The 114,215-nt window shown below is 66.8% G+C and carries 105 protein-coding genes (2 of these 105 cut by a window edge); 79 read left to right on the top strand and 26 right to left on the bottom strand.

Translation table 11 applies throughout. The features are described 5' to 3' along the window. The 3 genes from ABD115_RS11865 to ABD115_RS11855 form a co-directional block, all read left to right on the top strand. Positions 1 to 639, top strand: the 3' portion of a protein-coding gene (locus ABD115_RS11865) for an alpha/beta fold hydrolase (protein WP_343961060.1). 93 nt of this gene lie to the left of the window's left edge; 639 of the gene's 732 nt are visible here — the last part of the coding sequence; the start codon falls outside the window, past its left edge; its stop codon occupies positions 637 to 639. A gap of 110 nt (positions 640 to 749) precedes the next feature. Further along, a complete protein-coding gene (locus tag ABD115_RS11860) occupies positions 750 to 1,184 on the top strand; it encodes a hypothetical protein (protein ID WP_343961058.1) in 435 nt (144 codons plus the stop codon). Beyond that, positions 1,181 to 1,357, top strand: a complete 177-nt coding sequence (locus ABD115_RS11855; RefSeq protein ID WP_343961056.1) for a hypothetical protein — start codon at positions 1,181 to 1,183, stop codon at positions 1,355 to 1,357. Before ABD115_RS11860 ends, ABD115_RS11855 begins: the two co-directional genes overlap by 4 nt. Before the next feature lie 84 nt (positions 1,358 to 1,441). Here ABD115_RS11855 and ABD115_RS11850 read toward each other — a convergent pair whose 3' ends face one another. The 3 genes from ABD115_RS11850 to ABD115_RS11840 form a co-directional block, all read right to left on the bottom strand. Then, complete coding sequence (locus ABD115_RS11850; protein ID WP_343961054.1) at positions 1,442 to 2,341, bottom strand: bile acid:sodium symporter family protein; 900 nt, start codon at positions 2,339 to 2,341, stop codon at positions 1,442 to 1,444. Positions 2,342 to 2,428: 87 nt separating this feature from the next. Further along, the gene (locus ABD115_RS11845) at positions 2,429 to 4,084 is read right to left on the bottom strand and encodes an ABC-F family ATP-binding cassette domain-containing protein (protein WP_343961052.1); all 1,656 of its coding nucleotides are present in this window, start codon (positions 4,082 to 4,084) and stop codon (positions 2,429 to 2,431) included. 356 nt (positions 4,085 to 4,440) lie between these two features. Then, a complete protein-coding gene (locus tag ABD115_RS11840) occupies positions 4,441 to 5,958 on the bottom strand; it encodes a carboxylesterase/lipase family protein (protein WP_343961049.1) in 1,518 nt (505 codons plus the stop codon). 222 nt (positions 5,959 to 6,180) lie between these two features. Between ABD115_RS11840 and ABD115_RS11835 the strand changes: the two genes are divergently transcribed. Together ABD115_RS11835 and ABD115_RS11830 are read left to right on the top strand one after the other, a co-directional pair. After that, a complete protein-coding gene (locus tag ABD115_RS11835; RefSeq protein ID WP_343961047.1) occupies positions 6,181 to 6,786 on the top strand; it encodes an NADPH-dependent FMN reductase in 606 nt (201 codons plus the stop codon). Positions 6,787 to 6,861: 75 nt separating this feature from the next. Then, a complete protein-coding gene (locus ABD115_RS11830; protein WP_343961045.1) occupies positions 6,862 to 7,815 on the top strand; it encodes a carbohydrate kinase family protein in 954 nt (317 codons plus the stop codon). Positions 7,816 to 7,985: 170 nt separating this feature from the next. On the opposite strand, the gene ABD115_RS11825 is transcribed toward ABD115_RS11830, so the two are convergent. Beyond that, entirely contained in the window at positions 7,986 to 9,809 is a 1,824-nt protein-coding gene (locus ABD115_RS11825) for a putative Ig domain-containing protein (RefSeq protein ID WP_343961043.1), read from the bottom strand. Positions 9,810 to 10,081: 272 nt separating this feature from the next. On the opposite strand from ABD115_RS11825, the gene ABD115_RS11820 reads away from it, so the two are divergent. From ABD115_RS11820 to ABD115_RS11785, 8 genes are all read left to right on the top strand, one after another. Further along, positions 10,082 to 10,753 carry a response regulator transcription factor gene (locus ABD115_RS11820; RefSeq protein ID WP_343961042.1) on the top strand — a complete coding sequence of 224 codons (672 nt, stop codon included), beginning with the start codon at positions 10,082 to 10,084 and terminating at the stop codon, positions 10,751 to 10,753. Between the two features lie 3 nt (positions 10,754 to 10,756). After that, positions 10,757 to 12,166: a sensor histidine kinase gene (locus ABD115_RS11815; protein WP_343961040.1), complete on the top strand. Its 1,410-nt coding sequence runs from the start codon at positions 10,757 to 10,759 to the stop codon at positions 12,164 to 12,166. Then, positions 12,159 to 13,181 carry a TAXI family TRAP transporter solute-binding subunit gene (locus ABD115_RS11810; protein ID WP_343961393.1) on the top strand — a complete coding sequence of 341 codons (1,023 nt, stop codon included), beginning with the start codon at positions 12,159 to 12,161 and terminating at the stop codon, positions 13,179 to 13,181. Before ABD115_RS11815 ends, ABD115_RS11810 begins: the two co-directional genes overlap by 8 nt. Positions 13,182 to 13,393: 212 nt before the next feature. Continuing rightward, on the top strand, positions 13,394 to 14,140 hold the full coding sequence (locus ABD115_RS11805) for an amino acid ABC transporter ATP-binding protein (protein ID WP_382388888.1): 747 nt from the start codon (positions 13,394 to 13,396) through the stop codon (positions 14,138 to 14,140). A 53-nt stretch (positions 14,141 to 14,193) separates the two neighbouring features. Continuing rightward, the gene (locus tag ABD115_RS11800) at positions 14,194 to 15,108 is read left to right on the top strand and encodes a glutamate ABC transporter substrate-binding protein (protein ID WP_343961038.1); all 915 of its coding nucleotides are present in this window, start codon (positions 14,194 to 14,196) and stop codon (positions 15,106 to 15,108) included. 74 nt (positions 15,109 to 15,182) lie between these two features. After that, entirely contained in the window at positions 15,183 to 15,839 is a 657-nt protein-coding gene (locus ABD115_RS11795; RefSeq protein ID WP_343961036.1) for an amino acid ABC transporter permease, read from the top strand. Next, entirely contained in the window at positions 15,836 to 16,762 is a 927-nt protein-coding gene (locus tag ABD115_RS11790) for an amino acid ABC transporter permease (protein WP_343961035.1), read from the top strand. Before ABD115_RS11795 ends, ABD115_RS11790 begins: the two co-directional genes overlap by 4 nt. 108 nt (positions 16,763 to 16,870) lie before the next feature. Further along, positions 16,871 to 17,644 carry a TSUP family transporter gene (locus ABD115_RS11785; RefSeq protein ID WP_382388971.1) on the top strand — a complete coding sequence of 258 codons (774 nt, stop codon included), beginning with the start codon at positions 16,871 to 16,873 and terminating at the stop codon, positions 17,642 to 17,644. Here ABD115_RS11785 and ABD115_RS11780 read toward each other — a convergent pair. The 3 genes from ABD115_RS11780 to soxR all read right to left on the bottom strand — a co-directional run bounded on the left by ABD115_RS11780 (position 17,641) and on the right by soxR (position 20,777). Continuing rightward, the gene (locus ABD115_RS11780) at positions 17,641 to 18,681 is read right to left on the bottom strand and encodes a hemolysin family protein (RefSeq protein WP_343961032.1); all 1,041 of its coding nucleotides are present in this window, start codon (positions 18,679 to 18,681) and stop codon (positions 17,641 to 17,643) included. The two genes, ABD115_RS11785 and ABD115_RS11780, sit on opposite strands and share 4 nt — an antisense overlap. Beyond that, positions 18,678 to 20,048, bottom strand: coding sequence for a hemolysin family protein (locus ABD115_RS11775; RefSeq protein ID WP_343961030.1), 1,371 nt, complete (start codon positions 20,046 to 20,048; stop codon positions 18,678 to 18,680). The genes ABD115_RS11780 and ABD115_RS11775 overlap by 4 nt, the downstream gene beginning before the upstream one ends. Positions 20,049 to 20,324: 276 nt before the next feature. Then, positions 20,325 to 20,777 carry a redox-sensitive transcriptional activator SoxR gene (soxR, locus tag ABD115_RS11770; protein WP_343961028.1) on the bottom strand — a complete coding sequence of 151 codons (453 nt, stop codon included), beginning with the start codon at positions 20,775 to 20,777 and terminating at the stop codon, positions 20,325 to 20,327. Between the two features lie 113 nt (positions 20,778 to 20,890). On the opposite strand from soxR, the gene fdxA reads away from it, so the two are divergent. From fdxA to ABD115_RS11720, 10 genes are all read left to right on the top strand, one after another. Continuing rightward, a complete protein-coding gene (gene fdxA / locus ABD115_RS11765) occupies positions 20,891 to 21,220 on the top strand; it encodes a ferredoxin (RefSeq protein WP_343961026.1) in 330 nt (109 codons plus the stop codon). Then, positions 21,217 to 22,596, top strand: a complete 1,380-nt coding sequence (locus ABD115_RS11760) for an FAD-dependent oxidoreductase (RefSeq protein WP_343961024.1) — start codon at positions 21,217 to 21,219, stop codon at positions 22,594 to 22,596. Before fdxA ends, ABD115_RS11760 begins: the two co-directional genes overlap by 4 nt. Continuing rightward, positions 22,593 to 23,123, top strand: coding sequence for a flavin reductase family protein (locus ABD115_RS11755; protein WP_343961022.1), 531 nt, complete (start codon positions 22,593 to 22,595; stop codon positions 23,121 to 23,123). The genes ABD115_RS11760 and ABD115_RS11755 overlap by 4 nt, the downstream gene beginning before the upstream one ends. Positions 23,124 to 23,190: 67 nt before the next feature. After that, positions 23,191 to 23,790, top strand: a complete 600-nt coding sequence (locus ABD115_RS11750) for a superoxide dismutase (protein ID WP_343961020.1) — start codon at positions 23,191 to 23,193, stop codon at positions 23,788 to 23,790. Positions 23,791 to 23,887: 97 nt separating this feature from the next. Further along, the gene (locus ABD115_RS11745; RefSeq protein ID WP_343961019.1) at positions 23,888 to 24,679 is read left to right on the top strand and encodes an SDR family NAD(P)-dependent oxidoreductase; all 792 of its coding nucleotides are present in this window, start codon (positions 23,888 to 23,890) and stop codon (positions 24,677 to 24,679) included. A gap of 142 nt (positions 24,680 to 24,821) precedes the next feature. Then, a complete protein-coding gene (locus ABD115_RS11740) occupies positions 24,822 to 25,496 on the top strand; it encodes a M15 family metallopeptidase (RefSeq protein ID WP_343961017.1) in 675 nt (224 codons plus the stop codon). After that, positions 25,493 to 26,695 (top strand): alanine racemase, encoded by a 1,203-nt coding sequence (gene alr, locus ABD115_RS11735; protein WP_343961015.1) that lies wholly within the window; start codon positions 25,493 to 25,495, stop codon positions 26,693 to 26,695. The genes ABD115_RS11740 and alr overlap by 4 nt, the downstream gene beginning before the upstream one ends. Then, positions 26,692 to 27,666, top strand: coding sequence for a D-alanine--D-alanine ligase family protein (locus tag ABD115_RS11730; protein WP_343961013.1), 975 nt, complete (start codon positions 26,692 to 26,694; stop codon positions 27,664 to 27,666). Before alr ends, ABD115_RS11730 begins: the two co-directional genes overlap by 4 nt. Positions 27,667 to 27,674: 8 nt before the next feature. After that, on the top strand, positions 27,675 to 28,361 hold the full coding sequence (locus ABD115_RS11725; RefSeq protein WP_343961011.1) for a response regulator: 687 nt from the start codon (positions 27,675 to 27,677) through the stop codon (positions 28,359 to 28,361). Further along, positions 28,361 to 29,743, top strand: a complete 1,383-nt coding sequence (locus ABD115_RS11720; RefSeq protein ID WP_343961009.1) for an ATP-binding protein — start codon at positions 28,361 to 28,363, stop codon at positions 29,741 to 29,743. Before ABD115_RS11725 ends, ABD115_RS11720 begins: the two co-directional genes overlap by 1 nt. Positions 29,744 to 29,812: 69 nt before the next feature. Here the strand turns inward: ABD115_RS11720 and ABD115_RS11715 are convergent, their stop codons facing one another. Beyond that, positions 29,813 to 30,592, bottom strand: a complete 780-nt coding sequence (locus tag ABD115_RS11715) for a helix-turn-helix transcriptional regulator (RefSeq protein ID WP_343961007.1) — start codon at positions 30,590 to 30,592, stop codon at positions 29,813 to 29,815. Positions 30,593 to 30,693: 101 nt separating this feature from the next. Here ABD115_RS11715 and ABD115_RS11710 point away from each other — a divergent pair, with 101 nt between their 5' ends. The 7 genes from ABD115_RS11710 to ABD115_RS11680 are packed head-to-tail and all read left to right on the top strand — an operon-like array spanning position 30,694 to position 39,908. Then, on the top strand, positions 30,694 to 31,743 hold the full coding sequence (locus tag ABD115_RS11710) for a FecCD family ABC transporter permease (RefSeq protein WP_343961005.1): 1,050 nt from the start codon (positions 30,694 to 30,696) through the stop codon (positions 31,741 to 31,743). Beyond that, positions 31,740 to 32,810, top strand: a complete 1,071-nt coding sequence (locus ABD115_RS11705; RefSeq protein ID WP_343961003.1) for a FecCD family ABC transporter permease — start codon at positions 31,740 to 31,742, stop codon at positions 32,808 to 32,810. The genes ABD115_RS11710 and ABD115_RS11705 overlap by 4 nt, the downstream gene beginning before the upstream one ends. Next, positions 32,807 to 33,685, top strand: a complete 879-nt coding sequence (locus ABD115_RS11700; RefSeq protein ID WP_343961001.1) for an ABC transporter ATP-binding protein — start codon at positions 32,807 to 32,809, stop codon at positions 33,683 to 33,685. The genes ABD115_RS11705 and ABD115_RS11700 overlap by 4 nt, the downstream gene beginning before the upstream one ends. Beyond that, positions 33,682 to 34,683 carry an ABC transporter substrate-binding protein gene (locus ABD115_RS11695; protein WP_343960999.1) on the top strand — a complete coding sequence of 334 codons (1,002 nt, stop codon included), beginning with the start codon at positions 33,682 to 33,684 and terminating at the stop codon, positions 34,681 to 34,683. Before ABD115_RS11700 ends, ABD115_RS11695 begins: the two co-directional genes overlap by 4 nt. Before the next feature lie 13 nt (positions 34,684 to 34,696). Further along, positions 34,697 to 36,493: an SIP domain-containing protein gene (locus ABD115_RS11690; protein WP_343960997.1), complete on the top strand. Its 1,797-nt coding sequence runs from the start codon at positions 34,697 to 34,699 to the stop codon at positions 36,491 to 36,493. Continuing rightward, positions 36,490 to 38,181: an ABC transporter transmembrane domain-containing protein gene (locus ABD115_RS11685; protein ID WP_343960995.1), complete on the top strand. Its 1,692-nt coding sequence runs from the start codon at positions 36,490 to 36,492 to the stop codon at positions 38,179 to 38,181. The genes ABD115_RS11690 and ABD115_RS11685 overlap by 4 nt, the downstream gene beginning before the upstream one ends. Beyond that, on the top strand, positions 38,178 to 39,908 hold the full coding sequence (locus ABD115_RS11680) for an ABC transporter ATP-binding protein (RefSeq protein ID WP_343960993.1): 1,731 nt from the start codon (positions 38,178 to 38,180) through the stop codon (positions 39,906 to 39,908). Before ABD115_RS11685 ends, ABD115_RS11680 begins: the two co-directional genes overlap by 4 nt. 136 nt (positions 39,909 to 40,044) lie before the next feature. Here ABD115_RS11680 and ABD115_RS11675 read toward each other — a convergent pair whose 3' ends face one another. Further along, a complete protein-coding gene (locus ABD115_RS11675) occupies positions 40,045 to 41,217 on the bottom strand; it encodes an acetyl-CoA C-acyltransferase (protein WP_343960990.1) in 1,173 nt (390 codons plus the stop codon). Positions 41,218 to 41,301: 84 nt separating this feature from the next. After that, entirely contained in the window at positions 41,302 to 42,177 is an 876-nt protein-coding gene (locus ABD115_RS11670) for a thioesterase family protein (RefSeq protein ID WP_343960988.1), read from the bottom strand. A 57-nt stretch (positions 42,178 to 42,234) separates the two neighbouring features. On the opposite strand from ABD115_RS11670, the gene ABD115_RS11665 reads away from it, so the two are divergent. The 4 genes from ABD115_RS11665 to ABD115_RS11650 all read left to right on the top strand — a co-directional run bounded on the left by ABD115_RS11665 (position 42,235) and on the right by ABD115_RS11650 (position 45,357). Continuing rightward, positions 42,235 to 42,765, top strand: coding sequence for a winged helix-turn-helix transcriptional regulator (locus tag ABD115_RS11665; protein ID WP_343960986.1), 531 nt, complete (start codon positions 42,235 to 42,237; stop codon positions 42,763 to 42,765). Between the two features lie 151 nt (positions 42,766 to 42,916). Further along, entirely contained in the window at positions 42,917 to 43,405 is a 489-nt protein-coding gene (locus ABD115_RS11660) for a hypothetical protein (protein ID WP_343960984.1), read from the top strand. Between the two features lie 153 nt (positions 43,406 to 43,558). Further along, positions 43,559 to 44,518, top strand: a complete 960-nt coding sequence (locus tag ABD115_RS11655; RefSeq protein ID WP_343960982.1) for a cytochrome c oxidase assembly protein — start codon at positions 43,559 to 43,561, stop codon at positions 44,516 to 44,518. Beyond that, a complete protein-coding gene (locus tag ABD115_RS11650) occupies positions 44,515 to 45,357 on the top strand; it encodes a DsbA family protein (RefSeq protein ID WP_343960981.1) in 843 nt (280 codons plus the stop codon). Before ABD115_RS11655 ends, ABD115_RS11650 begins: the two co-directional genes overlap by 4 nt. Before the next feature lie 173 nt (positions 45,358 to 45,530). Here the strand turns inward: ABD115_RS11650 and ABD115_RS11645 are convergent, their stop codons facing one another. Further along, a complete protein-coding gene (locus ABD115_RS11645) occupies positions 45,531 to 46,469 on the bottom strand; it encodes an ABC transporter ATP-binding protein (RefSeq protein WP_343960979.1) in 939 nt (312 codons plus the stop codon). Between the two features lie 56 nt (positions 46,470 to 46,525). Beyond that, positions 46,526 to 47,563, bottom strand: coding sequence for an ABC transporter ATP-binding protein (locus ABD115_RS11640; protein ID WP_343960977.1), 1,038 nt, complete (start codon positions 47,561 to 47,563; stop codon positions 46,526 to 46,528). A 115-nt stretch (positions 47,564 to 47,678) separates the two neighbouring features. Between ABD115_RS11640 and ABD115_RS11635 the strand changes: the two genes are divergently transcribed. The 17 genes from ABD115_RS11635 to ABD115_RS11555 all read left to right on the top strand — a co-directional run bounded on the left by ABD115_RS11635 (position 47,679) and on the right by ABD115_RS11555 (position 65,123). Further along, entirely contained in the window at positions 47,679 to 48,143 is a 465-nt protein-coding gene (locus tag ABD115_RS11635) for an Lrp/AsnC family transcriptional regulator (protein ID WP_343960975.1), read from the top strand. Positions 48,144 to 48,157: 14 nt separating this feature from the next. Further along, a complete protein-coding gene (gene nikB / locus ABD115_RS11630; protein WP_343960973.1) occupies positions 48,158 to 49,102 on the top strand; it encodes a nickel ABC transporter permease in 945 nt (314 codons plus the stop codon). Positions 49,103 to 49,113: 11 nt separating this feature from the next. Continuing rightward, positions 49,114 to 50,028 (top strand): ABC transporter permease, encoded by a 915-nt coding sequence (locus ABD115_RS11625; RefSeq protein ID WP_343960972.1) that lies wholly within the window; start codon positions 49,114 to 49,116, stop codon positions 50,026 to 50,028. Positions 50,029 to 50,059: 31 nt separating this feature from the next. After that, a complete protein-coding gene (locus ABD115_RS11620; protein WP_343960969.1) occupies positions 50,060 to 51,688 on the top strand; it encodes a thiamine pyrophosphate-dependent enzyme in 1,629 nt (542 codons plus the stop codon). A gap of 22 nt (positions 51,689 to 51,710) precedes the next feature. Next, positions 51,711 to 52,685 carry a hydroxyacid dehydrogenase gene (locus ABD115_RS11615; RefSeq protein WP_343960967.1) on the top strand — a complete coding sequence of 325 codons (975 nt, stop codon included), beginning with the start codon at positions 51,711 to 51,713 and terminating at the stop codon, positions 52,683 to 52,685. Between the two features lie 42 nt (positions 52,686 to 52,727). Continuing rightward, complete coding sequence (locus tag ABD115_RS11610; RefSeq protein ID WP_343960964.1) at positions 52,728 to 54,173, top strand: aldehyde dehydrogenase family protein; 1,446 nt, start codon at positions 52,728 to 52,730, stop codon at positions 54,171 to 54,173. A gap of 192 nt (positions 54,174 to 54,365) precedes the next feature. After that, positions 54,366 to 55,367 carry a dipeptidase gene (locus tag ABD115_RS11605; RefSeq protein WP_343960962.1) on the top strand — a complete coding sequence of 334 codons (1,002 nt, stop codon included), beginning with the start codon at positions 54,366 to 54,368 and terminating at the stop codon, positions 55,365 to 55,367. A gap of 63 nt (positions 55,368 to 55,430) precedes the next feature. Beyond that, entirely contained in the window at positions 55,431 to 57,044 is a 1,614-nt protein-coding gene (locus ABD115_RS11600; protein ID WP_343960960.1) for an ABC transporter substrate-binding protein, read from the top strand. Further along, complete coding sequence (locus tag ABD115_RS11595; protein WP_343960958.1) at positions 57,041 to 57,898, top strand: tetratricopeptide repeat protein; 858 nt, start codon at positions 57,041 to 57,043, stop codon at positions 57,896 to 57,898. Before ABD115_RS11600 ends, ABD115_RS11595 begins: the two co-directional genes overlap by 4 nt. 24 nt (positions 57,899 to 57,922) lie before the next feature. Beyond that, the gene (locus tag ABD115_RS11590; RefSeq protein WP_343960956.1) at positions 57,923 to 58,165 is read left to right on the top strand and encodes a tautomerase family protein; all 243 of its coding nucleotides are present in this window, start codon (positions 57,923 to 57,925) and stop codon (positions 58,163 to 58,165) included. After that, the gene (locus tag ABD115_RS11585; RefSeq protein ID WP_343960954.1) at positions 58,162 to 59,127 is read left to right on the top strand and encodes a D-2-hydroxyacid dehydrogenase; all 966 of its coding nucleotides are present in this window, start codon (positions 58,162 to 58,164) and stop codon (positions 59,125 to 59,127) included. The genes ABD115_RS11590 and ABD115_RS11585 overlap by 4 nt, the downstream gene beginning before the upstream one ends. Before the next feature lie 188 nt (positions 59,128 to 59,315). Continuing rightward, complete coding sequence (gene lhgO / locus ABD115_RS11580; RefSeq protein ID WP_343960952.1) at positions 59,316 to 60,539, top strand: L-2-hydroxyglutarate oxidase; 1,224 nt, start codon at positions 59,316 to 59,318, stop codon at positions 60,537 to 60,539. Between the two features lie 54 nt (positions 60,540 to 60,593). Further along, positions 60,594 to 61,292, top strand: coding sequence for a GntR family transcriptional regulator (locus ABD115_RS11575; RefSeq protein ID WP_343960950.1), 699 nt, complete (start codon positions 60,594 to 60,596; stop codon positions 61,290 to 61,292). Positions 61,293 to 61,420: 128 nt separating this feature from the next. Further along, on the top strand, positions 61,421 to 62,428 hold the full coding sequence (locus ABD115_RS11570; RefSeq protein ID WP_343960948.1) for a DctP family TRAP transporter solute-binding subunit: 1,008 nt from the start codon (positions 61,421 to 61,423) through the stop codon (positions 62,426 to 62,428). Positions 62,429 to 62,442: 14 nt separating this feature from the next. Continuing rightward, the gene (locus ABD115_RS11565; RefSeq protein WP_343960946.1) at positions 62,443 to 62,988 is read left to right on the top strand and encodes a TRAP transporter small permease; all 546 of its coding nucleotides are present in this window, start codon (positions 62,443 to 62,445) and stop codon (positions 62,986 to 62,988) included. Beyond that, positions 62,985 to 64,259 (top strand): TRAP transporter large permease, encoded by a 1,275-nt coding sequence (locus ABD115_RS11560; protein ID WP_343960944.1) that lies wholly within the window; start codon positions 62,985 to 62,987, stop codon positions 64,257 to 64,259. Before ABD115_RS11565 ends, ABD115_RS11560 begins: the two co-directional genes overlap by 4 nt. Positions 64,260 to 64,295: 36 nt before the next feature. Then, positions 64,296 to 65,123, top strand: a complete 828-nt coding sequence (locus tag ABD115_RS11555) for a nitrilase-related carbon-nitrogen hydrolase (protein ID WP_343960942.1) — start codon at positions 64,296 to 64,298, stop codon at positions 65,121 to 65,123. Positions 65,124 to 65,150: 27 nt separating this feature from the next. Here ABD115_RS11555 and ABD115_RS11550 read toward each other — a convergent pair whose 3' ends face one another. Next, positions 65,151 to 66,362, bottom strand: a complete 1,212-nt coding sequence (locus ABD115_RS11550) for an MFS transporter (protein ID WP_343960940.1) — start codon at positions 66,360 to 66,362, stop codon at positions 65,151 to 65,153. A gap of 92 nt (positions 66,363 to 66,454) precedes the next feature. Between ABD115_RS11550 and ribB the strand changes: the two genes are divergently transcribed. Beyond that, on the top strand, positions 66,455 to 67,084 hold the full coding sequence (gene ribB, locus ABD115_RS11545) for a 3,4-dihydroxy-2-butanone-4-phosphate synthase (RefSeq protein WP_343960938.1): 630 nt from the start codon (positions 66,455 to 66,457) through the stop codon (positions 67,082 to 67,084). Here ribB and ABD115_RS11540 read toward each other — a convergent pair. Beyond that, the gene (locus ABD115_RS11540) at positions 67,072 to 67,797 is read right to left on the bottom strand and encodes a siderophore-interacting protein (RefSeq protein ID WP_343960936.1); all 726 of its coding nucleotides are present in this window, start codon (positions 67,795 to 67,797) and stop codon (positions 67,072 to 67,074) included. The genes ribB and ABD115_RS11540 overlap by 13 nt on opposite strands. 89 nt (positions 67,798 to 67,886) lie before the next feature. Between ABD115_RS11540 and ABD115_RS11535 the strand changes: the two genes are divergently transcribed. The 8 genes from ABD115_RS11535 to ABD115_RS11500 all read left to right on the top strand — a co-directional run bounded on the left by ABD115_RS11535 (position 67,887) and on the right by ABD115_RS11500 (position 80,027). Beyond that, positions 67,887 to 68,465, top strand: a complete 579-nt coding sequence (locus ABD115_RS11535; RefSeq protein ID WP_343960934.1) for a TetR/AcrR family transcriptional regulator — start codon at positions 67,887 to 67,889, stop codon at positions 68,463 to 68,465. A 41-nt stretch (positions 68,466 to 68,506) separates the two neighbouring features. Further along, positions 68,507 to 69,352, top strand: a complete 846-nt coding sequence (locus tag ABD115_RS11530) for a helix-turn-helix transcriptional regulator (protein WP_343960932.1) — start codon at positions 68,507 to 68,509, stop codon at positions 69,350 to 69,352. Between the two features lie 150 nt (positions 69,353 to 69,502). Further along, on the top strand, positions 69,503 to 70,561 hold the full coding sequence (locus ABD115_RS11525; protein ID WP_343960929.1) for an ABC transporter substrate-binding protein: 1,059 nt from the start codon (positions 69,503 to 69,505) through the stop codon (positions 70,559 to 70,561). Continuing rightward, complete coding sequence (locus ABD115_RS11520; protein ID WP_343960927.1) at positions 70,558 to 71,565, top strand: FecCD family ABC transporter permease; 1,008 nt, start codon at positions 70,558 to 70,560, stop codon at positions 71,563 to 71,565. Before ABD115_RS11525 ends, ABD115_RS11520 begins: the two co-directional genes overlap by 4 nt. Beyond that, positions 71,562 to 72,668 (top strand): FecCD family ABC transporter permease, encoded by a 1,107-nt coding sequence (locus ABD115_RS11515; protein WP_343960925.1) that lies wholly within the window; start codon positions 71,562 to 71,564, stop codon positions 72,666 to 72,668. The genes ABD115_RS11520 and ABD115_RS11515 overlap by 4 nt, the downstream gene beginning before the upstream one ends. 11 nt (positions 72,669 to 72,679) lie before the next feature. Then, positions 72,680 to 73,468 carry an ABC transporter ATP-binding protein gene (locus tag ABD115_RS11510; protein WP_343960923.1) on the top strand — a complete coding sequence of 263 codons (789 nt, stop codon included), beginning with the start codon at positions 72,680 to 72,682 and terminating at the stop codon, positions 73,466 to 73,468. Positions 73,469 to 73,524: 56 nt separating this feature from the next. After that, the gene (locus ABD115_RS11505) at positions 73,525 to 73,758 is read left to right on the top strand and encodes an arsenate-mycothiol transferase ArsC (protein ID WP_382388862.1); all 234 of its coding nucleotides are present in this window, start codon (positions 73,525 to 73,527) and stop codon (positions 73,756 to 73,758) included. 158 nt (positions 73,759 to 73,916) lie between these two features. After that, positions 73,917 to 80,027 carry a CshA/CshB family fibrillar adhesin-related protein gene (locus ABD115_RS11500; protein WP_343960921.1) on the top strand — a complete coding sequence of 2,037 codons (6,111 nt, stop codon included), beginning with the start codon at positions 73,917 to 73,919 and terminating at the stop codon, positions 80,025 to 80,027. Positions 80,028 to 80,060: 33 nt separating this feature from the next. On the opposite strand, the gene ABD115_RS11495 is transcribed toward ABD115_RS11500, so the two are convergent. After that, positions 80,061 to 81,539, bottom strand: a complete 1,479-nt coding sequence (locus ABD115_RS11495; RefSeq protein WP_343960919.1) for an MFS transporter — start codon at positions 81,537 to 81,539, stop codon at positions 80,061 to 80,063. 99 nt (positions 81,540 to 81,638) lie between these two features. Here ABD115_RS11495 and ABD115_RS11490 point away from each other — a divergent pair, with 99 nt between their 5' ends. The 9 genes from ABD115_RS11490 (at position 81,639) to ABD115_RS11450 (ending at position 91,162) form a co-directional block, all read left to right on the top strand. After that, positions 81,639 to 82,322 carry a TetR/AcrR family transcriptional regulator gene (locus ABD115_RS11490; protein ID WP_343960917.1) on the top strand — a complete coding sequence of 228 codons (684 nt, stop codon included), beginning with the start codon at positions 81,639 to 81,641 and terminating at the stop codon, positions 82,320 to 82,322. 203 nt (positions 82,323 to 82,525) lie between these two features. Then, positions 82,526 to 84,013 (top strand): FGGY-family carbohydrate kinase, encoded by a 1,488-nt coding sequence (locus tag ABD115_RS11485; RefSeq protein WP_343960915.1) that lies wholly within the window; start codon positions 82,526 to 82,528, stop codon positions 84,011 to 84,013. Positions 84,014 to 84,091: 78 nt separating this feature from the next. After that, positions 84,092 to 85,723, top strand: a complete 1,632-nt coding sequence (locus ABD115_RS11480; protein WP_343960913.1) for a fucose isomerase — start codon at positions 84,092 to 84,094, stop codon at positions 85,721 to 85,723. Between the two features lie 211 nt (positions 85,724 to 85,934). Beyond that, on the top strand, positions 85,935 to 87,098 hold the full coding sequence (locus ABD115_RS11475) for a thiamine pyrophosphate-dependent enzyme (protein WP_343960911.1): 1,164 nt from the start codon (positions 85,935 to 85,937) through the stop codon (positions 87,096 to 87,098). After that, a complete protein-coding gene (locus ABD115_RS11470) occupies positions 87,095 to 88,087 on the top strand; it encodes an alpha-ketoacid dehydrogenase subunit beta (RefSeq protein ID WP_343960909.1) in 993 nt (330 codons plus the stop codon). Before ABD115_RS11475 ends, ABD115_RS11470 begins: the two co-directional genes overlap by 4 nt. 27 nt (positions 88,088 to 88,114) lie before the next feature. Then, positions 88,115 to 89,536 (top strand): dihydrolipoamide acetyltransferase family protein, encoded by a 1,422-nt coding sequence (locus tag ABD115_RS11465; protein ID WP_343960907.1) that lies wholly within the window; start codon positions 88,115 to 88,117, stop codon positions 89,534 to 89,536. 73 nt (positions 89,537 to 89,609) lie between these two features. Next, complete coding sequence (locus ABD115_RS11460) at positions 89,610 to 90,365, top strand: enoyl-CoA hydratase/isomerase family protein (protein WP_343960904.1); 756 nt, start codon at positions 89,610 to 89,612, stop codon at positions 90,363 to 90,365. Positions 90,366 to 90,491: 126 nt separating this feature from the next. Further along, on the top strand, positions 90,492 to 90,758 hold the full coding sequence (locus ABD115_RS11455) for a hypothetical protein (protein ID WP_382388852.1): 267 nt from the start codon (positions 90,492 to 90,494) through the stop codon (positions 90,756 to 90,758). After that, positions 90,755 to 91,162 carry a VOC family protein gene (locus ABD115_RS11450; protein ID WP_382388850.1) on the top strand — a complete coding sequence of 136 codons (408 nt, stop codon included), beginning with the start codon at positions 90,755 to 90,757 and terminating at the stop codon, positions 91,160 to 91,162. The genes ABD115_RS11455 and ABD115_RS11450 overlap by 4 nt, the downstream gene beginning before the upstream one ends. A 44-nt stretch (positions 91,163 to 91,206) precedes the next feature. On the opposite strand, the gene ABD115_RS11445 is transcribed toward ABD115_RS11450, so the two are convergent. The 4 genes from ABD115_RS11445 to ABD115_RS11430 all read right to left on the bottom strand — a co-directional run bounded on the left by ABD115_RS11445 (position 91,207) and on the right by ABD115_RS11430 (position 94,539). Beyond that, positions 91,207 to 91,746: a YaeQ family protein gene (locus ABD115_RS11445; protein ID WP_343960903.1), complete on the bottom strand. Its 540-nt coding sequence runs from the start codon at positions 91,744 to 91,746 to the stop codon at positions 91,207 to 91,209. Between the two features lie 99 nt (positions 91,747 to 91,845). Further along, on the bottom strand, positions 91,846 to 92,586 hold the full coding sequence (locus ABD115_RS11440; protein ID WP_343960901.1) for an HAD family hydrolase: 741 nt from the start codon (positions 92,584 to 92,586) through the stop codon (positions 91,846 to 91,848). A gap of 46 nt (positions 92,587 to 92,632) precedes the next feature. Next, positions 92,633 to 93,622, bottom strand: coding sequence for a dihydrodipicolinate synthase family protein (locus ABD115_RS11435; protein ID WP_343961385.1), 990 nt, complete (start codon positions 93,620 to 93,622; stop codon positions 92,633 to 92,635). Continuing rightward, positions 93,622 to 94,539 carry a DMT family transporter gene (locus ABD115_RS11430; protein ID WP_343960900.1) on the bottom strand — a complete coding sequence of 306 codons (918 nt, stop codon included), beginning with the start codon at positions 94,537 to 94,539 and terminating at the stop codon, positions 93,622 to 93,624. The genes ABD115_RS11435 and ABD115_RS11430 overlap by 1 nt, the downstream gene beginning before the upstream one ends. Between ABD115_RS11430 and ABD115_RS11425 the strand changes: the two genes are divergently transcribed. Next, positions 94,538 to 95,950 (top strand): aminotransferase-like domain-containing protein, encoded by a 1,413-nt coding sequence (locus ABD115_RS11425; RefSeq protein ID WP_343960899.1) that lies wholly within the window; start codon positions 94,538 to 94,540, stop codon positions 95,948 to 95,950. The genes ABD115_RS11430 and ABD115_RS11425 overlap by 2 nt on opposite strands. Positions 95,951 to 96,037: 87 nt before the next feature. Here ABD115_RS11425 and ABD115_RS11420 read toward each other — a convergent pair whose 3' ends face one another. Next, positions 96,038 to 96,571, bottom strand: a complete 534-nt coding sequence (locus ABD115_RS11420) for a GNAT family N-acetyltransferase (protein WP_343960898.1) — start codon at positions 96,569 to 96,571, stop codon at positions 96,038 to 96,040. Positions 96,572 to 96,607: 36 nt separating this feature from the next. On the opposite strand from ABD115_RS11420, the gene ABD115_RS11415 reads away from it, so the two are divergent. Next, on the top strand, positions 96,608 to 97,219 hold the full coding sequence (locus ABD115_RS11415; protein ID WP_343960897.1) for a TetR/AcrR family transcriptional regulator: 612 nt from the start codon (positions 96,608 to 96,610) through the stop codon (positions 97,217 to 97,219). Between the two features lie 169 nt (positions 97,220 to 97,388). Here the strand turns inward: ABD115_RS11415 and ABD115_RS11410 are convergent, their stop codons facing one another. Next, entirely contained in the window at positions 97,389 to 99,617 is a 2,229-nt protein-coding gene (locus ABD115_RS11410; RefSeq protein WP_343960896.1) for an MMPL family transporter, read from the bottom strand. 103 nt (positions 99,618 to 99,720) lie between these two features. Between ABD115_RS11410 and ABD115_RS11405 the strand changes: the two genes are divergently transcribed. Continuing rightward, the gene (locus ABD115_RS11405; protein WP_343960895.1) at positions 99,721 to 100,305 is read left to right on the top strand and encodes a MarR family winged helix-turn-helix transcriptional regulator; all 585 of its coding nucleotides are present in this window, start codon (positions 99,721 to 99,723) and stop codon (positions 100,303 to 100,305) included. Here ABD115_RS11405 and ABD115_RS11400 read toward each other — a convergent pair. The 4 genes from ABD115_RS11400 to ABD115_RS11385 are packed head-to-tail and all read right to left on the bottom strand — an operon-like array spanning position 100,276 to position 105,941. Further along, positions 100,276 to 102,237: a heavy metal translocating P-type ATPase gene (locus ABD115_RS11400; RefSeq protein ID WP_343960894.1), complete on the bottom strand. Its 1,962-nt coding sequence runs from the start codon at positions 102,235 to 102,237 to the stop codon at positions 100,276 to 100,278. The two genes, ABD115_RS11405 and ABD115_RS11400, sit on opposite strands and share 30 nt — an antisense overlap. Then, complete coding sequence (gene cmtR / locus ABD115_RS11395; protein ID WP_343960893.1) at positions 102,234 to 102,704, bottom strand: Cd(II)/Pb(II)-sensing metalloregulatory transcriptional regulator CmtR; 471 nt, start codon at positions 102,702 to 102,704, stop codon at positions 102,234 to 102,236. The genes ABD115_RS11400 and cmtR overlap by 4 nt, the downstream gene beginning before the upstream one ends. A 49-nt stretch (positions 102,705 to 102,753) precedes the next feature. Next, a complete protein-coding gene (locus ABD115_RS11390) occupies positions 102,754 to 104,724 on the bottom strand; it encodes an ATP-binding cassette domain-containing protein (protein WP_343960892.1) in 1,971 nt (656 codons plus the stop codon). Beyond that, positions 104,721 to 105,941, bottom strand: coding sequence for an ABC transporter permease (locus ABD115_RS11385; protein WP_343960890.1), 1,221 nt, complete (start codon positions 105,939 to 105,941; stop codon positions 104,721 to 104,723). The genes ABD115_RS11390 and ABD115_RS11385 overlap by 4 nt, the downstream gene beginning before the upstream one ends. 117 nt (positions 105,942 to 106,058) lie before the next feature. Here ABD115_RS11385 and ABD115_RS11380 point away from each other — a divergent pair, with 117 nt between their 5' ends. Continuing rightward, positions 106,059 to 106,685: a TetR/AcrR family transcriptional regulator gene (locus ABD115_RS11380; protein WP_343960888.1), complete on the top strand. Its 627-nt coding sequence runs from the start codon at positions 106,059 to 106,061 to the stop codon at positions 106,683 to 106,685. 105 nt (positions 106,686 to 106,790) lie between these two features. Here the strand turns inward: ABD115_RS11380 and ABD115_RS11375 are convergent, their stop codons facing one another. After that, positions 106,791 to 108,281, bottom strand: coding sequence for a long-chain-fatty-acid--CoA ligase (locus ABD115_RS11375; RefSeq protein WP_343960887.1), 1,491 nt, complete (start codon positions 108,279 to 108,281; stop codon positions 106,791 to 106,793). A gap of 128 nt (positions 108,282 to 108,409) precedes the next feature. On the opposite strand from ABD115_RS11375, the gene ABD115_RS11370 reads away from it, so the two are divergent. From ABD115_RS11370 to ABD115_RS11345, 6 genes are all read left to right on the top strand, one after another. Continuing rightward, on the top strand, positions 108,410 to 109,306 hold the full coding sequence (locus ABD115_RS11370) for a carbonic anhydrase (protein WP_343960885.1): 897 nt from the start codon (positions 108,410 to 108,412) through the stop codon (positions 109,304 to 109,306). 216 nt (positions 109,307 to 109,522) lie between these two features. Further along, positions 109,523 to 111,502: an RCC1 domain-containing protein gene (locus ABD115_RS11365; RefSeq protein WP_343960884.1), complete on the top strand. Its 1,980-nt coding sequence runs from the start codon at positions 109,523 to 109,525 to the stop codon at positions 111,500 to 111,502. A gap of 108 nt (positions 111,503 to 111,610) precedes the next feature. Further along, positions 111,611 to 111,799 (top strand): DUF4177 domain-containing protein, encoded by a 189-nt coding sequence (locus ABD115_RS11360; RefSeq protein ID WP_343960883.1) that lies wholly within the window; start codon positions 111,611 to 111,613, stop codon positions 111,797 to 111,799. Beyond that, on the top strand, positions 111,796 to 112,311 hold the full coding sequence (locus tag ABD115_RS11355; protein WP_343960882.1) for a DUF2165 family protein: 516 nt from the start codon (positions 111,796 to 111,798) through the stop codon (positions 112,309 to 112,311). The genes ABD115_RS11360 and ABD115_RS11355 overlap by 4 nt, the downstream gene beginning before the upstream one ends. A 24-nt stretch (positions 112,312 to 112,335) precedes the next feature. Then, entirely contained in the window at positions 112,336 to 113,700 is a 1,365-nt protein-coding gene (locus ABD115_RS11350) for an LssY C-terminal domain-containing protein (RefSeq protein ID WP_343960881.1), read from the top strand. A gap of 80 nt (positions 113,701 to 113,780) precedes the next feature. Further along, positions 113,781 to 114,215, top strand: partial view of a GNAT family N-acetyltransferase gene (locus ABD115_RS11345; RefSeq protein WP_343960880.1) — the 5' portion only. The gene runs 264 nt beyond the window's last position; only the first 435 of its 699 coding nucleotides appear in the window; its start codon is at positions 113,781 to 113,783; its stop codon lies off the right edge, out of view.

Raw genomic sequence — 114,215 nt, 5'->3', positions numbered from 1 at the left:
CTTGCGAACGCGAACACCGTCGCAGTGACACTGCCCGGCCTCGACCCAGACGACGACGCCCGTACGACCAAGAACATCGGGGACCAGGCCGCCGCGATCCTGCGCCTCATTGCTGAGCACGGAAACCAGCCGACCGTGCTCGTCGCGCACAGCGGGGCAAACGCGCCCGTATCCGTGGTGCTCGATCGCCACCCCGAACTTGTCGGCCGCGTGGTGTGGGTCGACTCGGGCCCCGTCTTGCCCGGGAGCGCTTTCGCCCCCGACTTCCCGGAGGAATCACCTGAACTTCCGTTGCCTGACTTCGAGACGCTCGGGCAGCAGGCGAGTCTCGCGGGTCTCAGTGATCAGGCGCTTGAGCGGTTTCGCCTTCGAGCGGTGCCGCAGCCGGGGCCGGCGCTGCGGCAAGCCGTCGAGCTTACGAACGATGGGCGACGTCGCGTGCCGACCACGTTCGTGTGCTGCTCGATCTCTGCCAAGCAGGTGAGGGAGCTCGCGCAAGCGCGGCATCCGATGTTCGCCGAGGTTGCGACACTGACCGACGTCGCTTGGGTTGATCTGCCGACCGGGCACTGGCCGATGTGGAGCACCCCGCGGGAGCTCGCCGACGTCATTGCGGGTGCTGCGCGCCGCGCGGTTTGACACGCATGGCGAAGCTGAATGGCACATCAGATCTGTCGAGGAAAGGCTGTTAGTATTTCCCGAAGGCAGGGCTGACCCTACCCGCTGCAGCAGTTCGACCAGGAGAGTCAATGGCTATCGCGAACACCGAAACCGCACCCGCGAGCGTGGAAGCGGTAGCGACCCCTGAGGTGAAACGATCCGCGGCCGACCGGTTCATGCGTCGCCTGCTGCGCGTTGAGGGGGCGAAGAAGACGCCCTTCATCAACCGCGACGCGCACCGCAACTTCCGGGTCGCGCTCATCATTTCCGGTGTCCGCTGCCTGATTACGTACCTGCTGATCCCGATCCTCGTGCCGATCCTCGGTGTCGCCGGCGTGCTCGCCGCCCCGATCGGCATCGCGCTGTGTGTTGTCGCCGCCGTGAACGGCGTGGTGAGCGTTCGCCGATTCTGGATCAGTGACCACCGCGGCAAGTGGATGTACACCTGGTTTATCGTCATCGTGTTCGTGATTCTCACGATCGCGATGGTGTCCGACATTGCACGGATTGTGAGCCCCGCATGAGCCTGAACGAGCAGACCCAGGGCGAGCAGCTCGCCGATGCTTCGGTCGAAGAAGACGTCACGGTCGACGACAACCCAGAGAACGTTCCCGCGAATGCGTGGATCACGATGGGGCTCTTCGCTGTCTTTGTGATTGCCTTCGGCACCTGCGCGTCGACCTTCATGTTCAACTAGCGCCCTGACCGAGGCTGAGCGCCCTGGCTGAGGCTGAGCGCCCTGGCCGAGGCTGAGCGCTCTGTAGCGAGCTGCGCGAACCAGCTACGCGGCGGCGTGCCTCGCCGCGAGGTCTTCGGCTGCGTCTGACTTTCTGTAGGCAGCTCGCAGGCCAAAGCCGAAGGCGAGCGCGATGAAGAACATGAGCACGCCGTAGACGGCTGCCGGGAGCGAGAGCTCCATGTTGCCGAGCACCGTCTGCGCGATCACGATCGCGAGGGTGGCGTTGTGGATGCCGATCTCGAACGAGCTCGCGGTCGCCTGCCTGCGGCCGACCTTGAACAGTCGCGGCACGAAGAACCCGACGCCCAGGCTCAGCAGGCAGAACAGCACGGTGATGAGCGCGAGCTGGCCGAGGTTCTCGAGCAGCATGTCGAGGTTTGAGACGATCGCGCCCGCGATCACGACGATGAGAATCACGACCGAGGCGATGCGCACGGGCTTATCCATGCGGTCTGCGAAGTTCGGCCACTGCCACCTGAAGAACATGCCGAGGGCGACGGGCAGCAGCACGATCGCGAAGACCTCGATCGTCTTCGAGAGCTGCAGGCCAAGGGTGTCATTGCCCGGCATGAAGTAGGCGATCGCGAGATTCGTGATGAGTGGGAGGGTGAACACGGCGATCACCGAGTTCAGCGCGGTGAGCGAGATGTTTAGCGCCACGTCGCCGCGGAACAGGTGGCTGTAGAGGTTCGCCGTGGTCCCGCCGGGTGAGGCCGAGAGCATCATCATGCCGACCGCGAGCACGGGGGAGAGGTTAAACGCGAGCACGAGCCCGAAGCACAGCGCCGGCAGAATGAGGAGCTGGCAGACGAGCGCGATAAACACCGCCCTCGGATGCTTCGCGACGCGGGTGAAGTCTCCGACGCGCAGGCTTAAGCCGAGCCCCAGCATGATGATGCCGAGAGCTACAGGTAATCCAATGGTGGTCAACGCTGATCCCATAGCCACAGTATGGGGCACGCCGCGCGAAAAGTCCCGCATCTCGGCTGGGCTGCGTGGCGCGCCGCGCAGCCCAGCCGTCGGGAGAGGCTAGGCCCGGGCGGGGCTCAGCTCGAGCCGCGGCCAGTCGGCCGTGTCCCTGAGCAGCTGCCGGTCGTGCGAGGAAACGACGACCGCGGCCTGTGTCGCCCCCAGCGCCTCCGTGAGCTCCTCAACCAGCGCGATCGATAGGTGGTTTGTTGGCTCGTCGAGCAGCAGCACGTGGGGCAGGCTCGCGAACACAAGCGCGAGGTCGAGCCTGCGACGCTGACCCATCGACAGCTCGCCCACCCGTTTCCCGCTCTCCTCTGGTCGCAGCAGCCCAAGCTGCGAGAGCCCGATCGCGTGCGACTCCCGGAGCTCGCCGCGAGCGATCGCGCGCTCGAGCCGATCCGCATAGATATCAGCTGCGCGCACCTCGAGCGGCAGGCTCGACTCCTGGCGAAGAAACCCGATCCGCGTGCCCTGCGACGAGCTGACGGTACCGGCATCGGGGGCGAGCTCGCCCGCGGCGACGGCCAGCAACGTCGACTTCCCAGCCCCGTTTGGCCCCGTGACGACGAGCCTGCCGCGGTGCCCGACAGCGAACGACGCCGGGCCCGCGAGGCGCCCGGCCACGCCGACCCCGTTGACGTTCAGCAGCTCGGCGCCGGTGCGCGTTGAAACTTCGGGAAACCGAAACTGTTGCGGCGGGGGCGGCACGGTTACGGCGTGCGCGTCGAGCGCTTCCTGCCTGCGATGCACGCTCTGCACGAGGCCGCCGGCGCGGGTCGCACGCCCGTGCTTGTTCGAGCCCTTCTCCGGGCGCCACCCAGACACCAGCCGGTTTTGCGCGCTGCTTAGGCTGTCTTGCAGGCGGGCGCGCTCAGCCTGCTGGGCGTCGTACTCCTGCTCCCAGCGCTCGCGTTCGGCGACCCGCCCGAGCTGATAGCTCGTAAACCCGCCACCGTAGACCCTCGGGCGGCCGTCGGGCGTCGGGTCGAGGTCAAGGATGGTGTCGGCGACGTCGACGAGCAGCGCGCGGTCGTGGCTCACGAGCACGACGCCGCCCACCCGGTCGCGCAGCCGCGCGGTGAGAAAGTCGAGCCCGCTGCGATCCAAGTGGTTCGTTGGCTCGTCGAGCAACAGGAAGTCGTCAGAGGCACCGAGCAGGCATGCGAGGCGCACGCGGTAGCGCTGACCGACAGAGAGCGTGTCGAGCGGTGTCGCCATATCGGTTGTCGCGTCGAGCGCCTCAAGGGCGACCGTGACCCGGCGCTCCGCGCCCCACGCGTCGAGCGACTCCGCACGCTCCAGGGCGGCGGCGTAGCCGGTTTCTGCGCGCGCCTGATCGGCGGCGCTGGTGCCCTCGCCGAGCGCGCTCGCCGCAGCATCGAGTGCGTCAAGGGCGGCGAGCGGGGCTGCGATCGCAACCGCCACCGCGTCGCCGACGGTGTGGCCAGGGGGCGCGTCCATCTCCTGTTCGGCGATACCGAGGGTGCCGATGCGGTGTACGCTGCCGGCGTCGGGCGGAATACGGCCCGCGAGGGCGTGGAGAAGCGTGGTTTTTCCGCGACCGTTCTCGCCGACGATGCCGACCCTTGAAGCCGGGGTCACAACGAGGTCGACGTCATTGAGCACGCGCCCGGCTCCACGCAACACGGTGAGTCCTGAGGCGGCGAGCTGGGCGCGATGGTGCGCCGGAAGAGGGGAGGTTGGGCTATGCATCGTGTTCCTTCATACGGTGCACCGATGGCCGGCCGCCGGCTTCCGACGCGGGGCGGCGGGCGAGCGGTCGGGCGAGCAGAGTGCACGACTAACAGCGACCCGAAGGGCGAATGCCTGGTGGGTCAAGTACGGGTAGGCCGCGCTCGGAGTGACTCAACGAGGGCGGCGCTATTCGTCGCTATTAGATGAAGAAGTAGTGCAAATACATGTCTCTAGGGTAGCGCACGGGCGCCACCCCTTGCGCATTCTCCGAGACGGGTGCTTATTCCGGAAGATAGACGGGTGGTCTCGGAGGGAAGGCGAGGGTTGAGCAGCGCCAGCGCCAGCGCCAGCGCCCGCGCCCGCGCCCGGCGGGCCTACCCGAGCGCGTCGATCACGGCCGCCCGGCGCTGCGGCACCGTCGCAGACGACTCGGCGAGCACGCGCGTCGTGCGCTCGGCCCCGTAGGCCGGCCACCCCGGGTCTCCGTCGCGAATAAACGACACCCACGCGGCGTGCATCTCGCGCCCCAGCGCAGCGGGGGCGGCGTCGCCGTTGAGTCGCAGCGCGTCGGGGTCGTCGAGCAGGTCGAACGCGAACGCGATGTCGAGCGCGTGGGCGGCGCGCAGGTCGCGCACCGGGCTCTCCCAGGCGAATTCGTAGACGAAGGTGGGTGCTTTTCGAGCGCGCGCGAGGCGGGATGCGGGCGCCCGCAGCAGCCGGTCGGTAACGATCTGGCCGAGCTGTTCGCCGGGGGAGGCTCCGGGAAACGCCTCGCGCACGGCCCGCGCGGCCCGGCCGGGCACCTTCATGACGAGCCGCGCGAGCCACCCCTTCACCGCGGTGATGCCGCTGAGGGCCTCGGGAGTGAACCACAGGCGGTACTCGTCAGTGTTGGTGCCGATGAGCACGGGAACCCCCGCGTCGACGAGCGCCTCGGCGGGGGATGCGGGCAGCGAGCCTGGGTCGACCGCGAGGGTGTAGCCCGGGGCGCCGTTGAGCGGCGACGAGCCCGCCGCGATCTCGGTGCGAGCCCGGAGAATCTCGGAGGGCTCCGTCGCGGCAAACGCGGCCTGCGTGGCGGGGATGCCGAGGCGCTTGGCGATCGCGTCGGAGGCGCGGCGGGCCTTGGCCTGGTCGACCGCGTCGAGCGGGCCAGACTGAATGATCGCCCCCGCAACAAGCGCGCGGGAAGCCGGGCGGGCAAGGATCGCCGCAACGAGCGCCCCACCGGCAGACTCGCCCATGATCGTGATGCGCGAGGGGTCACCGCCGAAGGCCCTGGCCTCGCGGTGCACCCACTCGAGCGCGAGCTGTGCGTCGCGCAGCCCGAGGTTGAGCGGGGCCCCGTCGAGCACGCTGAAGCCCTCAGCACCGAGCCGATAATTCGCAGACACGAAGACGATGCCGTCGCGGGCGAACGTGCTCCCGTCGTAGCCCGACTGCGCGGCAGCGCCGCGCTCGAGCCCGCCGCCGTGCAGCCAGAGCACGACCGGGGCGTCTGCCGCGTCTGCCGGCGCCCACACATTGACGGTGAGAATATCGCTGCCCTCGATCGCCGGTACCTTGATGAGTTCGCCGAGGTCGCCGCGGTACGGCGACTGCGGGGCGGTCGGGCCGAACTCTGCGGCGTCGAGCGTGGTGACCCACGCAGCCGCCGGCTCCGGCGCCGCGAAGCGCAGGCTGCCGAACGGCGGTTTCGCGTAGGGAATGCCGAGGTAGCGGTGCACGCCGTCAGCCGCGCGGCCGCGAACCTCGCCGCGCGAGGTTGTCGCGACGGGGAGGGACCGGGCGTCGTCTGAGGCCTGCGCTGCGGTGGCGTCGCTGTGCGTCGGCGCGTGCGGATCCGCGACTGGCGTCTGTGGTGCGCGCTCTGGCGCCTGGGCGTCTTCCATGAGGCCTCCTCGGTTCGTCTAAGAATATGTCTTTTTAGTAGGCGCGGGCTAGCCCGACCCGAGGGGCGCAGGGCCGGCGGTCACACGGGTGTTCCTGGTGCGCAAAAACGAACCAATGTGGCGCGGGAATGGAACCCGGCGTGCCGCGTTGTCTCCTGCTGGGGGTCGCTCGCGCGGCCCCCAGATGTTCGCCAAGGTGCCCGTCGAAAGGACACGTTTCACATGACCTCCACCCCCTCGCAGCCGCTCATCAAGATCATTGTCGGCAGTGTGCGCCCCGTGCGCGTTGGTGATCAGATCGCTGCGGCGCTTGCCCCCGCGCTCGCTGAGGCGGCAGGGGCGCGCGTCGAGATCGTCGACCTCGCCGAGCTCGGGTTGCCGCTGCTCGACGAGCCGCTGATGCCTGCGATGGGCAACTACACGCACGCTCACACGAAGGCCTGGAGCGAGATCGTCTCGACGAGCGACGCCGTAGTCTTTCTCACGCCGCAGTACAACGGCGGCTACCCTGCCTCGCTGAAGAACGCGATCGACTTCCTGTTCCACGAGTGGAAGGCGAAGCCGACGTTCATCGTGAGCTACGGCGGGCACGGCGGCGGCGCGGGCGGCGCCCAGCTGCGGAGCGTGCTTGAGTTCATCGGCCTCGACATCGTCGCTGACAACGTCGCGCTCACGCTGCCGCGCGAATCGTACGGCAGTGACTGGCGGCTCGTCGATGCCGCCCCGATTATCGAGGCGAATCGCGAGGCGATCGGCGTCGCGGGCGAGGCGCTCGGCATGAAGCTGCGTGAGCGGGCGGAGCTCGACGCGGTAGCGACCGCGCAGTAGCGCGGCGCCGCGTCAGGTACGTTGGGAGCGGGGTACGCGGGAGTATCGATGCCGCGCGCGGCGGAACGGACGGACATGTCAGAGCAGCACACGGAGCCCTCGGCGGGGCACATCGGTGAGCGCGTGCTCGTGGTCGGCGAGGCCCTCATTGATGTCGTGGTGCACCCCGACGGCAGCCGAGAGGGTGTCGCTGGCGGCAGCCCGGCAAATGTCGCCCTCGGCCTGGCTCGTCTCGGAGCGCGCCCAGACTTTCTCAGCCACATTGGCCAAGACGCCGACGGCGAGCACATTCTGACGCGGCTTCGGGCCTCCGGGGTACGCGTGCTGCCCGAGACCGTCGGCGCAGCGCGCACGCCGACAGCGGAGGTGACGCTCGACTCCGGGGGCCACGCGAGCTACCGATTCGAGGTCTCGTGGGAGCTCCCCGAGACGGCGAACATCGACCTCGGTGCGGCGCTGCACGTCGGATCGTACAGCGCGTTCATGGAGCCGGGGGCCGCGCGCGTCAGCGAACTCGCCCTCCGCGCGCACGCTTTCGGGGTGCCGGTGTCGTTCGACCCGAACATTCGACCGGCGCTCATCGGGGCCCGCGCAGACGTGCGTGCCCGCTTCGAGCGGATAGCTCGGGTGAGCACCGTGGTGAAGCTCTCTGACGAAGACGCGCGCTGGCTGTTCCCAGGTGAGACCCTTGAGGCGACGATCGCCCGCGTGAGCGCACTCGGCCCCGCGCTCGTCGCGGTGACGCGGGGCGGCGACGGGGCGCTGCTGGCGTCGCGGGCCGAGACGGTGCCTGTCGAGCCGCCAGCGGTAAACGTCGTCGACACGATCGGGGCCGGCGACAGCTTTATGGCGGCGCTCGTGGCGGAGTCGCTGGCCCGCTACGGTATGTCGGCTACCGAACTTGCGGGCCTCGGAGCTGGGGGCCTGACTGCGCTTGGCGAGGTGTGCGTTGCGGCCGCGGCGATCACGGTTGGGCGAAGGGGGGCCGAGCTCCCGACACGCGCGGAGCTACGGGCAGGCGCCGAGTAGCTTGCGGCGGCGCGGCGCGGCGGGCGAGAGCCCGCGTGCTCCAACGCAACGGTCAACTACTCGCTCGGAGGCGAGGCTCGGCACCGTGCTGCTCGCCCCCGACCTGAGCCGCTCACTCACCTCGCTGATGTCGACGACCCGTAGCCCCGCCGGCGAGCTTGTCGAACGGCTCACCGAGCACTTCTGGTGCGCCTGATGGCCAGGGCCGCGCCGCCCGCGGCGAGCAGCCCGGCCGCCGCCAGGCCGAGGAGCGCCGGCCCGCCGGCTCCGGTCGCCCCGAGGGGGTCGCCGCCCTTGTCATTGACCGGGTTGCTCGTGTCACCTGGGGTCAGGCCCCCGCCCGGGCCGACGGTCGACTCGCCGACGACGAGCTCATAGCTGCGTGTATCTTCGCCGAACATGTCGGTCACGCGCACCGTGAAATCGAACGTGCCCGTGGCGGTCGGCGTGCCGCTGAGCGCGCCGGTTGCGGCGTCGAGCGAGAGCCCAGCTGGCAGGCCGGAGCGCTCGGCCTCGTCGAGCACCGACCAGGCAAGGTCTTCACCTCCCGTTGCGGTGATGAGGGTGCTCGGGTACTCGGCGCCAACGGTGCCCTCGGCGAGTGGCCCCTCAAAGGTGATCTTCGGCAGCGGCGACGCGATGACGGCGGCGGCGCTTACGCCCCGGTCGCCCCAGAAATCGTCGACCCAGCGCACCCGGTACTGCTGCGCGAGGGCCTCGCGGGTGACCTCGACGTCGAGCTGTTCGTGGTGTGCGCCGGCAATGTCGACCCAGGTTTCTCCATCGGCAGACGATTGCCAGGTGACCCCGCCGCCCCTGTTGGGCTTGATGCCGATTGCCTCGGTCTCGAACCGCACTGTTCCGCCGAGCTCTGTCACCGCGGCGTCGCTTGGGTCTGTGACGCTTGGCGTGTTCACGATGGTAACGGTGCTGCCCTTCGTCGAATTGCTCCAGCCGCCGTTCGCCGACAGCAGCTCGCCCGTGACCGGGTTGCTGGCCAGCGAGAATGGCGCGGTTGGAGTCTCACGGAAACTCTCGGAACGCTGCCCGGTGCCGAAGTCGGCCGCCATGAGGTAGTTCCAGTACGGCACATTGCCAAACGAGCGATTGAGTCGGTCGACGCCAACGGTGTCGTGCATCGGGTTGCCGACCTTGACCGCCCCCACTGTCTCGCCGGTTGACGGGACGAACTGCCCGAGGGTCGAGCCCGAGGAATCGGAGAAATACACGAGGTCTTCGGAGCTGTCGACGTACATCGACGTCACAGAGTTCACCCCCGGCACCACGGCCCGACTGATCTCGGTGAAATCGCTGGCCGACAGCGTGAAGATGAGGTTGTCGACGCTGAAGAGCAGCTGCGTCTCGTTCTCGCGCAGCAGCAGGCTGCGGGCGTTCTTCAACCCTGGGTTTGCTTTCGCGAGCAGCTCGCCCGTCTCGGTGCTGTAGCGCGCCATTTCTCCCATCAGGTCGAGCACATAGATCTCGTCACCGGAGGCGGTGAGCTCGAGATCTTCGATGCTGCCATTGGGCAGGGGAATAACCTTGAGCAGCGAGTTCGTCGTGAGGTCGACGACGCCAAGCCCGGTCGAATTGAACCGCTCGAGAACCGCGAAGTATGCGCGAGTGCCGTCGTCGCTCACGCGCACGTAGTCACCTCCGCGGCCTGGGAAGTCGATGCGGTGCGTTACCGTTCGGGTGGCCATGTCGATGATCGTCACCTCGTTGAGTTCTGCGGAGGTTACGATGCCGCGGCGACCATCGGGAGTCGCCATGAACGAGGAGGGGCGCGACTCGTCGGCGATGTGAATCTCGGTTTGCAGGTCGGCCGTGAAGCTCGTGGTGCCGGCCGAGCGCGCGGCCTCGGCCCCGTCGATGTCGGCGGGCGGGGCGAGGGCTGCGGCCGGGGCTGCGAGTGCGCCTGTCACCGCTGCGGCGGCAAAGAGGCCGAGCGCTCCGGTGACGGCGCGGCGGCGGTGGCGAGGGGTGGGCGGCATGGTTGCTCCAGTCGTGAGTGGGCGCGGCAGCGGGTGGCTGCACGATGATGCTATGCGCACGAATGGCGATATAAGTAGCACCAGGGCGAGCAAAGGCAGTCGCATGAGTAGTGCAATAGAGGAACTGAGTATTGGCGGGAAATTGCACTGCACTTTGCTGTGTTTTTCACAGCGCGAGTCCGGTGGTGAAATCGCGGCGGTGAATACCCGTTACCCTGGGAACGGGGTTTAGAGACCAGAGCCGTTTGACCACCACCCCAGAAAGCCCGTGCATGAAGATTCTGATCGTTGAGGATGACGCCCGCGTTGCGGAGGCGCTCGGCGCGTATCTGCGGCAGGCCGGCTACACCACTCACCGTGCGGGTGACGGAGCCTCTGGCATCGCGGCGGTAGGGCAAGACACCGAGGCGGTGATTCTCGACCTCGGGCTCCCCGATATGGACGGGCTCGATGTCTGCCGCCGCATTCGCGGGGTGAGCAGCGTGCCCATCATCATCGCCACCGCGCGCAGCAACGTCGAGTCACGCATCAAGGGGCTGCATGCTGGCGCCGACGATTTCGTTGTCAAGCCATACGACGTGCGCGAGCTCATCGCTCGAATCGAAGCGGTGACCAGGCGAGCACGCACGACCGGCCCGTCGCCAGATGAGAGCTCAAACGTCGAGCTCGACGGTGCGTATATTGACTTTGCGAATCGGCTCGTGCTCGCCGATGGCGCACCGATCGATCTCACCCCCAAGGAGTTCGATATTCTCGCGGTGCTCGCGCGCTACCCGGGAGTTGTGACTCCGCGCGACCGCATTATCCGCGAGGTCTGGGGCACGGACTGGACGGGGTTCAGCCGCTCGCTCGAAGTGCACGTCGCCTCGATCCGCCGCAAACTCAACCGGCCGCAGCTCATCGCGACCGTTCGCGGCGTCGGCTACCGCCTCACGGTCGGGTAACCGGTGCGCAGCCGACTCATTGTGGTCTTCCTCGTGCCGATGACCATTATTTTGCTCGCACTCGGCGGAGCCTACGGGTGGAGCGTCGCACGCAGCATTCAGCAGCAGGTCTCGTCGCAGCTGCTCAGCGACCTCAGCTATTTCACGACGGGTGCCAACCAGGCGCTCCGCGCGGGTGACCCCGCAATGATTGAGAGCGAGCTGCGACGCTACGGCAAGCTCTACGACGCGCAGGTCGTCGTCTACGACCGCTCGGGCACGACCTGGGCCGCGAGCACGCAGCGGCCGCGCACCGACGACGCAACCGCCGGCCAGGTTGGCCTCGCGCTGTCGGGGCGGCGCGGCGAACCGGTCGGCGAGGTGCTGCCGTGGGCGGCAGGCGAAACGATCATCGTCGAGCCGGTGTTCGATGAGGGAGGGGTGATTGGCGCCGTGCGGCTATCAGCGAGCACCGATGGGCCGCGCCGCGCGATCCTCACCCAGTGGGCGGCGCTCACCGCGGTGAGCCTGCTCATCATCGCGGGGCTCATGTGGGCGGTCTTTCGGCTCGCGAGCTGGGTGCTGAGGCCCTTGCTGCGACTCGACACCGCGATGGCGGCGATCGAGCACGGCGAGATGGGTGCGCGCATCGACGACGACACTGGGCCGCCCGAGGTGCGCCGCATGGTGCGCATGTTCAACCAGATGGCGGAAGAAATCGAGCGCGTCATGACGCGGCAGCAGGAGTTCGTGATGAACGCCTCACACGAGCTGCGCAACCCGCTCGGGGCGCTCCTGCTGCGCGTCGAGTACCTCGCGACGGGGCTCGACGAGGGGTGGGTTGACGACATTGAGAACGCGCGCGAGGAGGGCAGGCGCATGACGCGGATCCTCGACACCCTGCTCAACGTTGCGCGTGACGGAAAATCCGACTCCGCCTTCGTTGCCGTCGACCTTGCGGCGCTCGTCGCCGAGCGCGCGAACGCCTGGCAGGAACGCGCGGCCGACATGTGGGTCGTGTTTCACACGCACCGCGACCCTGATGCCTTCAGCGTCACCGACCGCATGGCGGTCGAGACCGCCCTCGACGCGATTATCGACAACGCCCTGAAGTTTGCGCCGCGCGGCAGCGTCATCGACCTTGCCGTCGCCGCGGGGGCGGCCGAGCACGTCATCACCGTGCGCGACCGCGGGCGCGGGCTTGAGCCCGAGCAGCTCGAGCAGGCCACGGGCCGCTTCTGGCGCAGCCCGCAAGACCAGAACGTGCCGGGCTCCGGGCTCGGGCTCGCGATCGCCTCCGACCTGCTCGAGGCGCTTGGCGGCCGGCTCGAGCTGAGCTCGCCAGCTGGCGGCGGGCTGCAGGTCGCGCTCGCGTTGCCGGTCTCTGAGGCCGCGCTCGAATCGAGCCAACAGGAGGGTGACCGTGATGCGTAGGGTGTGGCAGCGCAGGGCCGGGGCGGCGTCGCTTGGCGGGGCGGCGTCGCTGGCCCGCGGGGCGCGCGGGCGGTGGCGGGTCGCCACACTGCTGCTCGCAACGGCGCTCGGCGCGGTTTCGCTGGCGGGCTGCAGCGTTGGGGCCCGCGACACGGGCACGCACGTGGTCGCCGGCGGCGCCTCGACGGGCATCTATTACTCCTACGGTGGCGCGATCGCCGATCAGCTCGCCCAGGAAGGGTTCGATATCACGGTCGCCGCGACCGGCGGCTCGGTCGATAACCTCTTTCGCGTGGGGCGAGGTGAGGCCACGCTCGGGTTCGCGCAGGCCGATGCGGCCGCCGACGCAATCGCCGGTGTCGGGGCCTTCGACGAGCCGCTGCCCGTGGAGGGCGTCGCGCGAGTCTACGACGAATACGTGCAGGTTGTTGTGCCCGCCGACTCGCCGGCCGTCGAGATCCCCGACCTTGCCGGGCTGCGGGTGTCGGTCGGCGAGCTGCACTCAGGCGTGACGGTGATCGCAGACCGGGTGCTCCGGGCCGCCGGGGTCGCAGAGGGCGACTTTGTGAGCGCCCGGCTCGGAATCGACGATTCCGTCGATGCGCTCGCCCGCGGCGAGATCGACGCCTTCTTTTGGGTCGGTGGCATTCCGACGCCCGGCATCGACGCGCTCTCCGAAACCACTCCGGTGAAGATTCTGCCGATCAGCCCCGAGACGGTCGAAAAGGTGAACTCGGGCCACGCCGGCGTCTACCGGCTCGCAGACTTTCCGCTTGGAATCTACGGCACCGACGTCGCCGTCGAGACAATGACGGTGCCGAACTATCTCATCACCTCGGCCGACGCCGACCCGCGCATCGTGTTCGAGATGACCCGGGCGCTGTTCGAATCGCGCACCGAGATCGCAGACACCGTGCCGGCAGCGGCGCTCCTCGACCGACGCCAGGCGATCTTTACCGGGCCCGTTCCGCTCCACGAGGGAGCGGCGAACTACTACGTTCGTAGCCGCAAATAGCGGGCGTAGCTCGCCGAGAAACCTCAAGACAACCTCAAGGCGAGTCTCAAGAAAGTCTCAATCTCAGTGACTTTGGCATTCCGTGCTTACTATCGTATTGCTGATCGGTTCGAGGGCGAGCACATGCAGCGCTCCTCGCACCAGGCAACCCAAGCAGTGTGCCGACGCAGCGCAGCCCGCGCTCGCGGTCAGGATCCAAAGGTGGAACAAAGATGAGTGCGAGCGAACCGCTGGTCGTCGTCGAGAACGTGCAGAAGCACTACGGTGATTTTCAGGCGCTAACCGACGTGAACCTCACGGTCGACCGAGGCGAGGTCGTCGTGGTGATCGGCCCGTCGGGCTCGGGCAAGTCGACGCTGTGCCGCTCGATCAACCGGCTCGAGACGATCACGAGCGGCTCCATTCGCATCGACGGCAAGGAGCTGCCGGCCGAGGGTCGTGGGCTCGCCAAGCTGCGCGCCGAGGTCGGCATGGTGTTTCAGTCGTTCAACCTCTTCGCGCACCTGACGATTCTCGAGAACGTTACCCTCGGTCCCATCAAGGTGCTCGGCAAGTCGAAGGCCGAGGCCAACAAAGAGGCAATGGAATTGCTCACCCGCGTTGGTGTCGACAAGCAGGCGAGCAAGCTGCCAGCCCAGCTTTCGGGCGGGCAGCAGCAGCGCGTTGCCATCGCGCGTGCCCTCGCGATGCACCCGAAGGTGATGCTGTTCGATGAGCCGACCAGCGCGCTCGACCCCGAGATGATCAACGAGGTGCTCGACGTCATGGTCGGCCTCGCGAAAGAGGGCATGACCATGATCGTCGTGACCCACGAGATGGGCTTCGCCCGCAAGGCGGCCGATCGCGTCGTGTTTATGGCCGATGGCCGCATCATCGAGTCGGCAACCCCAGACGAGTTCTTCACTAACCCAGAGAGTGACCGGGCGAAAGACTTCCTGTCCAAGCTCATCACGAACTAACCCGAGGGGTCGCCCAACCCGGCGACCCTGAACCCAACCGAAAGGAACGCATCGTGCGATTCAAGAAAGCTTTTGCGACAGCAGGTCTCGTCGCGGCGGCGGCGCTCGTGCTCACCGGCTGCAACAGCGGCAGCCCCGCAGCTCCCGAGACCGAGGGCGGTACCACCGCTCCCGCCGAGTCGAGCAACCCCTGGACTGTCGAGGAGGGCTTCTCGCTCGAGGGGAGCCCCACCTTCGACAAGATCCAGGAGCGCGGCAAGGTCGTCATCGGCGTCAAGGAAGATCAGCCAGGCCTCGGGTACTTCGACAACGTGACGCAGGAGCGCAGCGGCTTCGACGTCGATATTGCCCGTTGGATCGCGGCCTCGATCGGCTTCGACGAAGACCAGATCGAGTACAAGGCGATCGCCTCGGCAAACCGCGAGCAGGCGATCGTGAACGGTGACGTCGACTACTACGTCGGCACCTACTCGATCAACGACAAGCGCAAGCAGGAGATCGACTTCGCTGGCCCCTACTTCATCACCGGCCAGGGCCTGCTCGTTCGCTCGGACGACACCGATTACCAGAAGCTCGAAGATCTGAACGGCAAGACCGTCTGCTCGGCAACCGGTTCGACCCCGATTCAGAACATCAAGGAGAACTTCCCTGAGATCAAGCCGCAGGAGTTCGACCTGTACTCGGCGTGCGTCGAGAACCTCGTGAACGGCCAGGTCGACGCGGTCACCACCGACCAGGCGATCCTCATCGGCTACGCCGCGCAGCAGCCCGGCGAGCTGAAGGTCACGAGCGGCCCGGTCTTCACCGAGGAGCAGTACGGCGTCGGCCTCACCAAGGGCGATGACGCACTCCGCGCGCACATCAACGAGATGTTCACCTCGGGCGGCGACGTCTGGTCGAAGATCTTCGACAACAACCTCGGCGAGTCGGGCATCAAGGTCGACCAGCCCAAGGTTGACGCGTACTAGGTCACGCTTCACAAGTAGTAGCGCCCGGGAGCGGAACACCGCTCCCGGGCACCCTCTTCACAGAAGGAAGACGAATGGACGTCATCTTCGGGAACCTGGATCTCTGGGGGACCGCGATCGGGAACACGCTGCTCGTGTTCTTTGCCGGCGGGGCGATTGCGCTCGTGCTCGGCCTGATCGTCGGTGCCATGCGAGTGTCACCAGTTCCGATTGCCCGCGGTGTCGGTTCCGTGTATGTGAACCTCATCCGGAACACGCCGCTGACGCTCGTGTTCTTCTTCTTTGTGCTCGGCTACCCGGCGCTCGGGCTCGGCCGCGCAAACCTCACCGTGCTCGGCATCGCGGCGATCGGCGTGTACACCGCCACCTACGTCGCTGAGGTGCTCCGCGCTGGCATCAACACGGTTCCGGTCGGCCAGGCCGAGGCAGCGCGCGCGATCGGCCTCCCGTTCGGAGTGGTCATGACGAGCGTGATCTTGCCGCAGGCGTTCCGCTCGGTCGTGCCGCCAATGATGAGCGTGTTCATCGCGCTGCTCAAGAACACCACCGTCGCCGCTGGCTTCTCGATCGCCGAGCTCGCCCAGCTGCGCGCCGCGATCAACGACTCGGGAGACCGCCCGGGTAGCCCGATGGAGGTGCTCCTGTGGGTCGCTGCCGTGTTCGTCGCGATGGTGATGGTGCTGAGCCTCATACAAAACCGGCTTGAGAAGAAATGGAGGATCGCGCGATGACCGCCTCAGTGCTCTACGACGTTCCCGGCCCGAAGGCGATTCGCCGAAACCGCATGCTCGCGGTCGCCACCGTGATTGTGGTCGCGGCTATCATTGCCTTCTTCATGTACCGGTTCTACCTGACGGGGCAGTTCACCGCTCAGAAGTGGGGCCTGTTCACCTACTCGACCATCTGGGAACAGATTCTTACCGCGCTCGGCAAGACGCTCGCGGCGTTCGGAGCTGCGGCGGTCGGCAGCCTGATTCTCGGCTTCGTGCTCGCAATTGGCCGGCTCTCCGACCACAAGTGGGTGCGGGTTCCCGTCACCGCCCTCACTGAGATCTTCCGCGCGGTTCCCGTGCTCATCATGATGATGCTGCTCTACTACGGCCTTCCCTCAGTCGGAGTGAAGATGGATCCGTACTGGGCCGTGGTCATCGCCCTCATCGTCTACAACGGTTCTGTGCTCGCCGAGGTGCTTCGCGCCGGAATCGAATCGCTGCCCCGCGGGCAGAAAGAGGCCGGCTTCGCGATCGGCCTGCGCAAGAGCGGCGTGATGCGCCTGATCTTGCTGCCGCAGGCGGTTCGGGCCATGCTCCCCGTGATCATCTCGCAGCTCGTCGTGACGATGAAAGACACCGCGCTCGGCTTCATCATCACCTACCCCGAGCTGCTCTACCTCGCGAAGCAGTTCAGCTCCAACGTACAGTTCGGTCGGCCGCTGCTCCAGTCGGCATTCGTGATCGGTGGCATCTACATCGTCATGTGCTTCATTCTCTCTGGCATCGCGCACTACCTCGAGCGGCGCCTGCGTAGCGGGCGACAGGGCAGGGGCGGCGTCGATGACTCGACCTCGACGGTGCCGGTGCAACCAGACGACCCTCGCATGCACGAGGGCGGCACCGTCACCGAGGTACTCTCGGTGCAACGCGGGCGCAGATAGCGAAGACGGGCTCCGCGCTGCGGGGCCCGTTTCGCGCTGCCCGCAACTACACACCAGCACGCTGAGAGGTCCAACCGCATGAGCCAGATGGCGCAGTCACTCACGCTGATGCCCGAGGGGCTCGACTGGGTCGGGCTGGTGCTCCTGCTCCTTGCAGCGTTCGCCGCGGGCTGGGTGGACGCGGTCGTCGGAGGCGGCGGGCTGATCCAGCTCCCGGCACTGCTCCTCGTGCCGGGCATCGCGCCGGTGCAGGCGCTCGCGACGAACAAGCTCGCGTCGGTGTTCGGCACCGCAGCGAGCAGTGTGAGCTACTACCGCAGCGTGCGGCCCAGCCTGAAGACAGCGCTGCCGATGGCGGCGATCGCGCTGCTCGCTGCGGTCGGCGGGGCCTCGCTCGCGGCGTTTCTGCCCGCAGAGGTGTTCACCCCGATCATCATGATCGCGCTCGTGGCCGTCGCGCTCATCACCATCTTCAAGCCCGCACTCGGAGCCGTCACGAAGCTCAAGCACTCGGGCGCGAAGCACGTCGTACTCGCCGGGGCAGCGGGCGCCGCGATCGGCTTCTACGACGGGCTCATCGGCCCCGGCACCGGCACCTTTCTCGTGATCGCGCTCGTCGCGCTCCTCGGCTACGACTTTCTGATGGCGAGCGCGCAGGCCAAGATCGTGAACTTCGCCACGAACCTTGGCGCGTTGCTGCTGTTCATCCCCCTCGGCGTCGTGCTCTGGCCACTGGGCCTCCTCATGGCGGCGGCGAACGTCGCGGGCAGCGTGCTCGGCTCGAAGATGGCGATCGCTCGCGGCGCGAAGTTCGTGCGCGTGCTCTTTCTCATCATCGTCGCAGCCCTCGTCGTGAAGCTCGGCTTCGACCTTTGGGGCTAGCGCTGAGCCGCGTCCTGCACCTCGCCGATGAGCTCCTCGACGATGTCTTCGAGGAAGAGGATGCCCGTCGGGGTTCCGTTCTCATCGGTCACCCGCGCGAGGTGGCTACCGTCTGAGCGCAAACGCGCGAGGGCCTCCTCGAGCTCAGCAGCCGCCGCAACGTCTGCGAGGTCGCGGAACCGAGCGGCAGGGATCGGGGCGTCGCGCTGTTCCGCTGAGCTCAGATCGAGCACGTCCTTGAGGTGCACGTAGCGGGTCGGTGCGCCGCTCGGGGAAGCGACGACGAAGCGCGAGAACCCGTGCTTCGCGACCGCGAGCTGCACGTTGCGGGGCGTCGCCTCTGCCGGCAACACGACGAGCTGCTCGAACGGGAGCGCGACGTCTGCGACGGTCTTCTCCGTGAACTCGAAGGCCGCCGTCACGGTGCCTGAGGCGTCGACGAGGGTGCCCTCGAGCGTTGACTGCTCGACGATGTTTGCGACCTCGTCGAGCGTGAAGGCGCTCGTCGCTTCGTCCTTCGGCGTCACTCGGAACAAGCGGAGGATGCCGTTCGCCACCCAGTTCAGGCTGCGAATGAGCGGCCCGACGATGCGCGAGACGAATACGAGCGGGGGAGCAAGGATGAGCGCCGCCCGATCGGGCACCGAGAACGCCATGTTCTTCGGAATCATCTCGCCGAACACGACGTGGAGGAACGTGACGAGCGCGAGCGCGACGCCGAACGCGACGCCGGTGACCATGCCGGGCGTTAGCCCGGTCCACGCAAGCGGCACCTCGAGCAGGTGCTTGATCGAGGGCTCGGAGACGTTCAAGATGAGCAGCGAACACACGGTGATGCCGAGCTGGCTCGTCGCCAGCATGAGCGTCGCGTGCTCCATCGCCCACAGCGTGGTCTTCGCGGCGCGGCTGCCCGCGGCGGCGCGCGGCTCGATCTGCGAGCGGCGGGCCGAGATCACGGCGAACTCGGCGCCAACGAAGAACGCGTTCACCGCGAGCAGCACGAAGAGCCAGATCAGGCCTGGAATGTACTCGCTCATCGTGTGTGCTCCGTCGTGGTCATGCGGGTGGTTGTGATTTCTGGGTGTGGATCGCCGTCAGCTGCCGCCAGCGGAACGTAGCGGAGGCGGTCGAGCCTCGCGCCGCTCATCGCCTCAACGACGAGCGTGCCGCCTGTGATGTCGACGGATTCGCCGACCTCGGGGATGCGCTCGAGCGCGGTGAGGAAGAACCCGGCAACGGTGTCGTACTCGTCGTCTTCGGGAACGCGGATCTCGGCGCGTGCCCAGAGCTCGTCGGGGCGCAGTGCCGCGTTGAATACGACGGTGTTTCCGTCGCGAACGACGTCGTCGTTGAGCAGGTCAGGGTTGTCGTGCTCGTCGAGGAGTTCTCCGAGCAGTTCTTCGATGAGGTCCTCGAGCGTGACGATGCCTGCGGTGCCGCCGTGCTCGTCGACGACGACGGCGATCTGGTAGCCGCGGCCGCGCAGCATGCCGAGCAGAGTATCTGCACCCGCGGTCTCTGGAACCCGCAAGAGCTCCGAGGTTATCGAGGTGATCGGCGCCGTGGCGCGGCGCTCGTCTGCGACCGCGAAGGCGGCCTTCACGTGGGCGATTCCGATGACGTCGTCTATGTCTTCGCCGTACACGGGAAAGCGTGAGTGCCCGGTCTCGAGTGCGGTGTCCACGACGTCTTGCACGGTGGCGGTGCTCGGGAGAGCTTCAACGCGCACGCGCGGGGTCATCACCGCGTCGGCGGTGCGGGCCGAGAACGTGAGGGTGCGGTGCAGCATGTCGGCGTCGCCGGCGTCGAGCAGCCCCTCGGTTGCCGAGCGGCGGATGAGGTAGCCGAGCTCTTCGGCGCTGCGGGCCGCCGACAGCTCCTCCTTGGGCTCGATGCCGAACGAACGGATGACGCGGTTCGCGGTGCCGTTGAAGAACAGGATCACGGGCTTCAGGAGGAACGTGAACGCGAGCTGGAACGGGACGACGATCTTTGCGGTCGCGAGCGGCACGGCCAGCGCGAAGTTCTTCGGCACGAGCTCGCCGATGATCATCGAGAACAGCGTGGCAAGCACGATGGCGACGACGGCGCCGATGCCGGGGATCAGTGCTGAAGGGATGCCGATGCTGCCGAGCGGATCGCGCAGCAGCGAGCTGATCGCCGGTTCGAACGTGAAGCCCGCGAGCAGCGTGGTGAGGGTGATGCCGAGCTGTGCGCTGGAGAGGTGCGTCGAGGTGACCCGCAGCGCGGAGATCGTGAATTTCAGGCCCTTCTCACCCTGCGCCTGGCGCCGCTCGAGATCGCTGCGGTTGAGGTTCACGAGGGCAAACTCCGAAGCGACGAAGAAGCCGGTGCCGATGGTGAGGAGCACGCCGATGGCAATTCCCCAGAGTTCGGAACTCAATGCTCACCCCGCAGTCGAGTCGCGCTATGCGGCCGGGTCGAGGTGAGCCTGGGTCTATGACAATCATCCATACATCGATCATAGGAAACGCGGAGGCCGTCGAAACTGAGATTTTGCCTCGAACCCCAGAACCGCACAGGCATGCGCCCAGCGGGCCCACAGTGTCGCTTCTCCCTCTGAAATCTGCACAGGATAGGCCGATGAGGCACACCAGCTCCATTGGGAGGGCCGATCGCCTATCGAGCGCAGCGGGCAGCCCGCCCCGCGGGCCGAGTCTCACACGGGGATGCGAATCGCGCCGGCGCCCGTGTCGCCAAGCTCGTCGTCGGGGTTGAGTAGCGAGCACGCCTTCATCGACAGGCAGCCGCAGCCGATGCACCCCGTGAGCTCCTTCTCGAGCTGCTCGATGCCCCGGCGGCGCCGCTCGAGCACCTTCTTCCACTCGCGCGAGGCCCGCTGCCAGTCTTCGTGGCTCGGCGGGCTCGACAGCGGCACGTTCTTGAACGCGTCTTTCACGTCTTCGAGGGGGATGCCGAGGCGCTTCGCGACGGAGATGAGGGCGACTCGTCGCAGCATGTAGCGGGGGAAGCGGCGCTGGTTGCCCGCGGTGCGCTGCGACGCGATGAGTTCGAGCCGTTCGTAGTAGTGCAGCGCCGAGACCGGCACGCCGGTGCGGCGGCTCATCTCGCCGATGCTCAGGAGTTCTTCGGGGGAGTGGGCGGGTTCCATGTTCGCCTCCAGCGTGCGGCCAGGTCGGCCGCTTGACCTCAACCATACTTGAGGTTTTAGCATAGCTCATGGGCCTCGGAATCGGGGCCGAATGTGTGACGAGGGGGATAGCCGTGACGTATGTCATCGCGCTGCCGTGCGTGGATCTGAAAGACCGAGCGTGTGTCGACGAGTGTCCCGTCGACTGCATTTACGAGGGCGACCGGATGCTCTACATCCACCCCGACGAGTGCGTCGACTGCGGCGCGTGCGAACCCGTGTGCCCGGTCGAGGCCATCTACTACGAAGACGACCTGCCAGGCGAGTGGCAGGAGTACTACGGCGCAAACGTCGAGTTCTTTGACGCCGTCGGCGCCCCGGGCGGCGCGGCCCGCACCGGCCCCATTCCCGGGGACCACCCATTCATCGCAGCCCTACCACCACAGGAGAGTGCACTGGCATGACATCGAACCGTACCGTCGCGATCATCGGAGCGGGGCCCGCTGGCATCTACGCCGCAGACATCCTCCAAAGCCGCGACGAACACGTACGCATCGACCTGTTCGAGAAGCTCCCCGCCCCGTATGGGCTCGTGCGCTACGGCGTCTCGCCCGACCACCCGCGCATCAAGAAGATTCAAGACGCGCTGCACGACGTGCTCGAAAACCCGCGGATCCGCCTCGTCTGCAACGTCGAGATCGGTGACGTCGAGACTGGCGCCGACGTGTCGATCGACGAGCTGCGTCAGGCCTACGACGCCGTCGTCATCGCCACCGGCGCCGACCGTGACGTCGACCTCAACATCCCTGGCGCAGACCTGCCCGGCTCGTTCGGCGGCGCAGACTTCGTCGCCTGGTACGACGGCCACCCCGATGCGGCAACGGAGTGGCCGCTCACCGCTGAATCGGTCGCGGTGATCGGTGCGGGCAACGTCGCGCTCGACGTCGCCCGCATGCTCATCACGCACCCCCGACAGCTCGAGCAGACAGACATTCCGGACCACGTCGAGGCCGGCTTCCAGCAGAGCCCGGTGCGCGACCTGCACCTGCTCATTCGCCGCGGGCCCGCGGATGTGCGGTTCTCGCCGATGGAGCTGCGCGAGCTCGGCGCCCGCGAGGATGTCGACGTGATCGTCGACCCGGCAGACCTCGAACTCGATGAGCACGCCGAGCGAATGGTCGCGCAGTTCAACCAGCGCAAGATCATCGTGCGCACGCTCACCGAGTGGGCGAACATCGACCCGGCCGAGCGCACGGCGTCGCGCCGCGTACACCTGCACTTCTACCAGCAGCCGGCTCGGATTCTCGGCGAGGGCAGGGTGTCTGCGATCGAGATGGAGCGCACCCAGCCCGACGAACTCGGCCGCATCACGGGCACGGGAGAGACCGTCACGCACCACGTTGGGGCGGTGTACCGCACGATCGGCTACCGCTCAACGCCGGTGCCCGGGGTGCCGTTCGATGACGCGAGCGGCACGATCCCCGACAGCGCCGGCCGGGTGCTCGACGAGTCCGGCGAGCACATCGCGGGGCTGTACGCGACGGGCTGGATCCGCCGCGGCCCCGTCGGCCTCATCGGCTCGACGAAGTCAGACGCCGCCGAGGCCATCGACAGCCTGCTCGCCGATCTCGCGGATCTAGCCGATCGCGGCGCCCAGGCCCCGGCGGGCGCGGCCGACGCGCTGTGCGAACGCCTCGGCGACAAGGTCGGCTGGGAGGGGTGGCTGCGCATCGACGAAGCGGAGCGAAACCTCGGCGCCGAGCGCGGCCGCGAGCGCACGAAGATTGTGGATCGCGATGAGCTGCTGACCCACGCACGAGAGATGGAGCGCACAAGATGAGCCAGACGACCAGCCTTGCAGCGGATCTTGCAACGGATCTTGCAACCCAGTTCAAAGCAGCATTCAGGTACCACCCGGCGGGCGTCGCGCTCATCACGGCGGCAACCCCGGAGGGGCCCGTCGGCCTCACCGCCTCGAGCGTCGCCTCGGTCGCGGTGGACCCAGCCGCCCTCGTGTTCTCCGTGACGCGCACGACGGGAAGCGCCGGCCTCATCCTCGCAGCCGACACGTTCCTCGTGCACCTGCTCGACGCCGATCACGCCGGCGTCGCGCAGGAGTTCGCGGTCTCGGGCGGCGAGCGCTTCACCCCGGAGCAGGGGTGGGGCGCGCTCCCGACCGGGGAGCCCCACCTTCGGAGCGCCCGCTCGGCGCTTCGCGCACGCACGCTCCAGCAGATCCCCGTCGGCGACTCGATGCTCGTGGTCGCCGAGGTGCTCGAGATCCACACCGGAAGCGCGGACCCTGCGGCGAGCGCGCCGATGGTCTACCGCGATCGTGCCTTCACCAGACTCGGCGAGCGGCTCTAGCTGCGGGCTACCCCGCACGGCAGCCGGTCGCCCCGACCCACCACAGATTCAACGAAAGGAACACCCAATGTCCACCTACACTCTTCCCGACCTGCCCTACGACTACAGCGCGCTCGCGCCGCACATTTCGGGCCGCATCATGGAGCTGCACCACTCGAAGCATCACCAGGCGTACGTGACGGGCGCGAACACCGCGCTCGAGCAGCTCGCTGAGGCGCGCGAGAGCGGCAACCTTGCGAACGTGAACAAGCTCGAGAAGGATCTCGCCTTCAACCTTGGCGGTCACATCAACCACAGCATCTTCTGGGAGAACCTGTCGCCGAACGGTGGCGGCGACCCCGAGGGTGAGCTGCTCGAGTCGCTCGGCACGCACTTCGGTTCGCTCGAGCAGTTCCGTGCGCACTTCACGGCGACCGCGATGGGCGTGCAGGGTTCGGGCTGGTCGGTGCTCGCGTGGGATGAGCTCGGCAAGCGCCCCGTCATCTTCCAGCTGTTCGATCAGCAGGGCAATGCGCCGCTCGGTGTGACCCCGCTCTTGCAGCTCGACGTGTGGGAGCACGCGTACTACCTCGATTACGAGAACGTGCGCGCCGACTACGTGAAGGCGTTCTGGAACCTCGTGAACTGGGACGACGTCGCGCGTCGCTTCGCTGCGGTGCAGAAGTAACACACCCTGTTTGCCTGGGCGCGGTCACTCACGAGGTGGCCGCGCCCAGTCGTGTATTGGTGCGGGCCCGCTCGCATCGCGTTGAAAGGAGTGCAGCATGACGGTGTTGATCGTGGGGGCGAGTCGCGGGCTCGGCCGGGCCTTCGCTGACGGGCTCACGGCGGCGGGGCACGCGGTTGTCGGGGTGGCTCGGAGAGTGCCGGAGGGAGCACCCGGGTGGATCGCGGCGGATCTGTCGCGCCCCGCGGAAGCGGCGGGGATCATTGCGGCCGCCGTGCCGAACGATCTCAGCACCGTCATCTGGAACGTCGGTGTGTGGGAGCGCACGGCGTTCAGCCCTGACTACGACTTCCTCGCGGGTGCGGGTGCGGGTGCGGGTGCGGGTGCGGGTGCGGGTGCGGGTGCGGGTGCAGGTGCGGGTGCAGGTGCGGGCTCAGGCGCCGGCGCAGACACGGCCGCCGACGACGAGATCGAGGCGATGATCGCGACCAACGTGACGGCGGCGATCGTCGTGCTGCGGCGGCTCCTGCCGACGCTGCTCGCCAGCGCGCGGCCGCGCATCATCATCACCGGGTCGACCTCTGGGCTTCGGGGCAGCGGCCGCCCCGAGGTCGCCTTTGGGGCGTCGAAGCACGCGCTTCACGGCATCGCAGACGCGTTGCGCGAGGGGTACCGCGCCGATCGGCTCGCCGTGACGACGCTACAGCTCGGGTATCTGAACACCGAAGACGGTCTCGACACCCCTGTGGCGACCGCGGCCGAGCGCGGCGGCGGCACGCTCATTCCCGTGCACGACGTGGTGCGCGTCGTGCAGACGCTCCTCGAGCTCTCACCGGCCTCGTTCGTGCGTGACCTCACGCTGCCGGCGCTGCTCGACGAACGGTTCTAACGCTCGCAGCAAACTCCCAGCCTCTCGTCGCCGAACAGAACCTGCCCGTGCCAGAGCGCTGATGCGCGGGCGGGAGAGTGGTGCGTAGCGCGGCCCACAGCGGGCTCGCGACCAGCCCTGCTGGGTGGAAGGAGCGCACATCGTGACCAGGCAACCCCGAGAGACTTACGTGTCGCCAGAGCGGTACGGCTTCCCCAAGACATCGGCCGTGGTGATGCGGCGGCGCATCGCCGCGATTATTGTCGCGGTGCTTGCCGCCGCGAGCATCGCAGTAGTGATGGTGATCGCGCTGGTGACGTCGGCAACCGGCATGCCATTCGACGGCAGCGGCGCGGGGGCGAACTCGCCTACGACAGCTGACGCATATCCGGCAGACGGCGAGACCGGAGCGATCGACCTCAACGACCCGATCTCGCCGTTTTCCATCGAGCACCCCGCGGTCGCGAGGCTTGACCCCGCGCTGCGCGATGCGATTCAGGCGGCGGCGAGCGACGCCGAGGCCGAAGGCGTCTCGATCGAGCTCACCTCGGGCTGGCGCAGCGCCGACTATCAGGCGAGCCTGCTGAGCAACGCCATTGCCGATTACGGCAGCGAAGAGGCGGCGCGCGAGTTCGTGAGCACCCCGCAGGCGTCGAAGCACGTCACGGGCGAAGCCATTGACATCGCCCGCGTTGACCCGGCACTGTGGCTCGAACAGTACGGTAACGCGTACGGGCTCTGCCGCACGTTCGCGAACGAGAGCTGGCACTTCGAGCTCGCGACCACCCCGGGCGGGGAATGCCCCGCGATGCTCGCTGACGCGAGCGAGGCGCAGTGACCGCGGCAGCTGCGCACGCGTCTGCGCAAGTAGCGGCGCAGGCCGCGGTGCCGGCCGTGCTGCCAGCCCCGCCGCCGGCCGCGCACCGGCTCGCCGAGCTCTACGTCGATCGGCGCGCGATCGCGAGAAACGTGCGCCACTTCGCCCACGCGACGGGCACCCCGGTCATGGCGGTGGTGAAGGCCGACGGCTTCGGCCACGGTGATGTGGCCGAGATCGCCCTCGCGAACGGTGCGACGTGGGTCGGAGTGGCGACTATCCCAGAGGCCATGCGGCTGCGCGAGCGAGGCATCGCCGCGCCGATGCTCAGCTGGCTCAACCCCGTTGACGCCGATTGGGAGGACGCGATCGGAGCCGGCATCGACGTGGCAGTGACAAGCTTCGAGCAGCTGTATGCGGTTGCCTCGGCGGCCGAACGGGCCGGGGGCACCGCCAGGCTGCACCTGCATCTCGACATCGGAATGTCGCGCGAGGGCGCGCCAGCCGAGAGCTGGTCGGCGCTGTGCGTCGCCGCCGCGGCGCTCGAGACTGCGGGGCGGGTACGCGTCGTCGGCATCATGGGGCACCTGTCGAGCGCCGAAACGCCTGCGAGCAGGCAGAACGACGTTGAACGGCTGCGCTTCGTAAACGGCGTGCGGGTCGCACACCGCCGCGGCCTGACCCCGAGCGAGCTGCACCTCGCCGCCACCGCTGGGGCGCTGCACCGGCCCGACTCCCGTTTCACGCTGAGCCGGGTCGGCGCGGGGCTCTACGGAATCGACCCCGCGGGCATCGCGGCCCTCACTCCAGCGCTTACCCTGACGGCGCCCGTCGCGCACCTGCGCCGGGTCGCCGCGAACACCGGCATCGGCTACGGTCACGACCACACGACCGCGCGGGCGACGACGCTCGCCGTGCTGCCGATTGGCTACGGCGACGGGCTGCCGCGAGCCGCCCAGGAGCACGCCCAGGTCGCGATTCGCGGCCGCCGTTACCCGATCGTTGGGAGAATCTCAATGGACCAGGTAGTGGTCGACGTCGGTAACGACGCGGTCGAGCTCGGCGACATCGCGGTGCTCATGGGGCCGGGAACTCGGCACGAGCCGACGATGCGCGACTGGGCGGAGTGGTCGGGCACGATCGAACACGAGATCGTGACCCGATTGGGAGTACGAAACAGCAGGGTGCTGCGGTCTTACGATGAAAGGTGGGCTCGATGAATCAGCGCACGCAGGTATTGGTAGTGGGCGGCGGCCAGAACGCGGAGCACGACGTGTCGCTCGGGTCGGCTGCGGCGGTGCGCGCCGCGCTTAGGGACGGCGGCTACGAGGTCACTGGCCTCACGGTTGGCCGCGACGGCAGCTGGCAGACCGTCGCCGGCGAGCCACTCGGCCACGGCGACGCGATCAGGGCGATGCGCGCGAGCGACGTCGTGTTCCCCGCCCTGCACGGTGAGCTTGCGGAAGACGGCACCTTCGCCGGGCTGCTCGAGACGATCGGGGTGGCCTACGTCGGGTCTGGGGTGCGCGCCGGCGCGCTCGCGATGGACAAATGGGCGTCGAAGCTCATCGCCGACAGGCTCGGCATCGCGACCGCAGCGGGCGCGCTCATCGACGGTGCGAACGAGTACGGCGACCCCGCCGACGTGCCGCTCCCGGTCGTGGTGAAGCCGGTCGCCTCGGGGTCGAGCTACGGTGCCGCGCGGGTGGATCGGCGGGCAGATCTCGCCCCGGCCATCGCGGCCGCGAAACAGTACGATGACCGGGTGCTCGTCGAGGAATACATCACGGGGCGCGAGATCGATGTTGCGGTGCTGCGCCGCGCGAGCGGTGAGCTCTACATCGCGCCGCCCCTCGAAATCGTCAAGGACACACAGCAGCTCTTCGACACGGCGCTGAAGTACGACGCGACGCCGAACTTCTCGGTGCCGGCCGCGGTGACGGGCGCGGTGGGGGAGCGGCTTCGTGTCGCCGCGCGGGCGATCTACGAGGCGCTGGGGTGCGCCGGTGTTGCGCGGGTCGACTTCTTTGTGCGCGGCGATGAGGTTGTCTTCAACGAGATCAACACGATGCCGGGAATGACGGAGCACTCGCAGGTGCCGCGTATGTTTGCTGTAGACGGAGTATCGTTCGCGGAGCTTGCGTCTATGCTCGTGGATGCGGCGCGCGCGGGCCGCACACGGGCAAGCTAGGGAGGGCAATGCTGAAGATTCTGGTGGTCGAAGACAACGCCGAGCTCGCGCAGGCCTACCGGCTCGCGCTGAGCCAGCGCGGGCACGAGGTGCAGACGGCGGCAACCGGCGCAGCCGGGGCGCACGCAGCGCTCGCCGACCGGCCAGATGTCGTGCTGCTCGACCTCATGCTGCCAGACATCGACGGGTTCAGCGTGTGCAGGCACATCAGGCAGGAGTCTGATGTGCCGATCATCATGCTGACCGCGCGCGACGACGACGGCGATGTCATCGGCGGGCTCGACTCGGGCGCAGACGACTACGTCGTGAAGCCCGTTTCGCCCGGCGTGCTCGAGGCGCGCATTCGCGCGGTGATGCGGAGCAGGCAATCGGGGCTCGGCCCCGCCGAGCCGCCGGCAAACTCGCTGTCGTTCGGCGACCTTCGTGTTGATCTCGGGTCGCTCGTCGTCACCCGCGGCGACGAGCAACTCGAGCTCTCTCCAAACGAGCTGCGCCTGCTCGTCGTGCTGCTCGAACACCAGGGGCAGGTGCTCAGCCGGGAGCAGCTGCTCGAGCGCGCGTGGGGCACCGCGGCTGCCGGCGACCTGCGGCTCGTGAACGCTGCCGTGCAGCGGCTACGCGTGAAAATTGAGCAGGATCCGGCTGACCCGCAGCTGCTGCACACGGTTCGCGGGTTCGGGTATCGGCTCGGATGATGCGCGCACGGTGGCGGCCAAGCCTGCGCACTCGAATTACGCTGACGCTCGTCGCGGTGGCGGTTGGCGTTGCCGCGACGACCGCGGGGGCGCTCGTGTGGAACGCCCGCACCATTATTCTCGAGTCGAAGCAGGCCGCGATCTACGAGGTGCTGCGTTTCGAAGCGACCGCGGCAGCGACGCAGATGCCGGTGCGCCCGTCGGCGAGCGAACTGCAGTTTCTCGCGGAGTCGTTCTCCGTGCCCACGGTGATGCTGAACCTGCGCACCGGGGCCGTCGGGGGCACGCTGCCGCTTGAAGAGGTGCCGGTGTACCTGATCGAGACGCTCGACAGCCGCGAATCCGTCACCGCGTACGAGCGAACCACCCGCTATCGCAACCTCGAATTCATCGCGGGAATGACGGTGCGAGCGTCGAATAACGCCGGCGACGAGATCGCCGTCTTCGGGGTGTTCGACATGCAATCTCAGCAAAATGAGATCGACAGACTCGTGAACCTCGGCGCGGTGCTCGGCGCGTTCTTTGTCGGCGCCGCTGCCGTGATCGGCCTCGTGATCGGGCGCCAGCTCGGCAGGCCGCTCGAAACGCTCGCCGCCGCCGCCGACCGTATCGGCGAGCGCGAGCGCGACGAGATCGTCGACACCGGGTACCCCGACGTCGACGCCGTGCTCGACTCGATGCGCGGCTCGGAGGCGCGCCTCGACACCACGATGCGCCAGCTCGAGCAGAGCGAGGCGACGGCCAGGCAGCTCGTCGCCGACGTCGCCCACGAGCTGCGCACGCCGCTCGCCACACTCGTTGCGGTGTCAGACATTCTCGCCGACACCGAGGCCGCCTCGGCGAGCAATCGGCGCGAGGCCGGCGAGATTGCGGCGAAGAGCGCGGCGCATCTCGCCGCGCTCACCAGCGACATTCTCGAAATGTCGCGCTTCGACTCAGGCAAGAGCGAGGTCGTGACGGCCACGGTCGACCTCACGGAACTCTGGCGTGAACTCACCGAGATTCGGGAGTGGGGCGACGTGAACGTGCAGTTCTTCGGCGAACCGGTTGTGCGCACCGATGCGCTGCGCGTTCGGCTCATTCTCTCGAACCTCGTGACGAACGCGCTGCGCCACGGTGAGCCCCCGGTCGATGTCGGGGTGTGGGTGGCAGACGGCCGGCTGACGCTCGCGGTCGCCGACTCTGGCGCTGGGGTGCCGCCCGAGCACGCCGACCACGTGTTTCACCGCTTTTACAAGGCCAGTGCCGCCCGTGCGAACAGCGAAAGCAGTGGCCTTGGGCTCGCGATCGTGCGCGAGAACGCGCGCGTGCTCGGCGGGGAGGCCTGGCTCAGTCAAGAAGATGGCACGGTGTTTGCGGCGTGGATCCCGATCGGCGAGTGAGCCGCGGGAACCGAGCGCCGGGCCCCGCGAGCCTGCCGCTGGGCGGGCCGTGGGGAGCGGCGCGCGAGGCTAGGCGGCGCGGTAGGCGACCGGGGTATGCCCGAGCGTGCGGCGAAACGCATTGGTGAACCCGTTGTGGGTCATGCCGACGCGCGCGGCGACGAGGCTCACCTGCGCGCCGTCTGCGAGAAGCGGGAGCGCGCGTTCGACGCGGAACCTTGTGCGCCACTCGGTGAAGCTCACCCCGGTCTCCGTGAGAAACGCGCGCCGCAGGCTGGTGACGCTGCAGTGCAGCGTCGCGGCCCACTCGTCGAGCGTGGTGTCGAGCGACGGGTCTGCTACGAAGGCCGCGACGATCGGGCCGGTGAGGGGGCCGCGCGGCAGTGCAACCTCGGGCGCATGCGCATCGATGCGCGGGGCGCCGCGCAGGCGTTCCGAGAGCTGGCCCAGCGCGGCGAAATCGCTCACCCGGGCCGAGCGCAGCAGCAGGGTGCGCAGTGGGGCGTCGACCGCGATCGCGCAGGCCTCGCCGCCGTCGAGGCGGTGCGGCGCGGGCAGAATGCTCACCGGCACGAACTCGTCGTCGAACCGGGCGCTGTGCACCGCGTGCGGCGCGATCCACACCGCGGTGCGATGGTCGACGGTGAAGCGCCTGCCACCCGCATCGACGGTGCAGGAGCCGCTCGCTGCGTAGAGCAGCTGTGCTTCGTCGTGGCTGTGCGGGTCATGGCCCCACCAGTCGAGCTCGTCGTCTGAGCGGTGGGTCGGTACCGCCGGGGTCGCCGGTGCTGCCGTTGTCGCCGGTGTCGCCGGTGTCGCCGGTGCTGAAGAGAGATTTGGGCGCTGCATGTGAGACCTTGAACGTTGAGTGGGATACATCAGACTTAGGTTTGCCTAAGCTTACAGCGTAGGTCAATTGATCGCGCTGTGAACGAGGAAAGGGGCGCCGAGTGACGACGTCCCACACACGGGGGAACAGCCATGGCGCCACGCGCCGCTCGCCGATTGCGTGGCGCGGCCTCGGACTGCTTGCGCTGGTCGTCGTGCTCGCAGCGACGGTGCTTGCGGGGCTCGCCCTCGGTGCCCGCGAGATCGCGCCGGGCACCGTCGTCGCGGCACTTCTCGGGGAGCTTCCCGCAGACCACTACGACGGGCTCGTTGTGGTCACCGAGCGGCTCCCGCGCGTGCTGCTCGGGCTGCTCGTCGGGGCGTGCCTTGGGGCGTCGGGTGCGATCATGCAGGCCGTGACGCGCAACCCGCTGGCCGACCCCGGAATTCTGGGCGTCGAGGCCGGCGCTGCCGCGGCCGTGGTGATCGGCATCGTCATTGTGGGCGTGCACGAGCCGCGCGGCTATTTCTGGTTTGCCCTTGCCGGGGCCGGCGTTGCGGCCATAGCAGTTGCCCTCATCAGCCGGGCGACCACGTCGGCATCCCGCGAGATCTCTCTGGTCATCGCCGGCGCAGCAGTCGCGGCGCTGCTCATGAGCCTCGTGACGCTCCTGACGGTGCGCGACGAGGCCGTGTACTCGAGCCTGCGTTCGTGGTCAGTCGGGTCGCTCGTCGGGCGTGGATCGGTGATCGGAGAACTCCTCCCGTTCGCCGTCGCTGGGCTGCTGCTCGTGCTCACCCTCGGGAGGTCCCTCGACGCGCTCGCCCTCGGTGACGACGTCGCGGCTGGGCTCGGGGTGCGGGTGGGAAGGACACGACTGTGGGCAGCGGGCATCGGCGTGCTGCTCGCCGCGACGGCGACGGCCGCCGTCGGCCCCGTCGCGTTCGTCGGGCTCGTCGCCGCCCACCTTGCCAGGCTCATTGTCGGCACCGAACACCGCTGGGTGTTGCCGTACTCGATGCTCACCGGGGCGCTGCTGCTCACTGCGGCGGATGTCGCGGCGCGCCTCGTACCTGGCCGCGGCGAACTCGAGGTGGGCATCATGACCGCAGTTGTTGGCACCCCGTTCTTTGTCTATCTCGCCCGCCGCAGAGTGCGGAGTTCATCGTGACTGTGCATACCGAACACACGGGCCACATCCAGCGCGACGCGATCCGCGCAACCGCGGCACGCATTCGAGCGCGGGCGCGAACCACGCGTCGGCGCCACGCGATCGTCATCTGCGGGTTCCTGCTGATCGCGCTCGGGCTGCTGGTCGCGCAGCTCTACCTCACCGGCGACGCGCTGATCCCCGCGCGAGACGTGGTGCCCGCTGCGCTCGGGCAGCGCGACGGTCTCGCCGACTATGTGGTGCGGCGCACGAACCTGCCGCGCGGCCTGACCGCGCTGCTCGGCGGCGCGCTCTTCGGGCTGTCGGGCGCACTCGCGCAGCGGCTGTTCGGCAACCCCCTCGCCACCCCCGACATCATCGGAATCTCCTCCGGCGCCGGAGCCGGGGCGATGATCGTGATCGCAGGCTTCGGTGCGACGGGAATCGGCGTGCAGGGTGGCGCGATGCTCGGGGCGCTCGCCGTCTCCCTCATCGTCTACGGGCTGAGTTGGCGCGGCGGGGTGCAGAGTTACCGGCTCATCCTCATCGGCATCGGAGTGGGCGCGTGCGCGAGCGCAATCGTCACGTTCGTCGTGACGAGGCTCGACGAGGTCAGCACGCAGCGGGCGATGCGCTGGCTGATTGGATCGCTCAACGGGGCGAACCAGTCAGGCGTTGCACTGCTCGGGGCGACGCTCGTAATCGGGCTCGCGCTCGTCGTGATGATTCGCCGCCCGCTCAGCGACCTCGCGCTCGGCGACGAACTCGCCGTCGGAATCGGGGTGCGCGTTCCCATCGTGCGGTTGGCCGCGCTGCTGCTCGCGACGCTCCTCGCGGCCGTGGTGACCTCGGTCACCGGCCCGATCGCCTTCGTCGCGCTCGTCGCGGGCCCCATCGCCACGAGGCTGCTGCGGGTGCCAGACGCGCCGATCGTCGCTGCCCTCGTCGGCGCGACGCTCCTCGGCGCAACCGATATCGCGGCGCAGACGCTGCCGCTCATCAGCCCCGTGCCAACGGGCGCCATCACCGCGCTCTTTGGCGCTCCCGTGCTCATCGCCCTCCTCGTTCGAAAGAAGGCCACCGTATGACCCCCGACATTCCAGCCCTCCACGGCGACGGGATCTCTGTCGGGTACTCCGGGCAGGAGGTGCTGACCGAGCTCAGCGTGACCGTTCCGGGTGGCCGCATCACGACGCTCATCGGCCCGAACGGCAGCGGCAAGTCGACGCTGCTCAAAGCGCTCGGAAGGGTACAACCGCTCACGGCCGGCACCGTCGCGCTCGACGGCGAAGACATTCATCGCATGCCGACCCGCGCCGTCGCGCGCAAGCTCGGTCTGCTCCCGCAGTCACCCCTCGCGCCAGAGGGCATCACCGTGGCCGACCTCGTGCGGCGCGGCCGCCACCCGCACGGCAGGTCGCTCGGTCGCGGTGCGGCAGGAGACACCGATGCCGTGGCCGAGGCGCTCGAGCTCACCGGCACCGCCGAGTTCGCGCTGCGCCCCGTCGACTCGCTCTCGGGAGGCCAGCGCCAGCGCGCCTGGATCGCGATGGTGCTTGCGCAGTCAACCCCGATCCTGCTGCTCGACGAACCGACAACCCCGATCCTGCTGCTCGACGAACCGACAACGTTCCTCGACATCGCCCACCAGATCGAGGTACTTGAGTTGCTGTCGAGCCTCAGACACGATCACGGCAAGACCGTGCTGCTCGTGCTGCACGACCTCGAACAGGCCGCAGCGTACTCCGACCAGATCGTGGCCCTCAAGCAGGGCGAGATCGCGGCCGTTGGCAACCCGAGCGACGTCGTCACCGAGGCCTTCGTCGCCGAAGTTTTCGGGCTTGCCTGCCGCGTGATCCACGACCCAGACACCGGGTCTCCGCTGATTCTGCCTCGCGGAAAGATCTCCCGCGAGCGAGCCCCGCAACCCCAAGATGTTCGAACGAAAGAGGACACACGATGAAGACGAAGATGCGACGGGCCGCGGCAGTGACCGCGGCGATCATCACCGCGGGCCTGCTCGCGGGCTGCGGCGCGACCGATGCGGCAGACACCGCCGGTGCCGGCGCTGAGACCGCTGGCGGGTTCCCGCTCGCGCTCGAAACCCCCTGGGGCACCACCGAGATCGACGCGCAGCCGAAGTCCGTCGCCGTCGTTTCCTCGGTCGACCTTGACATCGCGCTCGCGCTCGGGGTCGAACCGATCATCACCCCGCAGTATGCGGGCAACGACTTCGAGGCGTGGACCGAGGAGGCGCTCGCGGCCGACGGCATCACGCTCGACACCTACGACTCGACCGACGGCACCGACTTCATCGCCATCGCCGCGGCTGACCCCGATGTGATCCTCGCAACGAGCGGGTGGACGCTCGATGACGACTACGACAAGCTCGCAGAGATTGCTCCCGTGGTCACCTGGGGCAAGGGGCAGGAGCTCACCGACCTCACCTGGGCAGACCGGACCCTGCTCGCTGGCAAGGCCCTCGGGCTCGAGGATCGCGCCGAGCAGGTCGTCGCAGACGTCGAGCAGGCCTTTACCGACGCGGCGACCGCGCACCCCGAGTGGCAGGGCACCTCGCTCACCTACGCGGTGATGCACCCGTCGCAGATCAGCTACGTCACCTACGAGGGCAGCGACGTGAGCTTCTTCACCGAGCTCGGCTTCGTGCTCCCCGAACAGGCATCCAAGTTCACCGATGCGAACAACGCGGTGAGCATCGAGAACATCGACATGCTCGACGCCGACGTGCTGCTCGTCGGCTACCCGTTCGGCAACGAGGGCATCCTCACGCAGTCAGCACTCGAGGGCAACGCGCTCTTCCAGCAGCTGCCCGCGGTGAAGGACGGCCGCTACGGCATCCTCGGCGACGACGTTGCCTCGCCACTGGCCTACCCGACCCCGCTCAGCCAGCCGTGGGTGCTCGACCGGATGGTCGGGCAGCTCGAGGGCGTCATCAAGTAACGGAAGGCGCGACATGGCGAAGAGTATTCGGCCCCAGCTCACCTACCCGATCAGTCTGCGCAAGCTCACCGTGCGCCGCGTCTACGACGTGAGCGCCGGGATGCGCCGCGTCGAACTCGAGGGTGCGGAGCTCTTGGGCGGCGAACGCGACGGCTTCACGCTGCCCCCGTTCGCCTCCGACGGCTTTGATGACGAACTCAAGGTGTTCTACCCCGACCCCGACACCGGCAAGCTCAGCCTGCCCGTGCAGCGAGACCGGTTCATCGACTGGCCGCGCGACCCGCGCGCGGAGTCGCGCACCTACACGGTGCGCGACTTCGATGCGGCGGCCGGAGTGCTCACCCTCGACTTCGCCAGGCACGCGCGCGGCGTCGCCACCGACTGGGCAGAGACGGTGGCCCCGGGAGCCGAGATCCACATCGCCGGCCCGAAGATGGCGTGGCTCGAACCCGAGGGCGCCGACTGGCTGTTCATCGGCGGCGACGACACCGCGATCCCCGCGCTCGCCCGCTGGCTCGAAACCATGCCGCGCGACGCGAGGGGAGTGGCGCTGCTCGAGGTCGACGACGCCGCAAGCGAGTTCGAGATCGACCACCCGCCCGGCATGGAGGTGCGCTGGCTGCATCGAGCGGGCGTACCGGCCGCCCGCTCGACCGCGCTCATCGACGCGGTGCTCGCGGAGCCATGGCGCGACGGCGACCCGTTCTGCTGGTTTGCGGGGGAGACGGGGGTGCTGCGCCCGATCCGCACCTATTTGCGCAAAGAGCGGGAGCTCGATCGCGAGCGGGTCGAGGTCACCGGGTACTGGCGCGCACCGGTCGGCGACGACCTCGACGCCGACATCGACGACGACGAACACGCAGACCTGCACCACCTCGGCGACCTCGTGCCGCCGTTCGCGCTGCGCGCGGCCATCACCCTGGGAATCGGGCCGGCGCTGCGCGGCGGCCCGCGGTCGACGACTGAACTCGCCGAGGCCCTCGGCGCGCACGGCCCCGCGCTCGCCCGACTCCTGCGCTATCTCGCGACGATCGAGCTACTCGAAGAGCGCGACGGCGGTTGGGCGCTCACCAGGGCGGGCGGCGCGCTCGACGACGAGAGCGAGACCGGCGGGCTCGACCTTGCTGACCCCCGCGCCCGCGAACAGCTTGCGCTTGGTTCGCTGCTCGACGTCGTGCGCACCGGTCAGCCAGTCGGCGGCGGCCGCGCAGTCACGCGGCGTGACGACGAAGCCCTCGACACGGCCATCGTCGCGAGCGAGGCCGACGACCTCAGCTACGTCGCCTCATCGTTCGGTTCAGCCGAGGTGAGTTTTGCCGCCGGAGAGCACGTCACCGTGGCTGGCGACGGGGCGCTCGCGGTGCTTGCCGGGCCGCTCGCAAGCGACGCGGCGCTTCGGGTGACGCTGCTCGAACGCCCGTCGCGGGTGTCGGCGCAGCTCGCCGTGCTGCCAGAGGCGCTGCGCGACCGCGTCGAGGTCATCCACGGGACCGGGCTCGACTCGTGGCCCAACACTGACGGCACAACGCTGCTCGTCGGCGCGCTGCGAGACCTCCCAGACGCCGACGCGGCGCACCTGCTGCGGGGCGCAGCGGCCTCCAGCGGGCGACTGCTGGTGTTCGAAACCCTGCTCGGCATCGACGAAATCGACGATCACGATGCGGGCGACGACCTGCTCGCGCTCTGCGTCAACGGGGTTGGGCTGCGAACGCGCGCCGAGCTCGAGGCGGTCGTCGAAGCTGCCGGGCTGCGGTCGGTGGCGCGGGCGATTGGATGGGGCGAGCTGCTCTTGACCCTCGCCGCGGCATGACGCCCGTCGCGCTGCGCATCGCGGGTGCGCGCAACCCGCGTGCGCTCGTGCTCCGCGCGCTCGCCGCGGCTCCGCGCCTTGGCGCTGGTGCCGCGGCGCTCATGGTCGTGCAACAGGTCGCGGAGTTCACCGTGCCGGTGATCATCGGCCTCGCGATCGATCACGGCATCGCTGCGCGCGACTTCGGGAGCACCCTCGGGTGGGCGTGCCTACTCGTCGCCGACTTTCTCGTGCTGGTGCTCGCGGCACAGTTCGGCTCGCGGCTCGGGCTGCGGGCAGTTGAAAGCGTGCAGCACAGGCTCCGGCTGGCCGTCGTAGGCCGGGTGCTTGCGCCCACGGGTATCGCGGGTGCGAGGGGCGTGGGTGAGCTGCTCTCGATCGCTGGCTCCGACGTGGCGAGGCTCTCCCGCGCGGTGCTGATCACCGTGTACCCCGTCGCGGAGATTGCCGCCCTCGGATACGCGGCGATCGCCCTTACCCTCATCTGGTGGCCGCTCGGTGTCGCCGTGTTTCTGGGTGGGCTCGCCCTCGTGCTCACGATGGAGCTCATCGGTCGCCCCTTCAGGCAACGCTCCGAGCACGAGCAGGAGCGCATCGCGGGCGTCACCTCGGTCGCCGCCGACACGCTCACCGGGGCCGCGACGCTGCGCGGCTTCGGGGCGCGCGACTGGGCGTTGGCGCGCTATGCCGCGGCGAACGACGAGGCGCTCGACGCAACCAAGCGCTCCCGCTCGTCGGAGCAGCGGTTTGTCGCGCTGTCTCGGGCGCTCTCGGCGCTGCTCGTCGTTGGGGTCGCGGTGGCTGCGGCGGGCCTCGCATTCGCCGGCGAGATCACCATCGGGCAGCTCGTGATTGTTGTTGGTCTGGTGCAGCTTGTCATCGGCCCGCTCGAGGCGCTCTCGATCAACCTGGCCGCGGTGTGGCTGGCCGCCCTCGCGTCGGCCGCGCGGGTGCTCGCGCTCATGCAGGAGCCGGCTGCGCGGCCGGAGCCGGCTGAGCGCGTCGGCGGGGTCGGTGCGCTGCCGGCGGGTGGCCTACCGGCGGGTGCGCTGCCGGCGGCTGCGCTGCCGGCGGGTGCGCGACCACTGCCAGCGCTCGAGATTCGCCTTGGCGAGCGCGGGCACGCCGGTCACCGCGCCCGCCAGGTTATTGCGGTCGACCGCGGCCAACTGGTCGGCGTCGTCGCCGGCTCCAGCCTCGCGAGTGCGCTCGTTGATGAGCTTCGGCGGTGCGACACCGAGACCACGGTGCGGGTCATGCTCGACGGCGACGACGCGGCGAAGCTGCGGTCTGACGCGCTCGCGGCACGACTTGTTGTCGCATCAGGGCGGATCGCGGGAGCCTCGTTGCCGCCCGCTCCCGCTGCAGCGCGGCTGGCCGCCCAAGCGGTCGAAGCGCCGCACTCGGGCGGCGAGCACCAGCGCGCGGCGCTCGCAGCGGCGCTCGCATCGCCGGCGCCGGTACTGGTGCTCCACGAGCCCACCTCGGCCGTCGACCCGGTCACTGAGCGCCTCATCGCCGACGCCCTGCGCACGGCGACCGCCGGCCGGGCGGTGCTCATCGTCACGACCGCCCCCGCGCTGCTCGCGGTGACCGACGAGGTGCATCTGCTCGAAGAGCACACAGTGAGCAGGGGCTCCCACCACGATCTTCTCGGCATCGCCAGCTACCGAGGACTGCTACGGTGAGCCCCTCGCTGCCCCTGGCCTCCGCGGCACGCTCCAGGCGGTGGCTGCTTTCTCGGGTACGACCGCTTGTGTGGCGGCTGCTCGGGGCGCTGCTGCTCTTCGTGGTTGCGGCGGCGGCCGGGCTGATCTTTCCGCTCGCCCTCGGGCGACTCGTCGACGCCGTTGAGCGAGACGACGCCGGTGCCGCTTTCGCGATCGCGGGGGTCGCGCTGGCTGGGCTGCTCGTTGCGGCGGTCATCGGCGCGGCCGCAGCAGTCGTGCTCACCTTCGGTCTCGAGGCCGTGCTCGCAGACATTCGCCTGCGGGCGGTCGCGGCGGCCCTTGGGCTCCCCGCAAGCATCTCCGACGGCGTGTCTGCCGGGCAGCTCACCTCGCGCGGCAGCGACGACGTCGACGCACTCCGCGAGGCCATCGCCGGGCCGATTCCCGCCCTAGCGAGCTCCGCGGCAGCGATCGCGATGACGCTTGCCGGGCTCTTCGCGCTGCACCCGGCGTTCCTCGCAGCCGTGCTCGTCGTCGTGCCCGTGCATGTCTGTGCGGTGCGCGCGTATCTTCGGCGTGCCCCGCGCCTCTACGACGCCGAGCGCGGCGCCGTTGCCCGCCGCTCGGCCTGGCTCTACGAGGCGCTGCGGTCGCGAGAGACAATTCGTGCGTACGCGTCTGCGGCCCGGGTGCAGGGGCGCTTCAGCAGAAAATCTTGGGCCGTTGTGCGCTGCGCGCTGAGTATTCGCATCGTGCAGAGTCGTTTCTTTCTGCGGCTTGGCATCGCCGAAATGCTGGGCACGGTCGCGCTCCTGCTCACCGGGCACGCGCTCGTGGCCGCCGGGCAGGCGACCGTCGGTGAGGCGACGTCGGCGCTGCTCGTGATGCTTGCGCTGTTCGCTCCGATGAGCGGGCTGCTGCTCGTGTTCGACGACCTGTTGGCAGCGAGCGCCGCGCTGCGACGGGTGGTCGGTGTTGTTGATGCCGCGGCGAGCGCCGAGCCGAGCTCGACGCTCGAGCTGCCGCGCAGGGGGCCGGGGGAACCGGTAGTGGCGCTCAGCCGCGCAACGCTCGATCTTGCTGGAGTGCCGGTAATTCGTGACGTGACGGTCGAGATCGCTCCGGGGCAAATCGTCGCGATCGTGGGTGCCTCGGGCGCGGGGAAGACCTCGCTTGCCAAGTTGATCGCGGGCCAACTGGCCCCCACCTCGGGTCGCGTCGAGGTGCTCGGCAGGGCCCCGTCACAGCTCCCGGGCGACGCAGCTGCGTGCCTTGTCACCGTCGTCGATCAACACCCTCACGTCTTCGAAGCCACGCTGGCGGAGAACCTGCAACTCGCGAACCCCGCAGCGGGTGCGGGTGCTGTGCGCGATGTAGCCGAGCGTATCGGGCTCGGGGCGATGGCCCAGCTCGATCTCAGCGACGCGCGCACCGACGGAGCGCTCTCGCACCGGCTGGCCGTCGGGCGCGCGCTCCTTCGGCAGGCCCCTGTCATGGTGTTCGACGAGGCGACGGCCGGGGTCGACGCCGCAGAAGCGCGCGAGCTCGACGGGCTGATCAGGGCCGCGTGCACCGGCCGAACAGTGCTGATGATCGCGCACCGACTCTCGCAGGCCGAATCGTGCGACCGCGTGCTGGTGATGGATTGCGGCAGCATCGTCGAAGACGGGCCGCCCGAGGCGCTGCGCGCCGCGGGCGGCCCGTACGCGCGGCTGTGGGAGGCATGGGCTGCCGGGGCGCCGTAGGCGTGCCGCCTGTGGGGCCCGTGCCGCCTGTGCGGTTCGTGCCGCCTGTGGGGCCCGCGTGGCTTGTGGGGCCCGCGTGGCTTGTGGGGCCCGCGTGGCCAGCGGGGCATGTGCGGCCTGTGCGGGCCGCACGGTGCTAACCCAGCCGCTCGAGAACCGTCGCGTTCGCCATGCCGCCGCCCTCACACATGGTCTGCAGACCATAGCGACCGCCCGTGTCACGCAGAGTGTGCACGAGGGTCGTCATGAGGCGTGCGCCGCTCGCGCCGAGCGGGTGCCCCAGCGCGATCGCGCCGCCGCGCACGTTGACGCGCGTCAGGTCGGCGCCGGTCTCTTTCGCCCAGGCGAGCACGACGGGTGCGAAGGCCTCGCTCACCTCGAAGGTGTCGATCTCATCGAGTGACAGGCCTGCTCGCTGCAGTACCTTCTGGGTCGCGGGCATCACTGCGGTGAGCATGTAGAGCGGGTCGGCGCCCGCAACCGCGAAACTGTGCACGCGCGCGAGGGGTGTGAGCCCGAGCCGTGCGGCCATCTCGCTTGTCGTCACCATGAGCGCGGCTGATCCGTCGCTGATCTGGCTCGCAGACGCGGCGGTGACATTCCACTCGATCTGCGGGAAACGTTGGGCCATCTGTTCGTTATAGAACGCGGGCGGGAGGGTCGCGAGCTTCTCCAGCGTGCTGCCGGTGCGGATGCCCTCGTCGTGGGTGAGCCCGGCGAGCGGGGCGAGCTCGGCGTCGAACGCGCCGGAGCGGGTCGCGGCGTCGGCCCTGTCGTGCGAGCTGATCGCGAAGCTGTCCATGCGCTCTCGGGCAATGCCCCAGCGCGCCGCGATGAGCTCGGCGGAGTAACCCTGGTCGATGAAGCCGTCGGGGTAGCGCTCCGAAAGCGCGACGCCGTTGACATCGCGGGTGCCTGCGACCGAGGCCCCCATTGGCACCCGGCTCATCGATTCGACCCCGGCGGCGATCGCGATGTCGTAGGCTCCAGAGATCACGCCCTGCGCTGCGAAGTGCACCGCCTGCTGACTGCTGCCGCACTGTCTGTCGATCGAGGTCGCTGGAACCGTCTCGGGAAAGCCCGCGGCGAGCGCCGCACGGCGAGTGAGATTTCCGCCTTGCTCGCCGACCTGGCTCACGACGCCGCCGATGACGTCGTCGACGAGCGCTGGGTCAACGCCCGTGCGCTCGATGAGGGCGGCGAGGGAATGGGCGAGCAGGTCGACTGGGTGCACGCCCGCAAGCGCGCCGCCAGGGCGACCCTTGCCGACGGGGGTGCGCACGGCCTCGACAATTACTGCGTCTCTCATGAGCTGTCCTTTCAATTGGGGTGGTGGGTGGTGGGTGGTGTGTGGCGGGGCGTGGGGCGTGGGTGAGCGGCGGTGGGGGTGCGTTTAGGGCGCTGGCAGCGGGCGAACGAGCCTGAGCTGAGTTGCCGAGGCGAGGTGCGCGCGGTCTTCGCCCCACACTTGAATCGTCTCGGTCACCCAGCCGTCTGGGCCCGAAGCGGCCGTGCGCGCGTCGACCAGCACCCAGGGCGAGACTGCGCGGTTCCCGGAGAACTGCACGCTCAGCTCGATCGTGGGAACGGGCTGCGGGGTGTCGAGCACAGCTGAGATCGATGGCGCGAGCGCGTCGACGAGAAACAGCAGCCGCAACTGGCCGGGCGGCTGGTCGTCTTCTGTGAGGCGCACCCAGGCCGTGAGACTCGGGTCGGTGCCGCCGGCGAAGGGGCGGTTTGTGCCCGTGACTCGCAGCTCGTAAAACTCGCTCACCGGCACAAACGAGGGAGGCGGGTTAAACAGGCCCCCAGCGTGCCACGCGGGCACATCGGGGAACGGGGGTGCGAAGGCCGGCGCCGGCGCCGGGCTGTCACTGCCGAACAGTGAGGTGGCGCTGGCGAGCGGGGCCACCGGCGCGGTCTGTGCCGCCGGTTGCTCGTCGGCCGAAGGGAACAACCGTGCGCTTGCGGAGCGCGTGCTGCGGGTGGCCGCATCGGTCTGGGCCGCGACGCTAAACGGCTCGCGAACAGCGCGGTGCAGCCGCCCGGTGACGCTGCGGAGTCGCTGCGCGCCAGCCCCCGTCTGCCCTGTCGGCTCCGCACTCGCCGCCATGGCGTCGACCATCGCTGCGATGGCGAGCCCGCCGTGGAGCCCGCCGAACCCCCAGAGCTCGGGAGGGGCGGGGCGCACGCCGTTGGGAGGTGTGCGCAAGAAACTGTCAATGGTGGATCGCGTGGCGACGTCGCCGCTCTGACTATTGAATGCCATAGCTAGACCCTACGATGCTGACTCTTGTTTTCGCAAGCCAGGGGGTAGAATTGGCCTATGACCGTCACACTGTCTGGCCCGCTCGCCGACCGCTCGAGCTGGAGCACCGCGCAGTGCTCGATTGGCAAGGCGATGGAAGCCGTCGGTTCGCGCACCGCGATGATTCTGCTCCGCGAGGCGTTCTACGGCACCACCCGCTTTGACGATTTCGCGGCCCGCACTGGCGTCACCGATGCGGTCGCCGCCGCCCGCCTCAAACAGCTCGTCGAAGTTGGGGTGTTTGACAAACGGCCCTACCGTGAACCGGGGCAGCGCACCAGGCACGAGTATGTGCTCACGCGCATGGGCCGCGACCTGTTTCCCGTCGTGTTTGCGCTCATGCAGTGGGGTAACGCGCACCTGCAAGACGCCGGCGGCCCGCTCGCTCTCGTCGATCGGGCGACCGGAGAGCCGGTGACCGTCGCTGCCCGAACGGCGTCGGGTGAGGAGATCGCGGTCGACGACATCGCGGTGCACGTCAACCTCGAGTGGCTGGCGCAGTCACGCGACAACGCGGGCCCCGGTGCGGAGGGGGCGCACCCTCGCTAGCTTTCTGCGAGTAACGCGCGTTATCGGGCGCCGAAAACGCGCGTTTCGTGCAGAAAGTTCTCTGCCGGGGTGAAACGAGGCGGGGTGCCCAGTCCCAGCTCTTCTCCAACGTCGCGGTGCTACTTTGTGGGAGAACGTGAGGCGGTGAACGATGCGAGCTAGAGTTGCCGGGGTGCAACCGGTGTCTGCGAGGGGCGTGCTGTTTCTCGTCGCCTTCGTGTCGTTTCTCGCACTCGCGATGCTTGGCCCGCACGTGCACGGGGCCGACTCGACACCCGCTGTTTCGGTGAGCGCCGCGACCACGAGCGGTGTAGCCCAGGTGGGCGAGCCCGCGCCGGGCAGCGGGGCTGGCAGCGGGGCTGGCGGCGCCGCGTCGGCCCCAGGCCAGGCAACCGAGGCAACCCCGTCTCTGCTGGCACCAGCCGCCGCTCCTGAACTCCCAGGCGGTGAGCAGACGCTCGGCTTCGGCGCGGTGTGCGTGCTCGTGCTGCTCGTGTCGCTGGCCATTCTCGCCGCCAAGGCTTCGCTCACCTGGGCCTCCCTGCGGCGCGGCCCGCTCGTGCTGCTTCAGGCGGCGATAGCGCATCCGCGTGCTCGCGCCCTTCCGCTGTTTCGGCTGCTCTCGATCAGTCGTACCTGAACCCCGCGCTCGGGAGGCACGGGTGTGCGGCGCGCTACCCGTGCAGAGCTCAGCCATGATCGCAGTGATCGGATCCTTCGCCGACGTGCGACCGCGCCGCCAACCACTCTGCCCCGCGGTTCGCCGCCCGTCATGAGAAAGGCGCATCGACCCGTGACCCTCACGAGCAGCGCTCCAGCAGCACCCCTGCAGATTGCAGACCTCTTCGTTCTCGACCTCGCCCGCGTGCCCCCGCTCGGGTGGCTCGCCGTGCTCTGCATGGTCGCCTATCTCGCCGGCGCGATTTCGCTCTGGGTGCGCGGCCGCCGGTGGAGCGTGCCCGCGACGATCTCGTTCGTGCTCGGTTGTGCAGCCTGGTTTGCTGCGACCGGGCTTTTGGTAAACGACTACGCCGACGAGCTCATCACCGCGCTCGTGTTTCAGCTCATCACCCTGCTCGTCGCCGCGCCACCGCTGCTGCTCATGGGGTCGCCTGGCACGCTGCTGCTGCGCACCACACCGCACCGGGGAGTCGGCGGGTGGATCGTGCGCGGGGCGATCGCGGCCCAACGCTCGCGTGCCGCGCAGGTATTGCTGCACCCGATCGTCGCGATTGTCGTGGCGATCGTCGCGTTCCCCGGCATGTTCTTCACCGACGCGATCAGCTGGGTGATGTCGGTGCCGGGTGGCCACCAGGCGTTCCTTGCGCTTGTGCTCATCTTTGGCGTGATCGGCGGCGCCCCGCTGTGGGCGCTCGACCCGCTACCGCGAAAGCCGTCGTTCTCGGTGCGCCTCGTCGGGGCGTTTCTCGAGCTGCAGATTCACGCCCTGTTTGGGCTGGTGCTGCTGCGCAGCGCGAGCGGCATGCTGAGCTGGTACTCGGGCGAACCCGAGGGGTGGGGCATCACCCGAGCCTTCGACCAGTCGCTGAGCGGGAGCCTCGTCTGGACATACGGGCAGCTGCCGCTGCTTGTCGTACTCATCATCACCCTGTCGAAGTGGCGTAAGAGCGACATGCGCGGCGCACGGCATCGCGCTTCGGCTGAAGACGCCGCCCTCGACGAATACAACGCCTATCTCGCGGCGGCGGCCGAACGCGACGCCGTTACCGCGTACCGAAAGGACTCAGAATGACCGACGCACCCACCCCACAGCCCGGTTCGGAGCCTGGTTCGGAGCCTGGTTCGGAGCTGGCCTCGGAGCCGGGTTTGCAGCCTGGTTCGGAGCTGGCCTCGGAGCCGGCCCGCAAGCGGCTGAGCACCTCGGCGAAGGCCGCGCTCATCACTATTCCGACGGTGTTCGCCGCTGTGCTGATCTTGCTCATTGTGCTCGCGCTCGGCAAGACGGGAGGCTCGCCGGGCGGCGCCTCGCTCGGCGGCTCCTCGACCGGCGCCTCCTCGCTCGGCGAAACAAACGGTGGCGCAGTGGCCCCGGCAGTGCCGGTCGTCGAAGAGAACTCTCACTATCTCGAAGATGCCGGTGTCGACGCGCCCACCATCGTAGAGTTCCTCGATTTCGAGTGTGAAGCGTGCCGCGAGATCTACCCGGTGATGGAGCAGATGCGCGAAAAGTATGCGGGGAAAGTGAACTTTGTCGTGCGCTACTTCCCGATTCCTGGCCACCAGAACTCGATGACGAGCGCGCTCGCCGTCGAGGCTGCGGCGCAGCAGGGTAAGTTCACCGAGATGTACAAGCTCATGTTCGACACTCAGCTGGAATGGGGCGAGAAACAGGAATCGGAGGCCCCGAGATTCCGCGGCTACGCCGAGCAGCTCGGGCTCGACATGGCGGCCTTCGATGCCGCGGTCGCAGACCCTGCAACCCGCGAGCGTGTGGAGTTTGACTTCGCAGCCGGCCAGGCGCTCGAGGTCAGTGGCACACCGTCGTTCTTTCTCGAGGGGGAGCGCTTTCAACCCCAGTATGTGAATGACATTACCGACGCGCTCGACGCCGCGATCGCCGCGCGCCAGTAGCGGGCGGCTCGCCCTGGCTCGGCGCCGCGGGCGGCTCGGCGCCGCGGGCGGCTCGGCGCCGCGGGCGGCTCGGCGCCAACCCTGCACTTGCCTCCGACAGTGCCCCCTTGCACACGGTGGCAAGGGGGCACTCTCGGAGGCAAGGTAGGGGCTCGGGGTGGTGCGTCGCAGCCCTACGCGAAGTGGCACGCAACCTCCCGACCTCCGAGGCTCCTGAGCTGTGGAGTCTCGGTCGCACATCGCTCTGATGCGATCGGGCATCTGGTTCTGAATGCACACCCTGATGGCGGTGAGAGCGGACTCGGAACATCGCCTTTGAGGATGATGCGTTCGCGCTCTTTCTCAACATCCGGGTCAGGTATTGGCGCAGCCGAGAGAAGGGCCTTGGTATACGGGTGGCGGGGTTGCTCATAGATCTTGTCCCGGTCACCAATTTCGACGATGCGGCCTAGGTACATCACTGCGACGCGCGTCGAAAGATGTCGCACCACTGCCAGGTCGTGGGCAATGAATAGATACGTTAACCCCAGTTCGGTTTGGAGTGTTTCTAAGAGGTTGATCGTCTGAGCTTGGATTGAAACATCGAGTGCGGAAACGGGCTCATCGAGCACGAGGAATCGAGGCTCCAACACGAGAGCTCGTGCAATGCCAATTCGTTGGCGTTGTCCTCCCGAAAACTCGTGTGGAAATCGTTCGTACCACTCTGCTTTTAGACCAACTCGATCCATGATCTCAAGAACACGAGCCTTTCTAACCTGAGTTGAATGCCGGGTTTGAATCTTGAGCGGTTCACCTATGAGTTCGCCGATGCTCATCCTAGGATTGAGAGAGGCGTAGGGGTCTTGAAAGACCATCTGCATATCGCGTCGGGATCGTCGGATAGCGCTTGCAGACATCGATGTGAGCTCACGTTGATCGAAGCTCACGGAACCGCTGGTCGGTGGTACAAGCTGCAGTACAGCCCGCCCGGTCGTCGACTTTCCGCAACCAGATTCGCCGACCAGGCCTAGAGTTTCTCCGGGCCAGATGTCAAAGGAGAGATCTGTGACCGCACGCAATTTGAGTTTGCGGGCACCGCCCTTGGGGTTGGGGATTGCGAATTCAACGCTCATATTCCGAGCTGATACGAGCGGGGCTGTTTGCGATTCTGAAGCTGTGGTCGTACTCACTATTTCACCGTTCCCTTGGTGGTCTGCTCTGGCCAACGAGACAGCCCAAGCCACTCGTCATCGTGGGTCGCGAAGCACCTGGCCTCGTGGCCCGGACCGAATTTCAGTTCTACTGGAAGTAGTTCGGGAGGGGACTCCCGGCACACTTCTTGCGCGTACTTGCAGCGGTCTGCAAATCTGCAGCCGGGCTGTTCTTCGCGAAGGTCAGGAGGGCTTCCAGGTATGGGGCGCAAGCGGTCTTGACGTTGCTGGTCGAGTCGAGGTACTGAACCGAGTAGGCCCCAGGTGTAGGGCATGCGCGGTTGCCGAAAGAGGTCCGTTGTCGTCGCCCGTTCGACGATTTGGCCTGCGTACATGACATTCACTCGTTCGGCGACTCCTGCAACGACTCCTAGATCATGTGTGATGAACAGCACCGCGGTGCCGCTCTCCTCCGTAATGGATTTCAGGAGCTCGAGAATCTGAGCCTGAATAGTGACGTCGAGTGCAGTAGTGATCTCGTCTGCGAGGATAAGTTCAGGGTCACACGCGAGAGCGATTGCAATCATCACTCGCTGACGCATGCCGCCCGACAGCTGGTGCGGGTATGAGGATATTCGAGATTCCGGGGCTGGTATGCCGACAAGGGTCAGGAGTTCCACAGCCCGGCGTTCAGCCGCCTTGGGACGCATTCCAAGATGCAGGGCGAGGCTCTCCGTGATTTGTCGGCCAATGGTCAGAGCTGGATTGAGTGATGACATGGGATCTTGGAAGATCATGCCGATGCCGCTGCCACGTACCCTCCTCATGTCCTTCTCGCTGAGAGACATGAGGTCTCGTCCCTTGAAATAGACCGAACCAGAAGCGATCCGGCCGGCTGGGCGAGCGACAAGACGCATGATCGATTGTGCAGTGACTGATTTTCCAGAGCCTGACTCGCCGACGAGCGCGAGTGTTTCGCCGGCATCGATGTGGAACGACACATCGTCGACGGCCCGGACCGTGCCTCCGTGCGTACGAAACTCGGTAGTTAGGCCCTCTACTTCGAGCAATGCCATGGAAGCCTCCTGTGTGAACGATCGTCCGTGATGCGTCAATTCTTAGTGTTGCATAGACGAGGTTCGTCGTCTAGTCTTCGATTATTGACGATTTTCACCAATTTTGGAGGCTAAGATGAATAGCTCACAGCTCAAGGATCAGCAAATCATCCGTGAACTCCTGCAGGATGCGCGCCAGAGTAACGTGGCGATCGCCGAAAAGCTCGGCATGTCGGAAGGGGCAGTGCGCCGGCGGATTGATCGTCTTGTTGGTGATGGAATCATCAACTTCACCGTGATGGCCAAACCTGACTATATGGGCTACCACATCCACGTGCTTATTCGCGTCGAGACTGAGCCTGAGGTCACCGAAGAAGTCATCGAGGCGCTCAGCGCAATGTCGGAGCTCAGCTATGTCTACCACTGCACCGGCCAATTCAATCTCACGCTCGTCGGCTACTTCCGAGACGTCGAAGACCTCCATTCTTTTACCTCCAATCAGCTCAGCAAAACCGCAGGCATCGTGAGCTTCCGCACCGTCATGGTGCTCCGTGTCGCGAAGCGCTCGCAGCTGCTTCCTCCCATCAATGACGATGAGTAACGAAGGGCCACATTATGTTACGAGCGATCGGAGAGCGCCTTCTCTCCGTGATTCCAGTCTTGCTTGGAATCTCGATCATCTCTTTTTTCCTGGTGAGATTGATTCCCGGGGACGTGGTGAGTTCCATCCTGGGTCAAGATTTTGGTGACCCAGAGCTTGAAGCTCAGATGCGTGCATACTTCGGGCTCGACCAACCCGTCTGGCAGCAATTCACTGTCTGGTTTAGTGCATTGCTTCAGGGAGACCTTGGGACATCCATGCGCACCGGGCGGCCTGTGACTACTGAGATTTTTGAACTCTTTCCCGCCACTCTGGAGCTCGCTCTGGCGGCGCTAATAGTGTCAATTGCTATCTCGATCCCTTTGGGAGTTCTGTCGGCAACTCGACGCAACGGCCCATTGGACTCGGTTGGTCGGATCGGGTCGTTGGCGGGGCTCTCGCTGCCAAACTTTTGGCTGGGAATTCTCCTCGTCCTCGTCTTCTCGGTCCAGCTAGGTTGGCTTCCTTCGGGCGGCTCCAGCCCGTTCGCTCCGACTTGGGGGCACTTTCAATACTTGGTACTGCCCGCCGTTACGCTTGGCGCCAGTCTCGCTGCGATCACATTTCGAATGACCAGATCATCACTCCTTGAAGTGTTGGGGGAGGACTACGTTCGAACCGCGCGGTCGAAAGGGCTTCGCGAGGGCACTGTGCTGACGCGGCATGCCCTTCGAAACGCGCTTATACCCGTGGTGACGGTTATCGGCATCCAAGCTGGCGCGCTCCTAGGGGGGACGGTAGTCATCGAGCAGGTCTTTTCTTGGAACGGAATTGGGAGCCTGGTGATTCGTGCAATTAGCCAGCGCGACTACCCGTTGGTGCAAGGCGCGATTCTCTTCTTGGCGGTCTTCTACGTTGTGGTCAACCTCGTCGTTGACATTCTGTACATTTACCTCAACCCGCGCTTGCGCCACAAGTAGAGGGGCTCCTCATGACAACTCCAACCATGACGATACCGACGCAGAGAAAACCACTGCGTCTGAAGCGAATGCGCAAACGGTCTGCGCAAGCCGAGCGTTCGCTATTTCGCATCCTTTTGAGAGATAAGGTTGGCTTGGCCGGCGGCCTCATCGTCGTCGTCGTAGCGCTTGCGGCGGTGCTAGCGCCCTTGGTTGCGCCTTACGACCCAACGGCGATGTCTGAGTGGCGTCTAAGCTCGCCAAACTCCGTCTTTTTACTTGGCTCAGATGAAGCAGGCCGCGATCTGCTTAGCCGTTCGATCTACGGTGCACGCACCTCACTAACAGTCAGTATTACAGTGATCGCCTGTGCTGCAATTATCGGCGTTACTCTGGGGCTTCTAGCTGGCTACTACCGCGGGCTGGTCGACAACATCATCATGCGGTTCATGGATGTGCTGTTTGCCTTCCCGACGTTGCTGCTGGCACTGGCTGTGGTTGCCGCGCTCGGGACGGCAATAGAGAATTTGATTCTCGCCCTGGTAATTGTGTTTATCCCTACATTTGCAAGGATTGCACGCTCCGCCGCTATTACGTTGGCGCAAGAACCTTTCGTCGAGTCTGCGCGCGCAATCGGTGCAAGGGATAGCTACATCGTCTTTCGATACATTCTGCCGAATGCGCTCGCCCCAATCGCGGTGCAGGTCACTATTAGTCTCGCCTACGCGATCCTTGTAGAGGCTTCCCTGGGATACCTAGGGTTGGGCGTTCAACCGCCAGCTGCTTCCTGGGGAGCGATGCTCGCCTCGGGGAAGGCTTTCGTAGAGATCTCCATCTGGCCTTCGCTCGTTCCCGGTGTCTGCATTTTCATAACGGTGCTGGGTTTCAACTTGCTCGGCGACGCGCTGCGAGACTCTCTTGATCCACGTCTGCGTTCGCAGGCATGAACCGATATTGCGGATAAGGATAGGAACTAAATTGAAGGTAGTTCAATCACAGAGTGGTGGTGAACTGGTCGTCGAGGCGCTGATGGCTCAGGGGGTCGATCGGATCACCTGTGTTCCGGGCGAGAGCTTTCTGCCGGTGCTCGACGCCGTCGTGGATCGTGACATTGAGTTGATTGCCTGTCGCCACGAGGCAGGCGCGGCAAATATGGCGGTCGCGAGTGCGAAGCTCAATGGAAAGGTCGGCGTCGTCGCTGTCAGTCGAGGCCCGGGGGCGATGCATGCCGCGATTGCGGTTCATACTGCGCAGCAGGACGCGCTGCCGCTAATCGTGTTGGTTGGGCAGGTCGCCTTGCGTGACCGCGGTCGTGGTGGGTTTCAAGAAGTTGATTTTCAGCAGGCCTTCGGAGGCATTGCGAAGTGGGTGGCCTCGTTGGACACACTAGAACGCATTCCCGAAACCGTCGCCCGAGCAGTGAGAGTCGCGACAACGGGCCGACCAGGCCCCGTCGTGCTGGAGATGCCCGAAGACATATTGGCCTGTGTCGGAGACGCTATGGTTCCACCCCGACTTGCCCCCGTGTCCTCGTCTCCTTCTTCAACGCAGCAACGCGAAATCTCGCAGTTGTTGACTGAAGCTTCGTCCCCCATCTTGCTACTCGGCCGTTCAGAATGGAACTCGGAGACCGCGGCCGTGGCGGTGGATTTTGCGAGACATTTTCAGCTACCGATCATCGCCGGGTTCCGTTGCCAGGACTACATTGACAATCGCTCAGATGTCTACGCTGGTCATCTCGGATTCAATGCCGACGAGGCGATGCTCCGTCGGCTGGAGCAGTCAGATCTAATACTGAGCGTCGGTGGGCACTTCGGCGACGTCGAAACGCAAGGGTATTCGATCCTCAGCCCAAAGAACACCCGTCGAGTCATTCACCTGGCGGCAACCGAGGGCGACCTCGATCGGTATCTTCCTGCGACCGTTGCTGTCATTGGGAGCCCGTTGGAGTTTTTCCGAGGCGTGATGGGAAGCTCTGACGCAGTACGGGGCAGGGAATTCTGGGTACAGCAGTTGCGGGAGGAGCAGACCGTACGCTCTACGCCAACTGTGCCGGACGACGTACTCGCTGCAATTGTGGCGTGGATCGATGCACACGCGGAGCCAGACACGGTTGTCGCCAACGGTGCTGGCAACTACGCGATTTGGGTGCACAAGTACTTTAGGTACAAGCAGTATGGCACGCAGCTTGCCCCGGCTAGTGGCGCCATGGGATTCGGTTTGCCAGCGGGAATCGCCGCGGCTCACGGGAACCCGCACCGGCCCGTGTACGTGTTTGCTGGAGATGGCTGCTTCACTATGGCACTTCCCGAGCTCAGTCTGCTCGTCGAGAGCGACCTAAATCTGACTATTATCGTGGTCAACAACGGTGCGTATGGCACTATCCGAATGCACCAGGACCGGGCCTACCCAGGGCGTGAGAGTGGCACAGCGCTGAAGAACCCCAACTTCTCGGCACTCGCGCAAGCCTACGGACTGCAAGCGCAGAGGGTTTCGACGGTAGATGAGTTCATCGCGTTTCAGCAGAGCGCGACGGGACCAAGGTTGATCGAAGTTTGCACTGCGGGTGGGCCGCTGGTTCCGTCGCAGCTGCCCGCCGACGGATAACTCTACAACCCAAGGAAGAAACATGAATCGGTCTATTCCTCATCGGGGCGAAGAACTGCCAGTCGTTGCGCTGCTCGAACCAATCCACGCTGCTGGGCTACATATCTTGCGATCTCACACCAAGCTTATCGAGCTTACTGGGCCGCGCGATGTGCGTCTGTCAGAAGCGCTACTCGCCTGCGAGGGGCTCATCGTGCGGAGTACGCCAATAGCAGCAGATTTGCTTGCAAGGGCTCCAAAGCTACGCGTACTGGGCAGGCACGGTGCAGGCACCGACAATATCGATCTGGAGTACGCTGCTCGGCGCGGCATTCGCGTCGTCAACACGCCCCGGAGCAACACCAATTCGGTCGCCGAGTACGTGATCGCCGTTATGGCTATGCGCTTGAAACGCATTCCTGAGGCTGAACAAGTGCTGCGCAGCGGAGGTTTTCGACGTGACCACGGTTCGCTTCCTGGCCAGGTGCAGCGGGCGCAACTCATCGGGCGAGAGATTTCGGGCTCCAGGCTCGGGATTGTCGGTGCCGGCGCGATAGGACGCGCCGTGGCCGGCAAAGCACGTGCCCTCGGCATGCATGTCCGTGCCTTTGATCCATTTCTTCCCGATGATGTGTTCGTTCAGCACGGCATCGAGCGCGTTGTCGACCTACGTGCGCTCGCTTCCGAATCCGATGTGCTGAGCATCCACATTCCTGGCGGCACTGGGCCCCTGATAACGGCTGACATCATCGCCGCGATGCCTGATCAATCGGTCATTGTGAACGCGGCAAGGGGCGGTGTCGTCGATGAGGTGGCGATGCTCGAAGCGCTCCGGCGAGGGAAGCTCGGGGGCGCTGTGGTTGATGTGTTTCGGCAAGAGCCCCCGGCAATCGACGATCTGATGTTCCAAGCACACAACCTCACCGTTACTCCGCATATGGCTGCGATGACTGAAGAGGCATTGAAACGCATGGCCGTAGATATATCGGAGGCCATGCTCGAGGCCCTCGGTCGATAGCCGGCGTCAACCTGAAACACCGCACTAACTCTAAGGGGCTTCATGACGAATTCTAAGTTTCCACTTCTTATCGACGGGCAGTGGGTCAACGGAGACCTCAGCGTTGAGAATCGAAATCCCAGTGATGTGAGTGATCTAATCGGACATTTTGACACGGCATCTAGAGCGCAAACAGAGACTGCGATCGCCGCTGCAAACCATGCTGCGAGAGGGTGGGCGCGCACTTCGCCGTTCGAGCGCGCGGAGATCTTGCAGCGAGCAGGAGAGCTCATCATTGGAGAGCGAGAACGGCTTGGGCGCCTGCTGGCGCGTGAAGAAGGTAAGCCACTGGCAGATGCTATCGCGGAGGCAACGCGCGCTGGGAAGACCTTTCAGTACTTCGCGAGTCAGGTCGCTTTCGAAGAGGGCATCACGCTGCACTCAGGCCGGGAAAGGGTTCGGATTCACACTCGTTCGCGCCCAGTCGGGGTTGTCGGCATTATCTCGCCCTGGAATTTCCCACTCGCTGTTCCTTCCTGGAAAATTGCCCCAGCGCTGGGGGCAGGAAATGCCGTGCTGTTCAAGCCAGCAGAGTCAGTGCCCGGGTCCGCGTGGGAACTCAGCCGGATTCTTCACCACAGCGGCGTTCCTGCGGGCGTGTTTAGCCTGGTTGCTGGAAGTGGGGCCACTGTCGGGGAACTGTTTGCGACGCACCCTGATGTAGACGCGGTTTCCTTTACGGGTTCGACTCTGGTGGGAAGACGTCTGCTAGCCGCTGCCCATTCGGTGGGCGGGAAACGGATCCAAGCCGAGATGGGTGGACTGAACCCTCTTATTGTCGCGGACGACGCAGATCTAGAGATCGCGCTGGATGCGATCGTCGATTCAAGCTTTGGCTCCACCGGTCAGCGCTGCACGGCTTCCCAGAGGATCATTGTGATGTCAGGGATCCATGACCAACTCGTTGACGCTCTTACCCACCGACTACGAGATGTTCGAGTCGGGCATGCTCTTGACCCGACCACACAAATGGGGCCGGTAGCGAATGAGGCCCAGTTCGGCACGAACTTACAGGCTATTCAATTGGCACAACGCGAGGGCGCTGAGCTGCTAATTGGGGGAGAAGCTCTAGAGCGACCTTCGCAGGGCTACTTCATGAGCCCGGCGTTGCTTGTCGCTGGACGCCCGGAGATGAGTATCAACCGCGAGGAGGTGTTTGGTCCGGTTGCCTGCGTGAGCCGAGTCGACGAGTTCGACGAGGCGCTTTACGCTGCGAACAACGTTCCCTTTGGGCTGACGTCAGGGCTGATCACCTCGTCTCTGGCACGAAGTGAGCGATTTCAACAGCAGGCGGAGGCGGGCCTCATCACGGTGAATGCTTCTCCTGCGGTGTCGGAGTTGCATGCGCCCTTCGGCGGGGCCAAGGCGTCAAGCTATGGGCCGCGAGAGCAAGGCCCGAGAGGGCTCGAGTTCTACTCCACGTCGTCCACGCATTTCGTAGCGGGTTAGCGGGAGCAATTGGGCCTGGTAAGCGATTATCCCCTCGGGCGGGCCTGGGTGACCAGCGCGTCTGATAGCGGCCAGTCCAAATGACGAAATTCGTCATTTTCTATTAACAATGGTTCGAATTACTTCATTTATATCTAGATTATCCACGTTGTTCGTAGTAATCTCGCAGTACGCATCAAAGAGGAGGCGGAATTGCAGAATGAACTTGCTGCTGGGAGCCATCAGCAACTACATGACGAATCGATCGTGTTCGACGCGAGCATGGTCGCTGAACTGTCAGACGATCACATTGATCGGATGCGCAGGGGCGGTGTCACGGCTATCAACCACACGGTATGTACGCCGTATGCGACAACTCGCGAGGCTCTGTCTCAGATCGGAGCAGCGCGGAGATGGATCGACGCTCACCCTGACGAACTTGTGCTTGCATTGACCGTCGATGATGTTCGGCGAGCGAAGGCAGAATCTCGCCAGGCAGTGTTGTTTGGCCCCCAAGACACCGAGATGATCGGCGCGGATATTGGCTTACTGAATACCTTTTACGACCTTGGAACGAGGTTCCTGCAGCTGACATATCAGCGGCAGAATCTCATAGGTGCTGGATGTGGCGAGAACGAAGATTCGGGCCTTACTCATTTCGGAAGAGAGTTCGTGCGAGAAATGAATGCACTGGGAATCGTGGTCGACGTATCCCACTGCGGCGAACGCACTGGTCTCGATGCCATGTCGTCGTCGTCAACGCCGGTGGTAGTCACGCACTCATTTGCGCACGAGCTTTCGCCACACATCAGGGCAAAGACAGACGATTTCGTGCGGGCCCTTGCAGCGCAAGGCGGTGTGATGGGAATCACAACGCTGTCTGGGTTTCTCTACTACCCGGATGACAAGACACGCCGGCCAGATCTGAAGCGCTTTGCGGAACATGTCGCCCATGTTGCTGAGGTCGGTGGGGTGGAGTCTGTTGCAGTAGCGACAGACTACGAGGAAACGCTCTATCGGGAGGAATACGAGAGCTCGGCAGTTGCGGCAATGGTTGGCGTTCGATCGTTCGATGACCGGCGTGCTATCGGCATGGAAGACGGAAGCCGCTTCCCAAACATCACGCAGGCCCTCTTGCAACAGGGTTTCTCCCCTGAAGAGATCAAGTTAATCCTGGGGGAAAACTGGATGCGGGTGCTCAAAGAAGTTTGCTGACACAGGGGACTTGAGCTGCCGCGAGTAGCTCTGCCCACGAATCTAAAGACAAAGGAGTCAACGATGACTAATCACCAAAAATCCGCGTTGCTCGCAGCCGCGGTGGCAGCAGCGTTGCTGTTCGCCGCTGGGTGTAGTGGCAATAAGGGTGCTCCCGGGCCGCCGCCAGGGGAATCAGGGTCAAGCTCGACAACGGAAATTCGGTTGGAAGACGAGGACCCGGGCGGTACTCCCAAGGCCGGAGGTCGACTGAGCTTTCTTGTGAGACTTGACGCGACTGAGCTCGATCCCCACAAGATGAGCGAGACCACCGCCTTCGTCATCAACGAACAGGTTTACGAATCTCTGCTCCAAAGCTACCGAGGTGAGCTGCAGCCAGCCATCGCCGAAGAGTGGGAAGTGTCCGATGACGGCATGGAGCTCTCCTTCAATTTGCGTGAGGATGCGTTCTTCCACAGTGGTCGCCCGGTGACCGCCGAAGACGTCAAGTACTCGCTCGAACGTATCTTGAACCCGGATACCCATGCGCCGCGCGCCGGGAGCTTTCAATCGATTGAGAGCGTAACGGCCGTTGATCAGCACGAAGTGAGGATCGCTCTCAAACAGCCGGATGCGGCGCTGCTTACGATGCTCTCAACCGGCGCATCGTCAATCGTGGATCGCGAGGTGGCCGAGGCTGGCGGGCTCAACGGCACTGTTGACGGCGGCAGTGGACCCTTCAAATTGGGGGAGCGCGTCATGGGTCAGAAAATCACTCTCGATGCGCACGACAAGTACTGGGAGGAGGGCGTCCCTTATCTTGACGGAATCGATATCAGTTTTAATCCCGATGATAATGCCCGAGCTTCCGCGGTTCGCAGCGGCACGGTGGACTTCCTCTGGCGGGCCGCACCGGAGTTTGCTGATTCCCTCATGCAAGACGAAGATCTCAAGTGGTATGGCGGGTCGGGGTCGCTCTCATTGCATTTGCAGCTCAATGCCGGAAAGAAACCGTTCGATGACGTGCGAGTGCGCCAAGCCGTGTTCCACGCTCTTGACCGGCAGGAGCTCCTCGACGTGGCAAATGCCGGGCGTGGCACAGTGCTGAATGGGGGGTATCTTCCCAAAGGGCGATGGGGAGCGCTTAGGGAGCCAGTCTACGGAGAGCCTGATCTCGAGAAAGCAAAGGCACTGCTCGCTGAAGCCGGCTACCCAGACGGGTTCGATACCACGTTGATGGTGATTTCTACCTCGGCATTCCAAGTGAGACAGGCTGAGGTTGAGCAACAGCAGTTGGCGAAGATCGGGATCAAGGTCACGATTGAGTCCCTTGAGGCAACAGTTGCGACTGAACGAGCGAAATCTGCAGACTTCGATATGTTCCAGTCTGGGTTCGGCTTGACGTATGACCCCGACGAGAGGTTCACAGCGAGCTATCTCAGCGACGGAGGGCTGAACTACGGGCACTGGGCCGATGAAGAGTACGAAGCGCTAATCGTCGAGGCTCGTGGAGAGCTCGACCGCGACAAGCGTGAGCAACTGTATGAGGACGCAGAGCAAATTCTTGCAGAGCGCGGACCGTCGGCGTTTACCTTTGTCGACGCGAACTACGACGTGGTTCAGAACTACGTCATGGGGTATGCGGGAGACCCAACCCCAACATTCAGGTTCTACAAGTACCTGTGGCTGGATAAGTGATTGAGGAGAATGAGTTGCCAATCCCATCAGAAAACGACCGATACGTCCTTGCGGCGCGGCTCAAGGGGTACCTCGACAAGCACGATGAAGCAGTTGAGCTGCTGACTGAAGCGCTTGAGCGAGACCCAGATAATCCGATCCTGCGGCGCTACCGCGCGCACCGGCGGATCTCGATCCGAGACTTTCACGGGGCCATTGAAGATTCAAGGCATGCGCTCGCGCACCTTGAGACCGTCGAAGACGGCTACGAGCTCTACCAACATGAGGTCGAAAAGGACATTGTGAATCTCGTGCTCGGCCGCGACGAGTTGGTGAGAGAACAGTTCTTGCCGAAGAGTGAAGCTCGAGGTAGGGAAACCATCTACAGCACAACGTTCTACTCTGCGGTGTACTACCACTTTGGTGTAGCGCTGTACCTCAATGGAGAGCTTCAAGAAGCAGCTGAAAACTTCGAACGCGCATTTGAGGTGTCGGAACACGCTGAGGCGCTGGTAGCAAGTCTTGACTGGCTCTACATGATCCATAGACGTCTTGGTGACGAGAAAGAGGCACACGCCGTACTCGCACGCTTCGCGCAATTAAGTGAGGTCGACGAAAGCGACCCGGGCTACACCGAACGAATGCGTTTGTATGCCGGTGAACGAACTCCGGAAGACCTTATAGGGGTGTCTGACTCGCGTGAGCTTGTGAACGTCACACAGCTCTACGGCGTTGGGAATTGGCTTCATTACAACGGACGCCCTGCCGAAGCCAAAGCTGTGTTCGAACGCGTGCTCGATTCAGAAGCAAAGTTCGCGTTCGCGTACATGGCGGCCGAAGCGGAGCTTTCGGACTCTGCACTCGCACGCATTTAGGAAAAACTACCGAAGGAGAGCAATATGGCGAATATTCGAGTCGAGATGAGCCCACGTTCGCAGGTCGAACGCGAAGAGATCATCGCGGAGCTCACGGACGTCATGGTCAAACATGGTTCACCGAGGGAGAGTACGTTCGTGATTCTCTACGAGGTTTCGCATGACGTCTGGGCCAAAGGCGGCGTGACCTATACGAAACGCATGCTTGCTGCGGAGCAGGGGATTCCGGTCGAGGAGCTGCTTGCGGCGGAGAGTCTCACCAAGTGACCAGAAGCGTTCTCGTCAGTGAGCGGATGGAGCCTTCCATCCGCTCATTGGCCTCTGACTATCCAGACCTCACTTTCCGAACAGTTCCAATGGACGGGCCAATCCAAGACCACTACTTGGAAGCCGAAATTCTGTGGATGAGCGCCCTGAGTGACGAGATTTTTGACGAGATTCTCGCGAAGAACAGATCCCTGCAGTGGGTTCAGCTCACAGCTGCGGGCTTTGACTGGATTCTGCGCGATGGCCTGACTGCTCGCCTCGAGAACGGTCTTCGAGCGACTCGGTCAGGGCATTCGTTTGACACTCCAATTGCCGAGTTTGTGCTCGCCAGCATGTTCTATCATGCCCGCAAGTTTCCAGAGCTTGTGCACGCGCAGCGGGCTCGACAGTGGACACGGCCCGAAGCTGACGAGATCGGAGGCTCAACTGTCGCGATCGTTGGCACTGGTTCGATTGGGCAGGAAGTTGCTTGGCGGGCAAAAGCAATGGGCAGCACGGTGCTGGGGGTCAACCGGACTGGGACGCCGGCACAGGGGTTTGACCGAGTGGTGCCGCAATCTGAACTGAAGACGCTCTTGCCAGTGACCGATTATCTCGTTATTGCTGCGCCGCTCACACACGAGACCCGTCACATGATCGGAACAGCCGAGTTCGACGCCATGAAAAACACTGCTGTTCTTATCAACGTTGGCCGTGGAGAGATCGTCGAGACGCGATCCTTGCAAGATGCGCTTCGAAGTGGCGCGATCTCTGCAGCGGTTGTTGATGTCTTCGAGGAAGAACCTCTGCCAAGTGAGCACGAACTCTGGGACGTGCCCAACTTGTTCGTGACTCCGCACACCTCGTTTCGGGCGTCCGGAAACCTGAGGCGGCTCGAAACGGAGTTCCGGCTGAATCTCGAACGCTATCTAAAAGGAGAAACCCTCGCCGGCGAGATGAAAGCACCGCAGCTCGGGTATTGACGCTCGGAAAGCCCGGGCGCCCACCAGCATCGCACTGGTGGGCGCCCGGGCTTTCGCGTGCCGCGGGAGACTCCGTGGCGAGGTTGGGCGCTGCCCATACGCTTGCGTGTTGCATGCAACAGGTGGTAGCGTTTCGCGCAGAGCCCGTGCGGAGTGGCGCACGGCATTCACCCACAATGAGGAGCAGGATGACTGGCGCAGGGGCAACAGAGACGATCGCCGTAATTGGGGCCGGAATCATCGGTTGCGCTGTCGCACGGGAGCTCAGCCAGCAGTTTCCGCACGCGTCGGTCACCCTCATTGACAAGGAGAAGAACGTCGCAGGCCACCAAACTGGGCACAACTCTGGAGTTGTGCATGCTGGCCTCTACTACGAGCCAGGCGGGCTGAAAGCGCGCCTGTGCCGCCGGGGTGTTCATCTGCTCAAGGACTTCTGCACCGAGCGGGGGCTCCCGTATGTTGAGTGCGGCAAGCTGGTAGTTGCGCTGAACGAACAAGAGGAGTCGCGCCTCGGTGACATCTACGAGCGTGCGCTCGCCAACGGTGTGCCCGGTGTGCAGATGCTGGGCCCAGCGGGAATCACCGACATTGAGCCAAACGCGCACGGCGTCGCGGCGCTGCAATCACCGGGTACCGCGATAGTCGACTATGCCGCGGTGACCGAGGCTCTCGCGGCCGACGTGGTCTCGGCTGGTCACGAGCTCAAACTTGATTGTGAGGTGCGGGCGATCTCAGAGCGTGCCGACGGGGTGACCCTGCAGACCACGCAGGGGGAGTTTCGGTTCGACAGGGTCATTGTCTGCGCGGGGGTGCAGGCCGACAGGCTTGCGCACGGCGCAGGGGCATCAGCCGAGCCAAGCATTGTTCCCTTCTTTGGCCAGTACTTCTTGCTTGAGCCCGCGTACCGTGGAGTGCTGAACGGGTTGGTGTACCCGGTGCCAGACCCGAAGTACCCGTTTCTTGGAGTGCACCTTACGAAGCGGTTCGATGGCGAGATGATGGTTGGGCCGAACGCGTTCCTATCTCTCTCACGCGAGGGCTATCACGGTCTTGGGCTGAACCCCAAGGACCTCCTCGAAACGTTGACGAACCCGGGGTTCTGGCGGTTTGCTGCAAAGAATATGGGCAGCGCTGTTCGTGAGGCGCGCACAGTGCTATCGAAGAAGATGTTCCTTCGCGAAGCTCAAAAATACGTGCCAGCTCTCGAGGGGGCCGATGCAACGCGGATGACGAGGGGTATTCGCGCTCAGGCAATGGACGGGAGTGGTGCTCTCGTGGATGATTTTCGGATTGATTACGGTGAGCGGGTGACGCACATTCGCAATGCACCCTCTCCCGGTGCGACGTCCTCTCTGGCGATTGCGGAGTACATTGTGAGTTCGCTTGCTGCGAAGGGTGATGGCTCGGCATAATGCGAGTGGCCAAGTGGCGGCGCCCCGGTGCCTCGATCGAATAGATTGTGACGTATGGAATCCGTTATTAGTCGAGTCGAGCCGCTCGCACAGCAGGTTCGGGACTACGTCTACAATCAGATTATTTCGGGCGCGATCGACCCATCAGAAACGTACTCAGTCTCGGAGTTGGCACAGCAGTTGGGTGTTTCGCGCACGCCAGTGCGAGAAGCCATCATGCAGCTCGAAGAGATCGGGCTTGTTGCCATCATTCGCAACAAGGGCTTTCGGGCCGTTGAGGTGAATGCCGCCGATATTATCTCTGCCTTTCAACTGCGCTATCTGCTCGAGCCGTTCTGCGCAGAGAAAGCCGCTGCTCACTCGGCGGGCGAAGGCAGTGTTGTGGTGGGGGAGCTCGAGGCTGCGATGCGCGATATGAAGCGGGCGAGCACGGCCAACGACCGAAAGCAGTTCATGCTGGCAGATCGGCAGTTTCATGAGGTGCTGCTCAGCGTGCCAGGGAATGATCGTCTAACGCGCGCGGTGAATGGTGCGCGCGACGCGACGTATGTTCGCGGCCTGTCGACCTTCTCTGCTGATCGCACCTGGGTGGAGATTTACGCAGAACACGAGCAAATTCTTGCTGCCGTGCGCGACGGTGACGCTGTTCAAGCGGCGGGGGCTATGCGGAGCCACATCTGCGCGACTGGGGAGCACTTGTTGCGCTTGATGGGAAGCGACACTGAGGGCGATTGGTTGGGTGTTGAGGCCTAGTCGCCCGCCGCAAGCTCGGGCACAGAGTGGCTTGGTGCGCGCAGCTTGACACACCCTGTTCGATCGTTAATACTAATAGGCATGTTGCATGCAACACTCAACTAACCTCGTGTGTCAAAGGAGATGCGATGACGAAACGCTCATATTTCACCAAGGCGATTGCCGCCGGAGCCGCCCTGCTCTTGCTCACGTCGTGCGCTTCGGGCGCCGGCGACAAAGAGGCTGACGCCGGCTCGGGGGAGCGTACCCTGCGCCTCGCTCACTTCATGGAGCCCTCGCACCCGCACGAGACCTGCGGCATGACAGAGCTGAACACCCAGCTCGAGGGTTCGGGCTTGAAAGTTGAGACCTACCCCTCGTCACAGCTCGGCGGGCAGACAGAAGCGCTCGAGCAGGTTTACACGGGCAACCTCGACATGTCGATCAATGGTTCGGCGTTCGTCGGCACCTACCACGAAGACTTCAATGTATTTGGGCTGGGCTACCTATTTAAGGGGCCAGAAGAAATGATGGCTTTCTACGAGACCGAAAAGTTCACCTCGGTGCTTGAAGAGGTCTACGAGAGCTCCGGCATGCGGGTCTTCCCCGGGTGGTACTACGGCACGAGGCATGTCACTTCGAACCGACCGGTTTCGACCCCGGCAGATTTGAAGGGACTGAAGCTGCGCGTGCCCGATGCTCCTGCGTTTATTGAGACGCTGAAGGCGATGGGGGCCACTCCAACGCCGATGGCGCTCGACGAGCTGTACATGGGCCTGCAGCAGCGCACCGTTGATGCGCAAGAGAACCCGACCCCCGTCATCGACACGATGAAACTCTACGAGGTGCAAGATAACCTCACCCTCACTGGCCATATGGTCGATGGGCTGCATATCGTTGTTGCCGGCAAGGTCTGGGAGTCACTGACAGAAGAGCAGCAGGCTGCCCTTTCGAACGCGATCGCCGTCGCGGGCGACGCCGCAATGGAGTGCGTGATCGAGCAGGAGGATGCCTACATCGAGGAGTTCCGTGCTGGTGACGACATCGCCGTCAATGAGATCGACACGACCGAGTTTGCGTCACTCGTGCAGGAGCACTTCTCAAAGGGCTTCCCGTTCTCTGATCTGTACACCGAGATCCTCGAGTCCCAGAAGTAAGTAGCGCTACGCCAATGAGTACTATCCAACAACCCGCGACCGCGCCGCAACGAGCCGCGCTCACCCGCTACCGGGCAGTGAAGAACGCGGTGGTTCGGGTCGAGGTGACTCTCGCCGTAATTCTCCTCATCGCACTGAGCTGTGTGCTCATGTTCCAGGTCTTTTCTCGCTATGTGATGCACTACCCATTCACTTGGACCGAAGAGGTTGCGAGATTCATCTTTATCTGGATGGTCTTCATCGGTGCCGCTGCGTTGGCTTCGAAGAACGCTCACATTGCTGTCACCTTCATCACGGAGACAGTGCGGCCGAGTGTGGCCCGGTGGATTGTGAGGTTCGCGGCGCTCGTCATGACTGTGGCGACCGGGGTCGTGGCCTGGGCAAGCTTTGAGTTTGTTGAGGCTACCGCAACGCTGCCTTCGCCTGCCCTTGGCCTCCCCATGGTCTACGTGTATCTCGCGCCGGCACTTTCATTTCTGCTGGTATCGCTGCACACTATCGAATTCATTATTACCGGCGAAGACATCAGTCTCGAGCAAGAAATGGAGACCGCCGTATGAGCGCGATTGTGATGGTGCTGGTGCTCCTCGCTCTGCTAATTCTGCGTGTACCCGTAGCGATTTCGCTGCTGGTGCCCTCCCTGCTGTACCTGACGTTTGACGACACTGCGAATCTCAATATCGCGATTCAGCAGCTGATGAGCGGCGTGAATACATTCCCGCTGCTTGCGGTTCCGATGTTCATTCTGCTCGGAAATCTTGCGAATGCTGGCGGGTTCACTGACCGCATCTTCGACGTCGCCAATGCAACGCTCGGGAGGCTGCGTGGTGGGCTCGGATACGTGAATGTTGCGACAAGCTTTGGGTTCTCCTGGATCTCTGGCGCCGCGATTGCCGACGCGGCGACCATGGGCAAGGTTGTCGTGCCCCAGATGATTAAGCGTGGATATCCCGTCGGTTTCTCTCTCGGGCTGACGGGAGTTTCATCGCTCATCGCTCCGATGGTGCCGCCGTCGATCCCAGCCGTCGTTTACGCCGTGACGGCGGGCGTATCGATCTCGACGCTCTTTATCGCAGGGATTATCCCTGCACTGCTGTTGACTTTGCTGCTGTTGATCTACGTATTCATCATCGCGCGGCGCACCAAGCTTGACGAGGGTGCTCGTGCAGATTCCGCTGGGCCAAGCCTGCTTCGGCAGATCGTGCGAGTCCTGCCGGTCTTCGGTGCGCCCGTTGTCATTCTCGGCGGAATTCTCGGGGGCATCTTCACTCCGACCGAAGCGTCGGCCGCAGGGGTGTTCTACACGCTGCTCCTTGGCGCGATCTATCGATCGTTCACGCGAGAGAAGCTGAAGGATGCTTTCGTTGGCACGACCGCGACGTCAGCCTCCATCATGTTTATTGTTGTTGCAGCGGCGCTGTTCGGCTGGATTCTTGCACGGGAGCGGGTGCCGCAGGTGCTTGCGAGCAACATTCTGTCGGTGACGGAAAACCCATTCGTGTTCATGCTCCTTTTGCTCGTGTTGCTGCTGCTCGTTGGGGCGCTGCTGGAGCCCGTCTCCGCCATTCTCATCATGGTTCCTGTGCTCGCGCCGCTTGCGCCCATCTTTGGAATTGACCCGGTTCACATGGGGGTCGTGGTGATCTTCGCGTTGATGATTGGGCTGTTGACGCCCCCGGTGGGGCTCGTGTTGTTCGTGATGTCGAGCGTGACGGGCTACAGTGTCGGCACGGTTCTGAAGGGCTCCCTGCCGTTCTACTCTGTGATGCTCGCGGTGCTCGTCACGGTTGCGTTCGTTCCGCTTCTCATTCCGATTCCCGGGCTGAGCTAGTTTCATCATCGACAGGTTGGAGAGTAGAGCGTCCCTATGAAGATCGCCGTTGCACAACTGCTGAGCGGAGTTGATCCCGCAGCAAACCTCGCGCGCATTGAGGAGGCCGTGGGGGCTGCTGCCGCGGGCGGGGCCGAACTCGTCTTGTTCCCTGAAGCGATGATGCGAGCGTTCGGCAGCCCTGATGTGCCCCCGACGCTTGTTGAAGTTGCGGAGCCAACCGATGGCGCCTGGGCGCGCGCTGTGCAAAGCATCGCTGAACGGCACGGAGTGGTCGTGGTCGTGGGAATGTTCACGCCTGGCGCGGTGGGCCCAAGTGGAAACCCCCGAATTCGCAACACGTTGCTTGCTGTTGGTGCCGGAGTTGAGGCCGCGTACGACAAGATTCATCTGTACGACGCGTTCGATTTCGCGGAATCGGAGAGCGTTGAAGCAGGCACGGAGCCGGTGACCTTCACAGCGGGCGGGCTGACGTTCGGTCTTGCGACCTGCTTCGACATTCGAAACCCCGGACTGTTCCAGCACTACGCAAAGCTCGGGGTTGACGCGATTCTTGTTGCCGCCTCATGGGCTGGCGGGCACGCAAAACTCTTGCACTGGCAAACCCTCATCACTGCACGAGCGTTGGATGCGACCTGCTATGTCGTGGCGTGCAATCAGGCGGATCCGCGCACTGCCGGTGTCTCCACGAACGACGGCGAGCCAACCGGGATCGGCTATTCGGCAATTATCGCGCCAGATGGGGTGCCGGTAGTCGTCGCCGAAAGTGCCAGTGAAACGATCGTAGGAGAGATCGACCCGGCGCAGACGCGTGCGATGCGCACACGAATTCCGTTGCTTGGGGCACCAGTGTTCTCTGCGTGATGCTCCGCGGGCGGGGCCGCGCACCCGCTACGCCCGCGCTTCGCCGCGCCGGTTCGTGACAATATCAATCGTTGCAACGGCAATCGCGAGCAGCGCGACGGCAGCGGTAAATACGAGGCCCGCGCCGCGCAGGCCGATCGAGGTGGCGAGCAGGCCGACGCCGATCGCTGGGAGCGCGAGCATCGTGTACAGCCCGGCGAAGAACGACGAAGACACCTCGCCTCGCCGCTCCGGCAGCGCACGCTGCACCGTCGTTGCGAGCCCGGCGTTCAGGCAGAGCCCGGCGGAGACGCCGACGGTGGTGGCTGCGGCGAGCAGGGGTGCGAGGGCGACGCCGTGGAGCGCGAGAGCGAGCAACGCCACTCCGACGACGAGGCCTCCGCACCCAAGCGGCAGCGCGACGCTGGCCTGCATGCGACGGGCAACGAGCTGCCCGATCGCCATGCCGGCGAACGCGAGAAACACGACGAATCCGGCGAGCGCGTGGCTGCCCATGCCGAGATCGCGGGCCAGGAATAGCGCAGAGACTGCCGTGAGCACGCCGGTTGCCGCGAACCCAGACCCCGCGGCGAGCACGGCGCGCGCAAACGGGTGGCGCAGTTCGGCGGGAACGCGCAGCCGGCTCGGGCGAATGACGAATCTTCCGGCGCCCATCGGGGCCGGCGTCCAGACGAGCAGCCCGACGAGTGCGAGGGCGCAGAGCGCAAGGTGCACGGCGAACGGTGTGAACAGCGGCCGGGCCGCCTGCTCGGCAATCAGGCCAGCGATGAGCGTGCCGACGGCGAGCCCGCCGGTATTCGCGGCAACAGCGAGGGTGCCTGCGAGGCCGCGGCGCTCGGGCGGGAACAGATCCATCATGGCTGCGGTGCCTGCACCGCTCATGAAGCCGGCACCGATGCCCGAGGCGACGCGCGCGACGGTGAGCTGCGGGAGCGACGGGGGCAGCAAGAAGAGGAAGGCGCTCACAAGCGCGAAGCCGACGGCGAGCATGAGCACGGGGCGTCTGCCGAGGTCGTCTGACAGCCTGCCGAACAGAGAGAGTGCGCCAACGACCCCGAGCGCATAGACAGCGAAGAGCACGGTAACCGTGAGCGGCGAGAATGCGAGCTCGTCGGAGTAGATCGAGTAGAGCGGGGTGGGGAGCGTGGTGCCCATCATTGTCACGCTGAAGGCGAAGGCGGTTGCCGCGATCGCGGGCCAGGGGCGGGTGGGAATGGGCTCGATGGCTGAGGAGGTCATGGGACGCGCTTTCATAATGAGTCAAGGTGTCTCGAAATGGTAGCATGATTCAAGACAGGGTGTCTCGTTAATGTGGAAGTGAGGAATATCGAATGGAAAAGCTAGTGGTTACCCCGATGCCCGAGGTGCTCGAGCAGTTGCGTGCGGGCCGCGTCGTGCTCGTGGCCGATGACGCGTCGCGCGAGAACGAGGTTGACGCGATCGTGTCGGCAGGCCTCGCGACGCCCGAGACGATCGGGTGGATGGTGCGCCACACCTCCGGCCTGCTCTGCGCTCCGCTCACGGCGGAGCGGGCGGATGCTCTGGGGTTGCCGCCGATGGTGGTTGTCAATGAGGATCCGCGGGGCACGGCGTACGCAGTGACCGTCGATGCCAGGGGTGTCGGGGCTACCGGCATCTCGGCCACCGACCGGGCAAAAACAGTGAACGTCTTGGCCGACGAGGCCTCCCGCCCAGAAGACCTGATTCGGCCCGGTCACGTGCTGCCGCTGCGGGCGCACCCGCTCGGTACGCGCGGGCGCGGCGGGCACACCGAGGCGACGATCGATCTGCTGCGGCTCGCGGGCATGGTGCCGGCAGGGGTGCTCGCCGAGCTCGTGGACGACGTCGGGGAAATGCGCCGGGCGGGTGAGGTTCGCTCGAATGGGCGGTTCGCTGGCATGGCGTTCACGACGGTGGCAGAAGTCGCCGCCGCGGTCTCGGCTGCGGCCTACTCGCGATAGTCGCCGACGCCGCTGCGCCAGTACCCGCGCACGTGGAGCTCTGCGACGCGACTCGCGGGGAGCGCGTGGCGGAACCAGTGCGCAGCGGCCGCCTCGCCGGCGAACCACACCCCCATGCTGTCTGAGAAGGCGGTGCGTTTCGCCGCGGCGAGCAGCTGTGCGCCGGGCTGCTCGCCGCGCCTGCGTGTGAGCCACGTTGTCGAGGCATTGTCGGGGAGGGAGAGGTCTTGTTCGTCGCGCTCGTCGGCGACTTCGATGTACGCGTGCGCGCGCCGGCCGGAGTGTTCTCGTTCGAGAATCGCGGCGATGGCCGGAAGCGAGGTCTCGTCACCGAAGAGGGCAAGCGACTGTGTTGCGCGGCTGGGGGCGCCGCTGGCTCGCGGGCCGGCGACGCGGGCCCTGGCTCCGATGCTGCAGCGGGTGGCCCAGGTCGGGATCGTGCCCGCGCCGTGGAGAAAAATGTCGAGCGTGATCTCGTCGGCGACCGGGTCGAAGCCGCGCACGGTGTATGCCCTGCCGTGCTCGCCGAAGCCGTCTGGCTCGTCGACGAAGAGCTTTACCCAGGAGCCGGGGGAGTCGTGAACGGTTGCGATGAGGTCGTGGCCGGCGAGCGTGAGGCGGATCATGTTCTCGCTGACGTATTCGCGCGCGACGACGATGACGTCGCGGGCGGTGGAGGGGCGGCGGTCTGTGCGCTTGATGGGTGCCTGCATGGGAGTCCTTATATTCGAGACAAGCTGTATCGTAATGATAGGCACAGTCCTTTCGGAACAGCAAGTCTCGAAAGTGCTAGGGTGGCCGCATGGAGCAACACCAACGCCCGCTCGGGCGCCCGCGGAGCGAGGATGCCCGCCTGGCGGTGCTGCGCGCGGTCGACGACATGCTTGTCGCCGAGGGGTACGCCGCAATGACAATGAAGGGCATCGCCGAGCGCGCAAAGGTCGGCAGGCAAACCGTGTATCGCTGGTGGTCGTCAAAGGCCGAGATCTTGCTCGAGGCGAGCGCCGCCGACGCGGCCCGCGAGCTCACGGTGACACCGGGGGTCGATGCCGAGTCTGACGTCACGGCGTTCCTCACCGCCCTGCGCGATTTTCTGACTCGCTCTGACGCTGGTCTCGCGTATCGCGCGCTGCTTGGCGAGGCCCAGCACGATGACAGGGTCGCCGAGCTGCTGCGCGGAACCGATGTGCTCGGGGACGCCGCTCGGGCCTGCATCGCCGGGGTGCGTGCCCGCGGCGCACTCGCTGGCGTGCCCGAGGCGGGCGCCGACCTGCTCGTGGCCGAGCTTGTCGGCCCCGTGCTGTTTCAGACACTGGTGACTGGCCGGGCCGCGGAGCCCGAGGAGCTCTCGGGCATGGCTCGCCGCTTTCTGGCGCGCTGAGCTTGCCCCTCGCGTGTTGACACCGCTACGCTATTCATCTGATGAATGGGTTTCGTGGGGAAGACTGGGCTGCTAGTGCGGTGCGCGAGAGCACCATCACCGCCCCGTTTCTCATGAGCACCGGCGTCTTGACCGGCGGAGCCGAGCTTGGCAACCGGCCGGTTGCGACGCCGCACGCCCACCCCGAGGCGATGCTCGCCTGGTGCTATCGCGGCACCGTCTGGGTGTACCTCGAAGACGCGATGTGGCGGCTTGGGCCGGGCGAGGGGGTGTGGCTGCCCCCGCGTACTGCGCACACCGCCCGCCACGAGCGCGACGCCGTTGGGTGCTACACCTATATCGCTGACGGTCACCTGGCCGCGCCGGTTGCTGAGGTGCGCCGCGCGCGCGTGCCCAGGGCCGTGCAAGAGATGATGCTGCATCTCGGCATTAACGACATGGAGCCGGGGCTGCGGGTGCGCATGCAGGGCGTTGTGCTCGAGCTGCTGCAGCAGCCCGCGCCGCCACCGCTCCCCGTCGCCAGCGAGATTCCCGTGCCGGGCGACGATCGGGTGCGCTCGCTCGTGGAGTCGGTGCTCGCGCGCCCCGGCGACTCCCGCACCGCGCGCGAGCTGTGTGCGCAGCACGGCCTGCACGAGCGAACCGTGCTGCGGGTGTTCAGTGACGATATCGGCATGAGTTTCGGGCAGTGGCGCACGGGAGTGCGCATGGCCGAGGCGGCGCGGCTCATTGTGGGCGGTACGCCCGTCGGCCTTGCCGGGCAGCGCTGCGGCTACGATTCGACGAGCGCGTTCTCTGCCGCGTTTAAGGGGCGGTTTGGTGTCACGCCGCGCCAGTACATCGCTCAGGCGAGGGCCGACGCCTCTCGCGGGGAGTACTGGCGATAGATCTGATGATTGGCGGGTTTTCGGCAGAACTCGTCGGCTTCGCAATACATCGCTGTCTGGTTCGCGCGTAGGCTCGAAGTTAGGTAAGGCTTGCCTAATTTAACGGTGCGTGGTTGGCGCACCGATCCACTCTCGCATGCAAGGAGATTCATGTCGCACGCTTCCGCGCGCCCCATTGGGCGGCGTCGTTTGTCGCTCGCCGCTCTGGCCCTCGCCGCCGCCCTCAGCATTGTGGGCTGCAGCCCAGCCTCCGACGCGGCGCCCGAGCCCGCCGACGGCAACGGGGTCTCGATTGAGCACGCGCACGGCACCACCGTCATCCCGGAAAAACCCAAGCGCATCGTCACACTCGGCTGGATGACGGCCGACATCGTCGCCGCACTTGGCGAAAACCCCGTCGGTGTCGAGAAAGTCTGGGGCGCCGGCGAGAGCGGCTTCCAGCCCTGGTTCGAGGACTACGTGACCGAGGAGTACGGTGAGACGCCCGCGCTCATCGAATACACCGAAGACGGCCCGAACTACGAGGCGATCAAGGCCCTGAAACCCGACCTTATTCTCGGGCTCTACACCGGCCTCACCGATGTTGAGTATCAGCGACTGAGCGAGATCGCGCCAACCGTTCCGTACCTCGAGCGGCCGTGGGACGCGGGTACGTGGGAAGACATGACGCGTACCGTCGGCAAAGCCATGTGGGCAGACGAGCGTGCCGAGCAGGCAGTGACCGAGACCACCGATCTCGTCGCTTCGCTCGCCGAAGAGCACCCGGAGTTCACGGGCAAGTCTGTCGTCTGGGGGCTTTCGCTCACCGAGGGAAGCACTGACCTCGGGGTGTATCTCGACTACGATCCGCGCGTGCGCATCACCGAAGCACTCGGGTTCGACTCCACCTCGGCGATGTCGACGTTTTACGAGACGGCCGAGGGCGACAACTGGTACACCGGGGTGAGCCTCGAGCGGCTCAACGAGGTAGACGCAGACCTCTTCGCGGCGTGGGCGGGCACGGTAGCAGAGGCCGAGTACACCGTAGCGAACAAGGTCGTCGCGCGCTGGGCACCCATCGCCAAGGGATCGTATGTTTTCTACGCGGGTGAGGCCGATGCTTCGGCGATCAGCGCGCCGACGGTGCTCTCGCTGCAGTACATCCTCCCGACCTACGTCGATGATCTCGCGGAGGCCCTCGCAGGCACGCCGACGATTGCGGGCCCGTGACGCGAGCGCTGAGCGCGCGGCTCGGCGGCCTCGTCGTCGCCGCCGCGCTGCTCGTCGCCGCGATCTTCGCGTCGCTCGGCGTTGGGGCGAGTGCGATCGGGCCGGGCACGGTAGTTGACGCGCTGTTCGCCTACGACGACGGCAATGCCGCGCACTTGGCGGTGCGCGAGCTCCGCGTACCGCGCACGCTGCTCGGCATCATCGTCGGGGCGGCCCTCGCGGTGTGCGGCGGCTTGATCCAGGCTTTCACCCGCAACCCCCTCGCAGACCCGGGCATTCTCGGTGTGAACGCCGGCGCCTCGCTCGCGGTGACGTTCGCGGTGGGCGTGCTCGGCCTCACCGCGCCCGGGGCCTACGTGCCGTTTGCCCTCGGCGGAGCGCTCGTGCTCACCGTGTTGGTGTACCTGCTCGGCTCGGTTGGGCCCTCGGGGGCCACGCCGATGAAGCTCACCCTCGCGGGTGTTGCGCTCGGGGCGGCCTGCACCGGGCTCACGACCGCGATCGTGCTGCAGCACCACAGCACGCTGCAGGTGATGCGGTTCTGGGGCGTCGGGGCCATCGGCGGGCGCACGCTCGACCAGCTGATGTGGGCCGCGCCGCTCATCGCGCTCGGGCTGGCGCTCGGCCTCGCCTCCGCTCGCTCGCTGAACGCGCTCGCACTCGGTGACGACCTCGCGCAGTCGCTCGGGGCGAAAATTCGCTCAACGCGCGTGATGGTTGTCGCCGCCGTGACACTGCTCGCGGGGACGGCGGTTGCGGCTGCCGGGCCCATTGGCTTTGTCGGCATCATGATTCCGCACGCGGTGCGCTGGTTCACCGGCCCTGATCAGCGCTGGGTGCTTGGGTATTCCATGCTCATCGGGCCGACGTTTCTGCTGCTCGCTGACGTGCTCGGCAGAGTCGCGCTTCCCAACGGGGAACTGCGTGTCGGCATCGTCACCGGGGTACTTGGCGTCCCCGTGCTGATCGCGCTCGTGCGGCGTAGGAAGGTGAGCAGACTGTGAGCGACATCTCGGCCGCGCAGGGCTCCAGCACACGCGCCCCGGGCGCAACGCATTCCCCGGGCACCGTCGATTTTGGTCGCCGGCTGCTGCGCATTGACCGCGCCGGCCTCGCGGGGCTCATGTCGGTGCGAACTGTGCTCGTCTGTTGCGCGCTTGCGCTCGCCATAGTTGTCGCAGGCCTCGTCTCGATGACGATCGGGTCGTACGGGCTCAGCGCCTGGGACACCCTGCGCGCGCTCGTCGACGCCGGATTCGACCCCGATGCACGCCAGGTGGTGTACGAGTGGCGCTTCCCGCGGGTGCTGTTTGCCGTGCTCTGCGGCGCGGCACTCGCGCTCTCAGGCGGCATCTTTCAGTCGCTCACGCGTAACCCGCTCGGGTCACCAGACATCATTGGGTTTGGCGTCGGGGCCCAGTTCGGGGTGACCCTCACGATGCTCTTGCTCAACCTCAACACCTACCCGTTCAAGGCCGTCGGCGCGCTCGTTGGTGGGCTCGCGACGGCGCTGCTGGTGTATTTGCTCGCGATGAAACGCACCGTCTCGTCGTTCAGGCTCATCATTGTCGGCATTGGCGTCTCAGCGGGGCTGGGCTCGTTGACGTCGTGGATCCTCATTTCCGTGAGCGTCGAACAGGCAATGATGGCGGCGACCTGGGGCGCGGGCTCGATCGCGTCGCTCGGCTTTGACCAGCTCGTACCCGCAGCGATCGTGTTCGGCGCCGTCGTGCTGTTCGCGGTGCCGCTTCGGCGCTCGCTCCCCGTGCTTGAGATGGGCGACGACGCCGCGACAGCGCTCGGCATTCACCCCGGCCGCACACGGCTCGCCGCGATGGTACTCGGGGTCGCACTCGTGGCGCTCGTCACCGCAGCAGCAGGGCCCATCTCGTTCATTGCGCTCGCTGCCCCGCAGATCAGTCAGCGCCTCGTGCGGGCGAACACGCCAATGAGCATGCTGCCCGTGATGCTCACGGGGGCTGCCCTCGTCGTCGTCTCAGACGCCGTTGGGCAACTGCTCGCCGTGCCCGTCGGGGTGATCACAGTGTCCGTCGGCGGGGTGTATCTCGCCTGGCTACTCGCCACCCAATACGCGCGCCGCGCATGAAAGGATCGCCCGTGCCCGTCTCGTTGCTCGCGAGTGATGTCACCCTCGGTTACGACCAGAGCCCCGTGATCACGGGTCTGTCGCTCGACGTGCCAGACCACTCGTTCACGATCGTTATCGGCCCGAACGCCTGCGGCAAGTCGACCCTGCTGCGCGGCCTCGCGCGGCTGCTCGCCCCGACTGCGGGGGCGGTGCTGCTCGACGGCCAGTCGATTCAGCGCCAAAAGTCGAAGGATGTCGCCAAGCGGCTCGGGCTATTGCCCCAGTCATCGCTCGCCCCCGACGGCATCACGGTCGCCGACCTCGTTGCCCGCGGGCGCTTTCCGCATCAACATGCGCTGCGCACGTGGAGCCGCGACGACGAGGCTGCGGTCGCCGCGGCAATGGCTGCAACGAACGTGACCGAACTGTCGCGCCGCCTCGTCGACGAGCTCTCCGGTGGCCAGCGGCAGCGAGTGTGGGTGGCGATGGCGCTTGCGCAGCAGACGGGGCACCTGCTGCTCGACGAGCCCACTACGTTTCTCGACATCGCGCACCAGATCGACCTCATGGAGCTGTTCGCAGAGCTGCACCGCGGCGGCACCACGCTCGTGGCCGTGCTGCACGACCTCAACCACGCGGCGCGCTACGCCTCGCACCTCGTCGCGATGCGCGACGGCGAGATCGTGGCGCAGGGAGAGCCGCGCGAGATTATCACGGAGCAGATTGTCGAGGCCGTGTATGACCTGCCGTGCCGCGTGATCACTGACCCGGTCTCGGGCACTCCGCTCGTGTTGCCGCTCGGTGGCCGGCGCCCCTAGCTCGCGCTGCAGACCCCGGTCTGGGGCAGTCGGAGGTGCACCTCGGCTGCCGCCGCGTGATCGCCAACGAGCTCGGCCAGAAGTCTCAAATTGCGGCGGGGCTGATGCGCGCGCTTGTTGGCGAGGCGGTCGCCGTCGACTCCGCCGGCACCGAGCCGGGGCAGACGGTCAACGCGCTCGCCGCCGAGGTGCTCGGCGAACGCGGCATCGAGGGGGTCGAGCGGATGCGCCTGGTGTGTGACGACATTCGGGCGCGCGTGGAGGTGCTCGCCCGGCAGCTGGTGGTGTGACGAGGAGCCTGGCCACGGCTATCTGTCGTGTGTATATTTATGCTGAATGACCTTGGCTTTAGCTATGGTCGCTCTGTATAGGTGCGCTGCCTCGCGGCGGGGTGAGCACCTCGTGGCGTTCCGCCTGGGCGCCGCATCCACGTCAAAGGGGAACGTAGATGATTGCACGGTCGGCAGCGGGTACCCGAAGCACACTGCGACGGCGAGCACGACCCCGGCGAGCAACCGCGCTGCTCGCGGTTGCGGCTGTGCTCGCTGGCACGTTCACGGTTGCCGTTCCGTTTGCTGGCTCTGCCCCCGCCGAGGCGGTATTCGCGGAAGAGGGTGAGGGCAAGTTTCGTTCGTCGATCGACTGGTTCTCCTTCGGTGAGGAGGGGCCGATCGTGCCGGCTGCCGACGGCACCGTTACCTACTCGAACGATCGCCAAATCGGGCAGCACACGCTGCGCACGACCTGCACGATCGGCAACATCTTCGAACACAACGGGGCACCGGGGCGCTCCCCGCTGTCGACATACCGATCTGGCTACTACCAGGGTGACGGCCTCTCGTACCTCTATAACATCGGCGGAGCTGGCTGGGACAACCAGCTCGTCAATGGCATCACGAACACAACCTCGGGTAGCACCGTGCAGTTCCGCATCCTGTGCGGCGCCGAGCTCATCGACGCAACCAAAGCCACCTCCACCCCGATCCAGCTACAGGGCCTTGTAGTCGCCGACGCCGAATCATCGAACCAGACCACCCAGGAATACATCTCTGCGGCACCGATCACGAACACTGAGATGGCGGGGGAGGCTGTGCCTGCGCTCGATGCGACCTGGCGCGTGATCGACCGCTATCGCGCCCCGAACTGCGATACAAACATCTACGCGAGCGTAGACCAGACAACAAACGGGCTGCGTTTTGCGCCCTACGGCGACGAGTGCATCGGCAAGGCGAACCCATCGGTCGGGCGCGGCCCAGGGCCAATGGCGGTCGGGTTCATGGAGGGCGCGACGAGCGCCGACGTCACACTGAAGGGCGGCGGGGGGAGTGCAATCGCCATCGGCATGGTGGTCGACACCGACTTCGGCGACGCCCCCGCGAGCTACGGTGAGGCCGGTGCGCTGTTCTCCCCGACCTGGGCTGGCGGCGAGATTCCCCAAGGCGGCGGGGAGTACGTCTCCGGGCCCGAATTTGAGCTCGGCGATCACGGCGAGCCGGCGCAGCTGCTCGGTAGCCACGTTGACGCCGAGGTCACCTATCAGGCGAGTTGGGATGCGCTGCTCGACGACGAGAGCCCGGATCTTGCGGAGTCTGACGAAGACGCGCTCGACGCGGCCCAGCTCCCCACCCTCGACTACACCCCTGGGGCCGAAACTCAGATCACACTCGCGTGCACGGTCGCAACAGGCACCCAGGGGTTTGTCGCCGGCTGGATCGACTGGGCGCACGACGGCAACTTCCTCGACTCCGACAGGTCAGATACCGTCGAGTGCGAGAACGGGCAGGCCACCCTCACCTGGACCGCACCGGCCGACGCCGTTGCCCCGGCCGAGGGCGAGCAGACCTTCCTCAGACTGCGAATCGCGGCCGACCCAGCCGAGCTTCTGCCCGTCGGCATGAGCAGCACCGGCGAGGTTGAGGATTACGCGCTCGATGCGCCGCTCGTCACCGCGGTGAAGACCTCCGAGCCCGTGCAGGGAACCGTGATCCACCGGGGGGAGACGGTTACCTACACGCTGACCTTCGCGAACGACAGCAAGGTCACCGGCCCGATTCTCTACAGCGACGACCTTGCCGACGTGCTCGACAGCGCGACGCTTGAGGCCGGCCCGACAGTGACCGGGCCAACCGGCGTGACCGCGACCTTCGTCGGCACCCAGATCAACGTGACGGGCGACCTCGCCCAGGGCGAGAGTGCGACCGTCACGTACACGGTGCGGGTCAACGACGATGCCTCGCACGGCGAGCGGCTGACCAACCACCTGTTGCTGAGCGATGGCAACGGCAGGATTGTTGAGGAGTCGCTGCCAGTCTGCCTTCCCGAGCACCCGCGCTGCACTGACCACCCGATCGCGGTGCCTGAACTCGAAGTCGTGAAGATCGCGAACCCACCGAGCGGTGAATCGGTGAGCGCCGGCCAGCGCATCACCTACGAGGTGCTGTTCAACAACTGGGGCGCCGCCCCCGCGCCGATCGACTGGTTTGACGACCTCACCGGCGTGCTCGACGACGCGACGTGGGGCGACAGCCTGCAGCTCCGCGGCGACCTCACTGCGACCTTTGACGAAGCAACGAAGCGCATCGCCGTGACGGGTAGCCTCGAGCCCGGCGGCTACGCCGTGATGCGGTACACGGTGATCGTGAAGGCCGACGGCGAGCGCGGCGACGGTCACCTCGCGAACTTCATGGTCGAATCTGACGACCCGACACCCGCCGAGTGCGTGCCAGCCACGAAGCTCTGCACCGAGCACGAGGCCATCTCCTCGAACATCACCAGCGCCAAGAGTGCAGACCCTGCGACAGGGTCGACTGTCGTCGCCGGCCAAGAGGTGACGTACACTCTGAGTTTCGTCAACGACGGTGCCGCCGGCGGCGAGGTCGATCACGTTGATGACCTGACGAAAGTACTCGACGATGCCGACTTCGTTGCAGACTCTATCGTTGCGCCGGCGGGTTGGGCGGTGACTGGCCCAACCGACAACGCCCTCGCGATCGCCGGCCCCCTCGCCGCGGGCGAAAGCGCGCAGGTGAGCTACACGGTGCGGGTGAAACCAGACGGCGAACGCGGCGACGAGCAGCTCGCAAACTTCCTGTTCGAGGAGGGCACTGACCCGCCCACAACGTGCGAAACCGGCAACGAGAACTGTACGACCCACCCCGTCGGCAAGCCAGCGCTTGTCGTGACGAAGACCTCCGACCCGGGGAGCGGTACCGCCGTGGTTTCCGGCCAGTCGCTCACGTACACGCTCACCTTCGACAACTCGAAGGGCGGCGCTGAAGCGCCCGTTGCGCACACAGACGACCTGTCTGGCGTGCTCGACGATGCCGAGCTCACCGCTGGGCCGACGGTGACGCCGGCCGGGGTGCTCACCGGGGCAATCCAAGACGGGCGGCTCGCGATCTCGGGTGAGGTGCCGGCGGGCACCAAGGCAACCGTGAGTTACGCCGTGAAAGTGAAGGCAGACGGCGAACGCGAGGACAACACGCTCGCGAACTTCCTGCTCGCTGGCGACGACGATCCGCCGCCAACGTGCGAGCCTGGCAGCGAGCTGTGCACGACGCACCCCGCACCGGGGCTCGTTGTGACGAAGACAGCGGATCCCGAATCGACGGAGCCCGTGATCGCCGGCCAGCAGCTGAGCTACACGCTCACCTTCGACAACACGACGGGCAGCGCGCCGGCGCCGGTCGATCACATCGATGACCTGTCGGCTGTGCTCGATGACGCGACGTTCGTCGAAGGCTCGTTGCTTGCCGGCAGCGGGCTCACCGCGAAAGGGCCGAGCAGCGACGCGCAGCTCGCGATTGGCGGCAGCGTTCCCGCCGGCGAGAAGCGCACGGTGAGTTACGCGGTTACGGTGAATGCCGACGGTGAGCGCGGCGACGACGTGCTCGCGAACTACGTGTTCGGCGCAGGCGATACGCCCCCGACCGAGTGCCTTCTCGCTGACGAGACCTGCACGACGCACCCGGCGCTCTCCGCGAACGTCGCGGTGGTGAAGTCGGCAATGCCGGGCTCAGGCGCGGAGGTCGTGGCGGGCCAGGCTGTCGACTACACGCTCACCTTCACGAACACGGGCGAAGCGCCTGGCAGGGTCGACTTTACCGACGACCTCTTCGACGTGCTCGATGACGCGGGGCTCACCGTGCAGCCGCATGCCTCTGACGCCGCGCTCACCCCCGCGCTCGCTGGCACCGACCTGCGGGTCACCGGGATGCTCGCGCCGGGCCAAACTGTCACCGTGAGCTACCAGGTCACCGTGAACGCCGACGGCGAGCGGGGCAACGACCTGCTCGGCAACGTCGTGGTGGTGACGGGTGAGGATCCGCCGACAGTGTGCGAGCCCGGCGACGACGCGTGCACCGAGCACCCTGTCGTGCAGCCCGAAATTGACGTGCAGAAGTCATCGACACCCGACAGCGGCACCGTGCTACTCGCGGGCGACTCGGTGAGCTACACCCTCACGTTCCGCAATGAGGGAACCGGTGCCGGCGACGTGAACTTCACCGACGTGCTCGACTCTGGCAGCGAGCACGCGACGCTGCAGGGCGACGTCGTCGTCTCAGACCCAGCGCTGAGCGCGACGTTCGACGGCGGGGGCGACCACCCGGCCATCGCGGTGACGGGCACGCTCGCACCCGGGGCAGAGGTTACCGTGACGTACACGTACCGGCTCAACGCCGACCTGCCGCACGGCGCGCGGCTGACGAACTACCTGCTCGACGAGGGCGAGAGCGTGCCGGGGCTGTGCCTGCCAGAGAACCCGCGCTGCACCGATCACCCAGCAGTCATGCCGGGCCTCGACACCGCGAAATCGTCGACGCCAGACTCGACGACCCCGGTCGCTGCTGGCGACGAGATCACCTACACGCTCACGTTCGCAAGCTGGGGGCCGGCCGACAGCTTCGTCGAATACGCCGACTCCCTCACCGATGTGCTCGACGACGCAGACCTTATCGCCGGCCCGACCGCCGACAGCCCGGCGCTGAAGGCGACGCTGCGCGGCGACAGCATCGCTGTGCTCGGCACGGTGCCCTCGGGTGAGACCGTGACAGTGAGCTACACGGTGCGGGTAAAGCCCGACGCTGAGCGGCTCGAGGTTGGCAACAACTCGCTCGCGAACTACCTCGTTGCTGACGGCGAAGCGCCCCCGACCGAGTGCCTGCCAGAGAACTGGAACTGCACCGTGCACCCCGCCCCCAACGTGCAGGTGCAGAAGAGCTCTGACCCCGCATCGGGCGAGGCAGTCACCGAGGGTCAGGAGCTCAGCTACACGCTGCGCTTCGAGAACTCGGGCACGGCGCCGGGCGCGGTCGATTACCGCGACTCGCTCGCAGACGTGCTCGACGACGCCGACTTCGTTGCTGGCTCGCTTGTGGCGACCGGCGGGCTCACCGCGACCGGGCCAGCGAAGGGTGAGCTCACGGTGACGGGAACGCTCGCTCCCGGGGCTGTCGGCGAGGTGACATACAGGGTCGTGGTGAAGCCAGACTCCGAGCGCGAGAGCAGCGGCAACAGCACGCTCGCGAACTTCGTGTTCGCAGACGGCGAGGACCCGCCGACCGTGTGCGAGCCCGGCGACAACAGCTGCACGACCCACCCGACGCCCGACCTCGTCGTCGCGAAGAGCGTCTCTCCGGCAAGCGGCACCTCGGTCGTTGCCGGCGACGAGCTGCGCTACACGCTGACGTTTGAGAACCGCGGCACAGCGGAAGGCGCGGTCGCCTACGAAGATCTGCTCGCGGGCGTGCTCGACGACGCCGCGCTCGTCGGCGACCCCGTGGTCACGGGCGACGGGCTTCTTGCCGAGCTTGACGGCGACGTGCTGCGGGTGTCGGGGGCGCTCCCGCCGGGCGCGAGAGTTGATGTGAGCTACACGGTGCGGGTGCTCGCCGAGGGAGAGCGCGGCGACGACCTGCTCGCGAACTTCGTGGTGCGGCCGGGCGACGACCCACCGCCTGTGTGCGACCCAGAAACATCGATCTGCACAGTGAACCCCGTCGGTGAGATTGTCGCGACGAAGAGCGTCGACCCAGCCTCGGGCACCGAAGTGCTGCCGGGCGATACGCTGCGCTACACGCTGACGTTTGAGAACGTTGGCAAGGGGGCCGCTCAGGTGGCTCACCTCGATGACCTCACCGACGTGCTCGACGATGCCTCGCTCACCGGAACCCCTGTCACCACCGGCGGCCTCACGGTCACCGGGCCGGAGCAGCAGCAGCTGCTCATCGGCGGGGCGCTCGCCGCGGGCGCCAGCGCGACGGTGACATACGAGGTGACGGTGCTGCCGGCAGCGCAGGCTGGCAACCGGGTGCTCGCGAACTTCGTGTTCGGCGAGGGCACGACGCCGCCGACAACGTGCGAGCCGGGCGACGCGGCGTGCACCGAGAACCCGGTGACGCCGCCTGTGCCGCCTGTCCCGCCGAAGCCGCCCGTGCCGCCGATCGGGGAGACTGGCGGCGGCAGCCAGCTGCCGTGGCTCATCGGCGGCGGGGCGGTCGTGCTCGCTGGCGCTGGCTTGCTGCTGTGGCGGCGGTTCGCGGCCGGTCGAGCCGAGTGAGGCTCGTGCTCGTGAGCGTGCTCGCGCCCGCGCCTACCGCTGAGCGGGCAGCGTGAGGGCGAACGCGGCCCCGAGCACGCTCACGGCGGCGCCAATCGTGAACAGCGCGGTGAACGAGCCGAGGGTGCTCGCGCCGTTCGCGGCGACCGCTACGCTCGTGAGCACCGCGGTCGTGATTGGGGCCCCGAGTGCAGAACCGACGGTGCGCAGCACCCCGTTCACTCCGAGGGCGGCGGCGATCTCTGCGCGCGGTGCGAGGCTTGCCACGAGGTCAGACACGACCGCGAAGCCGATTCCGTTGCCGAGGCCCACGAGCGCGAAGAACACGACGATGATCGCCAGGCTGTTGGGGGCGACCGCCGATCCGATGCCGCCGATGCCCATCACCGTGAGGGCGACGCAGGCTGCCAGCTTCGACCCGACGCGGCCAATGAGCCAGGGGGCAAATCGCCCGCCGAGAAACACGAGCACCGCGCCAGGCAAGAGCGCGATGCCAGTTTCGGTCACGGTGAACCCCTGGCCGTGCCCCGCGGCCGGGTCTGCCTGTAGCAGCACAGGCAGCCCAACGTAGAACACGTACGGAATAAACCCAAGAAACAGCGTGAGCCCGTTGGTCACTGCGAGCGCCGGGCGCGCGAGGGTGCGCACATCGATGAGTGGGGATGCTGTGCGGCGCTCAACGACCACGAGCAGAGTAAGCGCGACAGCCGAGAGGCCGAAGAGCCCGAGCACCCCCGGCGATGCCCAGCCCCAGCTGCCTCCCTGTGAGATGCCAAGCAGCAGTGCAAGCAGACCCGTGGTGAGTAGCAGGGTGCCCGGCCAGTCGGTGCGTGCGGCGTTGCCACGAGCTGAAGCTGGCACGCGCCAGGCGACGAGCCCGATCGAGACGAGCCCCATCGCGGCCCCCGTCACGAAGAGCCAGTGCCACGATAGTGCCTCGACGATGACCCCGCCTACGACGAGTGCGGCGCCAGCGCCGAGCCCCAGTGTTCCGCTGAGCCAACCCGTCGCGCTGCGCTGGGTGGCCCCAGCGGTGTGCCGCCTCACGACCGCGAGCGCGAGCGGGAAGGTTGCGGTGCTCGCGCCCTGGAGCACCCGGCCGATGAGCAGCACGGGCAGCGATGGCGCAAGCGCTGCGAGCGCACCACCGAGCACGAAGATGCCGAGCGTGAGCAGCAGAATCTTTCTGTGGCCGTAGCGGTCGCCGAGCGAGCCGAGTATCGGGGCGGCGACGGCCCCGCAGAGGAGATAGCTCGTGAGAATCCACCCGGCGAGCGACGCGTCGATGCCGAACTCGGCCATGAAGAGCGGCAGCGCCGGCACGAGCAGCGTCTGCATCATCGAGAAGCTCAGCACGGCGAACGCGAGCGCGAAGACGAGCCCGCGCGAGCTGGTACTAGCGGGGTTCTCGCCGCTTGCGAGGCTCGCAGCGTGAGCGGCGCTCTCGGCGCCAGCGGGCCCCTCAGGGGCTGGCAGGGCGTGCGGGGTCGGTGGCACGGGGTCTTCTGGCAAGGCTGCTCGTTTCTCTTGTGGGGCAGCGTTGCCCGGTCTATCGGAACGGAATGATTCGTTCCGATAGAAGTGTATGGCAAATCGGGGTAGCTTGGAAGGGTGACTTCTGAGAACACCGAGGGCGCGCCGTTGCGCGGCCGTGCGCGCGAAGCGCAGGGAAACGACTCGGCAATATTGCGCGCCGCACGCGAGGTGTTCAGCGAGTGGGGGTGGGGCGCGCCGATGTCGGAGGTGGCGGCTCGCGCGAACACGGGGGTCGCGAGCATCTATCGCCGCTACCCGAGCAAGACCGACCTCGTCAATGCAATTCGCGTGATCGCCCTGCGGCTGATCTGTGAGCTCGCCGAAGACTGCGTCTCCGCGCCAGCCGACGCGGTCGAGAGCGCGCAGTCGCCCTCGGCCATCGAGCGCTTCCTGAAGCGCCATATCGCCGAGGCGAACGGCCCGCTTATGCCGTTGCTCGGCCGGCCGGTCGGGTCGACGCCAGAGATTGACGCGCTCGCAGCCAGGCTCGAGCTGGCCCTCGCCGCGGTGATCGCGGTGGATCGCGAACTCGGGCTCGTGCCAGAGCACTACGGGCCGGGTGATCTTATGCTCACCATCACGCACCTGCGCCCCGCGCTCACTGTGCCGCGCGAGCGGGCCAACGAGATTCACCTGCGCGAGCTCGATTATGTGCTCGCCGGCCTGCGCGCCTTCGCCGAGAGCGGCGCGGAGCCCGCCGGCGAGCCGTCGAGCTGGGACGAATGGATGGCGCTCAATAACGCCGACGGTCGCGAGTAGGCCGCTCAAGTGACGCTGGGGTGCAACGGCGACGGTCGACGGTGATAGCCCGTTCGCCGCTCGGAGCACGGCCAGAACCCGCGCGCGCAATCGGATGCGAAACATGGGACATATCGGGTAGTCTCGCAGCGGGAGGGGGTCGCGATGCCGAAGCTTCGGGCGCGACACGCCTCGCCCCAGCGGCAGCACCAACGGAGGTCAGCATGGCGGTACGAACCACCCTCGGCATCGATATTGGCACGTCGAGCAGCAAAGGGGTGCTTGTCGATGGCGACGGTGTTATCGTCGCAACGGCGGTGCGCGCGCACGACGTGAGCCGCCCGCACTCGGGCTGGGTCGAGATGGACGCCAGTATTTGGTGGGATGAATTCGTCGACATTGCGCGCGAATTGTGTTCGGCCGCACCCGAGGCCGAGGTCGCGGCGGTCGGGGTGAGCGGCATGGGCCCGTGCGTGTTGCTCGCCGACGAACACGACGACCCCGTGCGCCCGGCGATCCTCTACGGCGTCGACACCCGCGCCACCGCGCAGATCGAGCGCATCACGCGCGAGCTTGGCGCCGACGAGATCACTCGCGTGGGCGGCTCGCTACTCACATCGCAGTCGGCTGGCCCGAAGATCGCCTGGGTCGCAGAGACAGAGCCAGCGGCGTGGGATCGCGCGAGGCGGCTGTTCATGCCAGCCTCGTGGCTCGCCCGCAAGCTCACCGGCGAGTACGTGCTCGACCACCAGTCGGCGAGCCAATCGTCGCCGCTGTACGACATCGAGCGCGAGGCCTGGCACGCGCAATGGTGGGAGCGCTACGCCGCTCCGCTCGAGCCGCCACGCCTGGGCTGGGCCGGCGACCTCGCCGGGCGCGTCACCGCTGATGCGGCGGCCGAGACCGGGCTCGCCGAAGGCACCCCGGTGACGATTGGCACGATCGACGCATGGACCGAGGCCGTGAGCGTCGACGCGCACGGCTCGGGCGATCTCATGCTCATGTACGGCACGACGATGTTTCTCGTCGCGACGGGCGACGAGACGCTGCGCACCCCCTCGATGTGGACAACGGCGGGCGCGTTCCCGGGCAGCCGCAATCTCGCGGGCGGCCTATCAACCTCTGGCGCGCTCACGGCCTGGCTGAAGGGCCTCACCGGGGCAGACTACCCGGAGCTGCTCGCGGCGGCCGAGGCGGCTGGCCCGGGCGCGCGCGGCCTCCTGATGCTGCCCTACTTCGCGGGGGAGCGCACCCCAATTCAAGACCCAGACGCGCGCGGCGTCGTCGCCGGGCTCACGGTCGAGCACGGCCGCGGAGAGCTCTACCGCGCCGCGCTCGAGGCGACGGCCTTCGGCGTGCGCCACAACGTCGAGACCATGCGCGCGGCCGGCGCCGATATTCGCCGCATCGTCGCCGTTGGCGGCGGCACGCAGGGTCAGCTCTGGCTGCAGATCGTCTCCGACGTCACGGGGCTGGCGCAGCAGGTGCCCGAGACCACCATCGGGGCGAGCTTCGGGGCGGCGTATCTCGCGGCCGCAGCGATCGGCGAGGCCCCGGGATCCATCGCTGCGTGGAATCCGATCGCGGCAACCATCACCCCGCACACGGAACACGCGGCACGCTACGACGAGCTGTACGGGCAGTACCTGCGGCTGTACGCGGGCACCCGCGAAGTCGTTCACGAACTCGCGGCCGCCCAGCGGCTCTCCTGACGGCCGAGCCCGAGGCGCCCAGCTCCCCGATCCACCGCAAAACCGCACCACCGCACCACCGCACGCCAAGGAGGCACCATGAGCTACGCACTTCCCACCCCGTCCACCCGCCCGGCGGCCGCGCCGAAGACCGCCTATCTCATCGCGTCCGGTGACCTGCGCGAGTCGGCGAACACGGCCGGCTGGCCGGTGCAGGCCGCGATGGAGGCCGACGTGACGGCGGCGCTCGCCGAGCTCGGTTGGCACGTGATTCGCGCTCACGATGTGGATCCCGAGACGGGGCACGGCTTCATCTCGAGCCAGCGCATGGGGCTCGAAGTCTTCAAGCGCATTCCCACCGATGCACCGCTCATCGTCGCCGAGGCCGTGTGGCAGTACTCCCACCACGTGCTCGCGGGCCTGCGCACCCACGAGGGGCCGATTCTCACCGTCGCGAACTTCGCCGGCGACTGGCCGGGCCTCGTCGGCCTGCTCGGGCTGAACGCCGGGCTCACGAAGATGGGCAAACCGTACGCGACAATCTGGTCGGTCGACTTCACCGACGACTGGTTCAAGGCCGGGCTTGGCGAGTGGGTCGAGACCGGGAAGATCACTCACGACGACTCGCACGTGCGCCCGCTGCCCGAGCTGCCCGCGAGCCCCGAAAAGGCGCTCGGCGAGGCGCTCGCAGCGGAGCTGCTCGCAGACAAGGCCATCATCGGCGTGTTCGACGAGGGCTGCATGGGCATGTACAACGCGATCTTCGACGACGAGCTGCTGAACCACACGGGCATCTACAAGGAGCGGCTCTCGCAGTCGGCGCTCTACGCCGAGATGCTCGAGGTGACCGAGGCGGAGGCCGACGCAACCTACGACTGGCTCGTCGAGCGCGGCATGACGTTCAAGTACGGCGACGACGCCGCGACCGAGCTCACCCGCGAGCAGGTGCAGTGGCAGCTGAAAATGTATATCGCTGCGCTGCGCATCTCCGACGACTTCGGGCTCGACGCCGTCGGTATTCAATACCAGCAGGGGCTCAAAGACCTCGTGCCGGCCTCAGACCTCGCCGAGGGCATGCTGAACACCACCGAGCGCCCGCCCGTGTTCTCGCGCGACGGGCAGCGCGAGCTGTTCGCAGGCCGGGCCTTCCCGCACTTCAACGAGGCAGACGAGGGTGTCGCCGTCGACGCGCTCGTCACCGACAGGGTGTGGCGGGCCATGGGCCTCGAGCCAGACAACACGCTGCACGATGTGCGCTGGGGCGAAGAGTACGACGGCGAGTTCGTGTGGGTCTACGAGATCTCTGGCTCGGTGCCCGCCTCGCACCTCGGCGGCTGGAATAACGCAGAGGGCTGGCGCCAGGGGCACGTGTTCTTCCCGGCCGGGGGCGCGACGATCAACGGCGTCTCGAAGCCTGGCGAGATCGTGCTGTCGCGCGTCTACATCGCAGACGGCGTGCTGCAGGCCGACATCTTCAGGGCCTCGGTCGTCGAGCTCCCCGCCGCCGAGACCGAGCGGCGCAAGCACGCGACGAACCCCGAGTGGCCGATCGCGCACGTCGTGCTCCACGGCATCTCGCGCGATCAGTTCATGGCGCGGCACAAGGCAAACCACGCCCAGCTCGTGTACGCCCCAGACGCCGAGACCGCCGACCGGGCGCTCGTGGCCAAGGCGGCAATGTTTGCCGGCATGGGAATTCGGGTGCACCTCGCGGGCGAGGTGCGCCTTTAGACCGCCCGGCGATTCGTCTCAGCCGCCACATTCGTGGCAGATTCTTGGGCGCGCGGACAGTGGTTTTTCACACTTACGCGCGATAGTGTGAGGCTCACAAGTGACCCTTGTACGTGCTTCGACGGCGAAGACGACGCATCCTAGCTGCCGGAGCACAAGCACTGTCGTGCTGTGACATAACCAGGCAATCCAACAAGGAGCGTGAGCGTAGATGGGGATCACCATCCATGATCCAGAGCCCATTCAGTTTCTCGGAGCAGACGGATCGTTTGCCCCGAACGAGAGCGCGAAAGAGTATCTGAGCGAGGTCGAAGACCTCGCGGTTGAAGAAGTGCAGGGCTGGTACCGATCGATGGCGCGCAGCCGCGCCTTCGACACCGAGTGCACGAACCTGCAGCGCCAGGGGCAGCTTGCCCTGTGGGCGCCAAACCTCGGGCAAGAAGGGTGCCAGGTCGGGCTCGCCTATGCGACAGAACCCGAAGACCACCTCTTCCCGACCTACCGCGAACACGCCGTCGCCGACGTTCGCGGAGTGCCACTGCTCGACCTCGCGGCGCAGTTTCGCGGGCTCACGCACGGTGGCTGGGACGTGAATGACCCGAAGAACGGCAACTTCCACCTCTACACCGTCGTTCTCGGCGCCCAGGCGCAGCACGCACAGGGCTTCGCGCTCGGCATGCTGCTCGACGCGAAGCGCGCGGCTGGCAACACCGCGCTCGACCCGAACGAGCCCGGCACCGCGACCGATCGCGCCGTGATGTGCTTCTACGGCGACGGCACCACGAGCCAGGGCGAAGCCAACGAGGCCCTCGTGTTCGCCCAAAGCTACCAGTCGCCAATCGTCTTCGTCGTGCAAAACAATCAGTACGCGATCTCGGTGCCCGTCGCCCGCCAGAGCCGCACCCCGCTGTACCGGCGCGCCCTCGGCTTCGGCATACAGTCGGTGCAGATCGACGGCAACGACGTGCTCGCGTCGTACGCGGTCGGCCGCCGTTTCATGCGCGACGCGCGTGCGGGCCGCGGCCCCGGCTACATCGAGGCGCTCACCTACCGCATCGGCGCGCACACCACGAGCGACGACCCGACGCGCTACCGCGAGAACGAAGAGCTCGAGCAGTGGAAGCTCAAAGACCCGCTGCGCAGGCTTGCCGGCTACCTACGCTCGCTCGGGGTCTCCGACGAGACCATCGCCGAGATCGACGCCGAGGCCGCCACGAACGCTCGATCGGTTCGCGACCAGATTCTCGCGCTGCCGGCATCGCAGCCCGATGAAATGTTCGACTACGTGTATGCAGAGAAGCACCCCCGCATCGATGAGCAGCGGGCCTTCTTGCACGCATACGAAGCATCGTTCGCCGAGGAGGTGGCCTCATGAGCCAGTCGCACGAAACCACATCGCTCGCGATTGCGCGCGCCATCAATGCGGGGCTCCGCGAGGCGCTCGCTGGCGACGACAACGTCGTCTTGCTCGGGCAAGACATCGCCTCGCTCGGCGGCGTCTTTCGCGTCACCGAGGGCCTCGCGAAGGAGTTCGGCACCGCGCGCGTGCTCGACACCCCGCTCGCTGAGGCCGGCATTCTCGGCTCGGCGGTTGGCCTCGCGATGAGCGGGTTTCGACCGGTCGCCGAGATTCAGTTCGACGGCTTCGTCTTCCCCGCGATGAACCAGATCGTGACCCAGCTCGCGAAGCTTCGCAACCGCTCCGCCGGCACCATGAACATGCCCGTCGTGCTGCGGCTGCCCTATGGCGGCCACATCGGCGCCGTCGAGCACCACCAAGAGAGCCCGGAGGCCTATTTCGCGCACACCGCTGGACTGCGCGTGGTGAGCCCAGCGAACGCGAACGACGCGTACTGGATGATTCAGCAGGCGATCGAGTCAGAGGACCCGGTGATCTTTCTCGAGCCGAAGGCAAAGTACTGGCAGAAGGGCGAGGTGCGCCTCGGGAGCCCGGCAGCGGGGCTACACGAGACACTCGTTGCGCGCGAGGGGAGCGATGTCACGCTCGTCGGCTTCGGCGCGATGGTCACGACGCTGCTGCAGGCCGCCGAGATCGCGAAGGGCGAGGGGGTGAGCGCCGAGGTCATCGACCTGCGCACGGTCTCGCCGATCGACTATGGCCCGATCGTCGATTCAGTGCGCAAGACAGGGCGCGTGGTCGTGGCGCAGGAGGCGCCAGAGAACGCGAGCGTTGGCTCGGAGCTCGCGGCCACGCTCAGCGAACGCTGCTTCCTGTCGCTCGAGGCACCGGTGCTGCGCGTATCTGGGTACGATACGCCGTTCCCGCCCGCGGGCAACGAAAGCCACTACCTCCCCGATGCCGATCGCGTGCTCGCCGCCGTCGATCGCGCCATGAACTATTAGCAGCGCGCTGACGCTGAAAGGTGTGACATGAGTAACAACGAGTTTTTGCTCCCCGACGTTGGGGAGGGCCTCACCGAGGCTGAGATCGTGACGTGGGCGGTGCAGCCGGGAGACACGGTGCACCTGAACCAGGTCATCTGCGAGATCGAGACCGAGAAATCGCTCGTCGAGATCCCCTCCCCATTCGAGGGGGAGATCGCCGAGCTGCTCGTCGAGACGGGAACGACGGTGCCGGTCGGCACCGCAATTTTGCGGATGCGCGGCGAGGGCGACAACGCCGGCGAGGGTGGCGGATCGGGCTCGGCATCGACCGGCTCTGCCGCCGCGAGCGGCTCCGCGGCTGGCGGCGCTCCTGAGCGCGCCGCGCAGGCGGATACGGCTGGGGGAGGTGCAGCGTCGGCCGGTGCAGCGGCGGCCGGTGCTGCCGCGGCCGGTGCTGCGGCGGCCGGTGCTGCGGCGGCCGACGAGGAGAACTCCGGCGCAGTGCTCGTGGGTTACGGCACCGGAGGGGCCGTGAAGAGCAGGCGCGCCCCTGACAGGCGCCCGGCGTTGGTTCCAGCAGCTGGCGTGGCCGTCGCGCCTGCTCCGCGGGGGAAGGCCTACGCCAAACCGCCGGTGCGCAGGCTCGCAAAAGACCTTGGCGTCGAACTGGCCGGGGTCACCGGCACGGGAGTCGCCGGGGAGATTCTGCGCGCCGATGTGCAGGCGGCAGCCAGCGGCGGTGCAGAACGCGCGATCGCAGCGGGGGCGCCCGCTGCAGCGCGCGAGGAGCGGGTGCCGGTGAAGGGCATTCGCAAGGTCGTCGCTGCGGCGATGGTCGAAAGCAAGTTCACCGCACCGCACACGTCGGTGTTCGTCGAGGTCGACGCGACCCGCACAATGAAGCTCGTCGAGCGGCTCAAGGCCACCGACAGCTTTGCCGACGTGCGGGTCTCGCCGCTGCTCATCATGGCGAAGGCCGTGCTCTGGGCGCTGCAGCGAAACCCCGAGGTGAATTCGGCTTGGGCGGGCGACGAGATCATTCGGCGCAACTACGTGAACCTCGGCATCGCGGCGGCTACACCGAGGGGCCTCGTGGTGCCCAACATTAAGGGTGCCAACGAGCTCTCACTCGTCGCGCTCGCCGAGGCTATCGGCACGCTCACGAAGCGTGCGCGAGACGGCGTTACCCAGCCAGCCGAAATGCAGCGGGGCACGATCACAATCACGAACGTCGGCGTGTTCGGCGTCGACTTCGGGCTGCCGATTCTCAACCCGGGCGAGACCGCGATCGTGGCAATGGGGTCGATCAGAAAGAAGCCATGGGTGGTGAAAGACAAGGTGCGCCCGCGCATGGTCACCACGATCGGCGGGTCGTTCGACCACCGGGTGATCGACGGCGACGTGATCAGCCGCTTCGTCGCAGACATCGGGGCCGCGATTGAACGGCCGGAACTACTGCTGAGCTAGTTTCGGCCGCCGGGGCAGAGGTTTCGCACACAGCGGTTGACCGCGGGGCGGGTCACCCTCGTAGGATCGAAGTATGACTACTGCAGTGTTGCTAGACATCTCGGGCGGCGTCGCCCGCATTACTCTGAACCGGCCCGACCGGTTGAACGCCTTCAACGATGAGATGGCTGAGGGGTGGACGGCGGCCGCTGAGGCCGCCGTCCAGTCTGACGAGGTGAAGGCCATCATCGTCGACGCCGCTGGCCGCGCGTTCTGCGCCGGTGGCGACGTTCAGGCGATGGCGCAGATGAGCGAGCGGGGCGGCATGATCCGTGCGCTCGCCGAGCGCATCAACGTCGGCATTCTCGCCCTCACGGAGTCGGCAAAGCCCGTCGTCGCTGCCGCCCACGGCACCACCGCCGGCGGTGGCCTCGGAATCTTGCTCGCGAGCGATTACGCCGTCGTCGGCGAATCCTCCCGCGTCGGCAGCATTTACGGCGGCGTTGGGCTCACGCCCGACCTGTCGGTGTCTGCGCAGCTCGCGGCCGCAGTCGGTGAACGGCGTGCGCTGCAGCTCCTGCTGCAGGAGCGGCTGCTGTCGGCAGAAGAAGCGGTCGAGTGGGGGCTCGCGGCCGAGCGCGTTGCCGACGATCAGGTCGGTGCGCGGGCCGAGGCGATCGCGGCGTTCTGGGTACAGAATGCTCACGCCTACGGCGAGGCGAAGCGTCTCATTCGTTCGCGCCCCGAGCGCAGCTTCCGTGAGCAGCTCTCCGAGGAAGCGAGCTCGATCGCCCGTGCCTCCGAGAGCCCCGAGGGCGACAGGCGCATCAAGGCATTCGCCGCGCGCTAGCGGATGGCGGGTGGCGCCGCGCCGCGCCGCTGAATATGACACTTGTTGTCGCCCGGAGCGAGGTTTGTCGACAACAAGTGTCATACGGGTCAGCAACTGCGCGGATCGTCGTGAGATGCTGGGCGTATGAACAGGGCACCGGGTTCGGAGAAGCGCACGGCGATCGTCGCGATCCGCCGTGTGCGCGACCGCATCGACCGCGACTACGCGCAGCCGCTCGACGTCGAGGCTCTCGCCCGCGACGCGCACATGTCGGCGTTTCGCCGAGCGAGTACAAGCGCACCCGCGGCGCCGCGGCCGCCGGCATTCCGGCCTGCCACGCGAAGCAGGCAACGAGACCGGTCAGAAATCGAGAAGCCTCGGGGCAGGGCCAGGCGTAGATTGAACGCATGAACATCAGCATTCACTACGCATTTCTTCCGCACACCGACCCCGAGGCCTCGCTCGCGTTCTACCGCGACGCGCTCGGATTCGAGGTGCGAAACGACGTCGGGTACGAGAACATGAGGTGGATCACCGTGGGCCCCGCCGGGCAGCCAGACACCTCGATCGTGCTGCACCCGCCGGCCGTCGACCCGGTGGTGTCAGACGCCGAGCGGGCCGTGATTCTCGACCTCATGGCCAAGGGCGTCTACGGAGCGCTCACGCTTGCCACCGACGACCTCGACGCTTTCTTCGCAAAGCTCGAGGCTGCCGGCGCAGACGTCGTGCAGGAGCCGAGCGATCAAGATTACGGCGTGCGCGACTGCGCGTTTCGTGACCCGTCGGGCAACCTCATTCGCGTAAACCAGCGGTGATCCGCTTGGGCGCCTGAGCTGCGCCCGCCCGTTCGCCCGCCGGGTCAGCCGATGCGGTGCTCGTGGAGCGCGCTCGAGAAACTCGCGCCGTTGCTGTCGACGTACAGCTGCCCCTCGGTGAGCGATACCGTCATCGTGTTGCGCCGCTCGAGGGTCGCGACAACGCCGTCGATGAACCCGGCATCGAAGGAGCGGATGGCGATCTCGTCTGCTCCGTGAATCGTCTTCCCAGACCACGAGGCGATGAGCTTCTCGGCGTCGCGGTGCGTGTAGACCGCGACCCTGCCGGCGAGCTTGCTGCCGTAGTGCAGCCGGTCGGCGTCGGGGGCGCCGACCTCGATCCACGCGGTGACTGCTCCGGTGAGGTCGCGCACGAGCACGGCCGGTTCGTCGGTCGTCGACACTCCAGCGCTGAACGCGATGCCCTCCTCGTACTCGAGGCAGTACGCGAGCAGCCGCGTCACCATGAAGCGATCGGTTTCAGAGGGGTGCCTGGCTACTCGCAGCGCGAGCTGCTCGTACACTCCGCGATCCACATCGGCGAGTTGAATGTCGAATGTGTGGATCGTCGCGCCTATTGCCATGAACACACAGCCTAGCGTGGGGCCGGGCCGGGCGGCTGTGCGCTCGAGCGCCGCCGCGGCCGGTGCCGCTCGCCGGCCGGCGGTCGCTGCCCGCGCCGATCAACCGTGCGAGCGCTCGGGGAAGCGCAGCTGCTCGACGACGCGCGGCAGCTCGCGCATGTCGTGCAGAGCGATGACGCGGTCGCTCTGCGGGAATTCTTCTGGGCCGAAGTGCCCGGTGTAGGCGAGCACGAGCATGCCGGCGCGCTCGGCGGCGAGCACCCCGGTCGGGCTGTCGTCGACCGCGATGCAGCGCGCGGGGTCGACCCCGAGCTTGCGCGCGGCTGACAGATACACGTCGGGAGCCGGCTTGCCGGCCGCCTCGTCTTCGGCGCTGCAGATGCGCCCCTCGAAGCGGTCGCGCAGCCCGACAGTGTCGAGGCTCGACCTGATGCGCGCGTTGCGGCTGTTCGACGCGAGCGCGAACGGCACCGTGAGCCGGTCGAGCGCCTCGACGATGCCGGGGATCGCCTGGAGCCGCTCGGCGAACGCCTCGTCGAGCCAGTGTTTGTAGGGGGCATCCCACCCCGGCTCGAGGGGGCGGCCGACGCGTTCGGCGAGCGTGGCGTGGTAGTACTCGCTCGACGAGCCGACGAACAGCTTCGCGAGGGTGTCGAAGTCGGTCTGCCAGCCGAGCTCGGTCACAATGCGGAGGGTGACCTCGAGCGCGATGCCCTCGCTGTCGACAATGACGCCGTCGCAGTCAAACACGACGGCGTCGTAGATCGGGGTGTGTGCGGCCGGGGTGTGTGCGGCTTGCGTGCTCGTCGTCGCGGTGCCGGTGGCTGGGACAGTGGACATGGCTACTCCTGCTCGGTGACAAACGTGGCGCGGGGGTACCAGCAGCCTATGCGCTTCCGCTCGCGGCTGCGATCTGGGCGAGCGCAGCGGCAACCGCCCGGGCGCCGCGCTCGTCGAGGCTCCGAACCGGGTGCGGGAGCGAATCGTGCGAGATCAGCCCGAGCTCTGCGAGCACAGCAGCGATGACCCGGTAGCTGCCGTGCTCAGCGAACAACCGCCACAGCGGTGTGAGCTGGCCCGACAGCGCCCGAGCGAGGGTCGCGTCACCAGCGCTCGCCGCGGCGTGGATCGCGAGACACTCGACCGGCAGCGCCCCCGCGAGCACGCTGTACCAGGCCTCACAGCCCGCGAGCAGCGCGCCGGCCGCGCTCGCGTCACCGCTGATGCCGAGCGTGACGCCCGGCGGCATCTGCGCGCGATACTCCGCGAGCCGTGTGCTGGCCTCCGGCTCAGGCACCGGGGGAATCTTGATCGATGCGACGCCGGGGAGCGTCGCGATGCGCCCATGGAGCGAGCTCGTGAACGTGAACCCCGTCGTCGTGGGGTTGTCGTACACGATGAGTGGCACCGACAGCTCGGCGCTCACTGTCGCGTAGAGGCCAAACACCTCTTCTGCGGTCAGCGGCTGGTAGGTCATGGGCGCGAGCAGCACGGCGGCAGCTCCGAGACGCTGTGCCTCGGCGACGTTCTCGAGCACCTCGCGGGTGCTCAGCGCGCTCACACCGACTGCAACGGGCAACCCGCAGGCGTGCTCGAGGGTGAGTTCGATGACCCGTGTGCGTTCGCCCGGCGAGAGGTAGGGTGCTCCGCCCGTTGACCCCAGCGCGCAGAGCGACTCGACACCCGACTTGGCTGCGTGCGCGACGACGCGCGCGTAGCCGGCCTCGTCGATAGTGCAATCCGGTTCGGTGCTGGTGCCCGGTTCGATGCGCATGCCGGCTTCGGCGCCGGTGCCAGCGGCTGCTCCAGCCCGCGAGCCCGCCCCCGCCGCGAGAAACGGCGTGAACGGGAACGCGCTGACCCCGGTGAACCGCATCACGCCGGCCTCCGTGTGCGAACGGCAAAGAGCGCGCACGCGATAACCGCGAGGCCGCCCGCGACGGTGAGCCACCCCACGGGCTCGTGCAAGATCAGCGCCGCCCAGGCAAGTGTGAGCACCGGTTGCACGAGCTGCACCTGACTGACCTGTGCCATCGGGCCGATTTCGAGCCCGCGATACCAGGCAACGAACCCCAGGAACATGCTGACGAGGCCCAGGTAGCCGAAGGCAAGCCACTGCGTCGGGGTCGCCGATGCCCCGTGCTCCGCAACCGCGGCGAAGGTGAGGCCGATCATCAGCGGTGCTGCGACGACGAGGGCCCACGAGATCGTCTGCCAGGCACCGAGCTCGCGGGCGAGTAGCCCGCCCTCGGCGTAGCTCACGGCTGCGGCGAGCACCGCCCCAAAGAGCAGCAGGTCGCTCCAGCTGAGCTGCCCCAACCCGCCGGCCTGCACCGCGGCGAACCCGACAGCGACAGCGGCACCAGCACCGGCCGCTGCCCAGAACGCGCGCCCGGGCCGTTCACCCGTGCGCAGCACGCTCATCGCAGCCGTCGCTGCGGGCAACAGTGCGATTACCACGGCGCTGTGCCCGGCCGAGGCCGTGGTGAGCGCGAGGGAGGTGAGGAGCGGAAAGCCGACGACGGCGCCGGCAGCGACGACGGCGACGCGGATCCACTGCGAGCCGCGCGGGAGCCGTTGGCGCGTGAGCGCGAGCGCGGCCCCCGCGAGAACCGCTGCCACGACGGCCCTGCCAGAACCAACGAACAGTGGGGAGAGCCCCGCCACGGCGACCCGAGTGAACGGCACCGTGAACGAGAACGCCGCCACTCCGAGCAGGCCCCAGAGCAGCCCTCGGCCCGGTGAGGGTATCGCGTGCGAGATTTGGAGAGTAGCGCTACTATGTCTATTCATGAATGATGATAGCAGTTCGCGAATCGTCACCGGGCTCCTCGACTGGATCTCGCGCGCGCCAGCGGGGGCAAGGCTCCCGCCGACCCGCGCGCTCGTCGCCGAGTACCAGGCGAGCCCCGTCACGGTGCAGAAAGCGCTGCGCACCCTGAGCGCTCGCGGTGCTATCGAGACGCGGCCGGGTGTCGGCGCGTTCGTGCGGGCGGTTCGCACCGCCAGGCCGCTCGATTTCGCGTGGCAGACCGAGGCGCTGCGCTCGCCGCAGCACCGACTGTCGCCCGCGCCCGCGACGATGCGCGCATCGGCGAACACATCGATAGCGCTCCACGCCGGCTACCCCGACCGTGAGCTGCTGCCGGAGCGGCTCATTCGGCAGGCGCTCGGGCGGGCTGGCCGTAGCGAGGCAGCCGTGACCCGAGCTCCCGCGGCCGGGCTCCCCGAATTGCAGGCGTGGTTTGCCCAGGAGCTTGCCGCCGCGACGCCGCTCGGCGTGACCCCGGTTGCGGCGAGCGATGTGATCGTGCTGCCCGGCAGCCAGAGCGGCCTGAGCTCCACATTCCGGGCGCTGGTCTCGGCCGGGCAGCCCTTGCTCGTCGAGTCGCCGACCTACTGGGGTGCCATTCTCGCGGCCGAACAGGCCGGCGTCACCCTGGTGCCAGTGTCGAGCGGCCCGCAGGGGCCCGACCCCGGCGCACTCGCTCGTGCGTTCGCAGAGACCGGGGCGCGTGCGTTCTACGCGCAGCCGAACTATGCGAACCCCACGGGTGCGCAGTGGTCGCCGGATCGGGCCGCGCAGATTCTCGCGGTCGTGCGCGAGTACGGCACCTTCCTTATCGAAGACGACTGGGCCCACGATTTCGGCATCTCGACCGAGCCGGTTCCGCTTGCCGCAAGCGACGATGCCGGTCACGTCGTCTACCTGCGGTCACTCACCAAGAGCGTTTCGCCCGCGATTCGCATTGCCGGGGTGATCGCGAGGGGGCCTGCGCGCGAGCGGATCCTTGCCGACCGGCGCGCATCAGCGATGTACGTGAGCGGCATCTTGCAGGCCGCCGCCCTCGATGTGGTGACGCAGCCGGGGTGGGCATCGCACCTGCGGGGCCTCAAACAGCAGCTGCGCGCGCGCCGCGATCTGCTCGCCGAGAGCCTCGCCGAGTTTGCGCCGACCGCGCACCTCACGGGGTTGCCGCACGGTGGGCTGAACCTGTGGGCACAGCTTGGCGACGGGGTCGATGTGCACACCCTCGTGCGAGCGTGCGAAGACGAAGGGGTGCTCGTTGCGGCGGGCCACGAATGGTTCCCTGCCGAGCCCTCGGGCGCGTTCGTTAGGCTCAATTACTCCGGGCCAAACCCCGGCGCGTTCCCGGAAGCGGCCAGGGTGATAGGTGGGGTGCTGGCGCGGCTAGGATCGTGACCGGGTCGGTGGCGGGTCGGTGTGCTGGTGCGATGGGTTGACCTGTGGGCCTCGGTCGCCGAAGCGGCTCAGCGCCGGGCGGCGGGCCTAGCTCAGCGGGAGTTCGTAGTGCACGATGTCGATGCGCTTGCCCGATGGGGCCGTCGCAGTCTCGGTGGTGCCGGCTCGAAACCCTGCCGACTCGAGGGTGCGCTGCGATGCGGCGTTGTCTGCGGCGGTGCGTGCGGTAACCGTGCTGAGCCCGCTGCGCTGCGCGAACTCGGCGGCGAGCGCGAGCGCTGAGCTCGCGAAGCCCCTGCCGCGAGCGCTGGGGTGTAGCCAGAAGCCGACCTCGGCGCTGTCGGCCCGCACATCGAAGATCACCAGGCTGCCGACGAAAGCATCGTCTGCAGCGTTTGCGATTGCGAGAACGGCAAGGTCTCCTCGCTCGAGGCCAGGTGCTGCGTCGCGTTCGATCATCGCGCGCACACTTGCGGGGGTGTACTCGGGTTCGGGGAGATGGCCAAATTCCCGCACGGCGGGGTCGGCGGTGCCTGCCGCGTAGGGTGCGGCATCGTCGAAGTGCAGCGCGCGTAGGCGAGCGTGATTGTTGGTCAGGGGTAGCTGCGATTGTTGGAGCACGATGCAAAGCTAACATAGATCGGTTAGGCTGAAGCCGTGAGCTACTGGGAGAACAGCAAACCTGTGCAGCGCGCCAGGTCGGTTGCTGTGGAAGACATCGCGCGGGCGGCGGCAGAACAACTCGATACTGGCGGCCTGCGCGCTCTCACGCTGCGCTCGGTCGCAGGCGCTCTCGGGGTAGCGCCGGCAAGCCTCTATTCGAGGGTGCACTCGGTCGATGACCTCTTCGACCTCGCTCTCGACCGCGCGCTCGGCGCTGACGCTGAGATGCAGCGGGCGGTGGCCGGCGCTGCGGTCGACGAGCTCATGCTTGCCCTGTTTCGCCACCTCACTCGCCACCCATGGGCGTGCCAGGTGATCGCGATGAGAGCACCGCGCGGCCCGAGCTATCTTGCCCTGTCTGAACGGCTCTGCGTGTTGCTCGAGGCGCGCGGGGTGCGCGATCCGCTCGGCGCCTCGTACGCGCTATCGAACCTTGTGATCGGTAGTGCCACGACCGCGCAGGTTGCGCCACGCGAGCGTGCTGCGCCCATCAGTGAGCGCATTGCCCCGACGTATGCCAGGCTGCATGCCGCTCATGCCGCTCATACCGCTGAGCCCGAGGCCGTGGTCGCCGCGGGCATCGCGGCGCTGCTTGCTGCCGCCTGAGCCCCGGCCCGGCCGCCCGGCCCCGCCGCCCGGCCCCGCCCGTCAGAGCCTTTTCGCTCCGTCACCATCGAAATAGCAGGTATTTGGATGGTGACGGGGCGAAAACATGGTGACGGAGCGAAACCCGAGGGCCCCAGCCCCAGCCCCAGCCCCAGCCCCAGCCCCAGCCTCAGCCCTCGCCCTCACCCCCACCCCCACGCGAGAGCTTCGATGGCCACCAGATCTTGCGCCCGATGTCGTAGCTCAGCGCGGGCACGAGCAGCGAGCGCACGATGAACGTGTCGATGAGCACCCCGAACGCCACGATGAACGCGATCTGCACGAGGAAGAGGATCGGAATCACGGCGAGCGCCGCAAACGTCGCCGCGAGCACGAGGCCGGCCGAGGTGATGACCCCACCGGTGATCGTGAGGCCCCGCAAGATGCCCTCGCGGGTGCCGTGCTTCACCGATTCTTCCCGCACGCGCGTCATCAGGAAGATGTTGTAATCGATGCCGAGCGCGACGAGGAAGATGAATCCGAACAGCGGAACAGCTGGGTCTGCACCTGGGAACTGGAAGAGCCCGTTGAACACGAGCGCCGAGACGCCGAGCGCGGTGCCGAACGACAGCACCGTGGTGAGCACGAGCAGCACGGGCGCAACGACCGAGCGCAGCAGCAGCATGAGAATCACGAGAATCACCGCGAGCACCACCGGAATGATGAGGTTTCGATCGTGGATCGACGCGGTGTTCGTGTCGATCGCGGTCGCCGTCACACCGCCGACCAGGGCGCCGGGGATGGCGTCAGCGAGCTCGGCGCGCACCGAGCGCACGGTGTCGGCGGCGGCATCGGAATCGGCGGCGGCAACCAGTGTCGCCTGCAGCATCACGTCGCCGCTCACGACGGTCGGCGTGGGTACGGGGGTGCCGGGTGGCCCAAACGCTGAGATGCCGTCGATCGTGACCGGCGCGGATCCGCTCGGCGAATCACCGGACAGTACCGACACGCCGTCAATGCCGTCGTGCGCGAGCAAGATGTCGGCGGCTGCCTGCAGCTCAGACTCGGGCACGACGACGGTTGCCGGGCTCCCGGATCCGCCAGGGAAGTGCTCGCCGAGCGCGGCCTGGCCGTCGCGCGCCTCGGAGGATCCGATGACGAGGTCGGATTGTGGCACGCCAACAGCGTTGAGCTGCGTGACCCCGAGCGCGCCGATAGCGAGCACGATCGCGGTGGTCACCCAGATCGCGCGCGGGCGACGCCTAATGGCGCCCGCAAACTTCGCCCAGACCCCGCCAGATGGCATACCGTGCTCGGCCTCGACGACATCGGGCTCGAACTTCGGCCTGCGCGGCCAGAAGGCGGCGCGGCCAAAGGCGAACAGGATCGCTGGCAGCAGCGTGAGCGCGGCGAGCATCGCGAAGACGATGCCGATCGCGGCGACTGGGCCGAGCGTACTGTTCGACTTCAGGTCGCTGAGGAGGAGGCAGAGGAGGCCCGCGATCACCGTTCCGCCAGAGGCGACGATCGGCTCAAACGACGCCCGCACCGCCCGCATCGTGGCCTGCCACTTGTCGGTTGTGACGCGCAGCTCCTCGCGGAACCTGGCGACGTAGAGCAGCGAGTAGTCTGTCGCAGCGCCGATCACGAGAATGAACAGGATGCCCTGGGTCTGGCCGCTGAGCAGAATCACGCCGGCCTTCGCGAGCCACCACACGGTGAGCAGGGCGACGCAGAGCGCGAACATGCTCGTCGAGAGCACCGCGATCGGCAGCAGGATCGAGCGGTAGACGATGATAAGAATCACGAAGACCGCGAGCAGCGCAACGCCGAGGAGCAGCCCGTCGATGCCTGAGAACGCGGCGGAGAGGTCGGCGCTGAAGCCCGCCGGGCCGGTAACGTATACGGACACGCCTGGTGGGGCAGCCGAGCGGAGGGCGTCGCCGAGCGAGCCAACGGTGTCACTGAGGTCTGCCTCTGAGTCAATCGGCACGAAGACCTGCACGGCGAGGCCGTCTTCCGAGGGGAGCGCGGGCGAGACCCCGTCGGCTATCCCCGCGATGCCCGTCGAGCTCTCGGGGTCGGCGACGCTCTCGAGGGCGGCTGAGATGGTGTCTAGCTCGCCGCGCGTGAGCTCGTTCTCGCCAGCGAAGACAACGATCGCGGGGATCGTGTCGCTGTCGTTGAACTCGGTGAGCAGCTTGCGCACCTGCGTGGCGTCGGCCGACTCTGGCAGGTACGCGGTCGGGTCGTTCGAGGAGACCTCGGAGACCTTGCCGAAGTATGGCCCGCCAATGCCTGCACCGGCGAGCCACATGATGATGAGCAGGGCCGGGATGACGACGCGCAGCCACTTTGGCGGCCCCTTTGGCCCGGTAGCGTGCGCTCGCGTGAGGCCCTCTGTTTGGTGCGGCTTCATGTGCAGTCCCCATTCCCGAACGTGATTTAGCTAGCCTAGCAAGAAACATCATAAGGGTATAGATAGGTCGGTGTGAAACAGTCAACCTGGGTACAATCATGAAATGCGAGAGTCAATGCCAGGTCGCGAGCCGGGAGGCGCGGCGCCGCCGAATCTCTACGACATTGACTCGGCTGACCCAGATGGCAGGCTTGTCGACCGCGGCGGCGTTGACCCGGCCGAGGCGCAGCAGATCAGCATGCTCATGGGGGCCCTCGGGCGGCTGCGTGACGCCGAGCGTGAGCTCTCTGAGGCCTCGCTGAAGTACATGAAGCTCAACGAGACCGACATGCGCGCGCTGCACTTTCTCATTGTCACGGGCAACCGTGGTGAGCTCGCGACACCGGGCACGATTGCCGCACACCTGAAGATCTCGAGCGCGTCGACAACCAAGCTGCTCGATCGGCTCGAGCGTGGCGGCCACATCGTGCGTGGCGCGCACCCGACCGACAGGCGCGCGCTCACGATCACGATTACGCCTGAGACGCACGAGGCCGCGATGAACACCGTCGGTAAGCAGCACGCCAAGCGGTTTCACGCGGCGGCGCGGCTCACGCCGGCGGAGCGCGACGTGGTGATCCGCTTCCTCGACGACATGGCCGCCGAGATCGCGATTGGGTCAGAGGGGTGGCCCGAGCAGCCCGAATAGGGGCGAGCGACCGCGCGGTGGGCGCGCGGCCCGCAGCCCGTTCGCGATAATCACCACCTCGGCGAGTTCGTGCACGAGCACGACCGCGGCGAAACCGAGCACGCCGGTGATCGCCAGCGGCAGCAGTGCGGCGATGACCGCGAGCGAGAGCCAGATGTTCTGCGTGATGATGCGATGGCCCCGGCGCGCGTGCGCGAGCGCCAGAGGAATGAGCCTGAGGTCGGTGCCGGTAAACGCCACGTCGGCAGATTCGATGGCCGCGTCTGACCCCGTCGCGCCCATTGCGATGCCGACCGAGGCCGCCGCGAGCGCCGGCGCGTCGTTGATACCGTCGCCGATCATGGCGGTTGGGGCTGTGACAGCGAACGCGTTGATGAGCCTGGCCTTCTGCGCGGGGCGCAGTTCTGAGTGCACGTCGGTAATGCCCGCGAGCTCGGCGAGCGCGTGCGCGGTGCGCGCGTTGTCGCCAGTGAGCATTGCAACGCCGATGCCCTGCCCGCGCAGCTCGCGCACGAACTCGGCGACCTCGGGGCGCAGTTCATCGCGCACGCCGATCACCCCGAGTACCCGGCCGTCACGCGCCACGGTGACGACGGTCTGGCCGGCGGCCTCGAGCTCGGAGGCCGCCGCCGTGAGGGGCCCAGGCCGCAGCCACCTCGGGTTACCGACGCGCACCTCGCTGCCGCCGACAACGCCCGTGAGCCCGAGCCCTGGCAGCTCGGTGACGGCCGAGGCGGGTTCGGGGCCGGGCACCCCGGCGGTGATCGCCGCCGCGAGCGGGTGCGTTGAGTGCTGCTCGAGTGCCGCGGCGAGCGAGCGAACGACCCGCTCAGGCACCCCGTCGGCGGGGATGACCGCGGTGACGGTCGGTGCGTTGCGGGTGAGCGTGCCGGTCTTGTCGAGCGCGACGCGGCGGATCGTGCCCAGCCGTTCAAATGCTGCTCCGCTCTTGATGACAACACCGAGCCTGCTCGCGCCCCCGATCGCCGAGACGACCGTGACCGGCACCGCGATCGCGAGCGCGCACGGAGATGCGGCGACGAGCACAATGAACGCGCGGGTGACCCAGGTCTCGGGGTCGCCGAGCACCGAGCCGACCGTGGCTACCGCGACGGCCAGCAGCAGCACTCCTGGCACAAGCGGCCTGGCGATTCGGTCGGCGAGTCTCGCGCGCCGGCCCTTCACCGCGTGCGCTTGCTCGACGAGCTCGACGATTGCTGTGAGCGAGTTGACGGTGCCACTCGCCGTCGCGCGAATCTCGAGCGCGGCCGAGCGGTTAATCGAGCCGGCCGCGACGGCGTCGCCAGGGCCCGCGGCCGCTGGCATTGACTCGCCTGTGACGGCGGAGGTGTCGAGCGTGGAGCTGCCCGCGGTGACGACGCCATCGGTGGCCAGCCGCTCGCCAGGGCGCAGCGCAATGGTCTGCCCCGGCCGCAACGTCGCGGCCGGTACCTCGCGCCGCACCCCGTCTTCAACGACTGTCGCGGTCTCGGGCACGAGGCTGAGGAGCGCCCGCAACCCGCCGCGTGCGCGACTCATCGCGCGGTCTTCGAGCGCCTCGGCGAGTGCGTAGAGGAAGGCGAGCGCCGCGGCCTCCTGCACGTAGCCGAGCACTACTGCGCCGATCGCGCTGATGGTCATGAGTAGCCCGATGCCGAGCTTCTTCTGCCCGAAGAGCCGCCGCAGGGCGCCTGGCACGAATGTGGCCGCGCCGAGCGCGAGGGCCAGCCAGTACGCCCCGAGTGCGAGGGGTTCGCGGCCGAAGACCTCGAGCGCGAAGCCGGTGGCGAGTATCGCCCCGGCGACGAGTGGGATGAGGATCGAGCGATCGCGCCACCACTGGGTGTGTGTGGGAGGCGCGAGAGGCGCGGGAGCGGGCGCGCTGAGAAGGGTGCTCGGAGACGCGTCTGAGCCGCAGCATTCGGCGCTCATCGGCGATCCGCCACCGCCGCGATGTCGGCCACGGTGTCGGCCGGGGGAGCCGCCGCTCCGGCTCCCGCTCTCGCTCTCACGGACGCACGCGTCGCCGCGCCGCTGCGAGGCGCGGTCTGGTCGGCCCCGCAGCAGCCGGGAACCGCGCACGCGTCGTCGACGCAGGGCGCGCCCTCGTCGACGGCGAGGGTGACGTCGACGAGGGCGAGGAGCGCCGCCGTGAGGTGCGGATCCGCGATCTCATACCGCGTCTTGCGGCCCTCTGGCTCCGCAACCACGATGCCGCAGCCCCTGAGGCAGGCGAGGTGATTGGAGACGTTTGTGCGAGTGAGCCCGAGCTGTGCGGCGAGCTCTGCCGGGTAGCCGGGGCGTTCGACGAGGGCGAGGAGTATCTGGGAGCGGGTCGGGTCGGCGATGGCCCGCCCGAGCCGGTGCATGGCGTCGAGGCGCGCGGCAATGGTCAGCATGCAGTGACTATACAGCATGAGCTGACCATTCGTGATGTCGCATTGCCCGTCACCCCGCCCGGTTGGCCGTTAGGGCGTCGAGCAGCATCGCCTCCTCAAGCGTTGTCGGCTGCGCCTCGATGCTCACCGCCCCGCCGAGGTCTGCGAGCGCGGCGGCGACGGCGGCCCGGTTCGCGCCGGGCACGCGGATCGCCGTGCCACTGAGCACCGCGGCAATGCCGGCCGCTGTGAGCGCAGCAAACGCGGCGTTCACCCGCGGGGTTTCGACGACGAGCGAACTCCTGCCCGCGACGATGGCGGCGGCGGGCCCCTCGCTCGTCACCCGGCCCGCGGTGAGAATGATGAGGCGGTCACACTGGGCGGCCTCCTGCATGTAGTGGGTGGTGATGAGGGTGCCCACCCCGAGCTCGGCCGCCGCGCGCAGGTCGCGCCACAGCTCAGCCCGAGCGAGGGCATCCATGCCCGAGGTCGGCTCGTCGAGCACCACGAGCGCAGGGTCGTGCACGGTTGCCGCAAGATAGGCAAGCTGCCGTTGCGTGCCGAGCGGCAGCGCCGATGTGGGGCCGGACCCCTGCGCGGCGGCAAACCGCAGCGCCGCCAGCGGCGGTGCCACGCGATGCGCTGCCGCGGTGAACTCTAGGTTCGCCCTCGCCGACAGTGAGGGGTAGAGGCCGAGACCCTGCGCAACGTAGCCGATGCTGCGGCGCGACTGCAGCGAGGGGTGGCGGCCGAGCAACCCCGTCTCGCCCGAGGTAGCGGTCTCGAGCCCGAGCAAAATGCGCATCAGCGTGGTCTTGCCCGCGCCGTTGCCGCCGAGCAGGCCAACGATTTCGCCCGGCCGCACGCTCAGCGAGACGCCGCTGAGTGCCGAGAAGTCTCCGTACCGGCGAACGACGCCGCGCGCCTCGACGAGCGGGCCCGTCGTCGCCCGGCGGTTGCTGCCGCCGCTGCCGCCGCTGCCGCCGCTGCCGCCGCTGCCGCCGCTGCCGCCGCTGCCGCCGCTGCCGCCGCTGCCGCCGCTGGCGCCGCTGGCGCCGCTGGCGCCGCTGGCGCCGCTGGCGCCGCCGAGCGGTACCGGAGGCTGCGAGTGCGGGCGCTTGGAGGCGCGCGTGCGCGAGGAGACATCGGTGCGCGCGTTCGAGTGAGGCCGGGGCCCGCTGGCCGCGGCCTCGTGCCGCGCGGTGAGCAGGGCAATGCTCGTGTTCTCGAGGTCGGGAATCGCCGCGCGAAACCCGGGTGGTGCCGCGGCTGCGGGCGAGGGGTCCCACAGGTAGATGGTGCCGCCCCTGCGCCAGCTTCGCGGCGCGCGCAGCGCGGCCCGAGCGCCCGGGCGCGCCGCTGCGGCCTCCCAGATGCGCCCGGGGGCCTGCTGCACCACGTCGGCGACCGACCCCGAGGCGAGCAGCCGCCCGTCGCCGAGCAAGAAGAGCTGGTGCGCGCGCTCGGCCTCGTCGAGATAGGTGGTGGTGAACACGACGGTTGCGCCCTCGGCGGCGCTCGCCGCAATGAGCGACCAGACCTCGGCGCGGCTGATCGGGTCAACCCCGGTGGTCGGCTCGTCAAGCAGCACGAGCGCCGGCGAGTGCAGCGTCGCGAGTACCACCCCAAGCTTCTGCCGCATGCCGCCCGAGAGCCTCCCGGCGAGCCGGTCTTTCGCCTCGGCAAGCCCCGCGCGCTCGAGCAGGCGCGCCGATCTCGCCCTGGTCGTCGCCGCCGACAGCCCGAACGTGTGCGCGACAAACTCGACGTTCTCGGCCACGGAGAGGTTGCGCCACACGCCAGACGTCGCTGGCAGGTACCCGACCTCGGTGCGGGGCACCGGGAGCCCGGCGCTCGTGTGTGCCCGAAATGGCACCCTGCCAGACAGGGCGCGCAGCAGGGTCGACTTGCCCGAGCCGTCGCCGCCGATCACGGCGCTCACCGTGCCGGGTTCGAAAGTACCGGCAAAGCCCTCGAGCGCGAGCGTTGTGCCGAACCGCACGGAGGCCTGCGTGAGCGAGATGCTATGTGACTTACTCATCGCGTACCCCCGTGGGTGAGGGAGTGTCGCATGCGTGTCGTTGCGAGCCCGAAGGCGATGACGGCCATGCCGAGCAGCACGACGAGCGGGAGCCACAGGGCCTCGAACCCGGCGCCGCGAAGCATCACGCCCTGCGTTACCTCGCGAAACCAGGTCAGTGGGAGCGCGTACCCTAGCCACCGCACCCCGAGCGGCATCGAGGTGAGCGGAAAGATGAGGCCAGACAGCAGCACCTGCGGTACGACGAACAAGATCGCCATTTGAATGGCCTGCCCCGTGTTCTGTGAGAGCGTCGAGATCAGCACGCCGATGCCGAGCACCACGAACAAGAAGATGAGCGCCGCGAGGCTGAACAGGAGCACGCTGCCATTGAACGGAACATCGAACAGCCAGGCCCCGAGCAGCGTAATCACGGCCATGTCGATGAGCGCGAGTGCGAAGTAGGGGGTGATCTTGCCGAAGATGATCGCCGACGGGCTGATCGGCATCACCGCGAGCTGCTCGAGTGTGCCTGTCTCGCGTTCGCGCACGAGGCCGATGCTCGTGATTAGCGCTCCGATGAACAGCAGAATGAGGCCGATGAGGCCCGGCACCATGACCCACGACGTCTCGAGATCTGGGTTGAACAGCACGGTCACGAGCGAGTCTGGGTCGAACGTTGGGGCGTCGATGGTCGGCGGCGTGATGGTCGGCGGGGCGCCCGTCGCCCGCGCCTCGGCGAGCGCCTGCGAGAGCGTTTCTGCGAGTGTGTCTGCAAGCGCGTCGGTGCGCTGCGTGACTTGGGTTTCGAGGTCTTCGGCGGCGAGCGTTGCGAAGACGGCCTGCGACGCCTGGGCGACGAAGAGCCCGCTGCCGTCGAGGTACACGCTGATGCGATCTATGAACGGTGTGTCTGCGGCCGCGCCACCGGTTGGTGGCTTCGAGACGATCACGGCGTTCGCCACCTGGTCTCGGAGCAGCTGCTCAGCGTCGAGTTCGGTGAGCGCGCTGTCAATTTCGAGGATGTCGAGATCGTCGCGGGCCGCGCTGTACTCAGCGAGCTCGGCCGCAACGGCCTCTGCCTGTGGGCCGACGACGATCGCCGTGACCCTGTCGACCGAGAAGTTGGCGGCGTAGCCGAAGATGATGAGCAGCAGCACCGGCAGCGCGACGAGCATCGCGAGCGTTCTTCGGTCGCGTGCGAGTTCGCGGAACTCTTTGCGGATGATTGCGTTCATTGGCACCCCTTAATTCATCTAGTGACGAATTGCAGTGTACGCGATAATTGACACATGTGGTGAATAAATACCGCATTGCTACGCTAGTTTTGGGTGGAAGCGCACGAAAGGAACGTCATGTCGACCCCAGGAGCGGTGGTGCCGTCGAGGCGGCGGGGCCGCAGGCCCGGGCCTGCGCTCGGGCGCGAACGAATCCTCGAAGCAGCCAACGTCGAGTTCGGCGAGCGGGGTTTCCAGGGCGCGACGGTGCGCAGCATCGCGAACGCCGCCGGCGTTGACGCGAAGCTCGTGCACTACTACTTCGGCACGAAGGCTGAGCTGTTCACCGCAGCAATCGCCGAGACGTTCCGCTCGCGCGGCTTCCCAGATCTGCTCGCGGAGCACGCCGGCGAGGGCGGCGAATCTCCCGGCACGCGCTACGTCGCGGGCATCCTCACCGCGCTCGAGACCTCGTCGATTGGCCCGGCGTTCATCGGCCTGCTGCGAAACCTCGGCACGCACGAGGAGTCACGCAGCATCTTCTTGCGGTTCGTAACCACCGAGCTGATCAGCGGGCTGGCCCCGCACCTCGCTGGCGAGCACCCCGAACGGCGGATCACCCTCGCAGGGTCTCAGATGCTTGGCATCGTGCTTGCACGGTATGTGCTTCGCATTCCGCCGCTCGTTGAGCTCTCGACACAGGAGGTAGCCGAGCTCGTCGGGCCAACCATCGACCGGTACATTCTCGGCGAGCTGAGGCGGTGAGCGTATGCAGGGCGGCCGGGGCGGCGCGGGCGGGGCGGAGCAGAGCAGGGGCTCGGAGCAGCCGGGCCCCGATCAGCCCCGTGCCCGATCCGCCCCCGCCTCGCGCTACACCGTTGTCAGCGTGATCGCCCGCTTCAAGATCTTCCCGGTCGCGCCCTTCGGGAGCGCCTCCACGACCTCGACGACGCGCGGGTACTTGTACGCAGCTACCCGCTGCTTCACGAACTCACGCAGCTCCTCTGGGGATGCACTCGAACCGGGCTTGAACGCCACGACGGCGGCGATTTCGTCGCCATACTCCGCGTGCGGGAACGCGATGACCGCGGCCTCCGCGATCGCCGGGTGCTCGTAGAGCACCTCCTCGACCTCGCGCGGGTAGACGTTGTAGCCAGACCGAATGATGAGATCTTTCTTGCGGTCGACGATGTAGAGAAAGTCGTCATCGTCGCGCTTGGCAAGGTCGCCGGTACGGAACCAGCCGTCGGGAATGGCCTGCGAGGTTTCCTCGGGTTTGCCCCAGTACGACTTCATGACGTTGTGGCCGCGCACGATGAGCTCTCCGATCTCGCCGACCGACACGTCTGCCGAGGCCTCATCGACGATGCGCACGTCGACGCCAGACACCGGCACGCCGATGGACCCGGCGCGGCGCTTGTCGAGGCGGTTGATTGACACGACCGGCGAGGTCTCCGAGAGCCCGTACCCCTCGAGCACGACGCACTCGTATGCCGCCTCGAATGCGCTCAGCACCTCGACAGGCAGCGCGGCACCGCCCGAGACGCAGACCCGCAGTGACGAGGTGTCAAACCGATCGCGCTCCGGGTAGTGGGCGAGCACCGTGAACATCGTCGGCACACCCTCGAAGACGGTGACACTGTCGCGCGCAACGATCTCGAGTGCGGCGGCCGGGTCGAACTTCGGCAGCAGCGTGAGACACGAGCCGGCGTACACCGCCGAGTTGAGGCTCGCAGTCTGCCCGAACACGTGAAAGAGCGGCAGCCCACCAAACAGCACGTCGGTCTCGGTGAGGAAGATGAGCTCGTCGGCGCAGATCTCGACGTTGCGGGCGATGTTGGCGTGCGTGAGCTCGGCGCCCTTCGGCTTGCCAGTCGTGCCTGAGGTGTACAGAATAACGGCGGTGGCGTTCTCCGCCGTCTCGTGCACCTCGGCCACGGGCGCGAGCCCCGCGAGCAGCCCGGGCCAGCTCGCTGGCTCGACGACGATGGTCTTCGCGTCGGCGAGCACCGCGCCGGCCTCACCCTCGCGCTCAAACCCTGTCCACACAAACAGCAGCCGCGCGCCCGAGTCGCTCAGGTGGTAGGCGACCTCCCTCTCCTTCAGCAGCGGGTTCATCGGTACGACGATCGCCCCGAGCCTGAGCGCACCGTAGTACAGCAGCGCGAAGTGCGGCACGTTTGGCAGCATCAGCGCGATGCGGTCGCCGGGGCGCACCCCCTCCTGCTGCAGGAGCGCGGCGACGAGCTGCGTCGCCTGTTCGAACTGCTGGTAGCTGAGCTCAGATTCGCCGAGGCGGATCGCCGGGCGCTCGCCGTGCTTCGCGGCCGTGTGCACGAGGTTCATTGCAAGGTTTGTCATACATCTCTCCTGTGAGACTCACGCGCAGCACCGTCGCTACGCGTTGTATTCGCCTCCATTATGGGCACACCTCGGCTGAGAAAAACAGGGCAGCGACACAGCGGGGTTTCGGGCTACGATCCATCAGTATGAGCAATTCTTCACACGATGCCGCCGCCAGCGGCCCCGCGGCTGACGACCAGACGAGCGGCGACCGCGTGCTGCAAATTCGCTGGGTTGCGCAGTCAGACAGGCCGGCTCCGATCGCGGCGGCGACGCCCACCGAGGCGCTGGAGTTGCTGAGCGCGGGGAGTCGAGGGTTCGGAGCGCTCGGCGCGACGGGCGGCGACGTCGAGATGCGACTCGACCCCGAGGCGTTTGGCTTTGTGCACACCGGCGACGACGACGGCATCTTGAATCAGGAGCCCTTTGCGGCGGTGCTCAGCTGCTCCGACGCGCGCGTGCCGATCGAGCTCGCACTCGGCCGCGGCGCGAACGACCTTTTCGTGGTGCGGATCGCGGGCAACGTTCCTGGGGCCGAGTGCCTCGGGAGCCTGCACTACGCCTCCGAGCACCTCCCGCGCGTGCAACTGTTTTCGGTGATCGGCCACTCGCAGTGTGGGGCAGTGACCGCAGCGGTCGATGCGCTGCTGAGCCCCGATACCTACCTGCCTGTCGCGCAGCTTGCGCCGCTGCGCGAGATCGTCGACTCGCTGTTTGGTAGTGTGCGGCTCGCGGCATACGCGATGCAGCAGGTGACCGGTGAGGCGACGTTCATTGCCGCCGCCGATTCGCCGCGGCTGCGCGAGGTGCTCATTGCGGTGAGCGCCGTGGCGAACGCGGCGCTCGGGGCAAACGTGATCGCGCGCAACCTCGGGCGCGAAGCGGCCTACGGCGTGTATGACCTCACGGAGCGAACTGTCGGCTCGATGCGTGCTCATGCCTGGCAGGCTGGGCTGCGCGTGGCGCCCGCGGGCGATGCCGAGCTGCAGGGGGCTATTCGCGAGGCCGCCGCCGGGTATCTGCGTGAGGCCGGTCTGACCTAGGGCCGGCCCTGGCCCCGCCCCCTCTCTGCCCTGACCCCGCCCCCGCTGGGCACACTTTCTGCGGGTAACGCGCATTTGCGGGGCGGCTATGCGCGCGTTGCCCGCAGAAAGTCTCTCTGGGGGAGTGGGGGAGTGGAACAGGGGTGTTCCGCGGAAAGGTTGCCTAGAGAGGGCACCGATGTTAGGTTGAGCCCACGATAAAGCTGGGGGACACCTATGAATAAGCTCTATGTTCGCAACGGCGCGATTGGGGCAATGACAGCACTGTTGCTCGTTGCCGCGCCGTCAATTGCGCACGCAAACCCCGCGCCAGGCTCTGGGCCAGTTGCCGGCGGCACGACCGTGACGCTGCCCGCCCCCGAGGGCGTGACCTTCACCGAACTGTACGCAGGTGGGTTCCACACGATGGCAACGGGCTCAGACGGCAACACCTACGCCTGGGGGTGGAACGAGGAGGGGCAGCTCGGCATCGGCGATAACAGCACCGCTAACCGGGTGAAGCTGCTGCCGGTTCCTGTCGCGCAGCCCGACGGCGTGAAGTTCACCGACATTCAGCTCGGCGGTTACCACTCGCTCGCGCTCGGAGACGACGGAAACCTCTATTCCTGGGGCCAAAACGACAAGGGGCAGCTGGGCACTGGCGGCACCGCGAGCGTGAACGTGCCGACGAAACTCGCTGTGCCCGGCAACCCGAGCTTTACCGATATCAGCGGCGGCGAGTACTACTCGCTCGCGCTGACCGACGAGGGCGTCGCGTACGGCTGGGGCTTCAACCGCACGGGCCAGACGGGCACGGGCGACGCCGCACAGACCGTGGAGGTTCCCACCGAGGTCGATACGCCAGAGGGCGTCAAATTCACTCAGCTGAGCGCTGGCACCCACCACTCGCTCGGCATCGCGAGCAACGGCAAAGCGTACGGGTGGGGGAGCAACCTTGGCGGCGCCCTGGGTAACAACAGCACCGTGAACTCGCCCACGCCGGTGGAGGTGCAGCTGCCCCTCGACGTTACCTTCGAGATGGTTGATGCTGGAGGCCAGCACTCGCTGGCGCTCGGCAGCGATGGGCTCGTGTACGCCTGGGGGCTCAGTGCAATGGGGCAGATTGGCAACGGTAGCCAGGCCTCGAGCCCGGTGCCGGTGCCGGTCAGCCTCCCCGCAGGGAAGTCGATTGTCGCCGTTGCGGCGAGCGGGTTCCACGACACCGAAGACGAGACGCGGGCCGACGACCCGGCAGCCGGCGGCTACCACTCGCTGGCAATCACAGAAGACGGGAAGACCTGGGCCTGGGGCGGCAACCAGAACGGCCAGATCGGAAATGGATCCGTGGGCGGGCACGTGGTTTCTCCCGTCGAGGTGACGCTGCCGGCCGGAGTGGCGTTCACCTCGGTGGCAGCCGGCATCTTCCACTCGCTCGCGCTGGGTAGCGACGGCAAGTCGTACGGCTGGGGTCACAATAGCTTCGGCCAGCTCGCGCTCGGAGGCACCACGGCCGTCGCTGTGCCAACCGAGATGCGCATCGCGCCGACCGTCACAGGGATCAGCTTCGACGGTATCGCGGGCACCGACCTTGCGCAGGCTGAAGGCGGTTCGTGGACGGTCGTCACGCCTGCGCACGCCGCCGGCCCCGTCGACGTGACGGTCGAGTGGGAGCAGTTCGGCGTCGCGCAGGAGCCCGTGGTCTACGAGGGCGGCTTCACCTATATCGCAGACGCGACGGTGGGGGTCTCTGACCCGACCGACGCGCAGGTGGTCGAGGGCGCGACGGCGACGTTCTCGGTGACGGTGACGGGTGCGCCGGCATCGTTGGCCCAGTGGATCGTGTCGACAGACGGTGGGAAGACGTTCGAACCGATAGACCCGGCCTGGGCGGTGTCGGTTTCGGGGAACGTGTCGACCCTCGCGTTCCCAGCGGAGCTCGCTCACTCGGGCTATCTCTTCAGCGCAATGGTCTGGCCTGAGGGGAGCGGCCCCATGATGAGCGGGCAGGCAAAGCTCACCGTGACCCCGAAAGACTCGGGTGGTGAGGGGCCGGGCACCCCGGGTACGAAGCCGCCGGTTACGACGCCGCCCGGTGGCGGGGGCCTGCCGGCCACCGGCACCCAGGCTGGGTGGGGCGCGGCGGCGCTTGCGGTCTCCCTGATCGCGCTGGGTGCGGCAGGGTTCGGGATCCGCCGCGTGACGCGCCGCGAGGCCTGACCCGCGAGCCGCGGGGAGCTCGCAACCGCGCGTTCTCCCCGCGGGTACCCGTTCGACGGTGCCAGGTGTCAAAATAGACTCACTGCGTTGCCACAGAAGGGATACAGCATGCACGAGTACTCATTCGTTCGCGTCGCCGTGAAGCGCCGCCGCGAGGGCGCGGTGCTGCAGAAGGATTACCGCGAGGTGATCACCGAGCAGGCCGCCCTCGGCTGGAGGTTCGTGCAGGCGATTCCCCTCGAGTCTCACGCCGAGCCCCGGCTCGATCTCGTGTTCAGTCGAAAGGTTAAGAAATGAAGCACCCGCTCCGCCTGCTGCAGGCGTTTACGCTCTTCCTCGCCGGCCTGTTCGGCCTCTTCGTCTTCCTCGGCAACCTCATGGACTACGACTCGAACTTTCAGTTCGTGAAGCATGTGCTTTCGATGGATACGACCTTCGAGGGCAACGCGCTGATGTGGCGCGCGATCACCGCGCCTTGGGCGTGGACTGTCGGCTATATCGGCATCATCATTGCCGAGGGAGCCTTCGCCGCGATCGCGATTATCGGCGCGGTGAAGCTCTTCCTGCGCCGCGATGCCGACATCGCCAGCTACGACCGCGCCCGCGGCTGGGGCTACACCGCCTACGCGCTCGGCTTCGCGATCTGGTTCATCGGCTTCATCATCGTCGGCTCCGAGTGGTTCGCGATGTGGCAGTCGAGCACCTGGAACGGCAAGGAGACCGCGATGGGAATCGTGACGCTCTGGGCCGGCTTCGCCGTGCTGCTCGCGATGAACGAGCCCGCGCGCGAAACCGAAGGGAAGAACTAGCGACACGAGCGGCTCAGCGACACCGTGAACATCGATAGCGGCGCGGCGACCGTGCCCGAGCCAGAGCGCGCCTCGAAGCGCCGCTTTGCGCTGCAAATGCAGCAGCCGCTGCCGCGCACAACGCTGTTCGACCGCACCGCGTTTCTCGTTGGCACGGTCGCGGCGGCCTGGCTCGCCGTGATCATCGCGATGCAGAGCGTGCGCTCGCCGTGGGCGCTGCTGCTCTTCATTCCGGTGTGGGCGATCACGGCCTATCTGGTGCTGCCGCGGCTGCACAAGATGCTGTCAGACCTCTACGTGCCCGACTACTTCTTCGGGCGAACGCGCACGAGCGACGGGCTGCTCGGCGACCCGGTGAACCTCGGCGTCGACGGCGGGGGAGCAGAGCTCGACACCGCGATGCGCCGCGCTGGCTGGCACCGCGCAGACGAGATTACGCTGCGATCCACCTGGGGCATCATTGTGTCGACGCTCACCCGCAAGAGCTATCCGACCGCCCCCGTCTCACCGCTCATGCTGTTCGGTAGACGCCACGATGTCGCCTATCAGCAGGAGGTCGCCGGCAACCCCAAGCAGCGTCACCACGTGCGATTCTGGCACTGCCCGCCTGGCTGGCTGTTGCCCGGCGGCGCGAAGACCGATTGGCTCGGCGCTGGCACCTACGACACCGACGTCGGTATCTCCCTGTTCACCCTGCAGATCACGCACCGCATCGACGAGAACACCGACGAGGAGCGCGACTTCGTCGTTGCGAGTGTGCGCGACGCCTCCCCCGAGGTCACCACGCGCACGCTGCGCGACTTCACGACCGGCTATCACTCCAGAAACGGTGGCGGCGACCGCTTCATCACCGACGGGCACCTGCCCGTACTCGACGTGTCGGCGGTTGTGCCAGACGGGGAGGCGCCGGAGCGCGGGCCGGTGGTGCCGCAGACCGCACAAGACGTGGTGGATCGTGCCCCGCTGAGCATCGCCCTCGCCGTGCTGCTCATCGTCGTGAGCGCGGCTGTCGATATCATCGCGCTGTTCTTCGACGCCGAATTTCGCGAGCTGTGGGCGCTCGCCGTCGACGAGGGCGGGCGCATTGTCGGCACGATCATCGCGCTTGTCGGTGGCACGCTGACGCTCATTCAGCTGTTTCTCGCGTGGCGGCTGCTGCGCCGCGGGCATCGCTCGCGGGCGCTGCTTATTCTGTCGCTCGCCTTTACTATTTTCGGAACGGCTGCCGGGTACATTCAGGGGCTTGACGCGATCGGATTGAATAGCACGCTGTTCTCGGCCTCGCTCATGTGCCTTGCGCTGCTCGCGCTGACGAGCGAGTCGGCAGCGGCCTGGACGCGCAAGCGGCGCGGCGCGAGCTCGGGGTCGGTGGAACCCGCGCAGACGTGACGCAGGTTCGCGGGGGTTGACGCCCGGGTGCTGACGGGCGGGTGGTGGTTGCGAGCACAGTCGAGAATGAGAGGAACACAGTGCGCGAGAACGAGTACGGTCAGCCGATTGGAGAGGCGGTTGCGTTGCAGCTCCCCGCCCCGCGCCCCGAGCGTGTGACTCTCACGGGGGGGTACTGCCAGCTCGAGCCGCTTGACGCGGCGGTGCACGCGCCGGCGCTGTTTGCTGCCTACGGTGCAGCGGGCGATGGGCGGGACTGGACCTACCTGTCGGTCGGGCCATTTGCGACCGAAGCCGAATACGCGGGTTGGGCAGCCACGGCCTCCCAGCAGCAAGATCCGCTGCACTTTGCGGTTGTTGAGCGCGCCTCTGGGCGGCCGCTGGGAACGCTCGCGCTGCTCAGGCAGCAACCGGAGCACGCGGTCATCGAAGTGGGCTTCGTGGTGTTCTCGCCTGAGATGCAGCGCACAGTGATGTCGACCGAGGCGCATTTCTTGCTCATGCGCTATGCCTTC

The sequence above is a fragment of the Leucobacter albus genome, assembly GCF_039528015.1.
Taxonomy (GTDB): domain Bacteria; phylum Actinomycetota; class Actinomycetes; order Actinomycetales; family Microbacteriaceae; genus Leucobacter; species Leucobacter albus.
Note: the sequence above shows the minus strand (reverse complement) of the source record. Positions and strands in the feature narration are given on the sequence as shown.

Coding starts and splice junctions, on each gene's coding strand:
- ABD115_RS11375 (WP_343960887.1), bottom strand. CDS start 108,281: ATGACAAACCTTGCAATGAACCTCGTGCACACGGCCGCGAAGCACGGC.
- ABD115_RS11435 (WP_343961385.1), bottom strand. CDS start 93,622: ATGCGGTTCACCGGGGTCAGCGCGTTCCCGTTCACGCCGTTTCTCGCG.
- ABD115_RS11405 (WP_343960895.1), top strand. CDS start 99,721: ATGCGAGAGTCAATGCCAGGTCGCGAGCCGGGAGGCGCGGCGCCGCCG.
- ABD115_RS11715 (WP_343961007.1), bottom strand. CDS start 30,592: ATGCAGCGCCCAAATCTCTCTTCAGCACCGGCGACACCGGCGACACCG.
- ABD115_RS11840 (WP_343961049.1), bottom strand. CDS start 5,958: ATGGAAGACGCCCAGGCGCCAGAGCGCGCACCACAGACGCCAGTCGCG.
- ABD115_RS11500 (WP_343960921.1), top strand. CDS start 73,917: ATGATTGCACGGTCGGCAGCGGGTACCCGAAGCACACTGCGACGGCGA.
- soxR (WP_343961028.1), bottom strand. CDS start 20,777: ATGGAACCCGCCCACTCCCCCGAAGAACTCCTGAGCATCGGCGAGATG.
- ABD115_RS11670 (WP_343960988.1), bottom strand. CDS start 42,177: ATGGCATTCAATAGTCAGAGCGGCGACGTCGCCACGCGATCCACCATT.
- ABD115_RS11425 (WP_343960899.1), top strand. CDS start 94,538: ATGAATGATGATAGCAGTTCGCGAATCGTCACCGGGCTCCTCGACTGG.
- ABD115_RS11360 (WP_343960883.1), top strand. CDS start 111,611: ATGCACGAGTACTCATTCGTTCGCGTCGCCGTGAAGCGCCGCCGCGAG.
- ABD115_RS11675 (WP_343960990.1), bottom strand. CDS start 41,217: ATGAGAGACGCAGTAATTGTCGAGGCCGTGCGCACCCCCGTCGGCAAG.
- ribB (WP_343960938.1), top strand. CDS start 66,455: ATGGAAAAGCTAGTGGTTACCCCGATGCCCGAGGTGCTCGAGCAGTTG.
- ABD115_RS11465 (WP_343960907.1), top strand. CDS start 88,115: ATGAGTAACAACGAGTTTTTGCTCCCCGACGTTGGGGAGGGCCTCACC.
- ABD115_RS11400 (WP_343960894.1), bottom strand. CDS start 102,237: ATGAGCGCCGAATGCTGCGGCTCAGACGCGTCTCCGAGCACCCTTCTC.
- ABD115_RS11795 (WP_343961036.1), top strand. CDS start 15,183: ATGGACGTCATCTTCGGGAACCTGGATCTCTGGGGGACCGCGATCGGG.
- ABD115_RS11625 (WP_343960972.1), top strand. CDS start 49,114: ATGACAACTCCAACCATGACGATACCGACGCAGAGAAAACCACTGCGT.
- ABD115_RS11570 (WP_343960948.1), top strand. CDS start 61,421: ATGACGAAACGCTCATATTTCACCAAGGCGATTGCCGCCGGAGCCGCC.
- ABD115_RS11755 (WP_343961022.1), top strand. CDS start 22,593: ATGAGCCAGACGACCAGCCTTGCAGCGGATCTTGCAACGGATCTTGCA.
- ABD115_RS11525 (WP_343960929.1), top strand. CDS start 69,503: ATGTCGCACGCTTCCGCGCGCCCCATTGGGCGGCGTCGTTTGTCGCTC.
- ABD115_RS11445 (WP_343960903.1), bottom strand. CDS start 91,746: ATGGCAATAGGCGCGACGATCCACACATTCGACATTCAACTCGCCGAT.
- ABD115_RS11760 (WP_343961024.1), top strand. CDS start 21,217: ATGACATCGAACCGTACCGTCGCGATCATCGGAGCGGGGCCCGCTGGC.
- ABD115_RS11590 (WP_343960956.1), top strand. CDS start 57,923: ATGGCGAATATTCGAGTCGAGATGAGCCCACGTTCGCAGGTCGAACGC.
- ABD115_RS11485 (WP_343960915.1), top strand. CDS start 82,526: ATGGCGGTACGAACCACCCTCGGCATCGATATTGGCACGTCGAGCAGC.
- ABD115_RS11780 (WP_343961032.1), bottom strand. CDS start 18,681: ATGAGCGAGTACATTCCAGGCCTGATCTGGCTCTTCGTGCTGCTCGCG.
- nikB (WP_343960973.1), top strand. CDS start 48,158: ATGTTACGAGCGATCGGAGAGCGCCTTCTCTCCGTGATTCCAGTCTTG.
- ABD115_RS11805 (WP_382388888.1), top strand. CDS start 13,394: ATGAGTGCGAGCGAACCGCTGGTCGTCGTCGAGAACGTGCAGAAGCAC.
- ABD115_RS11785 (WP_382388971.1), top strand. CDS start 16,871: ATGCCCGAGGGGCTCGACTGGGTCGGGCTGGTGCTCCTGCTCCTTGCA.
- ABD115_RS11440 (WP_343960901.1), bottom strand. CDS start 92,586: ATGTCCACTGTCCCAGCCACCGGCACCGCGACGACGAGCACGCAAGCC.
- ABD115_RS11650 (WP_343960981.1), top strand. CDS start 44,515: ATGACCGACGCACCCACCCCACAGCCCGGTTCGGAGCCTGGTTCGGAG.
- ABD115_RS11635 (WP_343960975.1), top strand. CDS start 47,679: ATGAATAGCTCACAGCTCAAGGATCAGCAAATCATCCGTGAACTCCTG.
- ABD115_RS11645 (WP_343960979.1), bottom strand. CDS start 46,469: ATGAGCGTTGAATTCGCAATCCCCAACCCCAAGGGCGGTGCCCGCAAA.
- ABD115_RS11720 (WP_343961009.1), top strand. CDS start 28,361: ATGCGCGCACGGTGGCGGCCAAGCCTGCGCACTCGAATTACGCTGACG.
- ABD115_RS11455 (WP_382388852.1), top strand. CDS start 90,492: ATGAACAGGGCACCGGGTTCGGAGAAGCGCACGGCGATCGTCGCGATC.
- ABD115_RS11835 (WP_343961047.1), top strand. CDS start 6,181: ATGACCTCCACCCCCTCGCAGCCGCTCATCAAGATCATTGTCGGCAGT.
- ABD115_RS11615 (WP_343960967.1), top strand. CDS start 51,711: ATGAATCGGTCTATTCCTCATCGGGGCGAAGAACTGCCAGTCGTTGCG.
- ABD115_RS11390 (WP_343960892.1), bottom strand. CDS start 104,724: ATGAGTAAGTCACATAGCATCTCGCTCACGCAGGCCTCCGTGCGGTTC.
- ABD115_RS11730 (WP_343961013.1), top strand. CDS start 26,692: ATGAATCAGCGCACGCAGGTATTGGTAGTGGGCGGCGGCCAGAACGCG.
- ABD115_RS11555 (WP_343960942.1), top strand. CDS start 64,296: ATGAAGATCGCCGTTGCACAACTGCTGAGCGGAGTTGATCCCGCAGCA.
- ABD115_RS11725 (WP_343961011.1), top strand. CDS start 27,675: ATGCTGAAGATTCTGGTGGTCGAAGACAACGCCGAGCTCGCGCAGGCC.
- ABD115_RS11550 (WP_343960940.1), bottom strand. CDS start 66,362: ATGACCTCCTCAGCCATCGAGCCCATTCCCACCCGCCCCTGGCCCGCG.
- ABD115_RS11830 (WP_343961045.1), top strand. CDS start 6,862: ATGTCAGAGCAGCACACGGAGCCCTCGGCGGGGCACATCGGTGAGCGC.
- ABD115_RS11660 (WP_343960984.1), top strand. CDS start 42,917: ATGCGAGCTAGAGTTGCCGGGGTGCAACCGGTGTCTGCGAGGGGCGTG.
- ABD115_RS11370 (WP_343960885.1), top strand. CDS start 108,410: ATGAGCAATTCTTCACACGATGCCGCCGCCAGCGGCCCCGCGGCTGAC.
- ABD115_RS11745 (WP_343961019.1), top strand. CDS start 23,888: ATGACGGTGTTGATCGTGGGGGCGAGTCGCGGGCTCGGCCGGGCCTTC.
- ABD115_RS11410 (WP_343960896.1), bottom strand. CDS start 99,617: ATGAAGCCGCACCAAACAGAGGGCCTCACGCGAGCGCACGCTACCGGG.
- ABD115_RS11530 (WP_343960932.1), top strand. CDS start 68,507: ATGAATGGGTTTCGTGGGGAAGACTGGGCTGCTAGTGCGGTGCGCGAG.
- ABD115_RS11790 (WP_343961035.1), top strand. CDS start 15,836: ATGACCGCCTCAGTGCTCTACGACGTTCCCGGCCCGAAGGCGATTCGC.
- ABD115_RS11535 (WP_343960934.1), top strand. CDS start 67,887: ATGGAGCAACACCAACGCCCGCTCGGGCGCCCGCGGAGCGAGGATGCC.
- ABD115_RS11750 (WP_343961020.1), top strand. CDS start 23,191: ATGTCCACCTACACTCTTCCCGACCTGCCCTACGACTACAGCGCGCTC.
- ABD115_RS11810 (WP_343961393.1), top strand. CDS start 12,159: ATGCGTAGGGTGTGGCAGCGCAGGGCCGGGGCGGCGTCGCTTGGCGGG.
- ABD115_RS11845 (WP_343961052.1), bottom strand. CDS start 4,084: ATGCATAGCCCAACCTCCCCTCTTCCGGCGCACCATCGCGCCCAGCTC.
- ABD115_RS11700 (WP_343961001.1), top strand. CDS start 32,807: ATGACCCCCGACATTCCAGCCCTCCACGGCGACGGGATCTCTGTCGGG.
- ABD115_RS11430 (WP_343960900.1), bottom strand. CDS start 94,539: ATGAATAGACATAGTAGCGCTACTCTCCAAATCTCGCACGCGATACCC.
- ABD115_RS11450 (WP_382388850.1), top strand. CDS start 90,755: ATGAACATCAGCATTCACTACGCATTTCTTCCGCACACCGACCCCGAG.
- ABD115_RS11475 (WP_343960911.1), top strand. CDS start 85,935: ATGGGGATCACCATCCATGATCCAGAGCCCATTCAGTTTCTCGGAGCA.
- ABD115_RS11565 (WP_343960946.1), top strand. CDS start 62,443: ATGAGTACTATCCAACAACCCGCGACCGCGCCGCAACGAGCCGCGCTC.
- ABD115_RS11355 (WP_343960882.1), top strand. CDS start 111,796: ATGAAGCACCCGCTCCGCCTGCTGCAGGCGTTTACGCTCTTCCTCGCC.
- ABD115_RS11470 (WP_343960909.1), top strand. CDS start 87,095: ATGAGCCAGTCGCACGAAACCACATCGCTCGCGATTGCGCGCGCCATC.
- ABD115_RS11825 (WP_343961043.1), bottom strand. CDS start 9,809: ATGCCGCCCACCCCTCGCCACCGCCGCCGCGCCGTCACCGGAGCGCTC.
- ABD115_RS11665 (WP_343960986.1), top strand. CDS start 42,235: ATGACCGTCACACTGTCTGGCCCGCTCGCCGACCGCTCGAGCTGGAGC.
- ABD115_RS11560 (WP_343960944.1), top strand. CDS start 62,985: ATGAGCGCGATTGTGATGGTGCTGGTGCTCCTCGCTCTGCTAATTCTG.
- ABD115_RS11480 (WP_343960913.1), top strand. CDS start 84,092: ATGAGCTACGCACTTCCCACCCCGTCCACCCGCCCGGCGGCCGCGCCG.
- lhgO (WP_343960952.1), top strand. CDS start 59,316: ATGACTGGCGCAGGGGCAACAGAGACGATCGCCGTAATTGGGGCCGGA.
- ABD115_RS11540 (WP_343960936.1), bottom strand. CDS start 67,797: ATGCAGGCACCCATCAAGCGCACAGACCGCCGCCCCTCCACCGCCCGC.
- ABD115_RS11640 (WP_343960977.1), bottom strand. CDS start 47,563: ATGGCATTGCTCGAAGTAGAGGGCCTAACTACCGAGTTTCGTACGCAC.
- ABD115_RS11380 (WP_343960888.1), top strand. CDS start 106,059: ATGTCGACCCCAGGAGCGGTGGTGCCGTCGAGGCGGCGGGGCCGCAGG.
- ABD115_RS11685 (WP_343960995.1), top strand. CDS start 36,490: ATGACGCCCGTCGCGCTGCGCATCGCGGGTGCGCGCAACCCGCGTGCG.
- ABD115_RS11820 (WP_343961042.1), top strand. CDS start 10,082: ATGAAGATTCTGATCGTTGAGGATGACGCCCGCGTTGCGGAGGCGCTC.
- ABD115_RS11575 (WP_343960950.1), top strand. CDS start 60,594: ATGGAATCCGTTATTAGTCGAGTCGAGCCGCTCGCACAGCAGGTTCGG.
- ABD115_RS11690 (WP_343960997.1), top strand. CDS start 34,697: ATGGCGAAGAGTATTCGGCCCCAGCTCACCTACCCGATCAGTCTGCGC.
- ABD115_RS11860 (WP_343961058.1), top strand. CDS start 750: ATGGCTATCGCGAACACCGAAACCGCACCCGCGAGCGTGGAAGCGGTA.
- ABD115_RS11855 (WP_343961056.1), top strand. CDS start 1,181: ATGAGCCTGAACGAGCAGACCCAGGGCGAGCAGCTCGCCGATGCTTCG.
- ABD115_RS11850 (WP_343961054.1), bottom strand. CDS start 2,341: ATGGGATCAGCGTTGACCACCATTGGATTACCTGTAGCTCTCGGCATC.
- ABD115_RS11610 (WP_343960964.1), top strand. CDS start 52,728: ATGACGAATTCTAAGTTTCCACTTCTTATCGACGGGCAGTGGGTCAAC.
- ABD115_RS11695 (WP_343960999.1), top strand. CDS start 33,682: ATGAAGACGAAGATGCGACGGGCCGCGGCAGTGACCGCGGCGATCATC.
- ABD115_RS11600 (WP_343960960.1), top strand. CDS start 55,431: ATGACTAATCACCAAAAATCCGCGTTGCTCGCAGCCGCGGTGGCAGCA.
- ABD115_RS11365 (WP_343960884.1), top strand. CDS start 109,523: ATGAATAAGCTCTATGTTCGCAACGGCGCGATTGGGGCAATGACAGCA.
- cmtR (WP_343960893.1), bottom strand. CDS start 102,704: ATGCTGACCATTGCCGCGCGCCTCGACGCCATGCACCGGCTCGGGCGG.
- ABD115_RS11460 (WP_343960904.1), top strand. CDS start 89,610: ATGACTACTGCAGTGTTGCTAGACATCTCGGGCGGCGTCGCCCGCATT.
- ABD115_RS11385 (WP_343960890.1), bottom strand. CDS start 105,941: ATGAACGCAATCATCCGCAAAGAGTTCCGCGAACTCGCACGCGACCGA.